Annotated in this window: 83 protein-coding genes, 5 tRNA genes and 1 pseudogene (1 of these 89 running past the window's edge); 57 read left to right on the forward strand and 32 right to left on the reverse strand. The window is 33.5% G+C overall.

Annotated features, from left to right (window positions below; genetic code table 11):
• Positions 1-211 precede the first annotated feature (211 nt).
• From B0A81_RS17535 to B0A81_RS17545, 3 genes are all read left to right on the forward strand, one after another.
• The gene (locus B0A81_RS17535; protein WP_089059216.1) at positions 212-13,267 is read left to right on the forward strand and encodes a PKD domain-containing protein; all 13,056 of its coding nucleotides are present in this window, start codon (positions 212-214) and stop codon (positions 13,265-13,267) included.
• A 65-nt stretch (positions 13,268-13,332) separates the two neighbouring features.
• On the forward strand, positions 13,333-14,238 hold the full coding sequence (locus tag B0A81_RS17540) for a PorP/SprF family type IX secretion system membrane protein (protein WP_073075585.1): 906 nt from the start codon (positions 13,333-13,335) through the stop codon (positions 14,236-14,238).
• Between the two features lie 14 nt (positions 14,239-14,252).
• Positions 14,253-15,836, forward strand: coding sequence for an OmpA family protein (locus B0A81_RS17545; protein ID WP_073075586.1), 1,584 nt, complete (start codon positions 14,253-14,255; stop codon positions 15,834-15,836).
• Between the two features lie 409 nt (positions 15,837-16,245).
• On the opposite strand, the gene B0A81_RS17550 is transcribed toward B0A81_RS17545, so the two are convergent.
• Positions 16,246-17,490, reverse strand: a complete 1,245-nt coding sequence (locus B0A81_RS17550; protein ID WP_073075587.1) for a relaxase/mobilization nuclease domain-containing protein — start codon at positions 17,488-17,490, stop codon at positions 16,246-16,248.
• Positions 17,478-17,870: a plasmid mobilization protein gene (locus tag B0A81_RS17555; RefSeq protein ID WP_083557688.1), complete on the reverse strand. Its 393-nt coding sequence runs from the start codon at positions 17,868-17,870 to the stop codon at positions 17,478-17,480. Before B0A81_RS17555 ends, B0A81_RS17550 begins: the two co-directional genes overlap by 13 nt.
• Before the next feature lie 378 nt (positions 17,871-18,248).
• Here B0A81_RS17555 and B0A81_RS17560 point away from each other — a divergent pair, with 378 nt between their 5' ends.
• Complete coding sequence (locus tag B0A81_RS17560) at positions 18,249-18,575, forward strand: hypothetical protein (RefSeq protein WP_073075589.1); 327 nt, start codon at positions 18,249-18,251, stop codon at positions 18,573-18,575.
• Positions 18,576-18,955: 380 nt separating this feature from the next.
• Here the strand turns inward: B0A81_RS17560 and B0A81_RS17565 are convergent, their stop codons facing one another.
• Positions 18,956-19,201, reverse strand: coding sequence for a hypothetical protein (locus tag B0A81_RS17565; RefSeq protein ID WP_073075590.1), 246 nt, complete (start codon positions 19,199-19,201; stop codon positions 18,956-18,958).
• 1,040 nt (positions 19,202-20,241) lie between these two features.
• Between B0A81_RS17565 and B0A81_RS17570 the strand changes: the two genes are divergently transcribed.
• Both B0A81_RS17570 and B0A81_RS17575 read left to right on the forward strand, forming a co-directional pair.
• Entirely contained in the window at positions 20,242-21,759 is a 1,518-nt protein-coding gene (locus B0A81_RS17570) for a MauE/DoxX family redox-associated membrane protein (RefSeq protein ID WP_089059217.1), read from the forward strand.
• An 89-nt stretch (positions 21,760-21,848) separates the two neighbouring features.
• Positions 21,849-22,124: a DUF6520 family protein gene (locus B0A81_RS17575; protein ID WP_073075592.1), complete on the forward strand. Its 276-nt coding sequence runs from the start codon at positions 21,849-21,851 to the stop codon at positions 22,122-22,124.
• Between the two features lie 65 nt (positions 22,125-22,189).
• Here the strand turns inward: B0A81_RS17575 and B0A81_RS17580 are convergent, their stop codons facing one another.
• From B0A81_RS17580 to B0A81_RS17590, 3 genes are read right to left on the reverse strand one after another with little or no spacing between them, the layout of a single operon-like run.
• Positions 22,190-24,838 carry a S9 family peptidase gene (locus B0A81_RS17580; RefSeq protein ID WP_073075593.1) on the reverse strand — a complete coding sequence of 883 codons (2,649 nt, stop codon included), beginning with the start codon at positions 24,836-24,838 and terminating at the stop codon, positions 22,190-22,192.
• Positions 24,839-24,849: 11 nt separating this feature from the next.
• Positions 24,850-26,271: a RagB/SusD family nutrient uptake outer membrane protein gene (locus B0A81_RS17585; protein ID WP_073075594.1), complete on the reverse strand. Its 1,422-nt coding sequence runs from the start codon at positions 26,269-26,271 to the stop codon at positions 24,850-24,852.
• A gap of 16 nt (positions 26,272-26,287) precedes the next feature.
• Positions 26,288-29,311 carry a SusC/RagA family TonB-linked outer membrane protein gene (locus B0A81_RS17590; RefSeq protein WP_089059218.1) on the reverse strand — a complete coding sequence of 1,008 codons (3,024 nt, stop codon included), beginning with the start codon at positions 29,309-29,311 and terminating at the stop codon, positions 26,288-26,290.
• Positions 29,312-30,200: 889 nt separating this feature from the next.
• Between B0A81_RS17590 and B0A81_RS17595 the strand changes: the two genes are divergently transcribed.
• Entirely contained in the window at positions 30,201-30,548 is a 348-nt protein-coding gene (locus B0A81_RS17595) for a helix-turn-helix domain-containing protein (RefSeq protein ID WP_073075596.1), read from the forward strand.
• A gap of 81 nt (positions 30,549-30,629) precedes the next feature.
• Here the strand turns inward: B0A81_RS17595 and B0A81_RS21960 are convergent.
• Together B0A81_RS21960 and B0A81_RS17600 are read right to left on the reverse strand one after the other, a co-directional pair.
• A pseudogene (locus tag B0A81_RS21960) lies at positions 30,630-30,731 on the reverse strand (hypothetical protein); the annotation flags it as partial.
• A 954-nt stretch (positions 30,732-31,685) separates the two neighbouring features.
• Positions 31,686-32,402 (reverse strand): hypothetical protein, encoded by a 717-nt coding sequence (locus B0A81_RS17600; protein ID WP_073075597.1) that lies wholly within the window; start codon positions 32,400-32,402, stop codon positions 31,686-31,688.
• Between the two features lie 169 nt (positions 32,403-32,571).
• Between B0A81_RS17600 and B0A81_RS17605 the strand changes: the two genes are divergently transcribed.
• Both B0A81_RS17605 and B0A81_RS17610 read left to right on the forward strand, forming a co-directional pair.
• Positions 32,572-32,754, forward strand: a complete 183-nt coding sequence (locus B0A81_RS17605; protein ID WP_073075599.1) for a hypothetical protein — start codon at positions 32,572-32,574, stop codon at positions 32,752-32,754.
• The gene (locus tag B0A81_RS17610) at positions 32,751-34,427 is read left to right on the forward strand and encodes a recombinase family protein (RefSeq protein WP_089059219.1); all 1,677 of its coding nucleotides are present in this window, start codon (positions 32,751-32,753) and stop codon (positions 34,425-34,427) included. The genes B0A81_RS17605 and B0A81_RS17610 overlap by 4 nt, the downstream gene beginning before the upstream one ends.
• Here B0A81_RS17610 and B0A81_RS17615 read toward each other — a convergent pair.
• Positions 34,322-34,576, reverse strand: a complete 255-nt coding sequence (locus B0A81_RS17615) for a GIY-YIG nuclease family protein (protein ID WP_089059220.1) — start codon at positions 34,574-34,576, stop codon at positions 34,322-34,324. The two genes, B0A81_RS17610 and B0A81_RS17615, sit on opposite strands and share 106 nt — an antisense overlap.
• A gap of 114 nt (positions 34,577-34,690) precedes the next feature.
• Positions 34,691-34,945: a GIY-YIG nuclease family protein gene (locus B0A81_RS17620; RefSeq protein WP_089059221.1), complete on the reverse strand. Its 255-nt coding sequence runs from the start codon at positions 34,943-34,945 to the stop codon at positions 34,691-34,693.
• 439 nt (positions 34,946-35,384) lie between these two features.
• Here B0A81_RS17620 and B0A81_RS17625 point away from each other — a divergent pair, with 439 nt between their 5' ends.
• Both B0A81_RS17625 and B0A81_RS17630 read left to right on the forward strand, forming a co-directional pair.
• Entirely contained in the window at positions 35,385-36,212 is an 828-nt protein-coding gene (locus B0A81_RS17625) for a hypothetical protein (RefSeq protein WP_089059222.1), read from the forward strand.
• Positions 36,213-36,412: 200 nt separating this feature from the next.
• Entirely contained in the window at positions 36,413-37,465 is a 1,053-nt protein-coding gene (locus B0A81_RS17630) for a hypothetical protein (protein ID WP_089059223.1), read from the forward strand.
• Positions 37,466-37,755: 290 nt separating this feature from the next.
• On the opposite strand, the gene B0A81_RS17635 is transcribed toward B0A81_RS17630, so the two are convergent.
• Positions 37,756-37,828, reverse strand: a tRNA-Met gene (locus tag B0A81_RS17635).
• Between the two features lie 117 nt (positions 37,829-37,945).
• On the opposite strand from B0A81_RS17635, the gene era reads away from it, so the two are divergent.
• From era to B0A81_RS17650, 3 genes are all read left to right on the forward strand, one after another.
• On the forward strand, positions 37,946-38,827 hold the full coding sequence (gene era / locus B0A81_RS17640) for a GTPase Era (protein ID WP_089059298.1): 882 nt from the start codon (positions 37,946-37,948) through the stop codon (positions 38,825-38,827).
• Positions 38,828-39,062: 235 nt separating this feature from the next.
• The gene (gene der / locus B0A81_RS17645) at positions 39,063-40,370 is read left to right on the forward strand and encodes a ribosome biogenesis GTPase Der (protein WP_089059224.1); all 1,308 of its coding nucleotides are present in this window, start codon (positions 39,063-39,065) and stop codon (positions 40,368-40,370) included.
• Between the two features lie 143 nt (positions 40,371-40,513).
• A complete protein-coding gene (locus B0A81_RS17650) occupies positions 40,514-43,270 on the forward strand; it encodes an outer membrane beta-barrel protein (RefSeq protein WP_089059225.1) in 2,757 nt (918 codons plus the stop codon).
• 121 nt (positions 43,271-43,391) lie between these two features.
• On the opposite strand, the gene B0A81_RS17655 is transcribed toward B0A81_RS17650, so the two are convergent.
• The 9 genes from B0A81_RS17655 to B0A81_RS17695 form a co-directional block, all read right to left on the reverse strand.
• On the reverse strand, positions 43,392-44,129 hold the full coding sequence (locus B0A81_RS17655; protein ID WP_089059226.1) for a DUF2490 domain-containing protein: 738 nt from the start codon (positions 44,127-44,129) through the stop codon (positions 43,392-43,394).
• 108 nt (positions 44,130-44,237) lie between these two features.
• A complete protein-coding gene (locus B0A81_RS17660) occupies positions 44,238-44,780 on the reverse strand; it encodes a hypothetical protein (protein ID WP_089059227.1) in 543 nt (180 codons plus the stop codon).
• A gap of 222 nt (positions 44,781-45,002) precedes the next feature.
• Positions 45,003-47,549, reverse strand: coding sequence for a TonB-dependent receptor (locus B0A81_RS17665; protein WP_089059228.1), 2,547 nt, complete (start codon positions 47,547-47,549; stop codon positions 45,003-45,005).
• A gap of 251 nt (positions 47,550-47,800) precedes the next feature.
• Positions 47,801-48,214: an RrF2 family transcriptional regulator gene (locus B0A81_RS17670; protein ID WP_053470541.1), complete on the reverse strand. Its 414-nt coding sequence runs from the start codon at positions 48,212-48,214 to the stop codon at positions 47,801-47,803.
• A gap of 109 nt (positions 48,215-48,323) precedes the next feature.
• A complete protein-coding gene (locus tag B0A81_RS17675) occupies positions 48,324-49,154 on the reverse strand; it encodes a TPM domain-containing protein (protein WP_089059229.1) in 831 nt (276 codons plus the stop codon).
• A gap of 3 nt (positions 49,155-49,157) precedes the next feature.
• A complete protein-coding gene (locus B0A81_RS17680) occupies positions 49,158-49,595 on the reverse strand; it encodes a TPM domain-containing protein (RefSeq protein ID WP_089053896.1) in 438 nt (145 codons plus the stop codon).
• A gap of 91 nt (positions 49,596-49,686) precedes the next feature.
• Complete coding sequence (locus B0A81_RS17685) at positions 49,687-50,271, reverse strand: LemA family protein (RefSeq protein ID WP_089059230.1); 585 nt, start codon at positions 50,269-50,271, stop codon at positions 49,687-49,689.
• 34 nt (positions 50,272-50,305) lie between these two features.
• Positions 50,306-50,638 (reverse strand): MerR family transcriptional regulator, encoded by a 333-nt coding sequence (locus B0A81_RS17690; RefSeq protein WP_089053894.1) that lies wholly within the window; start codon positions 50,636-50,638, stop codon positions 50,306-50,308.
• Positions 50,639-50,684: 46 nt separating this feature from the next.
• Positions 50,685-51,662, reverse strand: coding sequence for a peptidoglycan DD-metalloendopeptidase family protein (locus tag B0A81_RS17695; protein ID WP_089059231.1), 978 nt, complete (start codon positions 51,660-51,662; stop codon positions 50,685-50,687).
• Between the two features lie 273 nt (positions 51,663-51,935).
• Between B0A81_RS17695 and alaS the strand changes: the two genes are divergently transcribed.
• Positions 51,936-54,566 carry an alanine--tRNA ligase gene (gene alaS, locus B0A81_RS17700; protein WP_089059232.1) on the forward strand — a complete coding sequence of 877 codons (2,631 nt, stop codon included), beginning with the start codon at positions 51,936-51,938 and terminating at the stop codon, positions 54,564-54,566.
• 257 nt (positions 54,567-54,823) lie between these two features.
• Here alaS and B0A81_RS17705 read toward each other — a convergent pair whose 3' ends face one another.
• Positions 54,824-56,569 (reverse strand): ABC transporter ATP-binding protein, encoded by a 1,746-nt coding sequence (locus B0A81_RS17705; RefSeq protein WP_089059233.1) that lies wholly within the window; start codon positions 56,567-56,569, stop codon positions 54,824-54,826.
• Between the two features lie 350 nt (positions 56,570-56,919).
• Here B0A81_RS17705 and B0A81_RS17715 point away from each other — a divergent pair, with 350 nt between their 5' ends.
• From B0A81_RS17715 to B0A81_RS17735, 5 genes are all read left to right on the forward strand, one after another.
• A complete protein-coding gene (locus B0A81_RS17715) occupies positions 56,920-57,723 on the forward strand; it encodes a hypothetical protein (protein ID WP_123922207.1) in 804 nt (267 codons plus the stop codon).
• Positions 57,724-57,818: 95 nt separating this feature from the next.
• Entirely contained in the window at positions 57,819-58,775 is a 957-nt protein-coding gene (locus B0A81_RS17720) for a GSCFA domain-containing protein (RefSeq protein WP_089059299.1), read from the forward strand.
• Between the two features lie 248 nt (positions 58,776-59,023).
• On the forward strand, positions 59,024-64,114 hold the full coding sequence (locus B0A81_RS17725) for a translocation/assembly module TamB domain-containing protein (RefSeq protein WP_089059236.1): 5,091 nt from the start codon (positions 59,024-59,026) through the stop codon (positions 64,112-64,114).
• Entirely contained in the window at positions 64,098-66,416 is a 2,319-nt protein-coding gene (gene tamL / locus B0A81_RS17730; RefSeq protein WP_089059237.1) for a translocation and assembly module lipoprotein TamL, read from the forward strand. The genes B0A81_RS17725 and tamL overlap by 17 nt, the downstream gene beginning before the upstream one ends.
• A 173-nt stretch (positions 66,417-66,589) precedes the next feature.
• Positions 66,590-67,219 carry a DUF4230 domain-containing protein gene (locus B0A81_RS17735; RefSeq protein ID WP_089053885.1) on the forward strand — a complete coding sequence of 210 codons (630 nt, stop codon included), beginning with the start codon at positions 66,590-66,592 and terminating at the stop codon, positions 67,217-67,219.
• A 177-nt stretch (positions 67,220-67,396) separates the two neighbouring features.
• Here B0A81_RS17735 and B0A81_RS17740 read toward each other — a convergent pair whose 3' ends face one another.
• The 6 genes from B0A81_RS17740 to B0A81_RS17765 all read right to left on the reverse strand — a co-directional run bounded on the left by B0A81_RS17740 (position 67,397) and on the right by B0A81_RS17765 (position 74,631).
• Positions 67,397-69,154 carry an aromatic amino acid hydroxylase gene (locus B0A81_RS17740; protein ID WP_089059238.1) on the reverse strand — a complete coding sequence of 586 codons (1,758 nt, stop codon included), beginning with the start codon at positions 69,152-69,154 and terminating at the stop codon, positions 67,397-67,399.
• Between the two features lie 214 nt (positions 69,155-69,368).
• Entirely contained in the window at positions 69,369-69,779 is a 411-nt protein-coding gene (locus tag B0A81_RS17745) for a group III truncated hemoglobin (RefSeq protein ID WP_089059239.1), read from the reverse strand.
• An 80-nt stretch (positions 69,780-69,859) separates the two neighbouring features.
• Positions 69,860-71,104, reverse strand: coding sequence for a threonine ammonia-lyase IlvA (gene ilvA / locus B0A81_RS17750; RefSeq protein WP_089059300.1), 1,245 nt, complete (start codon positions 71,102-71,104; stop codon positions 69,860-69,862).
• Positions 71,105-71,346: 242 nt separating this feature from the next.
• Positions 71,347-71,886: a DUF4136 domain-containing protein gene (locus B0A81_RS17755; RefSeq protein WP_089059240.1), complete on the reverse strand. Its 540-nt coding sequence runs from the start codon at positions 71,884-71,886 to the stop codon at positions 71,347-71,349.
• Positions 71,887-71,991: 105 nt separating this feature from the next.
• Entirely contained in the window at positions 71,992-73,968 is a 1,977-nt protein-coding gene (locus B0A81_RS17760) for a urocanate hydratase (RefSeq protein WP_089059241.1), read from the reverse strand.
• A gap of 477 nt (positions 73,969-74,445) precedes the next feature.
• Positions 74,446-74,631 carry a DUF5522 domain-containing protein gene (locus B0A81_RS17765; protein WP_073418076.1) on the reverse strand — a complete coding sequence of 62 codons (186 nt, stop codon included), beginning with the start codon at positions 74,629-74,631 and terminating at the stop codon, positions 74,446-74,448.
• 116 nt (positions 74,632-74,747) lie between these two features.
• On the opposite strand from B0A81_RS17765, the gene B0A81_RS17770 reads away from it, so the two are divergent.
• The 5 genes from B0A81_RS17770 (at position 74,748) to B0A81_RS17790 (ending at position 80,876) form a co-directional block, all read left to right on the forward strand.
• The gene (locus tag B0A81_RS17770; protein WP_089059242.1) at positions 74,748-75,083 is read left to right on the forward strand and encodes a hypothetical protein; all 336 of its coding nucleotides are present in this window, start codon (positions 74,748-74,750) and stop codon (positions 75,081-75,083) included.
• On the forward strand, positions 75,080-75,988 hold the full coding sequence (locus B0A81_RS17775; RefSeq protein ID WP_089059243.1) for a 1-aminocyclopropane-1-carboxylate deaminase/D-cysteine desulfhydrase: 909 nt from the start codon (positions 75,080-75,082) through the stop codon (positions 75,986-75,988). The genes B0A81_RS17770 and B0A81_RS17775 overlap by 4 nt, the downstream gene beginning before the upstream one ends.
• Entirely contained in the window at positions 75,981-76,883 is a 903-nt protein-coding gene (locus tag B0A81_RS17780) for a glucosaminidase domain-containing protein (RefSeq protein WP_089059244.1), read from the forward strand. The genes B0A81_RS17775 and B0A81_RS17780 overlap by 8 nt, the downstream gene beginning before the upstream one ends.
• Before the next feature lie 51 nt (positions 76,884-76,934).
• The gene (hemL, locus tag B0A81_RS17785) at positions 76,935-78,221 is read left to right on the forward strand and encodes a glutamate-1-semialdehyde 2,1-aminomutase (RefSeq protein ID WP_089059245.1); all 1,287 of its coding nucleotides are present in this window, start codon (positions 76,935-76,937) and stop codon (positions 78,219-78,221) included.
• A gap of 177 nt (positions 78,222-78,398) precedes the next feature.
• On the forward strand, positions 78,399-80,876 hold the full coding sequence (locus B0A81_RS17790; protein ID WP_089059246.1) for a zinc-dependent metalloprotease: 2,478 nt from the start codon (positions 78,399-78,401) through the stop codon (positions 80,874-80,876).
• Positions 80,877-80,916: 40 nt separating this feature from the next.
• On the opposite strand, the gene B0A81_RS17795 is transcribed toward B0A81_RS17790, so the two are convergent.
• A complete protein-coding gene (locus B0A81_RS17795; protein WP_089059247.1) occupies positions 80,917-81,354 on the reverse strand; it encodes a hypothetical protein in 438 nt (145 codons plus the stop codon).
• A 191-nt stretch (positions 81,355-81,545) separates the two neighbouring features.
• Here B0A81_RS17795 and B0A81_RS17800 point away from each other — a divergent pair, with 191 nt between their 5' ends.
• Together B0A81_RS17800 and B0A81_RS17805 are read left to right on the forward strand one after the other, a co-directional pair.
• Positions 81,546-82,565 carry a 2-hydroxyacid dehydrogenase gene (locus tag B0A81_RS17800; RefSeq protein WP_089059248.1) on the forward strand — a complete coding sequence of 340 codons (1,020 nt, stop codon included), beginning with the start codon at positions 81,546-81,548 and terminating at the stop codon, positions 82,563-82,565.
• 44 nt (positions 82,566-82,609) lie between these two features.
• The gene (locus tag B0A81_RS17805) at positions 82,610-83,206 is read left to right on the forward strand and encodes a hypothetical protein (protein ID WP_089059249.1); all 597 of its coding nucleotides are present in this window, start codon (positions 82,610-82,612) and stop codon (positions 83,204-83,206) included.
• 91 nt (positions 83,207-83,297) lie between these two features.
• On the opposite strand, the gene B0A81_RS17810 is transcribed toward B0A81_RS17805, so the two are convergent.
• Together B0A81_RS17810 and lysS are read right to left on the reverse strand one after the other, a co-directional pair.
• Positions 83,298-83,741, reverse strand: coding sequence for an STM3941 family protein (locus B0A81_RS17810; RefSeq protein WP_089059250.1), 444 nt, complete (start codon positions 83,739-83,741; stop codon positions 83,298-83,300).
• Positions 83,742-83,859: 118 nt separating this feature from the next.
• Positions 83,860-85,560, reverse strand: coding sequence for a lysine--tRNA ligase (lysS, locus tag B0A81_RS17815; protein ID WP_089059251.1), 1,701 nt, complete (start codon positions 85,558-85,560; stop codon positions 83,860-83,862).
• A gap of 225 nt (positions 85,561-85,785) precedes the next feature.
• On the opposite strand from lysS, the gene B0A81_RS17820 reads away from it, so the two are divergent.
• The 6 genes from B0A81_RS17820 to B0A81_RS17845 all read left to right on the forward strand — a co-directional run bounded on the left by B0A81_RS17820 (position 85,786) and on the right by B0A81_RS17845 (position 90,352).
• A complete protein-coding gene (locus B0A81_RS17820; RefSeq protein WP_089059252.1) occupies positions 85,786-86,502 on the forward strand; it encodes a hypothetical protein in 717 nt (238 codons plus the stop codon).
• 60 nt (positions 86,503-86,562) lie between these two features.
• Complete coding sequence (locus B0A81_RS17825; protein ID WP_089059253.1) at positions 86,563-87,342, forward strand: hypothetical protein; 780 nt, start codon at positions 86,563-86,565, stop codon at positions 87,340-87,342.
• A 68-nt stretch (positions 87,343-87,410) separates the two neighbouring features.
• Entirely contained in the window at positions 87,411-88,160 is a 750-nt protein-coding gene (locus B0A81_RS17830; RefSeq protein WP_089059254.1) for a hypothetical protein, read from the forward strand.
• Positions 88,161-88,165: 5 nt separating this feature from the next.
• Complete coding sequence (lipB, locus tag B0A81_RS17835) at positions 88,166-88,879, forward strand: lipoyl(octanoyl) transferase LipB (RefSeq protein ID WP_089059255.1); 714 nt, start codon at positions 88,166-88,168, stop codon at positions 88,877-88,879.
• A gap of 93 nt (positions 88,880-88,972) precedes the next feature.
• A complete protein-coding gene (locus B0A81_RS17840; RefSeq protein ID WP_089059256.1) occupies positions 88,973-89,548 on the forward strand; it encodes a Crp/Fnr family transcriptional regulator in 576 nt (191 codons plus the stop codon).
• Positions 89,549-89,611: 63 nt separating this feature from the next.
• Positions 89,612-90,352, forward strand: coding sequence for an SDR family oxidoreductase (locus B0A81_RS17845; protein ID WP_089059257.1), 741 nt, complete (start codon positions 89,612-89,614; stop codon positions 90,350-90,352).
• Between the two features lie 11 nt (positions 90,353-90,363).
• Here B0A81_RS17845 and B0A81_RS17850 read toward each other — a convergent pair whose 3' ends face one another.
• The gene (locus B0A81_RS17850; RefSeq protein WP_089059258.1) at positions 90,364-91,023 is read right to left on the reverse strand and encodes a ribonuclease HII; all 660 of its coding nucleotides are present in this window, start codon (positions 91,021-91,023) and stop codon (positions 90,364-90,366) included.
• Positions 91,024-91,818: 795 nt separating this feature from the next.
• On the opposite strand from B0A81_RS17850, the gene B0A81_RS17855 reads away from it, so the two are divergent.
• The 7 genes from B0A81_RS17855 (at position 91,819) to B0A81_RS17885 (ending at position 102,352) form a co-directional block, all read left to right on the forward strand.
• Positions 91,819-94,962, forward strand: coding sequence for a SusC/RagA family TonB-linked outer membrane protein (locus tag B0A81_RS17855; RefSeq protein WP_089059259.1), 3,144 nt, complete (start codon positions 91,819-91,821; stop codon positions 94,960-94,962).
• Positions 94,963-94,973: 11 nt separating this feature from the next.
• A complete protein-coding gene (locus B0A81_RS17860; RefSeq protein WP_089059260.1) occupies positions 94,974-96,449 on the forward strand; it encodes a RagB/SusD family nutrient uptake outer membrane protein in 1,476 nt (491 codons plus the stop codon).
• Between the two features lie 283 nt (positions 96,450-96,732).
• A complete protein-coding gene (locus tag B0A81_RS17865) occupies positions 96,733-98,700 on the forward strand; it encodes a putative porin (protein ID WP_089059261.1) in 1,968 nt (655 codons plus the stop codon).
• Between the two features lie 49 nt (positions 98,701-98,749).
• Positions 98,750-100,111, forward strand: coding sequence for a pyridoxal-phosphate dependent enzyme (locus B0A81_RS17870; protein WP_089059262.1), 1,362 nt, complete (start codon positions 98,750-98,752; stop codon positions 100,109-100,111).
• An 84-nt stretch (positions 100,112-100,195) separates the two neighbouring features.
• Positions 100,196-100,678, forward strand: coding sequence for a 3'-5' exonuclease (locus tag B0A81_RS17875; protein ID WP_089059263.1), 483 nt, complete (start codon positions 100,196-100,198; stop codon positions 100,676-100,678).
• Between the two features lie 75 nt (positions 100,679-100,753).
• Positions 100,754-102,022 carry a DUF2851 family protein gene (locus tag B0A81_RS17880; protein WP_089059264.1) on the forward strand — a complete coding sequence of 423 codons (1,269 nt, stop codon included), beginning with the start codon at positions 100,754-100,756 and terminating at the stop codon, positions 102,020-102,022.
• 102 nt (positions 102,023-102,124) lie between these two features.
• On the forward strand, positions 102,125-102,352 hold the full coding sequence (locus tag B0A81_RS17885) for a PspC family transcriptional regulator (protein WP_007810860.1): 228 nt from the start codon (positions 102,125-102,127) through the stop codon (positions 102,350-102,352).
• 76 nt (positions 102,353-102,428) lie between these two features.
• Here the strand turns inward: B0A81_RS17885 and B0A81_RS17890 are convergent, their stop codons facing one another.
• Positions 102,429-103,880: an amino acid permease gene (locus tag B0A81_RS17890; RefSeq protein ID WP_089059265.1), complete on the reverse strand. Its 1,452-nt coding sequence runs from the start codon at positions 103,878-103,880 to the stop codon at positions 102,429-102,431.
• Between the two features lie 274 nt (positions 103,881-104,154).
• Here B0A81_RS17890 and B0A81_RS17895 point away from each other — a divergent pair, with 274 nt between their 5' ends.
• From B0A81_RS17895 to rpoB, 17 genes are all read left to right on the forward strand, one after another.
• Positions 104,155-105,042, forward strand: a complete 888-nt coding sequence (locus tag B0A81_RS17895; RefSeq protein WP_089059266.1) for a ComEA family DNA-binding protein — start codon at positions 104,155-104,157, stop codon at positions 105,040-105,042.
• Between the two features lie 14 nt (positions 105,043-105,056).
• Positions 105,057-106,199, forward strand: a complete 1,143-nt coding sequence (locus B0A81_RS17900; RefSeq protein ID WP_089059267.1) for an acyl-CoA dehydrogenase family protein — start codon at positions 105,057-105,059, stop codon at positions 106,197-106,199.
• Positions 106,200-106,385: 186 nt separating this feature from the next.
• The gene (rpsU, locus tag B0A81_RS17905; RefSeq protein WP_089053855.1) at positions 106,386-106,580 is read left to right on the forward strand and encodes a 30S ribosomal protein S21; all 195 of its coding nucleotides are present in this window, start codon (positions 106,386-106,388) and stop codon (positions 106,578-106,580) included.
• 129 nt (positions 106,581-106,709) lie between these two features.
• Positions 106,710-107,603, forward strand: coding sequence for a tyrosine-type recombinase/integrase (locus B0A81_RS17910; protein WP_089059302.1), 894 nt, complete (start codon positions 106,710-106,712; stop codon positions 107,601-107,603).
• Between the two features lie 34 nt (positions 107,604-107,637).
• The gene (hpf, locus tag B0A81_RS17915; RefSeq protein WP_089059301.1) at positions 107,638-107,940 is read left to right on the forward strand and encodes a ribosome hibernation-promoting factor, HPF/YfiA family; all 303 of its coding nucleotides are present in this window, start codon (positions 107,638-107,640) and stop codon (positions 107,938-107,940) included.
• A gap of 90 nt (positions 107,941-108,030) precedes the next feature.
• Positions 108,031-108,104: transfer RNA gene (locus B0A81_RS17920), tRNA-Thr, on the forward strand.
• A 63-nt stretch (positions 108,105-108,167) separates the two neighbouring features.
• Positions 108,168-108,248, forward strand: a tRNA-Tyr gene (locus B0A81_RS17925).
• 76 nt (positions 108,249-108,324) lie between these two features.
• Positions 108,325-108,396 (forward strand) — tRNA-Thr (locus B0A81_RS17930).
• A gap of 55 nt (positions 108,397-108,451) precedes the next feature.
• Complete coding sequence (tuf, locus tag B0A81_RS17935) at positions 108,452-109,639, forward strand: elongation factor Tu (protein WP_089059268.1); 1,188 nt, start codon at positions 108,452-108,454, stop codon at positions 109,637-109,639.
• A gap of 59 nt (positions 109,640-109,698) precedes the next feature.
• A tRNA-Trp gene (locus B0A81_RS17940) sits at positions 109,699-109,769 on the forward strand.
• Between the two features lie 18 nt (positions 109,770-109,787).
• Positions 109,788-109,985, forward strand: a complete 198-nt coding sequence (secE, locus tag B0A81_RS17945; RefSeq protein WP_008466927.1) for a preprotein translocase subunit SecE — start codon at positions 109,788-109,790, stop codon at positions 109,983-109,985.
• Between the two features lie 10 nt (positions 109,986-109,995).
• Complete coding sequence (gene nusG, locus B0A81_RS17950; protein WP_029273444.1) at positions 109,996-110,547, forward strand: transcription termination/antitermination protein NusG; 552 nt, start codon at positions 109,996-109,998, stop codon at positions 110,545-110,547.
• Positions 110,548-110,614: 67 nt separating this feature from the next.
• Positions 110,615-111,052, forward strand: a complete 438-nt coding sequence (rplK, locus tag B0A81_RS17955) for a 50S ribosomal protein L11 (protein WP_007807442.1) — start codon at positions 110,615-110,617, stop codon at positions 111,050-111,052.
• 13 nt (positions 111,053-111,065) lie between these two features.
• Positions 111,066-111,755 carry a 50S ribosomal protein L1 gene (gene rplA / locus B0A81_RS17960; RefSeq protein ID WP_055094620.1) on the forward strand — a complete coding sequence of 230 codons (690 nt, stop codon included), beginning with the start codon at positions 111,066-111,068 and terminating at the stop codon, positions 111,753-111,755.
• Positions 111,756-111,777: 22 nt separating this feature from the next.
• Positions 111,778-112,281: a 50S ribosomal protein L10 gene (rplJ, locus tag B0A81_RS17965; protein ID WP_089059269.1), complete on the forward strand. Its 504-nt coding sequence runs from the start codon at positions 111,778-111,780 to the stop codon at positions 112,279-112,281.
• A gap of 91 nt (positions 112,282-112,372) precedes the next feature.
• Entirely contained in the window at positions 112,373-112,744 is a 372-nt protein-coding gene (gene rplL / locus B0A81_RS17970; protein WP_025572412.1) for a 50S ribosomal protein L7/L12, read from the forward strand.
• 261 nt (positions 112,745-113,005) lie between these two features.
• Positions 113,006-115,343, forward strand: partial view of a DNA-directed RNA polymerase subunit beta gene (gene rpoB, locus B0A81_RS17975; RefSeq protein ID WP_089059270.1) — the 5' portion only. The gene runs 1,475 nt beyond the window's last position; only the first 2,338 of its 3,813 coding nucleotides appear in the window; the start codon lies at positions 113,006-113,008; the stop codon falls past the right edge of the window.

Raw genomic sequence — 115,343 nt, forward strand, 5'->3', positions numbered from 1 at the left:
AAAAAAGCTTCTGGTATCACATAAATTTTGTTTTGAAGATAGAATTGATATGGTTTGTTAATACATAACTCACCTTTCATACTAATAACAAATATTTTACTTATAGGTCTAGAAAGTTAAGAGGGCTTCTGAACCTTTTCAGTTTAATTGTTACTATCTGTTTTAAATGAATTTATTAGAATTTAAATAAAGATTATTATTAAGATTATTTATGGAAAAAAACTACTCGTCTAAACACAAAAAATCGAATTTTAATACTTTACTTTCCTTTTTTTTAGCACTGTTTGCTGTTCTTTTTTTTGACACAAGCACCTATGCACAGGATTGTTCTGTTAATGCTGGTATTTCTAGAAGAATTTGTGCTAATGATCCACTAATTTTAAATGGGGTTACCGGAGGGAATATTGTAAGTTTTAAATGGACTCAAATTGCTGGTCCTTCAGTGGTTATTCAAAATCCTAACAACGCTGTGACACCAGTTCTAGGTATTGTTGGAGGTAATTCCTATACTTTTCGTATATCGGGAGTTTGTGCTATAGGTTCTGTTTATCAAGATGTTACTTTTACAGTTGATCCAATCACTATTTCAAGAGCGGGAACAAATATAGAAGGTTGTCCAGGTACTTACGGGCTTTCAGCGAATGCTCCCGCAAATCCTGGAGAAACGGGAAGATGGGTAGTAAGTGGTGCAAATAATGCTGGTGTTATAGTAAATAGCCCAACTTTACCAAATTCAACGATCTCATTAGCTACAAATGCTTCTGGTACTACACAATTGAACTGGGTAATTAGTTCTGCTGATTGTACATCAACTTCTTCAATAACGGTAACCAATTATGGAGGTGAAGTTATTGCGAATGCTGGTCCTGATCAAACTTTATCAGAATGTTATACTTCTACACAAGCCACAAACTTAGCAGCATCAGTAGGAGGAAATGGAACTGGAACTCAGCAAGGAACATGGTCGTTTGTATCAGGTCCTACTGTACCGACAATTACTAACGGTAATACAAGAACGGCGAGAGTTTCTAACTTATCGCAAGGAACTTATGTGTTCAGATGGTCAGTTCAAGGGCCGTGTGCCGTTGGTTCAGATACTGTAACTATAACTGTGCCCGCTGCAACACAAGATGTTACACAAGCTGGCGGAACTAATAATACACAATCTTTTTGCGATAGTTCAATTACTTCAACAATTTTACAAGGAAATACTCCCTTGTATGCTGGAGAAACGGTTGAATGGACTACAAATTCAGGAGCAACTATTGTTTCTCCAAATAGTCCAACTACACGAATCACAGGATTAAATTTTAGTAGTAATCAATCATATACTTTTATCTATAAAATAAAAGGAAATAGTGCAGTTAATCCAAATTGTGAAACACAATCAACTTTTACTGTAAATTATGTTAATAGTCCGACAAGTCTTATTTTAAATAATGGACAAAGTACTGTTGTTTTACCTGTTAACAATACTTCAGGAAGTGTAGTAATGAGTTATACAGATGGTAATGCTAGCGAGGCTATTTTTGTTAATGGTCCCGTAGCAGCTACAGGAGGTTTTAATGGAAACAATTTTACTTTTTCGGGATTATCCTTACCTGGAACTTATACATTTAGAGTAAGAAGATACACAAGCGGTAGTTTTGCTACAGGCTGTTCTGAGGCATTTGCTGATCTGAATGTTGTTGTTTCTAGAAGCCCTGAACCATCAAATGCTGGTACTAGAGTGGCTTTACTTTGTGGAATTAAAACCACACAATTATCAGGTAATAATCCTGCTTTGATGGCAACATCTGGATTGTCTGGATACTGGTCGCAAGTAAGCGGGCCTAACACAGCTATTTTTGATAATATTAATAATTACAACCCTAATGTAAGTGGTTTAGCTGAGGGTGTATATGTTTTTAGATGGAATATCACAGGGGGAACAAACGCTGTTGATACTTTTAGCGAAACATCAATTACAGTATCGGAGTCGCCTACAACAGATGCAGGAACAACACCTGTAACGGTATGTGCGGGAAGTTATTTTCTGGATGCGGCTGCATTGGTAGAAGGGCAAACTGGACAATGGACACAAGTTGGAGGTACTCCAGGAGTTTCAATTGTAAATTCAACAAGTCCGCAAACTTATGTTAACGGAATGGCACCAGGCAGTTCTTATACTTTTAGATGGACTGTGACAAGTGCCGCATCAGATTGTGCTCCAGCATCTAGTGATGTTGTTATAAATACTACGTCTACATTTTCTCCTTCTCCGGCAGAAGCTGGAGCAGACAGATGTTTTCCTGCAGGAACAACTACTGCGACATTATCTGCGACAGCACCTGCAGTAGGTACGGGAACTTGGACTCAAGTTTCGGGGCCGAATACAGTTAATTTTAGCAATGTTAATAGTGCAAATGCTAATATAACAGGATTAGTAGATGGTGTTTATCAGTTTAGATGGACTACTTCCACAACTGAGCCTTCATGTTCTACTTTTTCAGATACTACAAGTCTTACCATTGCTCCAGAACCAACTTCTACTGCTGGAGCTAATCAAGATGTTTGTACAGATAGTTTAGGTAATAGTGTTACCATGAACGCAAATACACTTACAGCAGGTTTAACAGGAACTTGGGTTCAGGTTTCAGGAAATAGTTTTTGGACAGTTTCTAATATAAATGACCCAAGAGCTGTGTTTAGTAACTTAGCTCCTGGAAATTACGTTTTTAGTTGGGTAGTTAATAGAGGTACATGTGATACTGCATCAAGTAATGTGAGTTTTAAAGTTAGCTTACCGCCAACTACAGCGGTAGTTACGAATTCACCATTATCTGTTTGTACTACAACAGCGAATTTAACAGGAAACACAATAACAGCAGGAGTAGGAACTTGGTCGGTTGTTTCAGGGCCAAATAATCCAACTTTTGCGAATGTAAATAGTGGTACAACTTCAGTTTCAGGACTTACAACTGGAACTTATGTGTTGAGATGGTCTAGTACAAATGGACCTGCTTGCGCTACTTCAACAGATGATTTAACATTAAATGTAACTGCTCCTGCAGATGCTGGTCCTGATCAAACGTTATGTAATGCAACTGAAATTATTTTACAAGGTACAAAAGGATCTACAGGTACTTGGACTGTAACTTCTGGAACTGGTGCAACAATTACACCACTTTCATCATCTACAGCTAGAGCTTCGATTGTGCCAGGAAATAACTATACGTTTCAATATAGTGTAGCAGGTTCAGGAAGTTGTGGACCTACGACAGACACTATGACTGTTACAAATAGTGCTTTACCAACAACACCTAATGCAGGAGTTGACCAAGATATTTGTTTATCTGGAGGTACTTCAATTTTTTTAAGTGGTAATACTATTGCTTCTGGAACTGGTACATGGACTAAAGTAAGTGGACCAACTGGAGGAACAATAGCAACACCAAACTCAAATACTACAGCAGTTAACGGCCTAACAGAAGGATTATATATTTTTCAATGGACAGCAAGTAATGGTAGTTGTAATAATTTAAGTGATGTTGTTAGAATAAATGCTTACATGCCTCCAAGTACAGCCAATGCTGGAGCAGACCAAAGTGCTTGTCAGTTGGCAACTCAACTTGATGCACAAGCACCAACAAGAGGAATTGGAACTTGGACATTAACTACTGATCCATCTAATGGAGGAATTGTTATTGATAGTCCAAATAATCCAAAATCAACATTGACAATTGCAAACCCATATTTATTGCCAGTAGGAACTTATACGTTTACTTGGACAGTAAAAAATGGACCTATCTGTACTTCAAGTACAGATACTGTAAATATTACATTTACAGGAGCACCTCCAACACCTGCCAATGCAGGTCCAGATCAGAATTTATGCAACGCTACGAGTGCGGTAATGAATGCTAACCCTGTTAATCCTGGAACAGGAACATGGAGTCAAGTTTCAGGGCCATCAACAGCTATTTTTTCTAATAGATTTAGTGCTCAAGCTACTGTATCTGGTTTAACAAATGGAACATACGAATTTAAATGGTCAAGTTCTAATGGAGGAGGATGTAATTTAGAAGATACTATGCTGGTTACTATCAACCCAGCAATTGCATCTGTAAATGCTGGTCCAGACCAAACATTAGGAGAATATAGTACTGTTACAATGGCTGCAACAAATCCTGCGCCAAATACAGGTACATGGTCATTTGTATCAGGACCTAATAATCCAGTTATTTTAGATGTTAATAGCCCAACGACACAAATTGCAGGAACGGTTCCGGGTAAATATGTGTTTAAATATACCGTTTCTAATGGTTCATGCGCTGTTGATTCTGATACTGTAGAAATTACATTAGTTGGTCAGACAGATTTAAGCCTAGTTAAAACAGCAAATATTACCACACCAAGAGTTGGAGATATTGTAACTTTTACAGTTGCTGTTAGAAATAACGGAAATCGTGATGCTACTGGAATTGCGGTAAGAGATAATTTACCAGCTGGTTTTTCTTTGGTTACAGGAAGTGTTTCTAACCAAGGTAATTTTAATGCAGGAGGAAATGCAATAAACTGGTCTGGATTATCAGTTGCAAATGGAGCTACTTTAAATCTAACTTATAGAGCTAGAGTAAATGCAGCTACAGGAACATCTAATGAATATACAAATACAGCTCAAATAACAGCAAGTGATCAAGTTGATCCAAATTCAACCCCAAATAATAATAATCCTTCAGAGGATGATCAAGATTCTTTAACGCTTACTCCAACACAAAATGTTGACTTAGCGATAACGAAACAAATAAATAATGCTACTCCGGACGTGGGAACTAATGTCCAATTTACGATTCAAGTTGTAAATAACGGTCCGAGCACTGCTACTGGAGTTTTAGTAACTGATCTTTTGCCAGATGGTTATACTTTCAATAATGCTAGTACAATTACGGGCGCCTATACTTTGGCGAATGGTCAATGGGCTATAGGTACTCTAGCAAATGGAGCAAGAGCTACTTTAACCATTACGGCTAGCGTAAATCCAACTGGAAATTATGTTAATACAGCTAGAGTAACGAGTACTGAAACAGACACTAACACTAATAATGATATAAGTAGCATTTCTAGTACACCAAGAGCAATTGCAAATTTAAGTTTAACAAAAACTGCAAGCGCTGCTCCACATAATGTTGGCGGTAACGTTACTTTTACGGTAACAGTTAGTAATGCTGGGCCAAGTTCTGCAACTGCTGTAAATGTACTAGATTATTTGCCTACAGGATTTACTTATTTGAGTCACACAGTTTCAGGAACTACAACATATAATAATGCTTCTGGATCTTGGAATATCGGAACTATAGCTAACGGTAATTCAGCAGTGTTAACTGTTACAGCTAGAATAAATGCAACTGGTAATTATAGAAACGTTGCCGAAGTAGTTCATTCTAATGAATTTGACCCTAATTCGACACCTGGAAATAATAATGCAGCAGAGGATGATCAACAGCAAGTGATTATTACACCAAATCAGTTAGCAGACTTGGTAGTTACGAAGAGTGTAGATGTTACAGCACCAAGAGTAGGTGATAATATTAAATTCACCATCGCATTAAGAAATGCTGGACCAAGTGATGCAACGGGAGTTGTTGTAAATGATTTATTGTCTTCAGGTTATACTTTTGTAAGCTATACATCAACTTCTGGAGCTTATAATGCAACTTCAGGAAATTGGATACTTTCAGGATTTGTGCCAAATGGAAAAACAGAATATTTAGATATTTTAGTTAAAGTAAATCCAATAACAGGAACTGCTAATGAATATAGAAATATAGCAAGGGTAACAGCAAGTGGTGTAACAGATCCGAATACAGCTAATAATACTTCAACTGTAACTACTGTTCCGACAGCTTTAATTAATTTATCATTAACCAAATCAGTAGATAATATTAGTCCTTCAGCGGGATCAAATGTGGTATTTACTGTAAGAGTATCAAATGCAGGACCAAGTAGTGCAACAGGAGTACAAGTTAGAGATCAGCTTCCTAGTGGTTATACTTTTGTTAGTGCAGTAGCTTCAAACGGAACGTATGATAATCTAACAGGATCTTGGGTTATCGGAACAATTGCAAATGCAAATTCAGCAGTTTTAACTGTTACTGCTAGAGTTAATGCTTTAGGAGATTATACAAATGTTGCTGAAGTTATGCAGGCTAATGAAACTGATGTAAATTCAACACCAGGCAATAATGTTTTAGGTGAAGATGATCAAGATCAGGTAACTGTATCTCGTGGTCCGTTAGTAGATTTGAGCTTGACAAAATTAGTTAATAGCGCTACACCTAATGTTAATGATGTTGTAACTTTTACTATTAACGTTAGTAATGCTGGACCAAGCGATGCGACAGGAGTAATTGTTACAGATAGATTACCTTCAGGATATTTATTTGTTGGTGCTACTGCATCAGTTGGAAGTTTTAATAATACGTCAGGTTCATGGACAATAGGAACTCTGGCAAACACAAATACGGCTACTTTAATCATTCAAGCTAGAGTATTGCCAACGGGTAGTTACAATAACATAGCTGAAGTTACAGGACTTAATGAAGTAGATAGCGATTCTACTCCAGGAAACAATGATTCTACAGAAGACGACCAAAGTGAAGTAATTGTAACTCCTAGACAAATTGCTGATTTATCGGTAAATAAGATTGTTGATGTGGCAGCTCCAGTAGTAGGCAATAATGTTGTGTTTACAATTGCTGTCTCAAATGCAGGTCCTAGCAATGCTACTGGTGTTGTTGTAAGAGATTTGCTTCCTTCTGGTTATGAATTCGTCAATGCAGTTCCGACTGCAGGAATGTATAATAGAGCAACAGGAGATTGGACGGTTTCGAGACCAATTGCTACCAATACAACAGAAACAATTCAGATTACTGCAAAAGTTTTAAAGAACGGTATTTATGTAAATAATGCAGAAGTAATTGCAAGTGATCAGCCAGATCCAGATTCTACACCAAATGACGGAACTGGAGATGATTTTTCAACAGTAACTACAGCACCATCTGCATTAGTAAATCTTGCAGTGGTGAAAAGAATAAATAATGCAACTCCAGACGTAGGGTCTACAGTGGTATTTACAATTGATGTTGTAAATAATGGCCCAAGTGATGCTACAAATGTGGTTGTGAATGATAGATTACCTAACGGTTATACTTGGGTAAGTGATGATGCAGCAGGAAACTACGATAATGTTTCTGGAAACTGGACAATAGGTAATTTAGCAAACGGAGCGAGAAGAACTTTAAACATTTCTGCTACTGTGAATCCAACAGGTAATTACCTTAATACAGCTACAGCAACGAGTATTGAAACTGATGGAAATATTACTGATAATACGAGTGAAGTTTCTAGTACTCCAAGAGCAATTTCGGATTTAAGTTTGTTAAAAACAGTAGCAAATGCATCTCCTAATGTTGGTGAAAATGCAGTATTTACTATTGTAGTTACCAATAATGGACCAAGTAATGCAACAGGAGTTGTAGTTACAGATAGATTGCCATCTGGATATTCTTTTGTGAGTGCAACATCTCCAGTAGGAACTTATGATTCTAATTCTGGTGGATGGTCAGTTGGAAATTTAGCAAATGGTGCGAGTGCTACTTTAACCATTACTGCAAGAGTATTAGCTACAGGAAATTATAACAATGTAGCAGAAGTAACAGGTGCAGATCAATTTGATCCTAATTCAATACCAGGAAATAATAATCCACAAGAAAATGATCAAAGTTCTGTAGTGGTTACTCCGGTTAATGTATCAGATTTAGTTACAGTAAAAACAGTTTCGGCCGTTGCTGTAACAGGTATTTCTGCATCAAGACCAAATGAAGGAGATACTATTAGATATAGTATTGTGGTTACAAATAATGGTGGTCCAACTAGTGCTACAGGTGTTAGTTTAACAGATATTCTTCCCGCAGGTTTAACGTATGAAAGTCATACAGTTACTGCTGGAGTTTATAACTATGCGTCTGGTGTATGGACTATTGGAAACTTGGCAGTTAATGGTACGGCTACTTTAGAAATTACAGCAAAAGTAAATGAGGGTACTAAAGGTTTAACTATTATTAATAGAACAACTGCTGCTAAAGGAGATCAAACAGATCCTACAACAGTTGGAGACGACCTAGAGGAAACGATTGTGGTTAGTTTACCGCCAATTGCTTCAAATGATATTAGTAATGGTAATACAACAAATCAGCCATCAACTCCATTAAATATTCTAACAAATGATAGATTAGGAGATGGAACTCTAACGACTCCTGCAAATACTATTGTTGATTTAAATCCTAATACAACTGGAGTAGAAACAACAATTATAGTACCGGGAGAAGGTACATGGAATTATGATCCAGCAACTGGTTTAATTGTATTTACTCCACAGGCAGGATTTACATCAGATCCAACGCCATTAGAATATAAATTAACAGAAACACAAACGGGCTTAAGTGACACTGCGACTATAACAGTAACGTATGTGATGCAAGCACCAATAGCTTATAATGATTTAAGCAGTGGAAACCCTGTAAATACGGCAGTAACAGTAAATCCATTAGCAAACAATGGTTCTGGTGTAGACGCAGATCCAGATGGAACTATAGATCCATCAACGGTTCGTTTGTTGAGTCCAACGGGAGCAACTGCTATCGTAACAGATTCAAAAGGAATTACAAGTTTTGATGTTCCGAATGAAGGAAAATGGAGTGTTAATCCAGTAACTGGTGCAATTACATTTACGCCATTACCAACATTCCATAAAGATCCAACGCATATTCAGTATAATGTAAAAGATAATGATGGCAATATATCTAATAATGCAAGGGTAACTATAGATTATGTACCAGTTGCAGCCAATGATAGAAATACAACACCGGGAACTCCAGGTTCACCAGTTGCGTTAAATGTTTCTGGAAATGATACTGCAGGAGACACAGTAGATGTATCGACAGTAGAACTGGATGCATCAAGTGTCTTTGGAGGAATTCAGGTATCTCCTAGAGAAGTTTCTGTAGTAGGAGTTGGAAGTTGGATTGCAGATGCAGCTGGAAATGTAACATTTACTCCAGAGACAGGATACACAATTGATCCACCGGTAATTAATTATACCATAAAAGATAATCAAGGAAATAATTCGAATGCAGCGACCATCACAATAGATTATGCTCCAATCACTTCACCTGATTTATCGATAGGAAATCCAATTAATACACCAGTAGTTGTTGATGTAACAGCTAATGATACAACAGGAGATTTAGTTGATCCAACAACAGTAAGTTTGGTTAATCCAGGAAACGGAATCAACATTGTTCAGGATCCAACGGGAGATATTACAAGCATAACAATTCCTGGAGAAGGAAGATGGAATGTAGATTTAGTAACCGGAAGAGTGACATTTACACCAAATTCTGGTTTTATTATAGATCCAACTCCAATCAATTATAACATTAGAGATAATGAAGGTAATGTTTCAAATAACAGCTTAATAACAATTAGAGTTATACCTCAAGCAGACTTGGTTGTTACTAAAACAGATAATAAAGAGAAGTATGTTCCTGGAACAAACAGTGTTTATACGATAACAGTTAAAAATAATGGACCATCGGTAGCGACAAATATAGTAGTGCTTGATGATATTACAGATCCAATTTTGGAGGCTGTTACAACATGGACGGCTGTTGGTACAGGAGGTACAATACTTCCAAATGCAAATGGTATTGGAGATATAAACGCTGGTAATGCAACAATTAGCAGTTTAAATGTGGGCGAAACGGTTACATATACTGTAACAATTGCAGTTCCAAGCAGCTATACTGATCAGATTGTAAATACAGCAAGTGCAACATCGACTGTTCAGGATCCAAATAGTAGTAATAATACTCAAACGGATATTGATACTGTAAACGCACTAGCAGAGATAGCACTTACGAAAGCAATTGTAACAGCAGCTCCTCATAGAATAAGAGATAATGTTGAGTTTTTAATTACAGCAGTAAATAACGGACCAAGTGATGCTACAGGAATAAACATTGTAGATAAACTGCCAAGCGGTTACACTTTTGTGAGCGCAACGCCAAGCAGTGGAACTTATAATGCATCTAATGGTTTATGGAATTTAGGAGGTTTAACCAATACGTCAACATCGACATTAACTGTAATTGCAAGCATTAATGCAACAGGAAATTATACAAACGTTGCTGAGGTTACTAAAGTAGATCAATTAGATCCAAATGGTATTATTCACGGAAACAACACTCCGAATGAAATCGATCAGTCAGATGTGACAATTGTTCCAGTGAAAATAGTTGATTTGGTTACGACAAAAACAGTTGATAAATCAAATCCAAATCAGGGAGATATTGTACAGTATACAATTACTGTCGTAAATAATGGTCCAAGTACGGCGACAGGAGTAAATCTTACAGATAATTTACCTGCAGGATTGGCTTATGTATCGCATGTAGCAACTGGAGGAACGATTAATACATATTCTGGAGGTTCGTGGAATATTGGAAACATAAACATTGGATCTTCTGCAACATTATTAATCAATGCAAGAGTTACTGCAGCAGGAACGGTTAGTCAAACGCCTATTGTAAATACAGTTACTCCAGCGGCAGGAAATGAATCTGATCCAACAACTGTAGGAGATGATCTAACAGAGCCAATTATTGTGACAAGTTCAGATTTAGTAACTGAAAAAAAGGTAAGTAAATCAAATCCTAGTGAAGGTGAAACGATTACTTACAGCATTAGAGTTACTAATAACGGTCCAAGTGATGCAACGGGAGTTCGTTTAACAGACATTCTTCCAATTGGAGTTACTTATGTAAGCAACAATCAGGGAGCAGATTATAATTATGGTTCTGGTATCTGGACAATAGGAGATCTTGCAAACGGAGCAACTAAAGTTTTAGATATTAATGTGTTAATTGATTCTGGATCAGCAGGTAAAACGATTGGAAACACAACGACTGCTGCTAAAGGAGATCAATCAGATCCAACAACTGCTGGAGATGATTTAATAGAAACTATCATAGTTCAAAATGGTGCCGATGTTGTATTGACTAAAGTAGTAAACAATAGTACGCCTAACATTGGAGAAACCGTAACATATACCGTTACTGTAACAAATAAAGGAACAACATTAGTAACGAATTTAGTTGTAAAAGATGATTTGCCAGCTGGTTTAACGTTTGTTTCAGCTACTCCAGGAAAAGGAGTGTGGACAACTCCAAACTGGACAGTAGGTACATTACAGCCAGGCGAAGAAGGATCTATTGAAATTAAAGCGATTGTTGGTTTAGATCAAGGAGGTAATGTATTAGTAAATACAGTATCTAATACGCAGGATCAGTTTGATACAAACAGAACTCCTGATGATCCAACCGAAACAATAACGGTTACCAACTTAGATTTAGCAGTTGTTAAAACAGTAAACAATGCTACGCCAAATGAAGGAGAAACGATTCGTTATACTATTAGAGTAACGAATAACGGAGCTAGTGATGCAACCAATGTAAGTTTGGTAGATAAATTACCTGTAGGAGTTACTTATGTAAGTGATGTAGTTTCAGCAGGAAATTATAACAACGGTTCTGGATTATGGACAATTGGTAATCTAGTAAATGGTGCTGTTGCAACCCTTACAATTGATGCAACGGTAAATGCTAGAACTTATGGTACAACAATTACCAATACAACTAGTGCAGTAAAAGCGGATCAGGCAGATTCTAATCCGACAAATAACATTGGCAGTGTGGCTATTGTACCAACTGCATACATAGACTTGAGTTTATCAAAAGAAATTGTAGGTAATGTTACAAATCCTGCTGTAGGCGATGTAATCACTTTTGAAATTAGAGTGATGAACGACGGACCTACAAAAGCAACAGGAGTAGAAGTAGTAGATTTAATTCCTTCTGGATATAAATTTATCAACTATAGTTCAACTATTGGAACATACAGTCCTTCAACAGGTCTTTGGAAAGTAGGTTTTGTAGAACCTGGAAACACAGCAGTTTTATTAGTAGATGTGAGAGTTCTAGATAATGGAAATTACATGAACTGTGCAGAAATTACTAAAGCAAATGAACCAGATATTGATTCTACTCCAGGTAATGGAAATGATTTAGAAGATGATTATGCTTGTGCTGCGGCAGCGCCTAATCAATCGGTGGACTTAGCTGTTGTGAAGACGATCTTGAAGAATACTATGAATCCAAAAGTAAATTCTGAGATTTCATTCGAGATTCTATTAACAAACAATGGAGATATAGATGCAACAGGTGTTGTGTTATCAGATGTACTTCCTTCAGGTTATACGTTCGTTAATTATAGTTCTACAAGAGGAGTTTATGATTATGTAACAGGAGACTGGAAAGTAGGTAAGATACTAAACGGAGAAACGGAGATTTTGATTGTTGATGTTATTGTTAATGAATCTGGAAACTATCAAAATTGTGCGAGCATAAAAGCAATGCACCAAACAGATATAGATCCAGCTAACAATCAAAGTTGTATCACTGCAGCACCGCTAGCTGTAATAGATTTAGAATTGACTAAAGAGGCAGATATCTTAAAACCAATTGCTGAAACGAATGTTGAATTTATGATAACATTATCAAACAAAGGGCCGAGCAGAGGAACTGGTGTGGTGGTGAAAGATTTACTTCCGTCAGGATTCAAATTCTTAAGTGCCACTACAACAATTGGAAATTATGATGCTGTTACAGGAATCTGGAACGTAGGTAACATCGATATCAATGCAATAGAAACATTAAAAGTAACAGCTTATGTATTGCCAGCAGGTGATTTTACCAATGTTGCGGAAGTGATTGCAGCAAATGAAACCGATATCGATTCTACTCCTGGAAATAATAAATTACAGGAAGACGATCAAGATGCTGTGACATTAGAGCCTACAGTTCCTTTAAACATCCCAGAAGGATTCACTCCAAACGGTGATGGTATAAATGATGTTTTTGAAATAGAACATTTACAAGTATTGTATCCAAACTTTAGTATGGAGATTGTAAATAGATACGGAAACCTTGTGTACAAGTACAAACATAATGGAGACAAATTTACGACTCCATTGTGGTGGGATGGTCACTCAACAGGAAGACTTAATGTCTCTGGAGAGACGCTTCCAGCTGGAACTTATTTCTATACTATTCACTTCAACAATAACGAAAGAAAGCCACAAACGGGCTGGGTATATTTAAAAAAATAAAACTATTCTTTAAGGAGAGAAGAGGTTAAAAATCTTCTCTCCTTTCAAAAATTAAACTCATTTTTATGAAAAAAATTAAAATACTAATTGGATTTTTTGTTTTGATATTTTCCGCTAGTACTGTTTTTGCTCAACAAGATCCTCAGTATACACAATATATGTATAACATGAATATTATAAATCCAGCTTATGCGGGTTCTAAAGGATTTACAAGTATTGGTATTCTAGGAAGAACGCAATGGGTAGGAGTAGATGGTGCGCCTCAAACTGCAACATTATCTATAAATGGCCCTGTTGGTAAGAATGTTGGATTAGGATTCTCTGTTATTCATGATGAAATTGGACCTGTAAAAGAAGATAATGCATATGTTGATTTCTCGTATACTTTAAATCTTTCTGAAGAAGATAAATTAGCATTTGGTATTAAAGCTGGAGCAACATTTTTGAATATTAGAGAATTTACTACGGTAGATCCAGATCCGTTAAATGCACCAATAAGCCAGGTTGCACCTAATTTTGGTGTGGGTGTAATGTACTATAATGAGCGTTTTTATGCTGGTTTATCTGTACCGAATTTTATTGAATCAAGATATTTAGACCAGAAAAACGGAATCTATTCTTCAGCTTCAGAAAAGGCACATATTTTCCTTACATCTGGATATGTGTTTGATTTGGATGAAAACTTAAAGCTGAAACCTTCAACAATGTTAAAAGCAGCATCTGGAGCACCTCTTTCAATTGATTTGTCTTTAAACTTGTTGGTGCAGGAAAAAGTAGAATTTGGACTTTCAATGAGATTAGACGACTCTGTAAGTGCTATGATAGGATATAATATAAGCCAGGGAATGAGAATTGGATATGCTTACGATTATACAACTTCTAATTACGGAGTGTTTAATTCAGGATCTCACGAGATTATGATATTATTTGATTTGTATAAGAAAAAAATAAAAAGCCCTCGATTCTTCTAGATAAAAAATAAGATATGAAAAAAATTACTTTAATTATAGTATTGTTATTTGGAGCTGGCGTTTATTCTCAAAATTACAATATCAAAAATATAGATGCTAATACTAAATATTCTGATTTTGGTGTAACTTATTATGGTGAAAACACTGCAATTTATGCATCATCAAAAAAGACTAAACAATCCAGAAATAGAAAATGGTATTTAAACAGCCAGCCATTTTTAGATTTATACAAAGCAACTGTTACCAATACAGGCGAATTTACAGGGTCTGAATTGTTTTCAAAAGATCTGAATACTAAGATGCATGAATCTAATGTAACTTTTACAAAAGATTTAAAAACTGTTTATTTTTCAAGAGATAACTACAACAGCAAAAAGTATAAGACAGACGATAAAGGCTGGGTTTTAATTCAATTATATAAAGCCGATATTGATGCTGAAGGAAATTGGAAAAATATAACAAAACTGCCATTTAATAGCGATCAGTTTGATACGGGACATCCGTCATTAAATGCTAATGATAACAAGTTGTATTTTACATCAAACAGACCAGGCTCTATGGGACTTACTGATATTTGGGCTGTAGATATTAATAAGGATGGCACTTATAGCGAACCTTATAATTTAGGACCAGAAGTGAATACAGTAAAAAGCGAAATGTTTCCTCATATTGATGCTGATAATGTGCTTTATTATTCTTCAGATGGTAAAAAAGACGGAAATGGAGGTTTAGATATTTATGCAATAGAAGTTCAGGATAAAAAAGGAATTGGAGAAGCTGTAAACTTAGGTTTTCCAATAAACAGTGCAAAGGACGATTTCTCTTTGGTTTTTCAAAGCGGAAAAAAAATAGGTCACTTTTCTTCTAACAGAGAAGGCGGAAAAGGAGATGATGATATTTACTTTTTCGAAGAATTAGTTAATCCGATTGCTGCAAAATGTAAGCAATTCGTTCAAGGAACTGTTCGCGAAAAAGAATCAGAGGCACTTTTGCCAGGGGCTTTAGTAACTTTGTATGATGCAAACGGTACTAAAGTAGAAAGCACAATTGCAGATAAATTTGCTGTTTTTAATTTTAAAGTAAATTGCGATTCTTCATATAAAGTTACTGCTGTAAAGGATTATTATGATATGGACGAAAAGACATTTGCATCTACAAATGAAGCTAATTTGGAACTGGCTCTTAATCTGGATTTGGGTTCTAGTGAATTTGTTTATGTAAGAGGTAAACTAATGATTAAAATTAATCCGATATATTTTGATTTGGATAAATCATATATCCGACCAGATGCAGAATTGGAATTGGAACGCGTGGTGAGAATTATGCAGAAATATCCAGAACTGAAAATTAATTTAGGATCACATACAGATAGTAGAGCACGCGATGCTTACAACTGGTCTCTGTCTACAAGAAGAGCAAGATCTTCTAAGAATTGGATTGTTAGACAGGGAATTGATCCATCTAGAATTAAAGCTGAAGGTTTTGGTGAAACGGAATTGGTCAATAAATGTTCAAACGGTGTAAATTGCTCAGAAGATGACCACCAATTAAACAGAAGAACAGAATTTGTAATTGTGAATCCTGAGGTAATAAAGTAAAGTATTTTATATTGACTATTTCTTAAATAATCGATACATATTTTTAGGGAAAAAAATTCTATATCCAAATATTCCTAAATTTGGAGGAACTTTCCAAATTGCATTAGATGCAAAAACTGGTAAAGTTGTAAATATGATTCATGATAAATAGAATAATTTAGGTAATGTTTCAGATTAAGTGTTTGATATAAAATAGTAATATAATTAACTGAAAAAATCTAATTTTATAATGCATTAGATATTTGAGAGACGACCTTTTTGGTCGTCTCTTTGTTTTTTTACCTTTTAATAAACGCTAAAATGCTTTTACCTTAGATTTATGCTGCAAATTAGGTCATGAGAATAAAGTGGATTTGAAAACTAAAATTAGAGACATAGTTAAGGGTGCAAAATGCACCCTTAATCATTTTTAGATTCCTTTAAAAAGCCTCTTTTTCTTTTTTTGTTTAAATTGTTTTGAAACATATTCATTTACTTTTTCTCCACGTAGCAGTATATCTGCCAGATTTTTTTTCACATACTCTTTTAATTCAATATTTTGAAAATTTTCAGAAGCAGTTGAAAGACTACTTTGATATTTTCTTTCAAGGGCAAGAATATTCATTGCACAAGTTTCCTGAATCCCTTTTGCACTGAATTCTTTTCCTTGACTGCTTCCATTGACAACCGACTGTGTTTTAAAGTCGATAAAAGTAATTCCATAAAGTTTTCCCTCACTGCTTTTTCTTAAAATAGTATGAATGGCTTCATCTTTGAGCCTTTCGGATAATCTCTCGACAGAAGTCATTCTTTCATCAGAGAAAGCGTGTCTCAAAGCATTTTTAACGTGGCTTTTGCAGTATTCTTTCTTTGTTTCATTTACCCTGAATTTTTCCTCCAGAAATTTTAAGGTGGGTCTGCTGTAGAATTCACTGGCTTTTATCGGCACGCCGATCGGTTTTGAATTTTCATCAAGTATTTTATAGAGAAGTCCGTTGTTTTTAAAAACTCTTGATTCCTCGCTTCCTCTGTCAGCATGTACATTATAGAGGTTTAAAACCGCATTGAGTTCAGGCAGGCTTGAGTATTTATAGTCAAATAAAACCTTGCTTAAAATTGAATTGATCGCCTTTTTGGACTCTGCTTTTCCGTATTGGACTCTGCTGACATCTATCGGATTTAACGAAAATTGTTCTTTCTGTTTTCTTCCGTCGGCTTTTACAAGTCCGAACATTTCTTCAATTTCTTTTCGGGCAGGTTCTGATTTTCTGATCCCTAATAAATGCAGATCAATTCTTTTTCCGTCTCTCTGAATGTTGTTTGTCACTATATGGCAGTGCGGATGTCCTGCATCATAATGCTGATAGACCAGATAAGGCTGTCTGCCGAATCCCAGTTTTTCCATATAGGTGTCTGCAATTTCAACCAGTTTTTCTTTCGAATGATTCTCCGAAGGATCAAAGTTCAGCGAGATATGCACTGTATTCCGTTTCGCATTGGTATTGAGCTCCGCCAGTTTTAGAAAGCGGTTTAATTTTGAAGTGAAACTCAGTTTTTCCAGTTCAAGAGGATAATTCACAGCACTTATGCATTCCGCTTTTCCGATCTCAACTTTATTTTCGTTGTAATTCAGAATGCTTCTTATGGACGAGCTTGTTTTTATCACTGCAACCATTTTTCTGCTATTTTCTGGGTGTGGCCTGAGACCTCTTCCATTTTATCAAAAAGTCTTTTTCTCTGGATCTCGAACAGATAAAGATACCCTTTGAAATCGGGAACCGTTTTGAGCGTGTTTATCTTTCTGGCAATCTGATTGATATTGTTGCCGATTGCCCGTAATTCGGAAGTAAGTACGGCAGTCTCTTCCATCAGTTCGTCTAAAGACTGGTTTCTGTAGGTGGAAACAATTGGTTTGTTGAATAAGTGGCTTCTGATGTGGTCACTTAATTTTCTGCAGGTGCTTGCTCTGAATCTTTTTTCCAGTTCAGCATACTCCAAAGGAGTGAATCGCAGTCCCACGATTCGTGTTCTGTTTGAATTTTCTCTTTTCATCATCTTTCATTTTCATTGTTATCAAACTCTTTTCTTTTAAGTTTCTCCACGGTCGAGTTCCGAGGCAATGGGTGGCAAGATAGGCGGTTGTTAAACAACCGTTCATCTTGCTGATTGCAGGAACGTGGCAATCTTTTAGACCTTTAAAAGGTATATACTAAATTAAATAGAATATTTGAGATTAGACTATGATGGACATATTTTGTCCATGACACGAGTTGGTTTGATTAGCGGAAATACTGTTTTTTTGTTCCTATAAGTACTTTTTAGAAGAAATTTAAGTAGACAAAATATGTGCAATCTATCAAGCTGATTTATAATAAACTTTAGTATATAGTTTATATATTTAAATAATTTTGATGAGATTTTAAAATGATAAATATGACTACAGAATTTTGGATAGAGAAAGGTTGGGGAGAATCAGTTGATAACGCAACAATTGAAGATACTAATGTTACAATTGAAGAAATAATTAAAATTGGCAAAGAACACGGTACTTTTTGGGTTGGACATAATGACAAGGAGTATGTTCTTGAAATTCATAAAGACTTAAATCTGTTTTTCATTTACGGAGAAAATCAGAATAAAAAAATACAATCAAAATTTGTTAACTGGGATGAATGTCGATACTTACTTGGGATGTATTTTTCTAAGGATTTTTTAGGACTTAAGGAGCAAATAAAATTGAAAGCATTTTCAAACAGCTAGATATCTAATATAAATAAATTCTATATCCTTTAATGAAATTTTTCAAAAGAAAAGGGAAAAAGAAAGCAATCTAAAAATGGGACAGCCAGGCAAAGGAAGTGCTATAAGTCCCGAAGGGTGACAAGGCGAGGAACGAGGCGTGTCATTATGTGCACTTCGTTTGCCGATGTCCAATAAATTCGCTTGCTTTTTATTCTTTTTTGAAAAGTTTTAAAAAGTCTTTTGAAAGTGTACGCTTCTTAAAGCCAATGAAAAAATAACAAAAGAAGAAGTGTACTTTTTCAAACAATATGACTTTTATAATCCGCAAAATTCTGAATGTTTTTATGAAGGTTTTTGTGGATGTTCTTAAAACATAAATGCAATCTGAAATTATCTCTTTACAGTAAAGTAATTGTGTCAGTTAGATTATTAACAAAGATATAATCCAATACAAAATCTTCCGCTTCTTTTTTGTGTTCAACAGAAGTTGAAAAGGAGTTGAGATAAAAATCTTCATTTTCATCTGCAATGTGAATAATTTCAGTGTAGCCTTTTGTGATTAAAGAGCCTTTTAGTTTCAATACTTTAAGCTCGTTACTTCTGTCAATTTCTTTTTTTACTCGGAGTTTTATAGTTTTATCCATGGTGTCAGTTTTTGGTAGTTCTTTGATGTAAATCAAATAGTATTCCAAAACAAAAAAGAGACAAAAAGTCTGTTTGTGTCCATCAACTTGCGTCCTAGATAAGCAGAGGATCAATTTTTGTTCTTTTATTAACTGAAACTACAACATCTTTTTTTACTATTTCAGTTTGTTTTTCATTAGGGGCAAGATCATAATTGCGAGGTACTTATCAGAAATTAAACCTAGTACTTAGTCATTTTTTTATTGAACATATTGATGCTCAGTTCTACTTTAAGAATGTTTTTTTGAAAACTTTAACTAAAATATCGGATTTTGACAAATTGATGCCGGATTTTGATAACATGTTATCAAAAAGGCTATTGTAATTTTGTTTCATCAGAATTATAAATAATTAAATGAGCTATAAAAAACTTTTTTATTAAATGTAATTTGAATTGGATGTCGAAATCTATTGTATAACAAAATAGAAAAAAATAGTCTGTTTTTTTTCAAAACACGAATCTCAGACATTTTGAATTCCATCTTTTACAAACTACAACTAAAAAAAATCTTTTTTGACAAGTTTTACTCCGTTTTGGATAACAAGCAATCAAAGAGCCTGTTGTAATTTTGTTTCAGCAGCAATCGCAAATAGAATTTTAAAAAAGGCATTAAAATTTATTGTATCAGTATCGAAAAAAGTTAGAAATAAGAATGTTTTTTAAAAGACTAACTGGATACAATTTAACTTATACTATTTTTTATAAGAAAAAATATTTCTTTTTAATTATTCGCAATAAAAATGGCAGGAAAAGGCAAAACTTCGACAGGATTTTGACAACACTTTGTAAAATAATCTATTGTAGTTTTGTTTTCGCTCTAACTCTAAAAAAAAGAAAAAGGATTAAAATGTTTTTCTTTTGAGTTTAATGGAATTTGATTTAGTGAGTACAATTTACTATTTGAATAATAGCAAAAATTGAAAACTGAAATAAAAATTTCCATACCAATTAAATATGATTTGATATTTCATAATTCAATCAATTTAAAGATTAGAAAACATGAAGCTAAATATAAAAATCAAAAATGCAATTCTGGAGATAATTTGCCTGTTGTATGTAATTCTATTTGTATATGCGGCGCTGAGTAAATTACTTGACTTTGAGAACTTTCGTGTGCAACTCGGACAATCCCCGCTACTGAGCGCTTTTGCAGGATCAATTGCGTGGATTGTACCAATACTGGAATTGCTTATTGCATTGTTACTTGTTTTTAAAAAATGCAGATTAAGTGGTCTTTTTGCAGCCTTTAGTTTGATGGTTATGTTTACCACATATATCTATATTATTTTAAATTACAGCTCCTTTGTTCCGTGTTCCTGTGGAGGAATCCTGGAGAAAATGGGATGGACGGAACATCTTTTTTTTAATTTCGTTTTCATAATGCTGGCAGCAGCGGGTATCCTGATACTGCGCGATGGGATGCCAAAGGTATCCCTGATTTCAAAACCCGCTGTTCTTGTCAGTTCTCTTTCGGTAAGTATTTTTTTTAGTATTGGCATTATTGCACTGCTTTTTATGTTATCTGAAGATATTATGGCCAAAGAAAATCCGTTTATCAGAAGATTTGATCAATATGCAATAAAAAAAATTGATGAAACCCGTTTACAAAATGCCTCTTTTTATCTGGCGGGAGTAGAGAGCGGAAAAATATATTTAGGAAATCACGATGCGCCATTACAAATCATTGTTGTCGATAGTGCTTTGAAAAACAAACAGCATTCTACAATACAATTAGACCGTGATGACTTTCCTTTTCGTTCTGTAGAAGTAAGTATTCAACCGCCTTATTTTTACGTTTACGATGGTATGGTTCCAGTGATATACAAGGGTAAAATAGCAGACTGGAAAGCTAAAATAATTTACAATGGGAATCACTTCTTTACCAAGGCAATTGTCATGGATTCAGCCAGAATTGCAATTCGAGGTCAGAAAAAAAATACAGGAGAACATTTAATGGGAACACTCGATTTTAGTAATGGCATTAATGCGAAATTTTCTCCTTCTATTTTGGAAAAGCAAATAGATGGAATATTCGACACCGATGGTACACTGCAATATAGTAAAGAACTCCGGAATTTAGTTTATACCTATTATTACAGGAACCAATATATTGTTGCGAACGATTCACCATTAGTACTTTACAGAGGAAATACAATTGACACCACAACACGAGCAAAATTAAACGTAGTAAAAGTAAAACTCTCAGGAGACACCAAACTTGCCGCACCACCTTATATGGTCAACAAAAACAGTGCAGTATATAACAATTTGCTTTTTGTTAATTCCGCACTCAAGGGAAGATTTGAAAATGAAGAAGTCTGGACTCAGGCATCCGTAATTGATGTTTATGATATAGCTAAAAATGAATATTTATCGAGTTTTTATATTTATGATTCCGGAAAAATAAAGATGAAATATTTCCTTGTCACAGAATCAAATCTGTATGTGATTTCCGGTCAGTTATTGCAAAAATATTCGCTGGGAAATTCCATAAAAAAAGCTTTAATAAAGAAATAAAAAATCACGTGATTCATACCAGTTGGTAGCAGGAGTAAGATCGAAAACCTGTAAAAAAGAGTAGATCATCAATTTAAATTTTTAATATTATGAGACCTATTGTAAAAACTTTAGTATTGCCAATTGCAGCATTTGTATTGGCAAGCGCAGGCGCTGTAAGCACCAATGTGTCAAAAGAAAGTAAGGCTGATACCCTTTTAATTGAAGGGTATATCCATGATCCGCTAGCTACAAGTTGTGAAGAGGTAACTGTAGATTGTACGGCCTCACCTGGACCTGTATGTATGTACGAAAATTTTCAAGTGTTCAGAAAAGAAACGGATGCAAGTCCGTGTGTTCTTCAGCTTTATAGAAGTAACCCGTAATTGTTCAAGTTAGTTGAAAGTAGTGCAGTTCCTTGTTATTAGGAACTGCATTATTTTTTGTAATTCTAATCCCATCTTGTACCCGCAGTAATCCAAGCTGCTGGTGGTTGTTTTTTCAAATAATGGTCAAACCACTGCTGTGTCCGTATTGTTAAATCCTTTTGACTGTTTCTATTAAAAACTACATGAGGTTCATCGGGATATACTAACAGCATATGCTTTTTTTGCAATCTTCGCAGGGCTATATAAAAAGCAATGCTTTGATCCCAGGAAACAGTCGGGTCTTCTTTTCCTGTCCATTGTAATAAAGGTGTGGTAATATTGGCTGCATGCAGTATTGGTGAGTTACGAAAATAGCTATCTTTATCTTGATAGAATGTCTTACCCATTCTGAATAACTGGCTCTCAAACCTCCAGGCCTCCGGAGCCTTAATATCTTTACCGATACTAAAGTACCATCTTACAATATCACTTATCCCAGCCCCTGATACTGCCGCTGAAAAAACATCGGTTTGCGTTATAATAAAACTGGATTCATATCCTCCAAAAGAATGTCCTGTTAAACCGATTTTTTTAGGATCCACAAATCCCATATCGGTTACTTTTTTGACTGCTGCCAAAACACATGCTGTCGCTGAAACACCGGGATTTCCAGATTCATATACAATATCCGGCAGCAAAACAAAATAACCATTCAGGGTGTAATTCGTAACATTAAAACCTTCATCATTATACTGTGAAGGATTTGTATATCGGTGAAGTCCTGCTGATCTTATTTCATAGATATGAACGATCATCGGGTATTTTTTTTCCTTATCAAAATCACTCGGATATAATAATATACCTTTGAGTGCCTGTCCGGTTTTATTTGTATAGTGAACCAGTTCTGATCTGCCCCAATTGTAACGTTGCTGTTGGGGATTGCTGGCAAAAAGAACTGTATTTTTTGAATTTTTCTCTTGTTTAAACAATAAAACCGGAGACCTGTCAAATTTCTGTTCTACAAAGACATATGAGTTATTTTTGTTTTTTTGTATTTGATCAATTGCACTGTCATTATGTACCAGTAGTTTTTCTCCTTCTTTAGTATTCCAAATATAATATCCTGTAGAACTATCATCTTTGTCAGTAGCTTCTAGAATTATTTCTTTTGACAAATCAAACACCGCTGTACTTCTTCCACCATATTTTGCAGAAAATTTATGTAAAAATTCATACGGACTGATCCTGAAAACGATGTTCTTCTCACGTCCATAAGTAAGTCTTTTACAACTGCTGCCATCCAAAGCTGCTATCCAAAGGTCATAGGTATCATAAAGTAATATGTATTTTCCATCTGAACTCCAACCGGGACAATTATAAGGAGAAATTGGAGGCGCAAAATTATCATTTTTTGAATCCCAAACAGTTGCAATGCCACTGGTTAAATTTATTTGTTTGTTTTTATCAGGATCATAAAGCCACCAGTTAGTATCACGGTAATAAGCTATTTGATTTCCATAAGGAAAAACAATGAGGTTGTTTTCATCTGTGGGCTGTTGTTTTAAAAAAAGCGAGCGCGTGTTCTTTTTTAAATCGGTAATATAGTAATCTACATCCCCATCTAATTTATAGTGTGGGGCATAAGATTTAGGATTTGAAAGAATGGCGTAGTCTTGCTTTCCTGTTAATTGAACATTGGGTAATTCAGTGAAAGATATGGGCATACAAATACTATTCTCTGGAAACCAAACGGAAAGTTTGGCTGCATCTTCCCAATTGCCCACACTTTTTTCCATAGGATAAACCCAAGGAGCATTACCATTCCAAATTTCGACCTCATTATTTTTTGTGTCTGACGATACAGAGTTATTCTTTTTAACACCGAAAAAGACTTTAGTACCATCATCTGAAATAGTTAACTTCAATTCCGCTATAATATGCATCTCTGGCATTTCTTTTAAGTCATGAGGTTCAAGAATAATTAGTTTTTTCTGAGGTACTCGATATAATAAGAGCGCATTACTTTTGGTCAGGCTATCTGTCTCTTTTAAAAAAGCAATGCTATTTCCATTTCTTTGCCATGTAAGGTTGTGAAATGGATGCCCATTCTCTGAAATAATTAGATCTCTCTTGTATTTTTTTAAATCAATATGCCCGACACTATGGTTGTCTGATACATCACTACTATAAATCAGTGCGTCTCTTTTATCATTTAATACATGTGTTGTAACACCTTCGATAACATCTATAGTTTCTCCATTTTCATCCCTGATGGACATGGTACTGTTGGAACCATATTTATTACCTAACGTGATAATGTATTTTCCGTTATTTACAATCTCGAAACGGGTTACATCAGACAATTCTATCTTTCTTTGCGTGTCCAGATTAATAAGCATTAATCGCTTTTCAGGTTGCTGATAAGTGAAAATAGAGCCTTTTAAAAATTTACCATTTGCTCCTTTTGGAAATGAATATATCTTATTTTGACGAGTACTTTTAACAAAGAGAGTATCTTCTTTGTTTTCATAGTTTAGTTTATAACTCACCCAATTCCCTGTTTCAGACAGTGCCACATTACTAAAAGTGCTCCACTGGGAATAGTCGTCCTGGGTCAAATGCTTTTTCAGCTGGGCAATTGAAGTAAAGCATAGCAGCAAAAATATACTGACCATAATTTTGCTTTCCCTAAAATGAGCGACATTGTGATTTCTTCTGTTGCTTTTTTTCATTTCAGATGGCTTTAATATCCAGTATTTTGCGGGTTCAAATTTGGATTAGCACTTAATTCCTGCGCTGGAATTGGCCAAAGTGCATCATTATCGGACCATTTCGGTTTTGAAAAGGAAAGGGCTGAATCAAGATTGCCCACTCGTTTTAAATCAAAAAACCGATGCCCGAATTCGGTAAAAAACTCCAGGCGGCGTTCCTTAATTATGGCTTCTCGAATCTCAATTGCAGAAACGGCAGTTGTATTGGGCAGTCCTGCTGTATGTCGGATTACATTCAAATCTTCTTTTGCTCCAATTAGATCCCCTTGCAGGGCGCGTGCCTCTGCCCGGATTAGGTATTGCTCGGCAAGACGAAACACAATTGAATACTCATTAGAATCCGCTGCTTTAGCATTACGTTTGTATTTAAACGAGTGATACCAAGTGGTTGTTCCCTTTGTAATGGCTCTAATCCAATGTGTTTTTCTTTGGTCTATTGGGTCAAAGGCATTGACCAAATTAATAGTGAGTGCCACTGTAGGAGGGGGGGCGGAATTAAAAACAAATAAATTACCTTCCTTAGTATTTCCACTATCACTATCGGGTTTAAACTGCCATATGGTTGCAGTACTTTCTTTTAGAAATATCTTGTCTAAATCCGGTTCCCAGGAATAAAGGGGATTGTTTAAAACAGCTGATGCGCTATTAGCAGCTTCTGCCCATAATCCCATGTAGAGATAAACTCTGGCTAATAGTGCCTGTGCAGTGGCCCTGTTTGGTCGAACTCGTTCCGGGGAACTATACTTCTCAGGTAGTACTAAGGTCGCTTCTTCTAAATCGGTAATTATTTTGCCATAAATTTCGGGGGTTGGTGCTTTATGAATAGTACTGTTATAGGTGTAATCAGTTGTAGTTACATAGGGAATATCTCCATAAAGATTGAGCAAATAAAAATGTACTAAGGTCCGTACAAAAAGTGCTTCTCCCCGTAATCTGTCCCTATCTTTCTGTGCCAATGAATGGGATGCTGAAATACCTTCTACTACGGCATTTGCCGCGTATATTACATTATAGCTTTGATTCCACAAGTCCTGTATGCCAGCCTCAGCCGAATAAAGAGAATTTGTATAGAAATAATTGGGATCGTTGGATTTGTAATAATCGAGTTCATCTGTATAAAGTCCTAGTCTGCAGGTTAAACCGGTGGAATTACCAGTGAGTAATCCTGTGTCGCGAAGTTTTGCGTAAACTCCGGTCATAGCTGCATTTGCAGTAGTCACGTCTTCAAATACAGTTTTAGAAGTAAGCTGTGAAGTGGGCAGGTCAACTTCTACAAAGTTGTCGCATGAAGTTGTGAGGATAACTATAACAATTAAAATTGAAATAGCAATCACCCTGATACTTGTCCGTTTTTCAAAAATGAAAAGCAGAAATGCATTATATATAGTTTTCATAATAAAAAGTATTGTGTTAGAAAATCAGTTGAACACCGATGGTATATATCTTTAATGGCGGAAGATAACCGGTGTATTTAAACTCTGGATCTCCTCCTTTGTATGGAGTAAATGTTAATAGGTTTTGTCCTTGAAAAAAGAGTTTGCACTTTATCTTCTTTTCCATTTTAAATGGTAAATCGTAACTCAGCGAGATGTTTTTTAGTCGAATATAGGATCCGTCCACAATAATCGCATCGCTGGATTTGTAATTGTAAAAGGCTGTTACAGCGTCACTATTTACCCCTGTGGTATTCTGTTGATAGGTTGTATTATCACCTATAGATTGCCACGCACTGGTCATTGCAGCTCTTTGGTTGTAAAAAGCTCCTCCGGGAACATTGGCGATATAATCGTAGGTTTTTTGTTTGACAAACTGGAATAGAAAGTCTAATTGCACATTCTTAAATTGAAACTGATTTTGTAACCCTCCAAAATAATTTGGAGTCAAATCTGCAATCGTCTTTCTGTCCTTATCAGCGGTAATAATGCCATCTCCGTTTACATCTTCAAATTCATAAAGTCCCGTTTGCGTATTGAGTCCAGTATAATGAAAAACTTTTGTAATGTTTAAAGATCTTCCTATCACATAATTATCTACATAGGTTGAAGCCTCTAGTCGAGGGAATGAAATAAGCTTGTTTTTTGATACGGCTATATTGAAGTTTGTTGTCCAACTAAAATTCTTATGGTCGATATTTAACGTTCGAAATGTAAATTCGAGCCCGCTGTTCTGAACGGTAGCGTCCAGATTTGCGTTTACGGATGAAAATCCTGTAGTACCGGGAAGCGGTATACCCACAAGTTGGTTTGAAGATCTATTGAGGTACCAGGCTGTAGTTAGAAAAATGCGGTCATGGAAAAAACCAGTTTCCAGTGCAACTTCAAATTTTTTATTGATCTCCCAACCAAAATTAGGATTGAACAGTCTTATTGGATCTAGTCCAGTTCCCTGATATGATTTTCCTGACGAAGCATAAGTATTCAGAAATTGATAGTCTCCAATTTGATCATTTCCTGTAGTCCCATAACTGGCTCGTAGCTTTCCAAAGCTTAATATACGAGTGTTGTTTTTTAAAAATTTTTCATTTGAAAACAACCACGCTGCCCCAACGGCCCCAAAAATTGCAAACTGCTTACCCGGACCAAAACGACTTGAACCATCTCTTCGTCCAGTTAGGTTGAGTATAAAGCGTTTTTGCCAATTGTAATTAATCCTTCCAAAAAATGCCTGATAACGATAGACCGTCTCATCACTCATGAACGTAAAGACAGAAGTTGCCGAAGCCAGATCATATAACAAGCTATTATTTGCAAATCCATATCCCATTTGATACAGTCGGTTGGTCTTTTGCTGCTGTGCCGTAGCACCTAGCAATACATCAAATTCTCCCTTCCAGACTGTATGGTTCCAACGTATTTGTGGTTCAAATATCCACGATTGTCTTCCTGTTACATTGGTTAGTAATACTGATTCACTACTGCCGATTTCATACGCTGGATTGTACATTGTAGAGGGCATGGTGCGCATCTCATTATTATTAAGATCAGTAAATCCTAAATTTGCTTTAATTTCCAAATTAGGAACGAGCTCATAGCTGAGCACTGCATTTGCAAGCAAGTCATTGGTTTTGATTTCCCCTGTACTAAGCAGGCTTGCGAGTGGATTGTCAAAGGTGTTGTTCTCCCAATTTAAATTTCCATCACTATCGTAGAGCGCTGGGGCATTTGGTGCTAATGATCTTGATATGCCTGTTAGGTCTGTGGAGGGTTGATTGTTTTTCTGGGAGGTATAACCTGCTGAAACGATCAATTTAAACTTTTTGTCGTCTGAGACATGGTTCATGTTAAAGTGGATTGCTCCCTTATTATATCCAAAGTCGCCTGGAAATACGGTTGTTTCTGTTCGGTAATTGCCGCTTAAAAGATATTGGGTAGATTCTGAACCTCCTGCTACAGCAAGCTGAGTGTTGGTTGTTTGAGCGGTTCCACCAATAAACGCTGCCTGCCAATCGGTATATCGATTTTGATCCCATGTGCCATTAATATCATATGCTGAATCGGGATAAACCGTTATACCGTCATTAAAAAAAGCTTGTCGCCGCATTTCTAAATATTGACTGGTATTCATAAGATCGATCATCTTGGTTACTTTTCCTATACCGGATGATGCGTTAATAGTAACGGTTGTTTTACCTGCTTTTCCCTTTTTGGTAGTAATCAGTACCACGCCATTTGCGCCACGTGAACCATAGATTGCGGTGGCATCTGCGTCTTTAAGTACTTCTATGCTTTCAACATCTGCAGGATTAATGCTGTTTAGGGGACTTGTTTGGCTCGCTGTTGTTGTGGAAGTTTCATTTGAACCTATTGATTCGGATGAATAAGGTACACCGTCAATAATATAAAGAGGGCTGTTGCCATCGGTACGTAAGCTATTTTGTCCTCTTATTTTTATTTGGAACGACCCTCCGGCAGTACCTCCATCTTGTATAACATCTACTCCAGCCATTCTCCCTTGCATTGTTGCTAATACATTGGTAACGGGTTGCTTTTCGATGTCTTTTGAATTGATTTTTGAAATACTTCCTGTACGTTCGCTTTCTTTTACGGAATAATAACCGGCATTTACTTTTACTTCTTGAAGTGCCATTGCGTCTTCCTGCAGCTGAACATTGATTACCAACCTTCGGACAACAGGAATTTCAATCGTTTTAAAGCCGATGTAGTTAAAAATTAAAATATCATCAGGTGATACTGCTATTGTGAATTTACCGTCGAAGTCTGTGATGACAATAATTTTCTGGTTTTTTACCGAGATACTGACACCGGCAAGAGGACCAATACCGTCGGTCACGATACCTGTGACATGGGTTTGTTGTTGTAGAGCGGAAAACCGCAAGGTATTTCGTGCTAAGGCTGGTGTGCAAAAGAGGTAGAACCCGAAAATAAACGGGTACCAAAGTGCCGCCAACCCTTTGTTCAATGAAAAAGTTTTCATAATTTTGGGTTAGTTAATTTGAAACGAAAGTTTTTATTAATTCAGCTCTCTACACGTGTCGCAAACAGTGGGTAGAGGGCTTTTTTTCTTATTCTTAAGACATCAAGTTGAAAGTCTTTAGGGATGATGTTTTTTACTATAACATACATGCGTGGATTTAGGTGTTAAAAAAACTCATCCTGATTATCTTTCCGAAACAAACTCTAAAAATTTAATATGCCCTTTGGAAAATAGAAATAAAGGCAATACCTTTAAAGTGCGAGTTTAAAGATGAAAAGCTTAAATATAAGTGCCAAAAATATTTTAGGTTAGGGTTGCGGTTAGATATACAGGATATTATATTTTATAATTCTTTTTTTATATCAAGGTAGAGTTAAAATTCTGACGGTAGAAGTGTCTGTGATAAGAGTACTTCTAGATATTTCCCTATCCTAACACAATGGTTGTCTAGTTTTGGAACAACAAAAGGTAGCTCACTTTTAGCAGATCGCTAAGGTGGTTTGATAACGGTTATATATAAAAAAATCGTTCTCATAAGTTTATGGTTATGGAACGATGTATTTCTAGGTATAAAGGGTTCTTGCAGAAAAAAGCAAGGAGCGGCCTCACACTTTCAATCCGTGGGTGTCCTACGACCCTTATCAATAATTAATAATTATTGTTTGCAATTGAAAGCATATGTGAGAACCGCTCGCATGCCGTTGCAAAAGTAAAAAACTTTTTGACATGGAGCGATTCCACGATACTCTCGTTTGCTAAATAGGACTTTACGGAACGAGAAAACATCGTTTAATTATACCTTATTAGAGGCTTATAATCAATTCGCTTGAACAAATATAATAAAAACTATTTACAACCCAATATGTTGGGTTGTTAATTTTTGTAAATTATGATAAAAAATATTATTTTCGATACTACTCAATTTGATTTTGACTTAATAAATCACGTAAAAAATTTACGTGGAGATAAAAAATGGTCACAAGATGAGCTCAGTTTAAAAATGGGAGTCGCCAAAAGTTTTGTAAGTAATGTTGAATCATTTACTCAACGACACAAATACTCAACTCGACATATTGCACTATTGGCGAAGGCTTTCGATTATAAAAATATCTCAGACCTGATGAAGTTCCCTACCCCTCAATATGATAAAATTAAAGTAACCGTAAAGCAAACTATGAATGAAAACGGAACTAGAGTTTTGAGTTCAGAGGTACTGAAGATTGAGTATATAAAATAATTATACCAAAGATTAATAAAGAAAGATGAATTAGAATAATTTTCTGAAGATAATTAATATAAACCTCGCTTAAGACTTTATTTAAGCGAGGTTTGCTTTTTTAAATGATATTATGATCCTAAATATAGAGACTTTTCTAAATTCTTTTAAAAGTTTTTCGATTTCTAAAGTAGATTTATGAGCTCTTGCTCTGGATGTTTTTTAATATTTATTCAGATTATTTACAGATTACCTTTTCATTATCTACATCATATTTTGAAGTGTATAAAAATTGAAATCCTGTTTATCTTTATATTATTCATATTTAGATCCTGAGTTGATGTATATATTATGTCGATCAAAATGATGAAGGATATTGTCTTTGTGAAATTTAGGAATGAAACTTTTTTTCATGGGTAAATTTTGTTTATGATATTCAGTGTTTTAGATTTTATCTCTGTAAAACAAGTATAAGTAAATGCTGTGATTTGTTGGAAAATCTATTTTTAACTTCTACAAAAAAGACCTGACTTTGGAAGGTGTTTTCAGCTCCCGACAGGGCAAGTGGTTCTGAGCTGCGGAAAGTATTTCAAGCAGCTCAGAACACAACTTGCCTATGTTCTGGTGAACATAATAATCCGCCTGAAAAGGCAGATTAAAGTTAATAAGAAAAAACAGTTTTAGGCTATTTTATTTTTTCGGATTTGTAGAAGTCTGTTGCTGATAAAACCATTTAAAAAAATCCATTTACATCATAAAAAGATGAATTATAAGAGCATTGCTGTTGAATGTAATGCTAAAAACTATCGTTAAATCTAACTACTATGATATTATGTTCTTTTTATTCAGGATTACATTGGTTGTCGGAATTCAAGTATAAAAGAAGGTATTTTTATTGATATGTATGTGAGTATAAAGGAAAGTACTCTGAAACATAGGTATGTAAAAATACAGGGATTCAGAACTTAGCATAGGCAGATATGTACTTGAGTGTAAAGGGAAGTATTTACATAAAGACGCAGGTATGTCATAGTAAAGAGAGTAAAGCAGATAAGAATCTTATTTTTTCATATGATTGTGTAAAATTGAAAAAAAATGAGGTATTAAAACCTCATTTTTTTTACTTATGCAGTTAGTGAGACACTACCAAAAATACTTTTAAATACTTTTATTTTTTATATAAGCGATCCACTTTTCTACTTCATTTTTTATTTCAACTGCATTATGTTTTGGATAGTGTTTTTTTACATATTCAAAAAATTCTGTTTTAGTATTACCCGTTTCCCATTCCATAACACTAAGATAAAGCATTGGCCATTTTTTGGTCTGTTGCATAAATTCATATAATGCAAAATAGGGAGGTCCGTAATACAATGAATTCTCAATAAGTTCATCATAGAAAGGTTTTGTACAAGCCTTTTTTAGATCTCTAATAATTTCATAAGGGATACGCTGCCTGCTCCCTTCGCGAATTGCTATTGCGAAGACAGACATACTTTTGTCCTGAAAAAAGGTATAAAGATAATTGCGAAATTCCTCTTCCATGATATCACAGAGATCCTGGCTGTAAAAAGCATATTCTTGTTTGAATAGTTCTAGTGAAAAATTACTGGAATGCTTGTTTTCTATGAATTCAATTACTTCCATTTCTAATGTAATGATTTTTTCAAGAGAAGGGCTTCCTACGAGTCCCGCAACAGCTATAATATACTTTGGTTTTGAAAATAATTCGAAAAAATTACTTTTAAAAAAGAGCGTCTTCCTTTCAAAAGTAACCTGCACATATAAAGGATGTGTCATGATTTTACCCAATGGAACTTGTTTCAGTTTTTCGTTGAAATAGGTTTTATAGCTTATTTTAGATAGTTTGTTCATATTGTTTTACGGAATTGTTTGATCTGATATTGGTTATAATATACTTAAAATCGGTACAAATATAGATAAAGTTTTTATAAAATATAAAATTATAAAAACATTTTGTTATCTTAGCATTATGAAAGTTACTAGCGAATGATAAAGGATGGTGAACATTAAAGAAAGCAGTATGGAAAATAAAGAAGTTAATGAAGAGATAAATGAGAAGAGAAGAATTACTCCGGAGAAAGCCTTGGAAATGTTAAGGTCTGAGGGACTGGATGTAACGCTTGAACAAGCTAATAATATTTTGGATTTTTTGCGTAAATTAGCAAATATTACAGTAACTAAGTATTTAAAAAGAAGAGGATGAAAATGATAGCAGACTTATATGTAAGAGTGAGTACCGACGAACAGGCAGATAGAGGATATTCCCAAAGAAATCAGGAAGAAGTACTGCGTAAATATTGTGAAATTAACTCCATTGAGGTAAGAGACGTGATTTATGAAGATCACTCGGCAAAGACCTTTAACAGACCCAAATGGAATAAGCTTTTGCAAAATTTAAAAAAGCACAAAAACAAAATTGATCTTGTTTTATTCACAAAATGGGATAGGTTCAGCCGTAATGCTGGAGATGCTTATCAAATGATAAATATCCTTAGGAAACTTGGTGTAGAGCCGCAAGGTATTGAACAGCCACTTGATTTGACTATTCCTGAGAATAAAATGATGCTCGCTTTTTATCTTGCTGCTCCTGAGGTAGAGAATGATAGAAGGGCACTTAATACTTTTCATGGTATGCGTAGAGCAAGGAAAGAGGGAAGGTATATGGGATATGCTCCAGTGGGATATGTTAACAAGGTTAAAGAAGATGGGACTAAGTATATTGCATTTGACCAGCCTGAGGCATCTATTTTGAAGTGGGCTTTTGAAGAGCTTTCAAAAGGGATTTTTAATACTGAGCAGGTTCTTTGCATGGCAAAAGAAAAAGGTCTTAAAGCAAGTAAAAATAATTTTTGGAGAGCTATTCGTAATCCTCTTTATTGTGGTAAGATCGTGATTCCAAAATATAAAGATGAAGATCTCACCTATGTAACAGGTCAACATGAACCTTTAATATCGCAGATTCTGTTCTATAAAGTACAGGACATACTTGATGGAAGATCAAAAACATATCTGCCAAAAGCAATTACTACTAAACCGTTTCCATTGCGTGGATTTTTTACCTGTCCGGAATGTTCAAAGATATTAACGGCAAGTATTTCCAAAGGGCGACACAAATATTATCCTTATTATCATTGTAGTGCAGGCTGTAAATACAGAATAAATTCTGATACGGCAAACGAGGTATTTATAAAGAATTTAAAACAGTATGTTCCCATACCAGAGATAAAAAATCTTTATATTTCTGTTTTATCAGAATGTTATAGAGAGCAGACCAAAGAAATATATGAAGAAAAGTTTAAAATAATAGCTCAGCTCAAAGATTATGAAAAGAGACTTTCGCACGCAAGAGATTTATTAGCAACACAACAAATCGATGCTTCAGATTATAGAGATATGAAATCTGACTATGGGGCAGTAATTAACAGACTGGAAATTAAATTAGCAGGTATTAATATAGAAGATCAAGATATTGATGAAATATTAAAAGTAGGTGTAGAAAACCTCTTGAAGCTCAATGAATACTATGATAGTGGGGATTGGTCTCAATCAAGAGATTTGATTGGTTCGATTTATCCTGAGAATTTCACGATTTCAGAAAATCAGTTTCGAACCACCAGAGTCAATGAAGTTTTGCAAGTTATCTACTTGATTAATAGTAGAATATCAACAAATAAAAAAGGGACAAAGAAGACTTTTTCTTCTTTGTCCCATGTAGTAGCGGGAACAGGACTCGAACCTGTGTCCGCCGCGGCGGATATGAGTGCGTCGAGCTATAAGTTTAAGATGATATTTTTAATGAATTCTCTCCCTATTCCTGTTTTTAAGTATTTTTCTCTTTTCATTGCTTCAGATTTAGAGTTGAAAAATTCAATATGAATAATTGTCCAAGGTCTGAATTTTATGGTGTAACCTTTTGTTGTAAGAAGATTATGAGATTTGAATCTTTTAATTAAATTAGAAGTAAAGCCAGTGTAATTTTTATTAAATTTTTCTGAATAAAGAATGTAAATTACAAATTCTTCCATAATACAAAATGTTATAAACAAAAAAAAACACCAGCTTTTTCAAGTGGTGTTTTTCTTAGTAGCGGGAACAGGACTCGAACCTGTGTCCGCCGCGGCGGATATGAGTCCGTCGAGCTATAAGTTTAAGATGATATTTTTAATGAATTCTCTCCCTATTCCTGTTTTTAAGTATTTTTCTCTTTTCATTGCTTCAGATTTAGAGCTGAAAAATTCAATATGAATAATTGTCCAAGGTCTGAATTTTATGGTGTAACCTTTTGTTGCAAGAAGATTATGAGATTTGAATCTTTCAATTAAATTAGAAGTAAAGCCAGTGTAATTTTTATTAAATTTTTCTGAATAAAGAATGTAAACTACAAATTCTTCCATAATACAAAACGTTATAAACAAAAAAAAACACCAGCTTTTTCAAGTGGTGTTTTTCTTAGTAGCCCTAACGAGACAATTCTCGAACCGTTTTGTTGATGATTTAAAAAAAGTAAATATTATTTTATATTGATTTCCATGTTTAAATTACATCCTACCTATTTACAATATTGAAATAGTATGCATATTTAAATTTTTTATGATAAGAAAGCGCAACTGATTTGGGTTATAAAAGAAGGATTAGTAGGTGTGAAATTATTCTTATTTATAATTACATATTTACTAAATATACCCAACAATACAAAGCCAGTTTAATGATTTATGAAATAAAAATCCTATTTTTGAAAATAAATAAACACTGACAATTGTCAGACATAGCGCCCAAATTTAGGGTAGATAAGTCGAACATCGTCAGGCCTATATACAAGTTAGGTATAATTATATGAAAAAAAAAGAACTACAAAGATACCTTGAGAAAGGAACTGATATTGCTGGAGGTGCAATTGGCGGAGCACTAGGTTTAATAGGAGGACCAGTCGGAGCAATTGCTGGTGGTGCGCTTGGTGTTACTATAACTCATGTAATTAAAGAATTCATAAATAGACAATTATCTAATAGACAAGAAGTTCGTGTTTCGGCATCAACAGTTTACATTTTGACGGGGATAAATAATAAACTTGAAAATGGCGAACAAATTAGACAAGATAACTTTTTCGATAATCAAAATGGGAGGAGCAATGCCGAAGAATTATTCGAAGGGGTTATTTTAAAGTGTAAAGACCAATACCAAGAAAAAAAAATACATTTTCTATCAAAAATCTATGAAAAAACAGTTTTTGACGAAAATATAACATACGGTACAGCCAATCAAGTATTAAGTTTAGCTGAGAGTTTTACTTATCGAAAAATGTGTATCGTTTCTTTTTACAAAAGGATCAATGATTATGATAGAACTCAAATATTAAGAGATCCATATTGCTGGTATCCCAATGCCACTTATTCAATTGAAACCGAAATGCTTAAACAAGATGTTTTCGAATTAATGAATTTGGGAATACTTGATAGTAACAATATGATGACGAATACGAGAAATGACATAGTTCCAAATAATTTCAAACTCACTTCGATTGGAGAAATCTTGTTTTCATTAATGGATTTAAATGAAGTAATTAATGAAGATGTAGATCCAATTTATGAAGGGTTAAAATATAAAGATGAATTTGGAATAAGTCAAAATGGTGGAAAAAACAGAGGTATTCCAGGACAGTAAAAATAACTATGCCTAACACGCGAAATAAGCAATTTGAGCATTTAGCTTAATTTAAAAATGATCTTGTATTTGGTGGGAGTTTAGCAAATCCGAAAATAAGGCTTAATTTAATCCCAGACCTCTTGAAGCAATGAAACGTTAGCGGTAATTTTACCTAAAAATGGAGAATTCAATAATCAAATAAAATTTTTAACTAAAAAATGAATAAATATTTACTCACCATTTTGCTTGTTATATGCTTTAACCTTTTTGGACAAACAAGTTATAAACCGTCTACTAATCATACAACAAATGAAATAAACTCTGACAACAAAGAATTAAAAAACAAATTCAATTCAATTGATTCAATAATTAAAATAATTGACAAAAAACAAGCTTATTTAAATCAAGAAAATGCTCTTTATAAAACTAATATTGATTCAAACACAAATATATTTAATGGGATCTCTACGTTTTTTACAATAATTTCAATATTACTAACAATTATAGTTGTTGCAATTCCTTTAATAAATTATTTTCTTGTTTTAAAACCAAATCAAAAGATTGTAGAAAAAGTTGAAAACTTAGAAACTGAAGTATTAAAAACTATGGAAGGAAATTTTGAAGCCTACTTCGAAAAACTAAGGCGACAAAAAACAACGAAAGTTTTGAATCTTTTAGACGACCGTCTTAAACTTGGTCAAGTAACAAATTACTTTTTATTGAATGATTCTGACAACTTAGAGGAAAAAGATATATCTAAAATCATTGATTTCTTAAAAACAAATAAAGACATTGAAAAAGCAGATGCTTCAATTTTAAATTCTCTTGTTATTTATAGTAGATTTTTAATTGTTGAAAAATATTACAAGTCTATTTTTGAAACAGATGAAATAAAAAGTTTTGAATTCGCTATTGAATATTTAGTTGAAAATGATTTTGAAAATCATATTCCTTACATTGAAAAAATAATAAAAGCAAATGACAAAGGACACCATTTGTTGATCAAGTTTTTCAACTATATTCAAGAGAAATTTATAGGGAATTTTGTAAATAGAAAAGTTTCAGAAAAAGTAGAAATTGGTATTAAATATGCCAAACTACTTTTTGACAATGAAAAAATATTAAATGCAATAGAAAAACAAGAAATACCTAAAACTTTTGGATTTGAAGAACATCCAATAAATATTAACAGATTGAACGACAATAAATATCTTAGAGATACAAAATATTATAAGGTCTATTTAGAACAAATGGACAAGAAATACAAATAAAAACTACCGCTAACTTGCTACAAGAGATTTGTGTATTTTGGCTTAATTTGAAAATGGTGTTGTATTTGGGAAGTTTAGGCAAATCCGAAAACAAGGCTTAAGTTAATACCAAAGTCTCTTGTTGAAAAGGAACGTTGGTGAAAAATAGGACTCTACAAAACTTAACAGGACTCGAACCAATTTTCCTTGAAAGCACTGATATTTTGTTTTTTATTTTAATAAAACAAGATTTTTCGAACCACAAAAAAAAGCCTGAGAATCTAGATTCTCAGGCTTTTTAATTTTTATAGTAGCGGGAACAGGACTCGAACCTGTGACCTTCGGGTTATGAGCCCGACGAGCTGCCTACTGCTCTATCCCGCGATGTTTCGGGTGCAAAGATACGCCGATTTTTTAGAAATCCAACGAAAACTTAAAAAAATGTTTTATTTTCTGTATTGAGTTGATATGACTACCTTTGCACCTTAAAATATTATGCAAATGTCACATAAAGCAGGTTTTGTAAACATCATCGGGAACCCAAACGTTGGAAAATCAACACTAATGAATGCCTTTGTTGGTGAAAGACTATCTATCATTACATCAAAAGCACAAACAACACGTCATAGAATTCTAGGAATTGTAAATGGCGAAGATTTTCAATTGGTACTTTCTGATACACCGGGAATTATAAAACCGGCTTATGAAATGCAGGAGTCGATGATGAATTTCGTAAAATCGGCTTTTGAAGATGCTGATATTTTAATCTATATGGTCGAAATAGGTGAGCAGGACTTAAAAGACGAAGCTTTCTTCAATAAAATTATTTATGCTAAGATTCCGGTTTTATTACTTTTAAATAAAATCGACAATTCGAATCAGGAACAATTAGAAGAGCAGGTTTCTTTTTGGAAAGAAAAAGTGCCAAATGCAGAAATTTTTCCAATCTCGGCTTTACAAAACTTTAATGTACCTGAAGTTTTTGGCAGAATTATCGAATTATTGCCAGAATCACCAGCCTATTATCCAAAAGATCAGTTAACAGATAAACCAGAACGTTTTTTTGTAAACGAAACTATTCGCGAAAAAATCTTATTGAATTACAGTAAAGAGATTCCTTATGCAGTAGAAATCGTAACAGAAGAATTCTTTGAAGATGAAAAGATTATAAGAATCCGTTCTGTAATTATGGTGGAACGTGATACTCAAAAAGGAATTATCATTGGACACAAAGGTGCAGCTTTAAAGAAAGTGGGAATGGATGCTCGTGTTGATTTAGAGAAATTCTTTGGAAAACAAATTCACATTGAGCTTTATGTAAAAGTGAATAAAAACTGGAGAAGCAACGCTAATATGTTGAAACGATTTGGTTATAATCAATAGAGTTTTTGTTTCAAGTTTCAGATTAGGCCTTAACGTTCAACCTGAAAGTTGAAACCTGAAACCTGAAACAAAAAAGACAATAAAATCGTAGGTACTTAGAAACGCAGCATTTCAGCAACTTTTTTTAACTACCTTTGCAAAAAATTTAAATAAAGCATTCTGGATTTATAATTTATTGTGATTTAGTCAAAAAACAAATCTAAAATTGTAAATCAAGAATCTAAAATTCAAAAAAATGAATAACATTGTTGCGATAGTAGGAAGACCTAATGTAGGGAAATCGACCCTTTTTAATAGGCTGATACAAAGAAGAGAAGCTATTGTAGATTCAGTATCTGGGGTTACCCGTGATAGAAACTATGGTAAAAGCGAGTGGAACGGAAAAGAGTTTTCTGTAATTGATACGGGTGGATACGTTCGCGGATCTGATGACGTATTTGAAGGTGAAATCCGTAAACAAGTAGAGCTTGCTATCGACGAAGCCGATGTTATTATTTTTGTAGTTGATGTAGAAGAAGGAATTACACCAATGGATGAAACGGTTGCTAAATTGTTGCGTAAAGTAACAAAACCAGTTTTATTGGCTGTAAATAAAGTAGATAACGCAATGCGTGAGAAAGATGCAATTGAGTTTTATAATCTTGGTTTAGGAGATTATTATACGTTTGCAAGTATCTCAGGAAGCGGAACTGGAGATTTATTAGATGCTTTAATTGATGCATTTCCAGAAAAAGAACCAGTTGAAGTTACTGAAGAATTACCTCGTTTTGCAGTTGTAGGACGTCCAAATGCAGGAAAATCTAGTTTTATCAATGCCTTAATTGGTCAAGATCGTTATATTGTAACTGATATTGCTGGTACAACTCGTGATGCCATTGATACTAAATTTGACCGTTTTGGTTTTGAATTCAATTTAGTTGACACTGCAGGAATTCGTCGTAAAGCAAAAGTTAAAGAAGATTTAGAGTTTTACTCCGTAATGCGTTCTGTAAGAGCAATTGAACATGCCGATGTTTGTATCTTAGTAATCGATGCAACTCGTGGTTTTGAAGGTCAGGATCAAAGTATTTTTTGGCTTGCAGAAAAAAACCGTAAAGGTGTTGTAATCTTAGTAAACAAATGGGATTTGGTTGAAAAAGATACCATGTCAAGCCGTGATTACGAAGAAAAAATCAAAAGAGAATTAATGCCTTTTACAGATGTGCCAATTTTGTTTGTTTCGGCTTTAACAAAACAGCGTTTACTAAAAGCATTAGAAGCTACAGTTCAAGTTTTTGAAAATAGAAAACAAAGAATTTCGACTTCAAAATTCAATGAATATATGTTGAAAGTTATTGAAGCATATCCGCCGCCGGCAACAAAAGGTAAATATGTGAAAATTAAATATTGCATGCAATTGCCAACGCAAACACCTCAGTTTGTATTTTTTGCCAATATGCCTCAATACGTAAAAGAACCATATAAAAGATATTTGGAGAATAAAATTCGTGACAATTGGGATTTTGCAGGAGTTCCGATTGATATTTATATTCGAGAGAAATAAAAATAGGAGTCCCCATTTAAGGGGACTTTTTTTTGTGCCTAGTTTTTTAATGGCATGCTATTTGGATAAATGTAAAAACCACAATTAAACCTTTCTCCTATTTTGTAGTCTAATTGATCAAACTAATTAACCAACCCAATTTTATGACCAAATATTTTTCGCTTATACTCATTTGTTTTCTTTGTTTTTCGGCTAATGCCCAGAACGATATCATTGTAAAAGGTACCGTTGTTGATATTAATACTCAACTGCCATTAGAGCTGGCAACGGTTTACTTTACAACTGTTAAAGACTCAACCGTTTTAGAATATGCCACCACAGATAAAAATGGTTTTTTTAGTATTAAAACAAGAAAGTATGACAAACCTGTTTTCTTGAAAGTGAACTATATGGGATATCAACCCTATTTTGAAGAAGAAAAAGGACTGTTGGAAAGTAAAGATTTTGGTAAACTGTATCTTTTAGAAAATGTAAATGCATTGAAAGATGTAATTATAAAAACGGAAGCCGCTCCAATCACTATAAAAAAAGATACATTAGAGTTTAATGCAGCTTCTTATAAAGTACGTCCCGATTCAAATGTTGAAACTTTACTGAAACAACTGCCCGGTTTTGATGTTGATAATAATGGTAAAATCACAGTAAATGGGAGAGAGGTTAATCAAGTTTTAGTAAATGGAAAGACTTTTTTTGATAAAGACGGTGCCATAGCTATAAAAAATCTTCCAGCTGATATTATAAAGAAAATTCAAGTTTCGGATTTTAAAACCAAAAAAGAAGAGCTTTCAAAACAAGAATCTACTTCGGATTTTTCGAGTCTTAATATCACGATCGATGAAAAGAAAAATAAAGGTTATTTCGGAAAAATATTGGGAGGTTATGGTTCTGATGATCGCTATGAAAGCAGTCTTCTTTTAAATTTCTTTAATAATAAACAAAAAATTAGTGTTCTCGCTTCGTCAAACAACATCAACTCTACTGGTTTTGCTATGGATGAGGTTTTTGATAATATGGGCGGAGGCCGAAATAATAGAGGCGGAGGCGGAAGTTCCAACAGTGGTAAAGGAATTACACAGTCTAATTTAGTAGGAGTGAATTATTCTGATGATTGGACAGAAAAATTGGCTGCTATGGGAAGTTACAATTTTTCAAACTCAATTAACAAAAACGACAGTAAAGCAGATCAAGTAAGTTTTTTGCCAACGGGAAATATTCTCACTTCTTCTGATTCAAAAACTAAAAATGAAAATACGGGTAATAGTGCTAATTTTGAATTAGAATACAAAATAAATCCATCGACAAGACTTGTCATTGTACCAAAAGTTAATCAGTCACGTTCTAACGGAAATTCGTCATCTTCGAGTTCTTCTGAAGATGAAAATGGAAATGCATTAAACGAAAGTAAAGCAAATTCTCATTCAGAAAGTACAAACAACAGTTTTGCAAATACGATTAATTTTAATAAAGCATTTGCGAAAAACTGGCGTAATCTAAGTTTTGTTTTTGATAATAACAATACAAGTACCAACTCGGATTCTTTTAATGTTTCGCAGACTATTTTTTATCAAGACAGTAAACCTAACGACGATCGAAATCAGAAAGGACAGAACAGTAATAAAAATGATGCTTATTCATTTGAAATCGAATATACGGAGCCAGTAACAGATTCATTGCGAATTAGATTTGGTACTGATTTCGATTGGAAAAGTGAGATGAAAGATGCGAAAACTTTTGATTTTGATGCAGCAACACAATCTTATTCTGATTTAAATGAATCGTTGACAAATTATACTACTTCGAGACAAAATTCTATCAGTCCAAAAGTTGGAATTACTTGGCAGAAAAATAAATACACTTTAAACGTAAATACGAGAACAGCGATAATTGATTTTGATAATCACTCCCTTTACTTAAATCAAGCAACAGATTTGGATAAAAGATACGCATTGCCTTTTGCCGATGCTCAATTGCGATACAAATTCAGCCGTTCAAAATTTCTTTCATTCAAATATGATTATTCAAATGCATTGCCGTCAGCGGTAGAATTAATGCCGGTAGTAAATCTGAATAATCCATTGAATACCATCGTCGGAAATCCGAATTTAAAGCCAATTGAAAAAAACAGTGCCAATTTTACTTTTAAGAACTATGATTTTAGAACTCGTTCAGGATATAGTTTGTATGTAAAAGGAGATTATTTTAATAATGATGTAGTTTCTACTTCAGTTTATGATGACAGTGGAAAAAGAACAACTACTTACGTAAATATTTCAGGAACTTATACGACTTCTATTGGAGGAAATTGGAATCAATCGATTAAAAGAGATGCTCACATCCTGCGTTATGGATTGGGTTTAAACGGAAGTTACTCTTTTGATAAAGGATTTACGAATGCTGTTTTGTACAATGCAAAATCTACAGCCGTGACTCCAAGATTATATATGACTTATGAATATGGAGAATTGCTTTCTATTTCTCCATCGTATAGTTTATCATACAACGAAACTAAGTATGAAAATATCGTAAGAGATGCAAGTTCAAATGTAGTGCACAGAATTAATTTGCAGACAACAAGTTATTGGCCTGCTAATTTAATTTTTGGAAATGATTTTGGATACACCTATAATTCTAATATCTCAAGTAATTTCAAGAAAGATTTTTACCTCTGGAATACCAGTTTATCTTATGGCTTTTTTGATAAAAAGATCTACGCAAAAGTAAAAGTTTATGATATTTTAAATCAGAATCAAAGTGCAACGAGAACAATTTCGGCAACATCTATTCGCGATGAAGAAAACACAGTTTTAAAACGTTATGTAATGTTTTCCGTAAGTTATAAAATAGGAAACTTTGCTGGTGCCGAAAAAAAGGGAGGAAAGAAAAGAATGAGAGAGGAATAGTTTTTTAGGTTAATAGATTTTAACGAAGAGGCGCACTGCAGTGCGTCTCTTTTTGTGTTTTAAAGACTGATTTGAAATAAAGTAAACAGGAGAGACTTTAATTAAATTTACAACTCACAACTTACAATTTGCGGTCGATTCGGTGATAAAGTGTAAATCGGATAATATCCCGATCATAAAAATCAATTCCGCTGGCACGTCTTTGAAAACTTTTTAAGTAACCTAATTCTAGACCAATGTTTGGATTAATGTGATAGCGAAGCGCCGCATACAGTCTGTTTTGATCAAATGTATTTCGCTTATTGTCTTTTCCAAAATTAAACATGATTTCATCAGAGATTGTGCCTTTTAAACTTCGTTTCTCTCTTTCCCATAATGTAAATGTCGACTGTAGTCTGTAGCGAAATCGATAAGCAAAAGAAAAATTGTCTAGTAATTCTGTTTTACTAGCTTTCTGAAAGAAACGCTCTTCAAGCTGAAAACGATTGTGAAAAGTAATTTTGGCAATATCATTTATAAAAGTAATATCCTGCTGAGCTCGATACTCAGGAATTGAAAAATTAGGATCGACATTTGGGTCTTGAGTATTTACATTAAAGTAAGCAAAACCTCCACCTAAATCTATTTTTTTAGCAGCACGATATCGTCCTTGAACGCGTATTACAAATAAGTTTTGGTGAATAGGATTTAAAAAGCTGCGATTATCAAATTCGGAGTGAAGTGCCCATTTCTCACTCAAAGGCAAGATGTTGTAATATCTAATCCATGCTAATGTCTGCTGATCTGTTTTCTTTTGATTTTGTGCAGATAAAAAGGGACTAATTAAGCCTAGAAAAAAAAATAATTTGAAAAACTTCATTCAATTGATAAATTCAGGCTGCGAATATATACAAATGTGAATAAATGAATTGAAATGAAAGTTATTTTTTATTATGCTTTCTGTTTGATTTTGTGATTGTTTTGCCGATTAAATATTTATTAATTCGGAATCAAAAATGATTAATGCTTCTTTTTTCAAATTTAAAAAGGACTCCAATTGAGGGATTATTTCCATTTCTAAAAAACGAACTTCAGGATTATTTTGATTTTCAATTTTTATATCATCGGTTAAATGAATCTTTTTAATTGAAGTTTTGTTTTTAAGTATCAGAATATAATTAAAATGGAATGATCCTGATTTTGTTGTAATGCCTAAAATACTGTTTAACGCACTAATTTTCTTTTTTGCAAGCGGAGTAATTTTATAAAAAGCATTCTCCGTTTTATCAAAAAGTAATATTGTTTTATTTTGGATTGTTCCTCTATAAATGCTGTTAAGGAATATAGCTGTACTAATTAGAATAGAACAAATTAAGCCTCCTTTTAAGTCGATTAAGTATGTAATCGTAATTCCAATAACCAAAACAATAATTCCCAAAATGAAGTTTAGAAGTAAATAAGATTTATGATGCCAATACGGTTCAAATGAAATCTGGTTTTTTGAAACTTTAAAATTGTAATAGTGCTGCATCTTTATATTTAATTAATTCTCCTTGGATTTTACTGTTTCCGAGATTATAAAAAGATTCGTTTGCGTAAAATCATCAATAAAGATCATTTTAAAAAATGAAACGAAATGCTGCTAAAAGTTTTTAAAATAACAGTTTATGTCTTTTGAATTCTTTTGATAAAAAAAAACGAGATACGTGTAAAACGCATCTCGTTAATTTAAGTTTCTAACTTTAATTTAAATCTATAAGTTATATTTCAATGTAATTCCATAAGTTCTTTGATCACCAAGTACACCTGCATATTGTCCCGCATTTCCTCCTGCAGGTAATAATTGCTCATAATAATCTTTGTTTAAAAGATTACGTCCCCAAAAGTGAATTGATAATCCTTGTGAAGCACGGAAACCTAAACGAGCATTAAAAATTGCGTAACCTGGCACAACTAAATATTTTGAAGCCGAAGGGCTTGACGAAAATTCAGAACGAGCGTATGAATCAACAGCAACAAAAACTTTTCCAGCGTTTCCAAAGAATCTTGCATTATCAGAAAGTTCACCTCCTAGAGATCCTGCCCATCTTGAAGCACCTGGTAAAGTAGTTCCAGAAACATCTTTAAACGATACTGGAGCTCCAGTTTCTTCTAATGGAAGCGGTGCATTTGTAAATTTAACATACTTTCCATCAGTATAAGTAGCCGCAGCGTTTATTGTTAAGTGCGTGCTTACAACAAAACTAGCATCAAGCTCAGCACCTTTCACACGTACTTTGTCAGCATTAGCAAGATAACCTCTATTTACACCCAATTCTGCAGCTTGAACGTTCGTTTGAAAATCTTTAATATCAGTATCAAAAAAGGCTAAATTGAAGATAGAATTTCTAAATGGAGAAGTCTTGATTCCAATTTCATAATGATTCACCTTTTCAGGTTTAATAACTGCAAGATCTAACAATGGCTGTCCTTTCGAATCTGTTGGAAGACCTGCAACATTTACACCAACTGGTTTGTAACTTTTAGCATAAGTTCCGTAAGCATTGATTTTATCGCTGAATTTATAAGTAACAGTAATGTTTCCTGAAAAATCAGTGTTGTCAGTACTAGAATCAAAAGCTTGATCCGAGTAAACTTGTTTTTTCAAAGCCAGCAATGCAGGATCAGTTGTTTGTAATCCGCCGTATGTTGTTCTAGCATAATGAGCATCTTTTTTGTCAAAATTATATCTTAAACCAGGTAAAACGTGTAAACGCTCTGTTAATGCCCAGTCCAATTGTCCAAATACTGCAGCACTTGATGCTCTAATACGAGCATCGGTTTTGATACCATAACCTTCAAAAAGACCAGGAGTTTTCCATAACGGGCTTGTTGAACTTTGCGCAAATCTCCATTGTGCATTTCCAGATTCTTCAGTACCATTTGTTTGTGATGTTTGGTCAATAAAGAATACTCCAGCAACACCGCTTAATTTTGATGTAAGTTGTCCTGCATAACGTACTTCTTGCGTTAACTGCGTTTGTCTTGTTGGATTTTGTGATTTAGCCAATACTTGTAATCCTGTAAAATCTCTATCGTTTGACGGATCCCAATTCCAAAAACGCCAAGCAGTTGTAGAAGTAAGAGTTCCTCCTCCAATTTTTGTGTCAATATTCAACGAAACACCTCCCATATCTTGTCCAGAACGCCATGGTGTGTCTTGATCAATTTTACGATCAAATGCATTTTGACTTGGAAGCTGATAATTTAAATCTTTGATGATAGCATTAAATTGACGGTAAGCAGCTCTTTGTGTTGGCGCAACACCAGCAATAACCTGAGCATATCCGTCTGGACGCTGTGTTGTAATATCAGCAGCAAGAATAATGTTTGTATTTACAGAAGGAGTAAAAAGTAATTGACCTCTAATTCCTTGATTGTTTAATGTATTTGTAGGTCTTCCAGTCACAATATTATCAACTAGACCATCACGTTGTGTTCCTGAGAAAGATAATCTACCAGCAACCTTTTTTCCTAAAGCGCCGGTCACCGAAGCTTTAGCCTGCAAGAAAGCAAAATTTCCGTAGCTTACTTCAAAATCGGCACCAGTAGTAAAACTTGGTTTACGAGTTGTTATATTAAAGGCTCCCGAAGTCGTGTTTTTTCCAAACAATGATCCTTGCGGTCCGCGTAATACCTCAATTTGTTCTATATCAATAAAATCTAGAGTTGTAGCTGCCGGACGCGCGTAGTAAACGCCGTCAACGTAAAAACCAACACCTGGATCAATACCGTCATTTGTTAATCCGAAAGGAGAACCTAAACTTCTAATGTTGATACCTGTATTTCTTGGATTTGAAGAATAAAGTTGTACTGAAGGAACTAATTCTTTAATTCTATTAACATTAAAAGCTCCAGTTTGCTCTGCTTGTTTTCCTGTAATAACCGAAATAGCAATTGGCACATCTTGAACTTTTTCTATACGACGTCTCGAAGATACTACAACTTCAATAAGTTCATTTTCTTCTTTTAGCAGAACTTGAATTGGGTTTACTGGTATTGCAGTTACTTCGATTTCAGCAGTTGTATATCCAACGTACTGAATTAAAAGTGTCAAAGGTAATCTTCCTTTTGAATCGATTGTAAATTTTCCGCTGTTGTCAGTAACAGCACTGTTTGTAGTTCCTTTAACTACTACGTTAACGGCTTCTAAAGGTATATTTTCACTTGTTGTAACAACACCTTCAATGTTTTGCGCAAATGAGACAGAGAAGATTAAAAAGAATACTATTGTAAAGATATTTTGTGTAAATGTTTTCATTTTTATATTAAGTATATGTGATTAGTAGAGTTTAAAATAAAATTTTTTTAAATCAGCACATACACATTATAGAGGAATTGCTTTTCACATCTGCGAAAAGTCTTGTAGAATTGTTTTGCCAAAGTTTTGTTACACCTGATGAACTAAAATGTACTTTCATGAGTTAAAATTTTGTAAATGGTTTGTTAATTATTTTTGGCAAATATATATAATTAATTCTATGGATTTACTAGGAATTAGAAAATATTTTTTTATTTATTTACTAATGAAGCGATTGTGATGCCTTCCATTGCCTTTAAAGTTTTGTCTCTGATAAGCATTAAACCATGACGCAGACTACATTCAGACTCGGTTTTACAATCAGAGCAAGGCTCATAAAAATTTAAAGAAGCGCATGGCAAAAGTGCAATTGCACCGTCAAATAATCGGTGAATTTCTGCCAAAGTGATATCATTTTTTGATTTTATCAGATAATATCCACCAAATTTTCCCTGCTTGCTGCTCACAAAACGTCCTCGTTTTAGATCTAATAAAATCTGTTCTAAAAACTTTTTAGGAATGTTAGCGCCATCAGCAATTTCTATTGTTCTAGAAATGTGATTTTCGTCTTGTTCTGCTAAATAAAGTAAGGCCTTAAGGGCGTATTTTGCTTTATGTGATAACATCTATATTGAGTTATAAATTGTGAGTTATGAATTATAAATTTTTAGACTGATCGTTGTTACTGAGTTTAAAACCTGAAACAAGAAAAACCTGAAACCTGAAACAAAAAAATTACCAGCCTCCGCTTGAACCACCGCCAGAGAATCCGCCTCCGCCAAATCCACCGCCGAAGCCTCCGCCTCCGCCGAAACCGCCTCCAGATGATCCGCCGCCAAATCCTCCAAATCCGCCGCCGCTTCTTCCAAGATTACTTAGAATAATAACATCAAGTAAACTAGGACCGCCGCCGCCATTGTTGCCAGAATTTCCTCCTCCGCCTCTTTTATTTCGAGAGAGTAAAATTAAAACAATTACAACAATTATAATAAACGGGAGTATTGGAAAATCTTTTCCTTTAGTCTGCTTGCGTTCACCTTTGTATTTGCCTTTAAAAACATCAAAAAGAGCATCAGCACCTTTATCAAGTCCGCGGTAATAACTTCCTGCTTTAAATTCAGGAATAATAATATTACGAATAATGGTTCCGCCAATACCAGCTGTCAATCTATCTTCTAAGCCATATCCAGGATTTATAGCGATTTTCTTCTCGGCTTTAGCCAATAAGATAATAACGCCATTGTCTTCTTTTGCTTGACCTAATCCCCAAGTTTGAGCCCATTTTGTAGCTAATTGACTAACGTCTTCGCCTTTTAAACTTTCAATTGTAATGACTACAATTTGTGTTGACGTAGAATCTGAATATCGAATTAGTTTTTCTTCTAACTGCGTTTTTTCAGAAGCACTTAAAACATTAGCATAATCATAAACCGAGGTTTGAAAATCTGGTTTTTTTGGAATTTCAAATTGTGCAAGAATGATATTGCTTGTAAAAAACGTAATGAACAGAAGGGTAAACTGAAAAATTCTATTGCAATTTGAGATTTTATTTTTGGAATTTTTCATTATTTATCCTTTTGAGATTTCGTTAGATAATTCGTTTGTATCGTCTGCTAATGAAGGAAAATATTTTTTCAATTGCTCGCCTGCATTCAAAATGCCGTCAACAATACCTTGTTTAAAGTTTCCGGATTTAAAATGGTTGGTCATAATGTCTTTGGTACAATGCCAAAAATCGTCTGCAACTAAATCATTAATTCCTTTGTCACCGCAAATGACAAAATTCTTATCATCAACAGCAAAATAAAGCAATACACCATTTTTTAATCTGGTTTCATGCATTTTTAATTCATGAAAAACTTCTAAAGCTCTATCATAATGAGCTTTAGAAGATGTTCTTTCTATATGAACTCTAATTTCGCCAGAAGTGTTTTTTTCGGCCATACGAATAGCTTCAACAATTTCTTGCTCTTCTTCTTTGCTTAAAAAATCTTCTACTTTTGACATTGAAATTATTTTTGAGTGAAGATTAACGATTGCCGATTTCAGAGTAATTCTAAAATCAACAATCGTTAATCAAAAATATTAAATCTAATTCTTAGAATTTTACTTCAACTGGTTTTTCAGCACCGGCAACAGCTTCAAAGTATGGTTTTTCTTTGTATTCGCTCAAGAACCATTTGTTCGGGATAGATAAAACATAACCGTTGTATACTTGTACCGCTTCGTTAAAACGAGTTCTAGCCGTTAAAATTTGGTTTTCAGTACTTGCTAATTCATCTTGTAATTTCAAGAAGTTCTCATTAGCTTTTAAAGTTGGATATTGCTCCACAGAAACTAATAATCTTGATAAAGATGAAGATACACCGCTTTGAGCTTGATTAAATTGTGCTAATTGCTCTGGAGTAACATTACTAGGATCAATTGTTACAGATGTTGCTTTTGCACGAGCTTCGATTACTGCGGTCAAAGTTGATTTTTCAAAATCAGCAGCACCTTTTACCGTGTTTACTAAGTTTCCAATAAGATCATTTCTTCTTTGGTAAGTAGTACTAACATTTCCCCACTCTTTATTAACCGCTTGGCTGTGTTGTAAAGCAGTATTTTTAATTCCAATTGACCAAAATGCAACTATAGCAATTAGTACAACAATAATTCCTACGGGGATTAACCATTTTTTCATATTAGTTTTGATTTAAGTTTATTTCTATTTTTAATTACAATTCGTTTTTTATTTCGTTTAATTGTGTTTTTATCGTCTCTAATTTACGTATTATTTCGAATTTATCTAATGTTTTCTTTTGGCCCTCTTTTAGGTGTGTTTTTGCACCTTCCAACGTAAAACCTCTTTCCTTAACAAGGTGATAAATCAATTGCAAATTGGTAATATCATCCGGCGTAAACATTCTGTTTCCTTTGGCATTCTTTTTTGGTTTTAAAATATCAAATTCGCTGTCCCAAAACCGAATCAATGATGCATTGACATTAAAAGCTTTGGCAACTTCGCCAATACTGAAATATCTTTTATCTTTTGAAAGCTCGATATGCATGTTTTTTTCTTTCTAATTTATTTCAAAAATAGTACTTTTTATACTATTAATCTAATGACTGATTTTCTTGGTTTGCCATTTGCGAAATCGCGACATATTCGACTGCCGAAATGTTTCCGTAATAAAAATTCAGCGGATTTACGACTTTTCCGTCTTTATGAACTTCATAATGACAATGCGGTCCTTCAGATCTTCCTGTGCTTCCTACATAACCAATTATGTCACCTCTTTTTACTTTTTGTCCTGGTCTGCAATTGTATTTACTTAAATGAGCGTATAAACTTTCGTAACCAAAACCGTGCCTAATTACAACGTGATTTCCAAATCCAGATGCGGCGGCATCAGCTCTTTCTACTACGCCGTCGCCAGTGGCAAAAACGGGTGAGCCCGTGCTGGCAGTAAAATCCATTCCGTTATGCATTTTTCGCACTTTCGTGAAAGGATCGATTCTATATCCAAAACCAGATGCAACCCTTTTTAGATTTTCATTTTGAACTGGCTGAATTGCCGGAATGGCTAATAATAGATTTCCTTTTGTACTTGCCAATTTTAATATTTCATCTAATGATTTAGATTGAATAGCCAATTCTTTTGAAAGTTTATCGATTCGCTTTGTGGTGTTTAGAACCAGTTGCGAATTATTGTATCCTTCTAATATTTTATATCTTTCAGGGTCTCTAAAACCTGCTTTTCGAATGGAATCTGGAATTTCTCCTTTATTAAAATAAACTCTATAAATATTATTATCTCGATCTTCAAGTGCTTCAGCAACAGCATCAATTTCATCTAGTTTTTTATTCAAAATAGAATATTGCAGTTTTAAATTTTCGATTTCACGTGCTTGTAAACGATCTTTTGGAGTTTCAAAATAGGGAGTATTAAGCAGAAGTACAAAAACTAAAAAACCAAATAATGCTGAAGCCAATAAAAACAGCAAGATATAGCCGAATTTAATCCTTTTTCTGGTTTTTATTTTTGTATAAGCCAGATTTTCTGAGTCGTAATAATATTTTACTTTCGCCATATTTTAAAATACGCTATTTTTGTAGCTTGTAAAAGTAGTTAGTCGAACAAAATTACTAAATGTTTCAGTTGTTCGGGGCTTTTTTTCAAGAATTAAAACAATTAGGTAATGTGTCAATTTGAGAATTAGATAATGCTTTAAAAACGAAATTTAGTGTTTTAAATTTTAAGTTTTTAATTGCGTTTTTCTAAGAATCACATTTTCAGATTGATTAAATTATCTCGTTGTCATAAATTATCACATTTTCAAATTGACACATTTTCTAATTTAAATATGAAATCACAAGACGTACGTAAACAATTTTTAGATTTTTTTGAGAGTAAAGGGCATACTATTGTTCCTTCGGCTCCGATTGTACTTAAAGACGACCCAACCTTAATGTTCAATAACTCGGGAATGGCCCAGTTTAAAGAATTTTTCTTAGGAAACGGAACTCCAAAAAGTCCAAGAATAGCCGATACGCAAAAATGTCTTCGTGTTTCAGGAAAACATAACGATCTTGAGGAAGTTGGTATTGATACCTATCACCATACTATGTTTGAGATGTTAGGTAACTGGTCTTTTGGTGATTACTTTAAAAAAGAAGCAATCAATTGGGCTTGGGAATTATTGACAGAAGTGTATAAAATACCAAAAGAAAATCTTTATGTTTCTGTTTTTGAAGGAAGCAAAGAAGATAATGTTCCGTTTGATCAGGAAGCTTGGGATATTTGGAAAACATTAATCGACGAAGACCGAATTATTCTTGGTAACAAAAAGGATAATTTCTGGGAAATGGGAGATCAAGGACCATGCGGACCTTGTTCTGAAATTCACGTTGATTTACGTACTCCAGAAGAAAAGGCAGCAGTTTCAGGAAAAAGTTTGGTAAATAACGATCACCCGCAAGTAGTTGAAATCTGGAATAATGTATTCATGGAATTCAATCGTAAGGCAGATGGTTCTTTAGAAAAACTTCCTGCGCAACACGTTGATACCGGAATGGGATTTGAGCGTTTGTGTATGGCATTGCAAGGAAAAACATCAAACTATGACACTGATGTTTTCATGCCTTTAATTAGAGAAATTGAAACCATTACTGGAGCAAATTATACAGTTAAAGCTTCAAACGAAGCAGAAGATAAAGTAAATATCGCAATTCGTGTTGTGGCAGATCACGTTCGTGCTGTAGCTTTTGCTATTGCCGATGGACAATTGCCATCTAACACTGGAGCTGGATATGTAATTCGTAGAATTTTACGTCGTGCAATTCGTTACGGATTTACTTTCTTAAATACTAAAGAACCGTTTATTTATAAATTGGTGGAGACTTTGAGCGAGCAAATGGGAGATTCTTTCCCAGAAATCAGAACGCAGAAAGCTCTTTGTTCGAATGTAATTCGTGAAGAAGAAAACTCTTTCTTACGTACTTTAGATCAAGGTTTGATTCTTTTAGACGCTGTAATTTTAAATAATCAAGGAGATACAATCGATGGTAAAAAAGCATTCGAATTGTATGATACTTACGGTTTTCCAATCGATTTAACAGCTTTGATTCTTTCTGAAAAAGGATTAAAACTAGATGAAGCTGGATTCCAGGAACAATTGCAATTACAAAAAGAAAGATCTCGTGCTGCATCAAAAGTAACAGCTGGAGATTGGAACGTAATTGTTGAAGATGATATTCAGGAATTTGTTGGATATGACAGATTATCTCAGCAGGTAAAAATCACTAAATACCGTAGAGTTGACAGTGTAAAAGATGGAGAAATCTACCAATTAGTTTTCAATGCAACTCCATTTTACGGAGAAAGCGGAGGACAAACAGGAGATAAAGGATATTTAGAATCTCAAAATGGAGATATTATTTATATCATCGATACTAAAAAAGAGAATAACCAAACGATACATTTAGCAAAATCGCTGCCTGAAAATATTACAGGTACTTTTAATGCTGTTGTTGATTCTTTACAAAGAGCTAAAACTTCATCAAATCACTCGGCTACGCATTTATTGCACCAAGGTTTGAGAAAAATTTTAGGAACTCATATTGAACAAAAAGGTTCTATGGTTCGTAATTCTTCATTACGTTTTGACTTTTCTCATTTCTCTAAAGTTAGTGATGAGGAATTGGCAGAAGTAGAGAATTTCGTAAATGCAAGGATTCGTGAAAGTTTACCATTAATCGAGAAAAGAGCAATTCCAAAAGATCAAGCTCTTGAAGAAGGTGCAATTGCTTTGTTTGGAGAAAAATATGGTGATTTAGTTCGTATGATTAAATTTGGTGATTCAGTTGAATTATGCGGAGGAACACACGTTGCTAATACATCTGATATCTGGCATTTTAAAATTGTTTCTGAAGGTGCTGTTGCATCAGGAATTAGAAGAATTGAAGCAATTACAAGTGAAGCTGCAAAAGAGTATTTTGAGTCTCAAGCTGTTTCATTTAATGAAATTAAAGAAGCACTTAAAAATGCACAAGATCCTGTAAAAGCAATTCAAGCATTGCAAGATGAAAATGCTCAATTGAAAAAACAATTGGAGGTTTTATTGAAAGATAAAGCTAAAAATATGAAAGTGGATTTGGCGAAAGAATTGCAAGAAATCAACGGAGTTCAATTCTTAGCGAAACAAGTAGATTTAAATCCAGAAGGAGCAAAAGATTTAGCTTATGAATTGGGTAATTCATACAATAATCTTTTTGTAGTTTTTGCTACGGCTCACGAAGGAAAACCAATGCTGACATGTTATATTTCGAAAGAGATTGTTGCTGATAAAAATCTAAACGCTGGACAAGTTGTTCGCGAATTAGGAAAATATATCCAAGGTGGAGGAGGAGGACAACCTTTCTTCGCAACTGCAGGAGGTAAAAATGTTGACGGAATTGCTGAGGCTTTGACTAAAGCGGTTGATTTTGTTAAATAAAGATTCTTAGATTCTAAGATACTAAGGAACTAAGTTTTTATAATTCACAACAAACCCGACAGGTTTTAAAAACCTGTCGGGTTTTGTATTTATAGCGTTTTCTCATTTTATGTCATTTCGACGAAGGAGAAATCTGTGCGAGAAGCTCGACAAAGATTGGATTCTCGTTGCGGAGTTACTTGCGGAGATTTCTCCTTCGTCGAAATGACAAATAGTAAGTTTTTCGATTGTTAAAGAAACTTAGCGCCTTAAAAAAACTACTTACGCTCCCCAATCTGCTGGCGCCACATAGCATAATACAATCCTTTTTCAACAATCAAATCATCATGTTTGCCTTGTTCGATGATTTTACCTTGTTCCAAAACGAAAATTCTGTCAGCGTGCATTACGGTTGATAAACGATGCGCAATTAAAACCGTGATTCTATTTTTGTCTGAAATATTTCTGATTGTCGCATTAATTTCTTCTTCTGTAATTGAGTCTAAAGCCGAAGTCGCTTCATCAAAAATCAATAAATTTGGGTTTCTAAGAATGGCTCTGGCGATAGATAAACGTTGTTTTTCTCCACCTGAAACTTTGATTCCGCCTTCGCCGATTGTTGTGTTTAAACCATCTTCGGCACGTTTAAGAAGTTTATCGCAGCTTGCACGTTTTAAAGCATCGTATAAATCCTCGTCAGTTGCATTTGGTTTTACAAACAATAAATTTTCACGAATAGTTCCTGAGAATAACTGTGCATCTTGAGTTACAAAACCTAATTGTTTTCTTAAATCAAGTAAATCAATTTCGGTTGAATCAATATCATTATAAAGAACTCGACCTTCTGCAGGTGTATACAAACCAACCAATAATTTTACTAAAGTGGTTTTTCCTGAGCCTGACGGACCGACAAAAGCAACCGTCTGTCCTTGTTTTATTTCAAAGTTAATATTCTCAACCGCTTTGAATTTTGCCGTTCTATGTTTGAAACTTACATTCGAAAATAATAAAGATTGAATAGCTCCAACATGTTTTGGGTTTTTCGGGCGGAATTCTTTCGGAGCGCTTAATAATGTTTTGAAATTTTCCATTGAAACTTTCGTTTCATTAACCGCAATAATAAAATTTCCAAGTTCCTGTAATGGACCAAAGATGAAAAAAGTGAAAAATACCATCGTTAGTAAATCACCCACGATAATTTTATTTCCAAATAAGAAATAATACAATGTAAAAACGACGCAAGTTCTCAAAAAGTGAACTGTTGTTCCTTGAATAAAGCTCAAACTTCTGATAAAACGGATTTTTTCTAGTTCTAATTGCAGAATTTTGAATGTATTTAAATTCAAACGTTTTTCTTCCTGATAGGTTAAACCTAAACTTTTTACCAATTCGATATTTCGTAAGCTCTCTGTTGTAGAACCAGCCAAAGCATTAGTTTGATTTACGATTTTTCTAGAAACAACTTTAATTTTTTTACCCAGATAAGAACTCACTAAAGCAATAATTGGAGCTGTGATTAAAAAAATGATTGAAATGCGAAAATCGATTCGAGCAACGTAAACAATTACAAATATGAATCCGATGATCGTTTGAAAAATCAATGAAATCGAAAGCGTAATCAGCTTTTCAGAATCAGTTCGAACTTTGGTTAATTTACTTAATGTTTCACCGCTTCGTTGATCCTCAAATTCGGCGTAAGGTAAATCAAGTGATTTTTTAATTCCGTCCGTATACATTTGAGCACCGGTTCTTTGAATCACGACATTGGTAAAATAATCTTGAAAATTTTTAGTGATTCTGGAAATCATCGCGGCAGCAAGCGAAAGTCCAAGCCAAAAGGACAGCGATTTTATAAACGCCATTTCGTTTCCTTTATATTTTGCCAGTCCAACACCGCAGTCCTGCATTAATTTACCTGTAATAATAGAGTCTGATAAACTGAAACAAATGTTTATAGAAGCCATAATCAAAGCAAAAAATAAGAGCATTTTATGTTTGATTATATAAGAATATAATAATTTCATAGATGATTTTTAGAAAAGTGGAAGATGCAAAAGTAAGGAATTGTTTTAGTTTGTAGAGATGCTTTTTACTATCAAAAATGTAATTTTTTTTCTTGATGAATATTAGTTTTTATTTTTAATTTCTGTAAAACACAATTTTTAACTCTTCTATAAAAAAAGCATACAAGAAAATAGTTTCGTATTTATGAGGTGTTTTACTTTTTATTAAATTTTTACTTTTCTATGTTGTTTATAATTAATGTTTTAAAAGATTTTTTTTAAGTTGGATTTGTATTTTGTAATGTGGAATCCCGTAAGGTTTTGATTTTGTATTACAGTAGATTTGTAATAATAATTTTAACCAAATCGAAATGAAAAAAATTTTATTCTTTTTTGCTGCCTTGTCGACAGTATTAATTTCTTCGTGTTCCAGTGATGATTCATCTTTAACTCCTTCAACCGAAACTCCATCAAACATATCAGAAATTTTGATAAAAAAAATGATTATAACGAATACTACAGAAGGTGTTACTGAAGTTAATTTTACTTATGATGGGAAAAAACTGGTTAAGGAAGTTGCAAGTGGTACGGGGTATTTAAACTATACAAAAAATTACTATTATACAGGAAATTTAATTACGAAATATGAAAAAATCTATGGAAAAGATAATAGTACTGTAACTGATTTGATCTACGAGAATAATAAATTGAAAACGCTATTTGAAAAAAAAATAAATTTAAAAGCGGGTACCTTTTTTTTAACCAAAAAGACTTATATACATAATCTTGATGGAACAGTTTCTTTTGTAATAGCTTCAATCGACAAAGATACTAATGAAGAAACCTCTGTAACAAACGGCAAGTTGATCTATGTTAATGATGCTATTGTAAAAGATGAACGTTTCGATGACCCCACAGGAATTAAATTTACTGCTATTGAGTACGATACTAAAAATAATCCTTTTAAAAATGTTATAGGAGCTAATTTATTATTAGCTTACTCAGATTTTAACTGGTTGCCGCATAACAAAACGAAATCAACAGTAAAATCTATTTATAATTTTAGTTCAAGTTATTCAGCTACATATAATTATGATAAGAATGATTTTCCGGTAGTTGGAATATATGTCGATGAAACTGGAAATGCATACGGAAAAACAGAGTATTTTTATTAATAAATTTTGAACTTAACAAATAATGTAGCCAGTTGTATTTGCAACTGGCTTTTTTTGTTTGTAAAAAATATACGAAATTTACAGAAAACAATCTCATGCAGTTCAGAACCCAAATACCAATTTCAAAAGGTAATAATCCAATCGATTATAATTCGAAAGTACTTTCTGTTGGTTCTTGCTTCGCTGAAAATATGGCAGAGAAATTCGATTATTTTAAATTTCAAAATGAAACAAATCCATTTGGAATTATATTCAATCCAGTTTCAATTGAAAGAATATTTGAGAGAGTTTGCAATGAAGTTTTATTTACTGAGAAAGATGTTTTTTTTCATAATGAACGCTGGCATAGTTTCGATGTCCACTCTGATTTAAGCAATTCAGACAGGCAAGAATTACTTGAAACGCTTAACAAAACTGTTGCCGAAACGCATAAAAAAATTAAAGAAGCTACTCACATTATTATCACTTTTGGAACTTCGTGGATTTATAGAAATATTCAAAGTGATGAAGTCGTTGCTAATTGTCATAAAGTCCCTCAAAAACAATTTTCAAAGCAATTATTATCAGTTGATGTAATTCAGAAAAGTATTCAAAATACGATTAATCTAATTCAAACTTTAAATCCAAATATAAATTTCATTTTTACGATCTCTCCAGTACGCCATATAAAAGATGGTTTTGTAGAAAATCAATTAAGTAAGTCACATTTATTTACGGCCTTGCATCAAGTTTTAAAAACTGAACACTCAAAGCTGAACACTGAATACTTTCCTTCATACGAGATTATGATGGACGAACTTCGTGATTATCGTTTTTATGCGGAAGATATGCTGCATCCTAACCAAATAGCGATCGATTATATTTGGAAACTTTTCAGCGAAAATTGTATTTCGCAAGAAAGCTTTTCAGCAATGCAGGAAGTAGATGAAATTCAAAAAAGTCTACGTCATCGCAGTTTTAATCCTGAGTCAGAGCAGCATCAAAAATTCTTAGCAAAACTCCAACAGAAAATAAATCTTTTAGGAGAAAAATTACCGCATATTAAGTTCTGATTTTAATAACTGTATTGTTGTTTGATTAGTATTAGACAATAGAATTTTGCTAAATGTATTTTAAAAACTTAGCATCTTTGTGTCTTTACGGCTGAACAAAAAAAGTAAGAAAACAATTATTTACCCATAAATTTGGAATAATTGCAGGTAATTGTGTAAATTGTTAAGAATTAAAATTTACAAATTTGTAAACAGAGCAATGCAGTTTTATACTAAATGCAACTATAATCTAATTGTGTTAGCAGCGCATGAATAAGAAAACCATTCATTTTATAAAAAAAACGTTACGTGTACTATTGTGGTGCTTGGTTTCTGTAGTTATACTTTTATTGCTTCTTATAGTGTTAATTCAGGTTCCGTCCGTTCAGAATTATGTAAAAGACAAAGCAGTTACTTATCTTCAAGACAAAATTAAAACCAAAGTTTCCTTAGATCATATCTCTATTAAATTTCCAAAAGACATAGTTCTGGAAGGATTTTATTTTGAAGATCAAAAAAAAGATACACTTCTGGCAGGAAAACGTTTAGAATTGGATGTTGATCTTTTTAAAATTGCCAGCAGTGAACTAGAGATTAACTCTGTTTCATTAGAAAATGTAAAAGCCAATATTTCGCGAAACAAAAACGGCGTTTTCAATTTCGATTATATCATCAAGGCCTTCGAATCTAAAGAGCCAAAGGCAGAAGATCCCGATAGTAAACCCTTCAAAATATCAGTTGTAAAAATAAATCTCGATAACGTTAATTTCAATTTTAAAGATGATTATTCGAAGAACGATGTTCGTGTAAAATTGGCGCATTTTGATACCAAATTCAAAGAATTTGATCTCGATAAAATGAATTTTGATATTCCGAATATTGATCTTGACGGATTAAAATTAGTTTTGAATCAGTATGTTGTAGAAAAAATTGCCGAAGCTTCAGTAAAAACTGCAGATACAATTTCGCAGCGAACGGATTTCAATTTAAAAGTAGGTAAAATCAGTTTGTCAAAAATTGATATTGCTTATGATAACAAAGATTCAAAATTAGATTCAGGAATAAAACTCGGCAGTCTAAAATTATCATTCAATGAAATTAATTTAAACAAACAGCTCGTAGATCTAAATGCTTTCGAACTTAAAGATTTAAGCGGAAATCTGAGATTAGGAATAAAAGACAAACAAATTCAAACTCCAAATTTAGATACAACAGCAATCAAGCAAGCTGGCTGGAAAGCGAAGCTAAATAAAATCGACATAGAAAATGTTGCTTTTAAATTTGATGATATGCAGTCAAAACCAACTTCAAAAGGTTTAGATTACAGTCATCTAGATTTAAGTAAAATGAATTTTCAGGCTGAGAAATTGTATTACGCCAATGACACAATTTCGGGAAATATAAAAGTGCTGACTGTAAACGAAAAAAGCGGCTTAAATATTCAGGCTTTAAAAACAGATTTCTTTTACGGACCCAAAAATGCTTTTTTGGATAACTTGTATTTAAAGACGCCTCAAACTCTTGTAAAAGATAAAATAAAGGTAGAATATAAATCGCTTGCGGCCTTGCAAAAAGACATTTCAAATCTTGTGATTGATGCCAGTTTAAAAGAATCGAAAATAGGTTTTAAAGACATTTTATTGTTTGTTCCGGATTTACAAAAAACAAATCCTTTTAAAAGTAATCCAAATGCAGTTTTATATGTAAACAGCCGCGTGAGTGGAAAGGTAAAAGACTTAAATATTCCGAAATTTGAAATGAGTGGAATTGGAACCACAAAAGTTTCTCTTTCGGGAAAAATTACGGGACTTCCTGACGCGCAAAAAGCGTATTATGATTTAGACATTAAAAAACTGTCGAGCACTTCAAAAGATATTAATTCGTTTGTGCCTGCGGGAACAATTCCAAAAAATATTCAATTGCCGTCTCAGCTTAATCTAAGCGGAAAGTTTAAAGGTTCGGCTCAGAATTTTAAAACCAATCTGACTTTAAACAGCAGTTTTGGAAATGCAAAAGTGGATGCTTTATTTGATCAACGAATTAAAAAAAGAGAGAAATACGATGCGACTGTTTATTTGCTTGATTTTGATTTAGGAAGATTGATCAAAAATGACTCAATCGGAAAAATTACGCTTAAAGCGAAAGTAAAAGGAAACGGCCTAGATCCAAAAACGGCAAATGCAGCAATTGACGGATTGGTAAAGAAAGCAGTTTTTAATCGTTATACTTATAAAGATTTAGCATTAAAGGGAAATATTGCAAATGGCTCTTTTGCCGTAGAATCAGGAATGCAGGATCCTAATTTGAATTTTAATCTAACAGCAAGTGGTGATACGAAAGATAAATATCCAACAGTAAAACTTAAATTAAACCTTGATATTGCCGATTTAGAAAAACTGAATCTGCATGCTGGTCCAATGAAACTGCGCGGAAATGTCGACGCAGATATCGCAAATAGCAATCCAGATTTTTTGAACGGAAAAGTGTTTCTTTCAAATATTCAGATTTTACAGGATACTGAACCAATTGTTTTAGATTCAGTTCGTTTAATTGCTTTTTCAGATAATACTAGAAATAATATTAAAATATCTTCTCAGTTTTTAAAAGCAGAAGTAGATGGAAAATACAAATTGACAACTTTGACAGCAGCCATTAAAAAATCATTGTCAAAATATATCGATTTAAAAAATCCGAAAGTAAACGGAGAATCTGATGAACAAAGATTGGCTTTTACCTTGACCGTAAATAATGATCCAATTTTGTTTAAACTGATTCCAAAACTTACCAGTTTAGAACCCATTAAAATCTCTGGAAAATATAATAACGTAACTGATTCTTTAGAAGTAAAAGGAACAATTCCAAGAATTGTATATGCTGAAAATACAATTGCTGACGGAAAAATTAATATCGAAGCTAAAGAAACTGCTTTAGAATATTCAGTTTCAATTGCAACAATTGAAAGCGGTTCGTTAAAAATTCCATTCACCAGTTTGTCTGGAAAAGTTGAAAATAATATACTGAATTATGCACTTGAAGTCAAAGATGCAAAAGAGAAACAGCAGTATTTTATTGCAGGAGAATTTAAGGCAGAAGATTCAAAAAACATATTTAAAATAGATGCTGAAAATTTCATTTTAAATTATGACAAATGGAATATTGATTCTGAGAATGCGATTGAATTTGGAGGCAAGCGTTTGTATGTTGATAGATTCTATTTGGATAATAACGGAAATGAATTAAAAGTTCAATCTCAGGGAATACAAGATAATGCGCCGCTTCAAGTTGATTTTGTGAACTTCAAAATTGAAACCATTATGAATATGGTTAAAAAAGACGAGCTGCTGATGCAAGGTTTGATTAACGGTTCTGCTTTAGTTGAAAATATAATGACGAACCCAATTTTTACTTCAAATTTAAAAATTGATGATTTTACTTTTAAAGGTGAAAAAGTTGGAGATTTAGAAGTAAAAGTAGACAACAAAGCGGCAAATCTTTTGGCAGCAAATGTGACTTTGAGTGATGAAGGGAATGATGTTAATTTGAATGGAACATACACAATTGATGCTGGAAATTTTGATTTTGACGTTGCCATAAATAAACTGAATATTAAAAGTATTCAAGGCTTTAGTATGGGAAACATTACTGAGGGAACAGGATACTTATCGGGTAATTTTAAAATTATAGGAAACACAGCTGCTCCAAAAATAAACGGAGAACTTAATTTTAATGATGCCGGTTTTAGAGTAACGCAGTTAAACTCTTATTTTAAAACAGGGAATGAAACAATTGCTTTTAATAACGAAACCATTTTATTTGATAAATTCTCTCTTTCTGATGAGAATGAAAATGAATTAGAGGTAAATGGAACTATAAAATCGACAGATTTTAGAAATTATAATTTTGATTTAGCGGTTACTGCAGACGATTTTAGAGCAATACATTCTAAAGAAGTTGATAATGATTTATTCTATGGAGATTTATTTTTAGACACCAAACTTACTATCAAAGGAAATCTTGAAAGTCCTGTGGTTGGCGGAACAATCAAAATTAATAAAGAAACTAAGTTTACGGTTGTAATGCCGCAATCAGATCCTTCGATCGCAGATCGTGAAGGAATTGTAGAGTTTGTTGATGAAGATAATATGTATTTAAAACAAACTGTCGATTTGCAAAATAAACTGGATCAATCGCAAGTAAAAGGGATGGATGTAAATGTTGCGATTTCAATTGATAAAGAAGCAGAACTAACTTTGTTGATTGATAAAGCAAATGGAGATTATTTAAAATTAAAAGGCGAGGCAGAATTAGTTGGTGGAATTGACCAGTCAGGAAAAACAACTTTGACAGGGAAATATGAATTTTCGGATGGTGCGTATGAAATGAATTTTAACGGAATTAAAAGGAAATTCGATATTCAAAAAGGAAGTTACATCACTTGGAATGGTGAGCCTACAATGGCAAATTTAAATATTACAGCAATTTATAAAGTAAATGCTGCACCGATTGATTTGTTAGGAAGTCAGCTGAAAAGTGAGACGCAGGCAATGCAAAATACTTATAAGCAAAAACTTCCTTTTCAGACGTTGTTGAAAATGAATGGAGAATTAATGAAACCGGATATTTCTTTTGGAATCAATCTGCCAGATGGTAATTACGATGTTTCTTCGGATGTTGTAACGAAAACAAAAGCTAAACTGAAGCAGTTAGAACAAGATCCTGCGGAATTAAATAAACAGGTTTTTGCACTTTTATTATTGAATCGATTTGTGGGCGAAAATCCGTTTGCAAGCGAGAGCGGAGGCACAAGTGCAGAATCTTTGGCAAGACAAAGTGTGAGTAAAATTCTTTCGCAGCAATTAAATAATCTGGCAGGTGAATTAATTACAGGATTTGAAATTAATTTTGATTTAGAATCATCAGAAGATTACACTTCTGGAACGATGCAAAATCGAACTGACTTGAATGTTGCGGTTTCTAAAAAACTACTTGATGATCGTTTAAAAGTAACTGTTGGAAGCAGTTTTGGAGTTGAAGGCGCAGAACGTGCCAATGAAGAAAGTACCAATATTGCCGGTGATGTTGCCTTGGATTATCAAATTACAAAAGACGGCCGATATATGGTTCGTGCTTATAGAAAAAATCAATATCAAGTTGCGGTAGAAGGGCAGGTTGTAGAAACAGGAGTTGCTTTTATTATTACGATGAGTTACAATAAGTTTAGAGAACTTTTTCATCGTTCAGAACAAGAAAAGCAAATGATTAAAGAAGAGAAAATCCGCAAAGAAAAAAGAAAACTGAAAGAGAAAGAAGAGCAAGAGCTAAAAGAAAATCAAATAAAAGGTAATGAGCAAAAAACATAATCATATAGAAAATCGATATGTAAAGTATTTTGTACTGTTTTGCCTTTTTTTTGTTTTAGGCTGCAGTAATACAAAATATCTGCCAGATGGCGATTTACTTTATACAGGAGCATCTGTAACGGTGAAAGATTCGATCATGAAAAAGAAAGATAGAAAGGCACTTGAAACAGAATTAGAAGGCTTATTGCGTCCAAAACCTAACAAACAGATTTTTGGGCTGCGTCCTAAATTATTGATTTATAATCTTGCCGGTGAACCTAAGAAACAAAAAGGAACTAGATATTGGCTGCGAAATAAAGTAGGCGAGGCGCCCGTACTTTTTAGCAAAGTCGATTTAGATTATAATGCTTCAGTTTTACGAAATTATACTGAAAACCGAGGTTATTTTAAAACGCAGGTAAGTGCAGATTCTACCGTTAGAAGTAAACGTGTTACAGCAGAATATACCGTTATACCCAAAAAACAGTATATAATTAAAAGTGTAACTTTTCCTGATGATTCTCTGGCAATGTCCAAAATTATTGGAAGATCAAGCCGAAGAAGTTTGCTGAAAGTAGGAAAACCATACGATTTAGACATTATAAAAGCAGAACGTGAACGTATTGATGCCAGACTAAAAGAGAAAGGTTATTTTTATTTTAATCCTGATTATCTTTTAGCTAGAGTTGACAGCAGTAAAGGTGATCACGAGGTAAAAATCAAAATAATAATAAAACCTGATACGCCGCCTAAAGCATTAACCTCATATAAAATTAATAACATATTTGTTTACCCAAATTATTCTTTGACAAACGACAGCGCAGTTTACAGAAAAAAGAATATCACACAATACAAGGATTTTACAATTATTGACACGACAGAGACTTTTAAACCAAGGGTTTTTGACAGAACAATATATTTTAAAAAAGGAGATTTGTATAATCGGAAAGATCATAATCTTACTTTGAATCGCTTTGTGAATCTGGGAACTTTTAGTTTTGTTAAAAATGAATTTAAACCTTCAGACAGCATAAAAAATGCTTTAGATTCTTATTACTATTTAACGCTTCTGCCTAAAAAGTTTATACGAGTTGAAGTTTTAGGAAAAACAAATTCAGCTAGTTATACGGGAACAGAAATTAACTTGAATTGGAATAACCGAAATTTACTTAAAGGTGCTGAACTGCTGACGGCTTCTATTTTTGGCGGAGCCGATTTTCAGCTTGGCGGCGTAAATAAAGGTAAAAATATTTATAAGCTTGGAGCCGAAACAAGTTTAACTTGGCCAAGATTTGTAACTCCTTTTAATATTGAAGGAAGCAGCGAATTTGTGCCAAGAACGAAAGCTACGGTGCGATATGAATATCAAAAAAGAACGCAGTTATACGCTCTGAATTCTTTTAATACATCATTTGGTTATTTATGGAAAGAAAATATTCGTAAAGAGCATCAATTGAATGTTATAGACATAACTTATGTAAGTCCAAATCATGTTACACCAGAATATTTAGAAGATATTGAAGAAGATGCAGCATTGGGAAAAGTAATTGAGAAGCAGTTAATTTTTGGTCCAACTTACAGTTATACGTATACTAATACGATGCAGAAACGTCGAAAAAATGCGATCTATTTTAATGGCGAAATAGATTTAGCTGGAAATCTCACAGGTTTAGTTACAGGAGCTAATATCAAGAAAAATGACACAATAAAAATACTCGACGTTCCATTTAGTCAGTATGTAAAAATTAGATCAGATTTTAGACATTATTTAAAATTAGGAAAAGAAAGCGAATTGGCGAGCAGACTTATAGTAGGTGCGGGGTTTGCTTATGGAAATTCGAATACACTTCCTGCTTCAAAGCAATTTGTAGTTGGAGGAACAAATAGTATTCGTGCCTTTAGAGCAAGAACTTTAGGGCCGGGAAGTTATGTGATTCCGCCAACAATAAACGATAATTATACACCAGATCAATCTGCAGATATAAAGTTGGAATTTAATACCGAATACAGGGCAAAGCTTTTTAGTATTGTGAGAGGCGCTGTGTTTGTTGATGCTGGAAACATCTGGCTTTTAAATGCGGACCCGAATAAACCTGGAGCGGAAATTTCAAAAGATTTTATGAAACAAATTGCAATAGGCGCCGGAGCGGGATTGCGCTTTGATTTATCGTTCTTGATTCTAAGAACAGATTTGGCTTTTCCACTTCGAAATCCGGCATTGCCAGACGGACAACGTTGGGTTATCGATGATATTAATTTTGGAAGCAGTACATGGCGAAAAGATAATCTGATTTTGAATATCGCTATTGGTTATCCATTTTAAAGGATTTTTGTTTCGCTTTTTTAGCTGCGAATTTCACGAATTTTCGCTAATTCTATGTTTTGTTTTTATTGCCTAATTTTAAAAAGAGAGCTCCAAAAAAATCCTGTAATTAGTGAGATTCATTGCGAAAAAAACTAAAAAAAGAAGTAAATTCGTCTAAACATTTTATCAGAATGCAAAACTTAGTAAAAAGAATTATTGGCGTTGGGGTTATTATTTTGGTCATCGTTTTGGCCTTTAAATATTGTGAGTTCAAAAAAGATGACGATTCTACAATCGATTATAATACCAATTTAATTCAAGAGAAAATACTTAATGTAGGGAAGTTGGTTGTTACCGAAGGGCATTTCTCTGAAGTAATCACTTATAAAAACCAGCAGAAGTATTTGATGGATATGATTTCATTTGAGAAAAAAGCACTTATTGTGGTAAATGCAAATGTTACTGTTGCTTATGATTTGCATAAAATGAAATACGACATTGACGAAAAAAATAAAACCATTACGATTTTAAATATTCCAAAAGAAGAGATTACTATAAATCCTGATATTCAGTTTTACGATGTTGAACAAAGCAAGCTGAATCCGTTTACGGGTGATGATTATAATAAAATCAATAAATCGGTAAAAGCGAATCTAGCCAAGAAAATCGAAAAATCTTCATTGAAAAGCAATGCACAAAACCGTTTAATAAGCGAGTTGTCTAAAATTTTAATCTTAACCAATTCAATGGGTTGGAAATTGCAATATAATGGCAAAACGATTGAATCTGATGCAGATTTAAGCGAGGATTTGAAATTGTAGTTTTTGAGGTTGAAAAAGGCAAAGAATCAAAGGAACAGAGGTTTTTTGCCTGTCCCGACAGCTATCGGGATAAAAGGATTAAAATGATTTTTTGAATTGCCTCCAGCTAAAACAGGAAGCAATTCAATATAATTCTATGCTTGCAATTTGATGAAGAAGAACTTTGTGTCTTAAAGCTTAAACAGTTTCTTTATGAAAAATCAAATCCAATCCTCCAGAAATTAAATGTGCAATTTCAGGACGTTTTACTTTCAATTGATCCAAATAAACCAATACTTCTTGCAAAAGCTGTTTTTCGTCAGAATCTTTTAGGAGTTCTGTAATTTCAACAGGCAGCAGCCAATCATTTGAATGATTGTTTTTTAGATTTTCAAAAACAGATTTCAGCTCCGTTTTAGAACCCTTATTTTTTCTAATATCTCTTACATTAGCATATAAACCTTCTAAATCATTACGCTCTTCAGAATGTTTTGCTTTAATAGTTTTTGTTGTCGGAACTATATTGATTAAGTCAAAGCTATTTACATCAGCAGGACCAGAGAATGCAGAAACGACTTTTTTACCAATTGCCATATCGTAATTTCCCCAATCTGGCTGAAACAAAATAGTTTCACCATGTGTTACCGTACAATTTCTAAAACTGATCAGAATAATTTCTCCATGTAAGTTTCTTGAACCTGTAATAATTTCACCTTCAACAATAATATTACCTTCAAATTCCAGTTTTACCGTTTCATTTTCAACAATGCTGTACGCCTGTAAATCTTTCGGACTCATATCTTCAATGGCAAGATTAAAGCCTTTTAGCTTTCCAATCGGACTTCCAAAACCGTGTGGATGTGTTAAAGTTCCGTGACCGACTAATTCTTTTTCTCGGTATGCCAAAGCTGTTTTTCCAGTTGTTTGTATGTAAACCGGTTTTCCTTCATCTTCAAGAACATTGGTAAAAACTCCTGAAATTTGTAAACCTGTACTCAACTCAATTGTGCCTAAAGCATTTGACTGAATCAGTTTTTTAATTCCTGAAATCCCTCCTGTGCGCAATGCCATTTTATTAGCAAACTCTTCTAGGATTAAGCTTAAATAGGAAAAAGTAGGTGTTACATAAAGCTGCGGTTGTAACTGCGTAATATCAAAATTTTGATTTGCAGCCGAAATATCATAAGGGATTTTCTTTACATTATCTGTCATGCACCAAGCACTTTCTCCAATTGATGAAAGTAATCCGGCACCGTAAATTTTTGGGTTTTCTACAGTTCCAATCAAACCATATTCAACTGTCCACCAATGCAGGTTTCGAATTTGTGCCATTTCAGACAATTCGCCCATATCGTTTTGTAAATCGGCAACAGCTTTTTCAGCCTCGTCAATTTTTTCCTGTGGCGTATCTTCGGCTTCTTTCAAAATAGAAAGTAAACGAATCGCTTCATACATTTGGTAATCCTTATGGGAAGAAATCGCTTTACATCCAATTTCACCAAAACGTCTTAAATATTCTGCATATTCTGGATTCGCAATAATAGGAGCGTGACCTGCACCTTCATGAATAATGTCTGGGGCAGGAGTATATTCAATATGTTCTAATTGTCGAATATCCGATGCAATAACCAAAACATTATATGCCTGAAATTCCATAAATGCATTTGGCGGAATAAATCCATCAACAGCAACAGCAGCCCAGCCAATTTCAGTAAGAATACGGTTCATGCCATACATACTTGGGATAGAATCTATTTCTATTCCTGTTTTGCGTAAACCTTCTAAATACGAATGATGTGCTACTTTTGAAAGATAATCTACATTTTTGCGCATAACGTATCGCCAAACCGCCTGATTAATTGGTGTATAATCACTATAATCTTGAGGTTTAATAAATTGCTTTAAATGTTTTGGCAATCTCTCTAAAAGCGGATTGGTTTCTATAGATGCATTCATTTCGAAAACGTTGTAGATTAGAATGTAAAATTACGAATTTAGGTCGCTAATTTTTGCTATTCATTACAATTTTTTTGTTCGAAATTAAGTTTTATTGCGTTTTTGTAGATTTTAAAGGAAGCAGGCAAATCGAGGATATGTTGTAATTATGACTTAAATTCAATCACGTTTAGGCAATAAAATGGTATTTCAACCGAACTAATGGATTGTTTTTTTAAGATTTGTTAAGTGCAGTTTTTAATTCATTTTCAACATTTCTAAAGTGTTCAATTTTATGATTGAACATATAAGCCATATTCGTTGCACGCATTTTAGCTTCTTCAGTGATTTCTCCAGCAAACTGCGCATCGATTGTAGTATTGAAAATTTGAATCCAGCGATCAAAATGAGTTCTGTCTACAGGTAATTGTTTGTGAGGCGGAAATGGTGTGCCTGAGTAAGCACGAACATCAAATAATATGGTCTGCCAAAAACCGTACATTTTTTGTAAATGCGGTTCCCAGCGATCCTGCAGTTTATCATTGAAAATAGGACCAATGAGATCGTCTTTTCTAACATTATCATAAAAGCTGTTAACCATTTGTTTTATGTCTTCTATGTTTGAAATGTCTTTAAGCGTTTCCATGTTTTTCTAAATAAAATTGATTTGCAAAAATACGTTATAACTTCTTCTTTATTTGCTGATATTTATCAGGCAGGAAATAATTACCCAATCAGCTGTGTAAACAAATCCTGATTGTCGTTTAAATATTGAAATTCAAATCCATATTGCGTCATTTTCATTTTAATCGCCATAATATCTTTTTTGTTTTTCAATTCTAAACCAACGACAACAGATCCTACTTCTCGGCTGTTTTTCTTAGCAAATTGAAAATAAGTAATATCATCATCTGGACCTAAAATGTTATTTACAAACTCCTTTAAAGCTCCTGGGCGCTGCGGAAATTGAATCATGAAATAATGCATTAAACCTTCATAAAGCAGCGAACGTTCTTTTATTTCTGCTGTTCTTTCAATGTCATTATTGCTTCCGCTGACAACGCAAACCACGTTTTTCCCTTTTATTTTATCTTTATAAAAATCCAGCGCAGCAATTGTTAATGCACCTGCAGGTTCTACAACCATTGCTTCTTCATTGTACAAACGTAAAATGGTGGTGCATACTTTTCCTTCTGGAACCAGAATAATATCTTCAAGATTATAACGGCAGATTTCAAAAGTTTTATCGCCAACTTGTTTTACAGCGGCACCATCAACAAATTTATCTATTGTTTTTAAGGCCGTATTTTTATTTTCCTCAATAGAAGTTTTCATCGAAGGAGCTCCTTTTGGCTCCACACCAATGATTTTGGTATTTGGACTTAAATGTTTAAAAACTTCAGACAATCCAGAAGCCAGTCCGCCGCCGCCAATTGGTACAAAAATATAATCTATTGGTTCTTTATAGCTTTCGAGAATTTCTAAACCTACAGTTCCCTGCCCGGCAATTACTTTTTCGTCATCAAAAGGATGGATAAATGTTTTGTGATTCTTTATCGCATCTGCTGTTGCCGAAGCATAAGCATCATCAAAAGTATCTCCTGTTAAAACAATTTCTACAAACGATTTTCCGAACAACTGCACTTGTTTTACTTTTTGCTTTGGAGTGGTTTTTGGCATATAAATTTTGCCTTTTATTTGCAGCAGATTACAAGAATAAGCCACACCTTGAGCGTGATTTCCCGCACTGGCACAAACAATTCCGTTTACTTTTTCTTTTTCAGTTAATGAAGAAATCTTATTGTAAGCACCTCTAATTTTATAAGAACGTACGATTTGTAAATCTTCTCTTTTTAGTAAAATAGTCGATTTAAATTCGTCTGAAAGATTTAAATTTTGGGTAAGAGGTGTTGCAGCAACTACATTTTCAAGCTGCTTTTTTGCATTAAGGATTTCGTTGAATAAACTCATTATGTTTTGTTTTGCTTTTTTGCCACAGATTAAAATGAATAACATGATTTTTAATCTGTGGCAAATAAATTATTTTCTAAAATAAAAAACCTCCCGATGTGGGAGGTTCTTATAAATTATATTTTACATACTTATATAACACCTCGCCATTATTGCTGAATTGCAATAATGCTGATAATAGCGATAATAATGTTGTTAAAGTTTGTCATTTTTTGTACTAATTGAATAGCAAAAGTAAATAATTATTTTTTTACAGGAGGATATTGAGCTAAAATTTTGCCTACAAATTCTGCAATTCGCTCATCTTTTTTATCGATGTTTCTAGTTAGAACACCAATTCCTTCACCTTGCCAGATCATTTCTTTCTTTTTTGCATCAATTAAGTCGATGTATAAAGTTCCTTCAGTTGAAGTAGAAACGGTAGTTTGGTTTCCGCCGTACATCATATAAGGATTCCATCCCCATCCCCATCCATAACCCCAGCCCGCGCTAAATTGATTTACATCAACCTGCTCTCTAGATTTGGTAAAAATATTTACCAGTAAGTCTGGATTATCACTTTTTGTAAATCCTTTTGCTTGCATTTGTTCATCGATTGCGCGAAGAATACGTCTTTTATCCAAATCAGAAATTTCGACTTTATCAATTCCAGGTTTAAAGAAAGCATACGTTTTATAAGGCGCAAAATCGACATTTTTGTCGTAATCAGAATATACAGTAACACTGCTGCATGAACTTAAGATCAATAGCAGAAAAATCGGAACTAATTTGAATGTTTTCATAGTTATAAAAAATTTAATGTTCTCTTTTGAATTTGTCAGGTTGAGCATCCCGAAACTTCGGGACGCTCAGGATGACATTTATTTAGACAATAACTCTCTTTTTAATTAAAGCAGACTTTCGTCAACAATATTAGGTAAAGTTACTTTCAATAATGGTTCGGTTTGCATAGCTCTTTTTATGGCAAAAATTGCTTCATCATTTCGAGCCCAGCTTCGTCTTGAAATTCCGTTGTTAACATCCCAAAAAAGCATTGATGCTAAACGTTTTGAAGCCTCTTTAGAACCATCAAGAACCATACCAAAACCGCCGTTTATAACCTCTCCCCAGCCAACTCCGCCGCCATTATGAATAGATACCCAAGTTGCTCCTCTAAAGCTGTCGCCAATTACATTATGAATCGCCATGTCAGCCGTGAAACGTGATCCGTCATAAATATTTGACGTTTCTCTATAAGGAGAATCTGTTCCAGAAACGTCGTGATGATCGCGTCCTAAAACAACAGCACCAATTTCACCTTTTGCAATCGCTTGATTAAAAGCTTCGGCGATTTTAATTCTTCCTTCAGCATCAGCGTAAAGAATTCGAGCCTGAGAGCCTACTACAAGTTTATTTTCCTGTGCGCCTTTTATCCATTTGATGTTATCCTGCATTTGCTGCTGAATTTCACTTGGAGAAGTTTTTGCTAATTCTTCTAAAACCTGACTTGCAATTGCATCTGTTTTTTGTAAATCTTCTGGTTTTCCAGAGGTGCAAACCCATCTAAAAGGACCAAATCCATAATCAAAACACATTGGTCCCATAATATCCTGAACGTAGCTTGGATATTTAAAATCGATATTGTTTTCGGCCATTACATCTGCGCCTGCGCGTGAAGCTTCTAATAAAAAAGCATTTCCGTAATCAAAAAAGTAAGTTCCTTTTGCCGTATGTTTATTAATCGCAGCAGCATGACGGCGTAATGTTTCCTGAACTTTCTCTTTGAATAAATCCGGATTTTCGGCCATCATTTTGTTTGCTTCTTCAAAAGAAATTCCAACTGGATAATAACCTCCAGCCCAAGGATTATGAAGTGAAGTTTGATCTGAACCTAAATCAATTTTGATGTTTTCCTGATCAAAACGTTCCCAAACGTCAACCACATTTCCTAGATAAGCAATCGAAACAGTTTCTTTATTGGCTTTCGCCAAAGCTACTCTCGCAACTAATTCATCTGTAGAAGTTACAACTTCATTAATCCAACCTTGTTCGTGGCGGATTTTAGTAATTTTTGGATTTACTTCGGCACAAACTGTAATACAGCCAGCAATATTTCCTGCTTTTGGCTGTGCACCAGACATTCCGCCAAGACCAGAAGTTACAAATAGATTTCCTTCTGGATTTTGTTTTATTTTTCTAAAACCGTTTAAAACCGTAATCGTAGTCCCATGTACAATTCCCTGCGGTCCAATGTACATATAACTTCCTGCAGTCATTTGTCCGTATTGCGAAACGCCTAAAGCATTCATTTTTTCCCAATCGTCAGGTTTAGAATAATTTGGAATAACCATTCCGTTTGTAACCACAACTCTTGGTGCTTCTTTATGCGAAGGAAATAATCCCATCGGGTGCCCTGAATACATTGTTAAAGTCTGCTCATCTGTCATTTCAGACAAATATTGCATAGTCAATAAATACTGAGCCCAGTTTTGAAAAACAGCTCCATTTCCTCCATACGTAATTAATTCGTGCGGATGCTGAGCAACGGCATAATCCAAATTGTTCTGAATCATGTGCATAATCGCTTTTGCCTGCAGTGATTTTCCTGGATATTCGTCAATTGGTCTTGCATACATTCTGTACTCAGGACGAAGACGATACATATAAATACGACCATATTTTTCTAATTCTTCTGAAAATTCAGGAATTAGTTCAGCATGATGTTTTGGTTCAAAATAACGTAATGCATTTTTTAAAGCCAGTTTTTTTTCTTCTGCCGAAAGAATTTCTTTTCTCTTTGGAGCGTGATTAATAGCTGGATCATATGTTGCCTTTGGTGGTAATATCGAAGGAATTCCTTGTTGTATTTGTTCTTTGAAAGTCATTTTTTTAAGATTCTAAGGTGCTGAGATTCTAAGCTACTAAGATATTGTGGTTAGATTAACAACAGATTAATTTTTTGTTTTTTAAATTATGCCGCCCCGCTGGGGCTTATATGTGACTGTCGATTTTGTTTCTATAAATATACCGCTCCTCTCGGAGCTTTGTGAAATGAAAAATTTACCAAATCCAAAAGCCTTGGAAAGGCGTAATATTTATAGAAAACAATGCGGTCAGTTGTTAAAAGCTCCATAGGAGCGAAATACCTGTCAATGTAAATTCAATCTGAAATAATTATCTCATTTTCAAATTGACTCATCGGCACATTAACAGATTTTCTAATTAGAAAAACTAGGGATAACGGATATCCGACCTATGATAAGACTTGTGGATTTTAATCCTAAATTTTCGTGATTGGATATCCATTAATAATTTTAGATTTTAGATTGTTGAATTATCTAATTGACATATTTTTAAATTAACTAATTTGCTTTTTTTCTGATTTCTCCAGTTCGTTTATCAAAACCATACGGACAGTGACGGCAGCCGCTTTTGCAGCAATAACCACGTTTTAAATGATGTTTTTCAGTAAAGCATTTATAACCTTCGGGTGTATAGTAAAAATCTTCACCTTCGATTAATTTATTTTCATTACTTTGCTCTTTCATAAATCTGCTTCGCGTTCAATTTTAATAAACATAAAAATCAAAAATAGGAATATTTGATTATGATTTTAATGAAAATGAACAATTTTATAGCTACAAATTTATAAATTTTATAGCCAATGTTTCTGATTGTTAGCAAATATTTAATTCCAAAAGGATATCGCGGAATGGCTGTATTTCCGTTTGTTTTGATGAAATATGATTTTGATAAAGCAAACGGCGTTTTTGTTAATCATGAAAAAATTCATTTAAGACAGCAGTTAGAACTTTTAATAATTCCGTTTTTTATTTGGTATGTTTTCGAATTTCTATTTCGTTTAATTCAGTATAAAAACAAAGATCTGGCGTATCGAAATATTAGTTTTGAAAGAGAAGCTTACAGTAATGAAAAGAACTTAAATTATTTAAAAAACAGATCTTTTTTTCGGTTTTTAAATTATATCAAATTAAAATGAATCCAGTTTTCAATCAACCTATTAATATTAGTTTTCCAGATGATATCTCTTTGACTATAAAGCGAGAAGATTTAATTCATCCCTTTGTTTCAGGAAATAAATTTAGGAAGTTAAAATACAATTTACTTCAGGCGAAAGCCGAGAACCAAAGCACTTTATTGACTTTTGGCGGCGCATTTTCTAATCATATTGCTGCGGTGGCATATGCAGGAAAAGAGCAGGGTTTTAAAACTATTGGAATTATTCGAGGCGATGAGCTTGGGGATAAAATCGAAGACAATCCAACTTTGAAATTTGCTCAAGAAAACGGAATGCAGTTTATGTTTGTTTCGCGAGAAGATTATCGACTTAAGAGCGAAAATGCTTTTATTGAGAAGTTAAAAAACAAGTTTGGTAATTTTTATTTAGTCCCTGAAGGCGGTACAAATGAGCTGGCGGTAAAAGGCTGTAAAGAGATTTTAATTGATGAGGATAGGGCTTTTAATTATGTTTGCTGCGCAGTTGGAACTGGCGGAACTATTTCGGGATTAATAAATAGTGCCTTGCCAAATCAGAAAATTTTAGGCTTTCCGGCATTAAAAGGTGACTTTTTAAAAGATGAAATTCGTATTTTTGCCAAACAAGATAACTGGAATTTGATTTCTGACTATCATTTTGGAGGTTATGGCAAGATAAATTTAGAATTAATAGAATTTATTAATGCATTTTTTGAAGAAACAAAAGTGCCCTTAGATCCAATTTATACTGGAAAAATGGTTTTTGGCGTTATAGATTTAATAAGCAAAAAATATTTTCCTGCACATTCAAGAATTTTACTTATTCACACAGGTGGATTACAGGGAGTTGATGGAATGAATATGAAGTTGATGCAGAAAAAATTACCAATACTTAAAACGAATGATTAAAAAAATTGTACTGTTATTTACGATATTGGTTTTGGCAAGCTGTTCTTCTAGTAAACCAGTTATTGCCACAACAAAGAAAGCAGCGGCGGTTCAGAAACCGCGAGTAGCGACGACTAAAAAAACTACTCCAGCTAAACCGATAGGTAAAAATTATCCTTCTACAAATAATACAACTGAGGTTATTCATTCTACTTCGAAAACAGTTGTAACCAATGATTTAATTAATAATTATGTTTTGCAGTATAAAGATATTGCAGTTGGAAACATGAAAACATACGGAATTCCGGCGAGTATAATTTTAGCGCAGGGAATTTTAGAATCAGGCGCGGGAAGAGGCGATTTGGCACTGGAAGCCAATAATCATTTCGGAATTAAATGTCATAAAGATTGGCTGGGCGAAAGTGTTCGTCACGACGATGATTCTGCTCAGGAATGTTTTAGAAAATATCCAGAAGCAGCAGAATCTTATAGGGATCATGCTTTGTTTTTGGTTGGAAAAAAGAGATATGAGACGTTATTTACTTATGAAAAAGACGATTATAAATCTTGGGCAAAAGGCTTGAGAGCCGCGGGTTATGCAACAGATCCAAATTATCCAGATAAGCTGATTAGTTATATCGAGCGTTATAATCTGCATCAGTATGATTGTTTGGTTACAGGAAAAAATTATACGCCAATAAACAAAACCGCTCCAACAAGAAGTTCAACTTCTGTGGCAGTTTCAACTGTAAAGACAACTTCGAACTCAAATGATCCAAATTCGTACGAAGTTCAAAAAGGGGATACTTTGTATTCGATTTCAAAAAAATTCAACTTATTGGTTGATGATTTAAAGCAAAAAAATAATTTAACAGATAACGCAATTTCGATAGGACAAAGGTTGAAAGTGAAATAATTATCAATTGATAATTGACAATTAACAATTATCAAGAAATCAAAAATAAGAATGTTATATAAAAGAAGTAGTCAGCTTTTTGCTGAAGCAGAAAAAGTAATTCCCGGAGGAGTAAATTCGCCAGTAAGAGCGTTTAAAGCAGTTGGAGGAACTCCAATTTTTGTAAAAAGCGCCAAAGGTGCTTATTTGTATGATGAAGATGGAAACAAATTAATAGATTATATTAACTCTTGGGGGCCAATGGTTTTGGGTCACGCTTATCAGCCTGTTGTTGATGCAGTGATCGAAAAGGCAAAATTGGGAACTTCATTTGGAATGCCGACTGAGTTGGAAACAGAAATTGCAGCTTTGGCAGTTTCTATGGTTCCAAATATTGATAAAATTAGATTTGTAAATTCAGGTACAGAAGCTTGTATGAGCGCAATTCGTCTGGCTCGTGGATTTACGAAAAGAGATAAAATCATCAAATTTGCAGGTTGCTATCACGGACACTCTGATTCGTTTTTGATTCAGGCTGGAAGTGGAGCGGTGACTTTTGGTTCGCCAAACAGTCCAGGCGTTACAGAAGGTACTGCAAAAGATACTTTGTTAGCAAAATACAATGACTTAGAGAATGTAAAAACTTTAATCGAGGCTAATAAAGGAGAAATTGCGGCAATTATTATTGAAGCAGTTGCAGGAAATATGGGCTGTATTCCGCCTTCAAAAGGTTTCTTGGAAGGTTTAAGAGAATTGTGTACAGCAAACGGAATTTTACTAATTTTTGATGAGGTTATGACGGGTTTCCGTTTGGCTCGCGGCGGTGTTCAGGAATTATACAATATCAATGCTGATATCGTAACTTTCGGAAAAGTAATTGGCGGTGGATTACCAGTTGGTGCTTTTGCTGCACGCGAAGAAATTATGAATTATTTAGCGCCTCTTGGACCAGTTTATCAAGCGGGAACATTATCTGGAAATCCGTTAGCAATGGCTGCTGGATATGCAATGTTGAAAGCTTTAGATAATGATCGTGAAATTTTTACTCGTTTAGAAGAAAAAACTGCTTATTTAGAAGCTGGAATAGACAGGGTTTTAAAAGCAAATAATGTTGTTTTTACGATCAATAGAGTAGGTTCGATGATCTCTGTTCATTTTGATGCAAATCCTGTTGTAGATTTTCAAACTGCAGCAAAAGGAGATAACGAAACGTTTAAAAAATTCTTTCATGGTTTATTGCAGGAAGGCATTTATATCGCGCCGTCTGCCTATGAAACATGGTTTATAACAGATGCTTTGACGTATGAAGATTTAGATTTTACAATTAGTGCAATCGATAAAGTTTCGAAAACATTTTAATTTACAGCATTTATTTAATGAAAAGGTTTGGCTTTTTGAAAAAGTCAAACCTTTTTTTATTGCCTTAAACTTTAATTTATATTTAGTTAATAAAAAGTTAATGAAGGCTAAATTACTTGTATAATTGCAATCAAAAATTATTTTTGTTTAACAAATAACCATTAAAACCTATAATAAATGAAGAAATTTTTCATTTTTACTGCGCTGGCAGTTTTTATGTTATTTCCTGAAAGTCAATTTGCTCAATCGACAAAAAAGAAATCCAAAAAAGAAGAAAGTGCTGGAGCTCCAGTAGAAAAAAAATCTGAATCTTCTATCAAAGAGTACAGTAAAGTAATTACTAAAGATGCTGTTTCTGACGAAGGTCTTTTTACAGTTCATAAAGTAGATAAAAAGTATTACTTCGAAATTCCTAATAAATATCTAAACAAAGATATGCTTCTTGTAAGCAGGTTGTCTAAACTTCCTTCTAACCTTGGAGGAGGATATGTAAATGCAGGTTCTGAAACAAATGAACAATTGATTGTTTGGCAGCGTTTTCAAGATAAAATTTTAATCAAATCAAAATCATATAATGCTGTTGCAAATGATACTCTGCCAATAAGTATTTCGGTTAAATCGAATAATTATGATCCTACATTATTTGCTTTTGATATTGTTGCTTTTAGTAAAGATTCTGCAAATACAGTGATCGATGTTACTAAATTTTACAGTACAGATGTAAAAGCAATCAGTGGAATTTCTGGTCAGATGAGAGAAACGTATAAAGTAAAAGGACTTGATGATTCAAGAAGTTTTATCAATACGATTAAAAGTTTTCCTATGAATATTGAAGTAATTCAGGATATGACTTATAATGCATCAAAACCTTCAATGCTGGAAGAAACAGAGTCGATTAGTATTCAGATGAATCAATCGATGGTTTTACTTCCAGAAGTGCCAATGAAACCTAGATTAGCAGATCCACGTGTAGGATGGTTTACAATAAGCCAGTACGATTATGGAAGCAATGAATTGAAATCGGATCTTAAAACTTATATCAGACGATGGAGATTAGAGCCAAAAGATGCTGAAGCTTATGCAAGAGGAGAATTGGTTGAGCCAATAAAGCCAATTGTATATTATTTAGATCCAGCTACGCCAGAAAAACTTAGAAAATATATTAAACAAGGAATTGAAGAATGGCAGAAGCCTTTTGAAACTGCTGGGTTTAAAAATGCTATTATTGCCAAAGATGCTCCGACAAAAGAAGAAGATCCTGATTTTAGTCCAGAAGATGTTCGTTATTCTGTAATACGTTATGTTGCCAGTACAACAAGAAATGCTGTTGGACCTAGTGTTTCTGACCCTAGAACTGGAGAAATTATAGAAAGTGATGTTATCTGGTATCACAATCATTTACGTTCATACAGGAACCGTTATTTATTAGAAACTGGAGCTGCAAATCCATCAGCTAGAACATTACAGACAAGTGAGGAAGAAATGGGAGAAATGATGCGAATGGTAATTGCTCACGAGGTTGGTCACGCATTAGGTTTTCCTCATAATATGGGAGCAAGCTGTGCTTATGATACAGAAAGTTACAGAAATGGTGATTTTACACAGCAAAACGGAATTGCAGCAAGTATCATGGATTATGCGAGATACAACTATATTGCACAGCCTGGAGATAAAAATGTTCGTTTTATTCGTAAAATGGGTGCTTATGACCATTACGCTTTAAATTGGGGTTACAGAGTAATTCCAAATTCGAAATCTCCTCAAGACGAAACTCCGACTTTAGACAAATGGATTTTGGATAAAGCAGGAAATCCAATTTACAAGTATGGTAAACAAAGCAGTACTTTCGATCCTTCTTCACAAACAGAAGATATTGGAAATAACTCTATGAAAGCAAGTACATACGGGCTTAAAAATCTTGAATTTGTTGCCAATCATTTAAATGAATGGACAAGTAATGTTACAAACAATTATGAAGATTTAGATGAATTGTATAAGGAATTATTGGATGTTTGGGGCCGTTATGTAGGTCACGTTGTAACTAATGTTGGCGGAGTATATGAAAACCTAAAAAATCCAAATCAGGCAGGAAATGTATATGAAGTTGTACCGAAAGCAAAGCAAATCGAAGCAATGAATTGGTTACAAGTAAACGCTTTTGCTTCTCCTACTTGGATTGTAAACTTAAATACGTTAAAGAATACTGATTATGCTGGTTATACTGAAAGATTTAGAAATTTACAAGTTAGACATTTAAATAACTTATTAAGTTTAGGACGTATAGGCAGATTAATGGATAATGAAATTTTGGGCGCTGATACTTATAAAGCTTTGGATTTCTTTAAAGATATGAGAAAAGGAATTTGGAAAGAGGCTGGCAGTGCCGCAAATGTTACCATTTACCGTAGAAACCTGCAGCGCGCTTACATTGACAGAATGGGAACTTTGATGACGGAAGAGATGAAACCAGCAGACAGATCGGCTGGATATTACAATGTTTCTCAGTCTGATCTTAGAGCTTTAGTACGCGGAGAATTAAATACATTAAAAAAATCGCTTACGGCTGCAAAAGCATTAGGAACAAATGCAGAAACAAAATATCACTATGAAGATTGTATTAAACGAATTGATTTAATTCTAAATCCTAAGGTGTAGATTTATATAAAATAAAAAAGAGGCTTTCGAGCCTCTTTTTTTATTCTTGATCTTTTCGTTCTTTCATTTTATTTTTCATTTTGTCCTGATTTTCTTTCTGAATGTTTTTCCATTTGCTGTATTGATCAGCGTTCAGAATTGCTTTCATTTTTGCATCATTTGCATCTTTTTCATCCATCATTTGTTTTTTGAAAGCTTCTTTTTCGGCAGCTGTTGGTTTTACATTGCTGTCTTTTTTGTCTTTTCTTGCTTCTTTAAACTTTTCAGCTTTGGCATTTCGATCTGCTAAAAGTTGTTTTACTTGTGTTTGTTGATTTGCATCTAAATTTAACTCAGAAGTTAGTTTTTTTAACTGTTTTTCACTGCGTTGCTCTGGAGTTAGTTTTTCTTTGTGCTCACGCATAGGTTTTTGGTCAGCTTCTTGTGCAAAACTTGCTATTCCAACAAATAGCAAAGCAGCGATAAATAATTTTTTCATGATGTAAGTTTTTTAATTGTTTATATCGGTTAGACAATGTTAAAATCAATAGGTTTAATTGGGTAATTAGAATTGTGCTTTATTTAACAGATTGAAACGTAAAATATTAAAGCTTTATTTTAAAATAGGCATCTAGAATTATTTTTGTATTTTTAAGGTATAAACAAATTAAAATCCAAGAACAATTCATTATGAGTTTAGTTACTACAATCAGCGGAAATAAAATCGCCTTTTTTTCAACACAGCCTTACGATAAAGCTTTTTTTAATCAGTATAATGATGGTTTTGAATTGGATTTTTTCGAAACTCAGCTTAATTCTCAGACTGTTATTTTAATTGAAAATACCGCTGTTGTTTGTGTTTTTGTAAACGACATAGTAAACGAAGCAGTAATTAAGCAATTGGCAGAAAAAGGTGTAAAGATCATTGCATTACGATGTGCAGGTTTTAATAATGTTGATTTAGAAGCTGCAAAGCAATATAACTTAAAAGTTTGTCGTGTTCCTGCATACTCTCCGCAGGCAGTTGCTGAACATGCAATGGCTATGATTTTGACATTAAACAGAAAAACTCATAAAGCTTATAATCGTGTTCGCGAACAAAATTTCTCTCTAAACGGATTATTAGGTTTTGACTTGTTCGGAAAAACGGTTGGGATTATTGGAACTGGAAATATAGGGAAAGCTTTTGCTAAAATTGCTTTAGGTTTTGGCTGTAAAGTTCTAGCGTATGATATTGTTACGAATGACGAAATGATAAAGGACGGAGTAGAATTTGTGTCTTTGGAAACGATTTTTAAATCAAGTAATATTATCTCACTCCATTGTCCGTTAAATGCTCAAACAAAGCACGTTGTTAATAAAGATTCAATTGCTTCTATGAAAGACAATGTGATGATTATTAATACAAGCCGAGGCGGATTGATCGAAACAGCTTCGGTTATTGAAGGCTTGAAAGAAGGTAAAATCGGTTATTTAGGAATTGATGTTTATGAACAGGAAGAAAAATTGTTTTTCAGAGATCTATCTGCAGATATTATTCAAGATGACGCAATTCAGCGTTTAATGAGTTTTCCGAATGTTTTGGTTACGGCACATCAGGCGTTTTTTACAAATGAAGCTTTAACGCAGATTGCATTGGTTACTTTTAATAATATTAAGTCATTATTGACGGAGAATGATATTGAAAATAAAGCTGCTTTGCTTGTTTAGAATTGATTATAAAGATAAAAGTGTGAAATTAAAAATAACAAACTATGAAAAGTAAAATCGTAATTGCAATTGCAATTTTGGCATTGTATTCATGTCAAAATAAAACAGAATCAAAAAATATAGTAAAAACTATTGTGCAGGATACTTTGTCTAAAACATTGGGAGGAACAGCAAATCTTAATGAAGCGCCTCCAAGAGATGATAAAGCGGTCGAACTGATTAGGAAGCAATTAAGTGTTTTGTTGAAGAAAGATATTCCGGCTATGACAAAAGACGATCGTTATTTTTACTATCAAGAATTTGATTTGAATAATGATAAGAAAAACGAATATTTTGTAGGTTTCTCAAATTCTTATTTCTGCGGAAGCGGAGGTTGCTCCGGATATATCTTAAATAATGATGGAAGCGTAATCAATCGTTTTTCGGTAACCGATTATCCAATTTATGTTACGACTTCATCAACCGAAAAATTTTATGATTTAATATTTGAAAGCGGAGGGAAATTTCATCTTCTAAAAATGAAAGGCGGCAAATATCCTTCGAATCCATCTGTTCAGGAAGTTATAAAAGGCGATGTTCCTAAAGAAAGTACAAAGGTTTTGGATGTTAATTCTAAAAAAATAGAGAAGTATTCTTTTTAAAAATAAAAAACCCGACAGATTATTAAAATTTGTCGGGTTTGAATATTTGTATATTTTTAGAATTTTTAAAATACGGCTTTAAGTTTCTTATTTATTGGTCTTTAACGTGTTGTTTGGTGCTTAAAATATTTTTGATTAATCTATATATTGCCATTAGCAAACCGCTTCCGAAAAATAATATTCCAGTATAACCAATAATCATTTTGATTACCAGATTTCCTCTTTTAAATTCTTCAGGATATAAAATCAGAAATAAACAATTTAAAACAAAGATTAAGCAACCAAAAAACATTGTAATATTGGTTTTAAAGCTGTCTTTACTTTTGTCAATTTTCTTTTCTGTTATAAGATAATAGATGCAGCCTAAACCTCCGAAGAAAAGTATGCCGCTAAGATATTTAAGTCTCATTTTGAATAGAACTACTTCTGAAAATTGTAATTCTGGATTTGTAAATGAATCAATCAATTCATAAACAGAAAGAACTGTGAATAAAATAAATATTGTATAAAGGAAGTACTTTTTAATTTTTGGCATAAATATTTGTAAGTCAGTAAATTTAAATAAAAAACCCGACAGATAATCTGTCGGGTTTGTATTTTATAAAACTCATTTTTTGGAATTTGGAATTTCCAAAAAATGAGATTTTAATAATTTATCCTACTAACTCCACGAATTTAAACTCACCTTCAACGGCAACTTTAGTTAAACCATGTTTTGATAGGTTTTTCATAGCTGCATCCCATTTTTTACCGCTTAAATTAGCTGTAACTTTTAGTTGTGCAAGATCCATTTTGTTTTCGTTCTCTTTAAGGAAGTGAATAATTGCTTTCTCTTCGTCAGATAATTCAATTAATTGTTTTTTCTCCGGACGCATTTGCGGGAACAATAAAACTTCTTGAATAGAAGCATTGTTTGTTAAATACATAATCAAACGATCCATTCCAATTCCCATTCCAGAAGTTGGAGGCATTCCGTATTCAAGTGCTCTTAGGAAATCTTCGTCGATAATTCCGTTTGCTTCATCATCACCTTTCGCTGCCAAACGCATTTGATCTTCAAAACGCTCTCTTTGATCAATTGGATCATTCAATTCAGAATATGCATTTGCAATTTCTTTACCACAAACCATTAACTCAAAACGCTCTGTCAAATCTGGATTATCACGGTGCTCTTTACAAAGCGGAGACATTTCTTTTGGATAATCAGTAATGAAAGTTGGCTGAATATAGTTTCCTTCGCATTTCGCTCCAAAAATCTCATCAATCAATTTTCCTTTACCCATTGTTTTATCCACTTCAATTCCCATTCCTCTTGCCGCTTCAAACAACTCTTCTTCAGTTTTTCCAGAAATGTCAAAACCAGTAAAATGTTTGATAGAATCAGTCATTGTCACGCGTGCATAAGGCGCTTTAAAATTAATTTGGTGTTCGCCAAAAGTAACTTCACTTGTACCATTTACAGCAATTGCACAATGCTCAAGCAAGCCTTCTGCAAATTCCATCATCCAGTTGTAGTCTTTGTAAGCTACATATATTTCCATTGCAGTAAACTCAGGATTATGCGTTCTGTCCATTCCTTCGTTACGGAAGTTTCTAGAAAACTCATAAACACCTTCAAATCCACCAACAATTAATCTTTTTAAATACAATTCGTTTGCAATACGCATATAAAGCGGAATGTCAAGCGAATTATGATGCGTGATAAAAGGTCTCGCCGAAGCACCACCAGGAATTGACTGCAAAACCGGAGTGTCAACTTCAAGATATCCAGCGTCATTAAAATAACCACGCATTGCAGTAAATAACTTTGTACGTTTAATAAAAGTTTCTTTTACTTGTGGATTTACAGTTAAATCTACATAACGCATTCTGTAACGCAACTCAGCATCGTTAAATGCATCATGCACATTTCCTTCTTCATCAACTTTTGGCAACGGAAGCGGACGAAGCGTTTTACTCAAGAAAGTAAAACCGCTCACACGAATACATTTTGCGCCAACTTGCGTAGTAAATAATTCCCCTTCAATACCAATAAAGTCACCTAAATCGGTTAATTTTTTGAATACTTGGTTGTATAAAGTTTTATCGTCACCTTCACATAAAACATCACGATTCACATACAATTGAATACGTCCTTCGCTGTCTTGTAACTCAGCAAAACAAGCTTTACCTTGATCACGAACACTCATCAAACGTCCCGCAACGATAACCTTCTTACCTTCTTCAAATGACTCCTTAATTTGCTTAGAAGTATGATTTACAGGAAAAAGATTAGCTGGATAAGGATTGATTCCTAAGCTGCGTAAGTTTTGAAGTTTTTCTCTTCTGATGATTTCTTGTTCTGATAATGCCATTTTTGTGCTTTTTTTAAGAGTGCAAAGATAAAGAAAAGAATGTAGATTTTTGAATGCGTATTTTAGATTTTTTGCAGCAGCAATTTATTGTGTTTCAATCATCTTTTGCCCCGTATAGATAGGTGTTGGGACTATATACTGTCTAAAAATAAAGTTTTTCTGTAAGAAATTAAATCAGAATCTCGTTATCTTAGCGCTTCATAAAACTCAGAATCTACTAGAAAAATGAAATTTATATCAGCCTTTTTATTATTAATTCTGCTCACAAGCTGCACTATAACTGAAACGATAATAATAAACCCAGACGGAACTGGAAATATTGAAGTTTACAGTCTTCGGGATGAAAATAGTGTTATGCAGTTAGGGAGAAATAGTCCTGATTCAGAGAAATTTATAGATACCATATTTGTTTTTAAAGATTATATTACTAAGTATCAAGAAACTTTTGTGAGATTTAGTAAATCAGATCAGGCATTATTTCAAGAACATTCTAATGTGAAAATGCATGTGAAAATGGATCCAATTCAGATGGAGAATTTTAATATTGTTTCGTGTGATTTTAAAAAGATAGAAGAAGTTCCTAATGTTTATAAAAGCCTTAGTTTAGCTAGTTGTTTAAAAGAAAATTATACGGTAGTTCAGCCGTTTTATAAAATAAAATACAGTTTTGACGGTGTCACATTTAGAAGAAATTTGATAATTACTGATCAAGAAAAATTTGATGAGAAAATGAAAGAAGCGGAGGATAGAAAAAAAGTAATCTCTAATTATAAATTGAAACAATCTTATGTTTTGAATTACTATTTTCCAAGGGTAATAAAGTCGGTTTCAAACGAAAAAGCGGTTATAAGTGCCGATAATAAATCGTTAAGTTTAGAATTTCAGCTTTCTGACTGCCTGCAAAATCCTGAATTGACAAACTTGGAAGTGATTTTAGAATAAAACTTAAATTATTATCAAAAGAAGGTATCTTCGCGGCTTACTAACCAAAAATTTAAAGTCATGAAAAAAGGACTGTTTTATATCCTTGCAGTATTATGTATGTCAAGTTGTACTATTAAAGAAAAAGTGGTCATAAATGAAGATGGCTCAGGATCTTTTTCATATGGATTTGACATGGCGGGAATGTATAAAATGGGAATGAAAAGTTCGGATTCTTTAAAGGATAAAAAGGTTATTGATACTACGTTTAATTTTAAAGAATTATTTGATAAAGCAAAAGATAGTATAGCAAAACTGCCGACAGCAGAGAAAGAAATGCTTAAGGTGCTTGAGAATTTTAAAATTAGTTTAAAGGTTAACGAAGAGCAAAAGCAAATGGAGTATAATATGATATTTGATTTTCCTAATTTAAACAGTATTCAAAAAATGGCATCTCCAACTCAGGCGATGGAAAAATTAGCACTTTCTGATAAAAAGCGACTTGGAGCTTTAAGCGCAGCGCCAAAATCTGAGGATAACAACTCTACTTCATTTCTTTATGATGGAAAGAGTTTTACTAAATTGATTTCGAGTACTGAGGATAATAAAAAAGCAGTTTCAAAACCTAAAAAGAAAAAGGGAAAAGAGGAAGATGATCCTTTTTCTAAGAAAATGGATGATATGATGAAGGAATGTAAGTATTCTATGGAATACCATTTTCCTAAAAAGATAAAAACGGTTTCTTTAAAAAATGCTGTAATTGCTGCTGATAGAAAGAGTTTTATTTATGATGTTCCTTTAGAGAATATGCAGGATAACAGCAATATGAATATTGGGTTTAAGGTAATATTCGAAGATTAGAAAGCAGGGTTGCAAAGTAATAATCTTTTGAATAGAGTTCGTATATTTGATAAAAAAAATACACAACGATGAAATTATTAAAATTATTAAGTTTTTCTTTTTTATTAGCCTTTTTAACAAGTTGTACTTTTACTGAAAGTATTTACATCAATGATAACGGAACTGGGAAATTTTCTGTAGATATGGATGGTTCTGCTTTGATGGAAATGGCTGGCGATCAAATTGGAAATCAAATGGGAGCTGATGCCAAAAAAGATATTGATTCTAGTTTTACTTTCAAGCAATTGTTTGAAGAGAAAAAAGATAGTATTGCAAAGTTGTCTCCAGAGGTTCAAAAAGAACTAAAGAAACTTGAAAGTTTTGCTGTTCATACTAAAATGAGTAGTGAGAAAAAGCAGTTTTTAATGACTTTATCGACTGATTTTAAAAATGTAAATGAATTGCAGGATATTTTACAAACCGCCAATGTGCTTCAAAAACTTGAAGGAGGAGCAGGAGCAAGTCCGTTAGGTAATGGTATTGGGAACAATAATAGTGTATTGACTTATACATATGATGCTAAAAAGTTTACTAGAAAGGCAATAATTGATCCTAAAAAAGTTGCCGAAGTAGTCAAAGATTCTACAGGAATGTCAAAAATGATGTTTGCTTCTTCAACTTATGTTGTGAAATATCACTTCCCGAAAAAAATCAAAAAAGTATCGAATCCGAATGCATTGTTCAGTGAGGATCGAAAAACAATTACAATTCAATACCCTTTTACGGATTATATGGAGAATCCTGACAAACTCAACTTTGAAGTAGAGTTTGAAAAATAATTAAAATGAATAAAAAAATTCAACTTCAAGATCTAGGTAATAGAGATTATAAATCGACTTGGGAATATCAAGAAGAGCTTTTTACAGCTATAGTTGATTTAAAAATCAAAAATAGAAGAGAAGAGCTTGATTTACCAACTCTCAATTATTTATTGTTTGTCGAGCATCCGCACGTTTATACTTTAGGTAAAAGTGGTGATTTAGAGAATTTGTTGTTAAATGAAAAACAGCTTGAAGCTAAAGGAGCAACTTTTTACAAAATTAACCGCGGAGGCGATATTACCTATCACGGACCAGGACAAGTTGTAGGTTATCCAATTTTGGATTTAGAAAACTTCTTTACAGATATTCATAAATATTTACGATTCCTAGAAGAATCAATTATTCTTACTTTGGCAGAATATGGTTTGGAGTCGGGTAGAAGTGAAGGTGAAACAGGAGTCTGGCTTGGTGTTGGAACACCATTTGCACGTAAAATATGTGCAATGGGCGTTCGTGCTTCGCGATGGGTTACCATGCACGGATTTGCATTGAATGTAAATGTAGATTTAGGATATTTTGATAATATAATTCCATGTGGTATTCGTGGAAAAGGCGTAACATCTTTAAATGTTGAACTTGGTGTTGAACGAGTTGATGAGGAAGAAGTGAAGTCTAAAATTGTTAAACATTTAGCTCATTTATTTGAGGCTGAATTTATTGCAGAAACATCAAGATAAAACTAGTTTTAGTTTTTGAATATTTAGTTTATACCTATTGAATATAATTGCTTTTATGCGAATTATATTCAACGGGTTTTTCTGTTTTTAGTTATGAGTATTATCGATAAAAAAGCAATTCTAAACAATTTAGGACTTCCTGAGAAAGAGCTGGAGGAATTATCAAATGTCTGCGAACATAAAATAATCAACAAAGGAGATTGTTTTATTTCTGCAGGTCAAATTCCGCGTAAGATGGCTTTTGTTATTAAAGGATTGTTTCGATACGTTTATAGTAATGAAAATGGTAACGAGTTTACAAAAAGCATCATTACCGAGAATAATTTTATAAGTTCCTATTCAGCAATGATTCATAATAGCGCATCTTATTTTTCTATTGAAGCTTTGGAAGAAACAGAAATTTTAGAAATTGATTATTTGAGATGGCTGGAAATGAAGGCGAAAAACTCTTTTTGGAATATCTTTTTACTTCAAATATTAGAAAAAGCGTTTTGTGTTAAAGAAAAACGAGAGCGGGAATTATTGCTTTTGGATGCAGAAAAACGATACGAAATTTTTATTGCTGAGTTTCCAAATTTAGAAAATAGAGTTTCACAACAAATTATAGCTTCATATTTGGGTATTCAACCTGAATCTCTCAGCAGAATTAGAAGAAAATTTAAGACTTAACATAGATCAATGCATAGTTTTGCGACGATGGGTATTTTTGATGCTTAATTTAAAAATTAAGTTATGAAAATCACGAATAGTACTATCGTTATTACTGGAGGAAGTTCTGGTTTAGGATTAGAAATGTGCAGGCATTTTATAAAACAAGGCAACACAGTAATTGCTTGCTCGCGTTCTATCGAAAAACTAGAAGAAGCACAGAAAATACTGCCGGATTTAATTGTTTATCCTTGTAATATTGCAAATGAGCAAGAATGTGAAGCATTTGTAAAATGGATCGAAACATCTTATTCTCAAGTAAATATTTTGATTAATAATGCCGCGATTATCAATAGAACTTCTTTTATTGAGGATGATTTAATTTTGCAAAAAATGAACGATGAAATGTTAACTAATTTTGCAGCTCCAGTTCGTTTGATAAAATTATTATATCCTATTTTAATCAAAAATAATAATTCTAAAGTTATAAATATTACAACTGGTTTGGTGTATGTACCAAGAGGTATTTATACTTTTTATAATGCTGCAAAATCAGCTTTGCACTCCTTTACCCAAGTCTTGAGGTATCAGCTTAAAAATGAACCTATACAGGTTGTCGAAGTCATGTTTCCAGTTGTAGATACGCCTTGGCATAATGGTAAAGCGCCTAAAATTGCTATTTCTCCAGAAAAAGCTGTTTCAGAAATGTTTAAAGAGATTGCTCTCAATAGAACAGAAATTAGAATTGGAAAAGTTAAAATTCTGTATTTGCTTTCTAGAATAGCTCCTCAATTTGCATTTAAGAAAATAAACAGTCTAAGTTGATTTTTTAGAGTTTAAAATTCTAATGTTAATTGATCTGGTAAAAGTCTGAAACTCATTCGGTGATATTTTGTTGTTCCGTATTCTTTAATTGCCTCTCGATGCTCTTTAGTTGGATATCCTTTATTTTTTTTCCAGTTGTACATTGGAAATTCTTCGTGAATTTTATCCATGTATTCATCTCGATAAGTTTTTGCTAATACTGATGCAGCGGCAATGCTCAGGAATTTTGCATCTCCTTTTACAATGCTTTTATTTGGAATAGACTTTAATAATTCTATTTCAGCAGAAGAGAACTGTTTTCCAACTGTATTTTTTAATCCTAATTTAGCATTCAAAGCACGGTTTCCATCTACAATAATATATTCCGGAGTTTGACTTAGTTTTAGAATACACTCCTGCATTCCTTTCATTGATGCATTTAAAATGTTTATTTCATCAATCTCGTCAGGAAATAAATGTGTTACTGAAAAGCAGAGTGCTTGTTCTTCGATAATTGGTTTTAAAAGTGCACGCGTCTTTTCAGATAATTGTTTACTATCATTTAAAATTATATTCTCAAAATCTTCAGGAAGAATTATAGCTGCTGCCGTGACAGGTCCTGCTAGGCAGCCGCGTCCTGCTTCATCTGTTCCTGTTTCTAGTGTAAATCCTGAATAATTAAGCTGCAGCATTTGATTCTTTTTTTTGAAGTGCAAATATTGTATTTTTTTTTCAAAATGTATGAAAAAGACAGATTGATCAATAATCGTAGAAAATATGTTTGTCTTTTGAAATTTTGATCAAAAAATATTTTTTTAGTTTTTCTTGTCTTAAATAGCATTTTCTGTAATTAGAAAATGAGACCTTATTTACATCTGTATTTTGTTTTGAGAGACCTTTATTTGAATAGAAAGAAGTGAATTAGTAAAAACAATTCAAAATATAAAATTGTATTATATTTTAAAGCTTTCATTAGTCTTTAATTTATGTCCTTGAATATTGTTAAAATTGGTAGTTAGGTTTGTTAAAATTAAGAAATATTCTAAACGCGGGCAGATCGTCTTAAACTCTAAATTCTTTTCTCGGTTACACTAAAATAAAACAGGAATTATTGGGTTGAAAAAAGGGCAATTTTCAGGCTATCAATTGTAAATAATGAACTTAAATAATTAGTTAAGTGTGGGAATGTGCCTTTTTGCTCTTTTTTTTGTTAGGATAATTGTTACATTTTAAACAAAAAGCACTCTGTTTTAGGGGTTTTGTTACAGTTTGAAATGTTAATATTGTGTTAAAATTATAAATATGGGTAGATTCTAGATAGCGCTGTATTGTTATATATAATAGGGTTTTAGCTAAAAAATGTTGATTTACTGCGCTTTAGTGTTAATGAGCTATTAAAGTAATGTTGGTGTTCTGTTAAAGAGGGACTTGTTATTTTAAGAAATAATTAAGATGTTTGTCGCATACTAATTCAAATATATACCAAAATGAAATTAAAATTACAATGGATCTATTCGCTATTGATAGCGCTTTCTATTCAGTTTTCTTATGCTCAAGAGAGGACTGTTACAGGTATCGTTTCAGGTGATACAGGAGTTATTCCAGGAGTTAATGTTATTGTTAAAGGAACAAAAGTTAGTACACAAACAGATTTTGATGGAGGTTTCTCTATTAAAGCTAAAACTGGTGATGTACTTCTTTTTTCTTACGTTGGAATGGATCAGATTTCAGCTGTTGTAGGACCATCTTCAGCAGTTAATGTTAAAATGAAAGATTCAGGAAAATCTTTGGACGAGGTTGTTGTTGTTGCCTATGGTAAAGCAAAAAAGAGTTCTTACACAGGTTCTGCAGTTTCAATTAAAGGAGAAAGTTTTGCTAATAGAGCAGTAACAAACGTTTTGTCTACAATTGAGGGAGCTTCTTCAGGTGTTCAAATTCAAAGTGCTTCTGGACAACCAGGTGCGGCGCCAGCAATTAGAATCCGTGGATTTAGTTCTATCAATGGATCAAATACTCCACTATACGTTGTTGATGGAGTTCCATTTGCAGGAGATATTAGTACTTTGAATTCTGCAGATATCGAAAGTTTGACAGTTTTGAAAGATGCTTCGTCAACTTCATTATACGGATCAAAAGCTGCGAATGGTGTTATTATCATTACGACAAAAACTGGTAAATCTTCAAAAGATAAGTTCTCATTAAATGTAAGTCAAGGTTTGACTTCAAGATTGATTAAAGAATACGACAGAGTTAATGCTTTTGATTACTATCCTTTAGAGTGGGAAGCAATAAGAAACAGCCGCCCAATGGGAACACCGGCTCAATTAGCTACTGCTAATGCTTATGCATCTGCCAACGTTCAGCCCTTGTTGGTTACAAATCCATTTAATGTTCCAAACGGACAAGTCGTTGGAACAGATGGTAAATTAAATCCAAATGCTCAACTTTTGTATCCAAATGATTTAGATTGGACTAGAGAATTAGAAAGAGCTGGAACAAGACAAAATGCTGATTTTTCTTACCAAGGTAAATCTGACAAATCAAATTATTTTGCTTCTTTGGGGTATCTTAATGAAGAAGGATATCTTCAAAATTCTGATTATGAGAGAATTTCTGCTCGTTTAAATATTAATACTACTTTTAATAGTTGGTTAAAAACTGGAATTAATTTATCAGGAACTACAACTGATTCTAATTTGGCAGTAAACGGAGTTGATAATTCAACTTCTGTTAATAATCCATTTAGAGCAACTAGATTTATGGGGCCTATTTACCCTGTTTATGATCATAAACCAAATGGAGATTTTTTATTAGATCCAGTTACTGGAGAGAAAATTTATTCAATTGCTAGAGGTGCTAGTGCTACACCAGGTAGAAATATTGTTTATGAAACATTAAACAATACCGATAATCAAAAAGGGACGGCTTTATCAGCAAGAACATATGTTGAGTTCAAATTTTTGAAAGATTTTAAATTTACTGCAAATGCAGCGTTGGATAAAACATATTTAAACAGAACGTATTCTTATAATACAGAAATTGGTGATGGTGCTCCAACAGGGTTAATGGCTAAAGAGAATAGAGTTCTAACTGGTGTTACTTACAATCAGTTATTAAACTATGATAAAAAAATTGGTGAGCATACTATATCAGTTTTATTAGGACATGAAAGTTTTGATTACGAAAGAGAATGGTTAAATGGAACTAAAACAGGTCAGGTTTCGCCAAATAATGTTGAGTTTATTAACTATGCTACGGTAACAGACTTAAATTCTTATACAAGAAATTACGGAACAGAATCTTATTTTTCAAGAGTTGGATATGACTATAAAGATAAATACATCCTTTCAGGATCTTTTAGAAGAGACGGTTCTTCAAAATTTACAAAAGATAACCGTTGGGGTAATTTCTGGTCAGTTGGTGGTGCTTGGGTACTTACAAAAGAAAGCTTCTTAGAAAATAGCGGTTGGATTAATGAATTGAAATTAAGAGCTTCTTTTGGAGAAGTTGGTAATGATTCTCATATCAACCATGACGATTTAAGTTTTTATGCAGGTCAATCAACTTTTAGTTTAGGATATGATAATGGAAGTGAAGGTGGAGTTGTTACAAACGCTAGTGGAGCTGTAAATTTAAAATGGGAAAAAAATACTCAGAAAGATATTGCTGTTGAATTTGGATTGTTTAAAAACAGACTTAGAGGTAGTGTTGAGTATTATAACAGAAGTACAGATGATTTGATCTTTTCTGTACCAAATCCTTTATCTTCAGGACTTGATAACAGAATCGAAAATATTGGTTCTATGTTTAATAGAGGTTTCGAAATCTCTTTAGACGGGACTATTGTGAAAACAAATGATTTTTCTTGGGGATTGAATGTAAATGCATCTACAATTCATAACGAAATCACTAAGTTACCACAAAAAGAGATTATCAACGGAAGTAAAAAGTTAATGGTTGGTCAGTCTATGTATGACTATTGGTTAAGAGATTGGTACGGAGTAGATCCAACAGACGGATATGCTTTATATGTGTCAGATCCAACTTTAATCGTTGCTGGAGATATTACTCAAAGAGTTGTTAATGGAGTAAATGTAACAACAGATCAAAATAAAGCGTTATACCACTATGCTGATTCAGCAATTCCTGATTTGTACGGAAGTTTTGGAACTAACTTTGAATATAAAGGTTTAAGATTAGAAGTTTTATTTGCTTATCAAATTGGTGGAAAGATGTATGACACTAATTATCAATCGCTTATGCATACTGGAAGCAGCTATGGATCAGCTTTAAGTGTAGATGTTCTTAACAGATGGCAAAAACCAGGAGATATTACTGATGTTCCAAGAATGGATGTTGGTAGAAATACACAGTCAAGCGCTGCTTCTGACAGATGGTTGATAGGTTCAGATTATTTATCTTTAAGACAAGTTAACTTATCTTACAAAATGCCTTCTGAATTAATCTCTAAATTAGGAGTAGACAATGCTACCTTGTATGTAAATGGTGAAAATTTATTATTATTCACTAAACGTCAAGGAATGGATCCAAGTCAAACTTTTAATGGAACAACTCAAAATAGATACATGCCATCTAGAGCTATTACATTAGGGTTAAACTTAAACTTTTAAAAAATAATATTATGAAATCAAATTATATAAAACAGATATTTATTGCAATATCGTTATTAGCACTGACGTCATGTTCAGAAGATTTTTTAGATAAAAAACCTACAGAATTTGTTGATTACGACGGGGCGACTAAAACCACTGAAAATTTAATGACGCTTTTAAATGGTATACACAGATCATTGTATGTTAGATATGAAAGTAATCAGAATGAGAATGGACTAGGTGGAATGATGCAACAGATGGATATCGTTGGAGATGATTTAGTTTATACTTCTAATAACACTTGGTTTTTACAAGTTTACAACTGGAATGGTGTAGCAAATGAAAATGCGCAAGATGTTAGATTTCCATACCGTACTTATTATAGAATAATTAGAAATGCTAACACTATTTTAGGTGCAGTTGATGCGTCAACAGGTCCAGACGCAGATAAAAAAGTGTTAAAAGGTCAAGCTTTGCTTTATAGAGCATTTTCTCATTATCAATTGGTTCAGATATATGGTAAAAGATATGTTAACGGAGTTGATAATTCACAAATGGGTGTTCCTCTTGCTTTAACTGTTAGTGATCAACCTTTGGCTCGTGCAACTGTTGAACAAGTTTACACGCAAATCAATAAGGATTTAGATGAAGCAAATGTTTTATTAGTAGGGTATACAAAACTAAATAATTCTCATTTAGGTTTAAGCGTAGCACAAGGTTTGAAAGCTAGGGTAGCATTAACTCAAGGAAATTGGGCTATTGCTGCAGATTATGCTGCTAAAGCTAAAACGGGTGTAGCATTAATGAATGCTGAGGAATATGTAAAAGGATTTAATGACTTTAACGCTAAAGAATGGATGTGGGGAAGTCATGTTAACGAAGTTCAAACAGATTATTTTGGTAATTTTGGAGCTTACATGTCTAGAAATTTTAGTTCAACAGTTATCCGTGTTTGTCCTAAGGCAATTAACAGTAAACTTTACAACTTAATTCCAACTACTGACGTACGTTCAAAGTTGTTTGACAAAACAGGGGTGCATGCTTCATTAAATCTTTCATCAGCTTTTGCTAAATTTCCTTATACAAGTCAAAAATTCTTAGCTGTAAGTACTGGTGACGCTAGATGTGATATTCCTTATATGCGTGTTGCTGAAATGTATCTTATCGAAGCAGAAGCAAAAGCAAGATTAGGACAGGCTGATGCAGCTGCTGTATTATTTGCTTTAGTAAAAACTAGAGATACTGGATATACTTTGTCTACAAAAACTGGACAAGCATTAGTAGATGAAATCTGGTTTCAAAGAAGAATTGAATTGTGGGGAGAAGGATTTAGATTTTATGACTTAAAGAGAACAAATACTCCTCTTGATAGATCTGGTGCAAATCATAATTCAACAATTACAAATGGAGTAATCAATGTTCCTGTAACAGATAAAAGATGGCAATGGTTGATCCCTAGAGCTGAGATCAATGCTAACCCATTACTTAAACAAAATGAATTATAATAAATTGTAATATAATTTAATGGGTGTTTCAGTTTTTTGGTAGATTTTAAAAACTATTAGAATAAAAGAGCAGTTACCCAGATAAAGTTTATATTACAGTAAACAATAAATATTTTGATTTTTCTTGAAAGCCCCGTTTACTTTTGTAAACGGGGTTTTCATTTTTGAAGGAGGTTATGATTGCAGACTCATACTAACGTTTTGTTTTTTTTCGTTTATACGTTTTTATCTTTTACCTTTGCTCGACAAATTTTGCCGAAATAATTTTATATAACATTATCAAATGAGAATATTCATTTTTCTATATCTATTAGTTATACCAGCCTTATTGTTTTCTCAAGAAAAGACTTCTTCAAAAAGTAGTTTAGATATGAATTCAAAATACTCAAGTATAACAGACACTGTTAAAAAGAAAAAGGCTAAAATTGCTAAAATTGACCAATATCAGATTATTACTCTAGAGCATGATACTACTTATGTAGATACATCATTGACAATAAAAAGTGCCTATAAACAAAACCATCTTCGAAAAGATCTTTTTGGACTGTTGGAGTTCTCAAATATCGGACAGCCTTTAAATGTTTTGCAATATAGTTTAACGAATTTTTCGCCATATCCAGAGATTGGTTTCTCGGCTATGCACTATAATTATCTGCAGCCAGACGACATTAAATACTATTCTGCAGCGACGCCTTTAACAGAGTTGTTTTTTAATACAACAATAAATAAAGGACAAAATGTTGATTCATTTATTACTTTGAATACATCAAAAAATCTTAATTTTTCTATTGCATATAGAGGTTTACGTTCAGAAGGAGATTATATAAATCAGTTAGTAAGTTCAGGAAATTTTCGATTTACAACCAGTTATGCAACACCAGAGAGAAGATATGCCTTGAATGCGCATTTTACTTTTCAAGATAATTCAAATGAAGAAAATGGTGGTATTACAACTCCAGAAGATTTTGAGAGTGATAATCCAGATTTTAAAAATCGTCAGAGACTACAAGTTTACTTGACAGATGCAAAATCTTTTTTGAAAGGGAAAAGGTTGTTTTTTGACCACGCTTTTAGAGTGAATCCAAAAAACGGAAATAATAATTTGTATATAAATCATCAGTTTAACTTCGAAAACAAATTTTTCGAATACAATCAACCTACTGTTCTTTCTACTGTTGACGGACAACAAGTACAGCGTTTTGGAGCTTCATATACAACAAGTGGTATAAATGATCAAACTCGTTTTGAAAGATTGTACAATAAAGTTGGAGTGGCTTATGAAAATTCGCTGTTAGGTAAGTTTAATTTTTTTGTTGACGATTATAGGTCAAATTATAAATACGACCGAATTTTGGTTGATAAATCTGGAGGTGTTGTTCCTGATAATTTGTTTCTTCAGATTAATAATTTTGGTGGACAATATGAATATCAAAAGAACAAATGGAATGGGCGATTTTTGTATACAAGATCTATTACGAACCAATCATTATCTGATCTTGATGCGAAATTACGCTATACTTTAAATGAAAAAATTCAGTTCGATTTTAAATATAGAAATGTAAACAAACTGCCAAACAATAATTATAATTTGTATCAAAGCAGTTATGTAGAGTACAACTGGTCGAATAATTTTAAAAACGAAAAAATTAATACACTTGGAGCTAGTGTGCATACGCCTTGGTTAAATGCTGAGGTTCAATATACAGTATTAAATGATCATTTGTATTTTAAAGATGTTTCGTCGCCGGCTCAAGTATTAGCACAAACACAAATTATAAAGCCAGAGCAGTACGGAAATGCTATTAATTATTTAGAAATTAAAGCAAGCAAGGAATTTAAATTTGGAAAATTTGCATTAGATAATACTCTATTGTATCAAAAAGTAGATCAATCTGATTTAATTTTAAATGTGCCAGATTTTGTAACAAGAAATACATTCTATTATTCAAATCACTTTTTCAAGAAAGCATTATTTGCACAAACAGGAATTGTATTTAATTATTTTACCAAGTTTTATGGTAATGGATATAATCCAGTAGTTGGAGAGTTCTTTGTTCAGAATAATAAAGAGATTGGAAATTATCCGCTTTTTGACCTTTTTATAGATGCCAGAATTCGTCAGACACGTTTTTATCTAAAGGCAGAACACATAAATGCTCTTTTTTCAAAAAGCGATTATTATTCAGCACCAAATAACCCATATCGTGATTTTGTAATACGATTTGGTTTAGTTTGGAATTTCTTCCAATAAAACGGATAAAACATATTTTAAAAATATCTTATATTAAAACTTAAATAAAATGGACTTTTCAAAAAATATTTTAGAAACAATTGGTAATACACCATTAGTAAAACTCAACAAGATTGTTGCTGAAATTGATGCATTAGTATTGGCAAAAGTCGAGACCTTTAATCCTGGTAATTCTGTAAAAGACAGGATGGCTGTAAAAATGATTGAAGATGCAGAGGCAGATGGACGATTAAAACCAGGTGGAACTATTATAGAAGGTACTTCTGGTAATACAGGGATGGGATTAGCACTTGTTGCTATTATTAAAGGCTATAAATTAATCTGTGTAATATCAGATAAACAGTCTAAAGAAAAAATGGATATTCTTCGCGCAGTTGGAGCAAAAGTTGTTGTTTGTCCTACAGACGTTGAGCCAACAGATCCTCGCTCGTACTATTCAGTTTCTAAACGTTTGGCTCAAGAAACACCAAATTCGTGGTATGTAAATCAATACGATAATTTATCAAATTCATTAGCGCATTATGAGCAGACTGGGCCTGAGATTTGGAAACAAACAGAAGGTAAAATTACTCATTTTGTCGTTGGAGTTGGAACAGGAGGAACGATTTCTGGAGTTGGAAAATATTTAAAAGAGCAAAATCCAAATATTAAAATTTGGGGAATAGATACTTATGGTTCTGTTTTTAAAAAATACCATGAAACTGGAATTTTTGATGAAAACGAAATTTACTCTTATATAACTGAAGGAATTGGAGAAGATATTTTACCTAAAAATGTTGACTTTTCTTTGATTGATGGATTTACAAAAGTAACCGATAAAGATGCAGCAGTTTATACCAGAAAAATTGCACTTGAAGAAGCAATTTTCGTTGGGAATTCTGCTGGAGCGTGTATAAAAGGCTTGTTGCAGTTAAAAGAACATTTTAAACCAGATGATGTTGTAGTAGTATTATTTCACGATTCTGGAAGCCGTTACGTAGGTAAAATGTTTAATGACGACTGGATGCGTGAGCGTGGATTCTTGGAAGAGAATGTTACCAAAGCTGAAGATGTGATTAAAGATCATATCGATAAAGAATTGATAGTTGTTCGTACTGAAGAGTTGGTTTCTCATGCTATTGAGCGTATGCGTAAATATAAAATTTCGCAGATTCCGGTAGTTGATATAAATGGTTTTGTTGGTTCTGTTGATGAAACAGATTTATTTAGAAGTTATGTTGCAGATAAAAACGTAGCAGAAAAACCAATTAAAGAAGTAATGGGAAAACCATTTCCAATCGTAAAATTAGGAACTCCAATCGAAGAAGTTTCTAAGCTTTTTACAAAAGAAAATGATGCCGTTTTATTAGATTTAGGAAATGGAAATCATCATATCATTACGAAATATGATATTATTGGATCTATTAAATAAAGCAAATTAATACTTTTATAAATCCATAAATCTGCTTGTTAAAGACAGATTTATGGATTTTTTTATCCTTTTAAAATTTTTAGAATGAACTTTACTGCAATTGATTTTGAAACAGCAACGGGTTATCATCCGTGTTCTGTGGGAATTGTTACTGTCGAAAATGGAATTATTGTAGATGAATTTGTTACCCTAATAAAACCGCCAAATAACGAATATAATCCATTTACGATCCGAGTTCATGGTATTTATCCTAGAGATACTATTAATTCAAAATCATTTTTGCAGATTTATCCAGAGATAGAAAAAAGATTAAAAAACAGAGTTGTTGTGGCTCATAACGAAAGCTTCGATCGTAATGTTTTAGTGAAGTCAATGTTGCTTTATGGATTAAATTATGAAGATTTAAATATCGCTTCTAAGTGGGAATGCACGGTTAAGATTTATAAAGCAAAAGGTTTAAAACCAACAAAACTAAGCGACTGCTGTAGGGAAATGAAAATACAACTTAATCATCATGAGGCGTTGTCAGATGCACGAGCTTGCGCAAAATTGTATATGCTTCGATAAAAACATTTATATTTTGTAAGAATAATAGTAAAAATTGTTTATTTTTAGTTTTTTATTTTAATTAAAAATCTAAAAATGAAAGAAGATTTTCTTCATTACCTCTGGAAATATAAGAAGTTTGATACTGTGAACTTACAAACAGTTCAAGGTGAATTGGTTACGATTATTAAAACGGGTGACTATTTGCAGTGTTCTGGACCTGATTTTTTTAACGCTCATATTAAAATTGGAGATCAAAAATGGGCAGGAAATGTAGAAATTCATTTAAAATCATCAGACTGGTATTTGCATAATCATGAGAATGATTCAGCTTATGAAAATGTGATTCTACACGTAGTTTGGGAAAATGATACCGCAATTTTTAGAGAAAATAATTCTGAAATTCCAGTTTTGGTTCTCAAAGATTATGTGAAAGTGGAAGTCGTTGCAAATTATCAAAACTTGTTTTCTACCAAAACTTGGATTTCTTGTGAAAAACAGATAAATGAAATTGATAAATTTGTTTTTAAAAATTGGCAGGAAAGATTGTTTTTTGAGCGATTGGAGCGTAAATCTGAACTTGTTTATAAACTTTTAGACGGATTTAATCAAGATTGGGAAGCTGTTTTATTCTGCTTATTGGCTAAGAATTTCGGCTTAAATACAAATGGTTCTGCTTTCTTGCAGATAGCGAAATCAATTCCTTTTTCAATTATTAGAAAAGAAAGTTTTGAGGCAGAAAATTTAGAATCACTGTTTTTTGGGACAGCCAATTTATTGAACGAGGAGAAAGAGGATGAGTATTTTAAAGATCTAAAATTTAGATTTTTTTACCTTCTGCATAAATACCAATTAGAAAGATCTTACAGTGATCCTCTTCAATTTTTTAAGCATAGGCCAGATAATTTTCCAACAATTAGACTTTCACAGTTGGCTGTGTTATATCATAAGCAACAGAACTTATTTTCGAAGATCATTAGATTAAAATCAGTTAAAGATGTTTACAAAATACTGAGTGTTTCTGCAGGTTCTTACTGGAAAAGTCATTATCAGTTTGACAAAGAAAGTCCGAAAAAAGAAAAAACATTATCGAAGTCTTTTCTTGATTTAGTAATCATCAATACTATTATTCCAATTCAGTTTGCTTATTCAAAAATAATTGGAGAATCTATTTCCGAAGACTTGATTAACTTTATGAATGAAGTCTCTCCAGAAAAGAACTCAATAATAGAAAAATTCACTTCTTTTAGTGTTAAATCAATAAATGCATTCGAAACTCAGACTTTATTGGAGCTTAAGAATGAGTATTGTAATAAAAAAGCTTGCTTGAAATGTGCAGTTGGAATGGAGTTATTAAAAAAATAATTGGATAAATTAAACAATTAGAAAATGAGCAATTGGATAATTTGTATTTTTGTAAACTAAAATTCATCCTAAGATAATTACTAGGATAAAAAAAAACTAAAAATGTCGGCTATTTTAAAATTAAAATTCTTTTTCGAAAAATATGGTTTTCATGTGTCGTCAAGACTAGCGGACAAACTTGGGATGCGTGTAACAAGTGTGAGGTTATTTTTTATTTACATCTCTTTTGTTACTGCAGGTTTGGGTTTTGGAGTTTATCTAACCTTGGCTTTTTGGATTCGATTAAAGGATTTAATACGTGCGAAAAGAACTTCGGTCTTTGATTTGTAATTTATAGTAAGCATAAAAAAAAGGATCTTAAAGTGGTTAAAGCTTTAAGATCCTTTTTTTGTTTATATGTCCAGAATTATTTTTCTGGATTATTTAATTTACTGTTTTTCTTACCATACATAAAGTATATTAAGACACCTAAAGCCATCCAGATAACTAGTCGTGCCCAGCTTTCGTTTGGTAAAGAATACATCAATGCTAAACAAATTAGGATTCCTGCAATTGGTACAAAAGGAACTAAAGGAGTTCTAAATGATCTAGGTGCGTCAGGCATTTTATAACGCATTACCATAACTCCAATACATACAAGAACAAACGCTAACAAAGTTCCAATACTTACCATGTGTCCTAAGTCACTTACAGGAACTAGCCCAGCAAATAAACTTACGAATACTAAAAAGAAAACATTAGTTTTCCAAGGTGTGCGGAATTTTGAATGTATTTCACTAAAGAAAGAAGGTAATAAACCATCTTTACTCATAGTATAAAACACACGGCTTTGTCCCATAAGCATTACTAGGATTACTGAAGTGTATCCAGCTAAAATTGCAATGATTAAACCTGTTTGTAAAAAATCATATCCTGTAACAGCAAATGCAGTAGCAGCAGGTTTTGCATCTCCAGCAAATTTGTAGTAAGGTACAAGTCCTGTCATTACGTGAGCAAATAATACATATAATATTGTACAGATTACTAAAGATCCTAAGATACCAATCGGCATTCCTTTTTGAGGGTTTTTAGCTTCTTGAGCGGCAGTTGATACAGCATCAAAACCAATAAAAGCAAAAAATACAGTTGCTGCACCAGTTGCAATTCCTGACCATCCAAACTCTCCAAAAACTCCTGTGTTTTTAGGGATATATGGAGTGTAGTTACTAGTATCAATAAATTTCCATCCTAAAACAATAAAAACGATAACTACAGCCACTTTTACAACAACTAATACATTGTTGATAGTTGCAGACTCTTTTGTTCCTTTAATTAATAATAATGAAAGCAGCGAAACAATGAATATAGCTGGCAAGTTTACGATTCCACCTTCAATTACAGTACCATTACTAAGTGTTAAAGTTTCCCATGGAGAACAAATCAAGTCAGGAGGAAGATGAATGTTGAATTTTGCTAATAACTCTAATAAGTATCTAGACCAACTAACACCTACTGTAGCGGCTCCTAAAGCATACTCTAAAACTAAATCCCAACCAATAATCCAAGCCATGAATTCTCCCATTGTAGCGTAAGAATAAGTGTAGGCACTACCTGCAACAGGTATCATAGAAGCAAATTCGGCATAACAAAGTCCTGCAAAACCACAACCTATAGCGGCTAATATAAATGAGATAGTTACAGCTGGTCCGGCATGTTCTGCAGCGGCAATTCCGGTTAAGGAGAATAGCCCGGCTCCAATGATGGCGCCAACTCCAAGTGCAACAAGCGAACGTGAAGATAAGGTTCTTTTTAGTCCTTTTTCAGATTCGGATGCTTCACCGAGCAGTACCGAAAGAGGTTTAGTTTTCCAAATTGACATACTATAATATTGGTTTATTTGTTATTAAGCTCCAAATGTATCGTTTTTTGTAAAAAATAAAAACAATTATCATGTTTTAAGTTATAAAATATTTAAAATTTTAAAGAAACACTCGGTAAAGCCTTATGACAAGCTGACAATCATTAAATTAATTGAGAGAAATTTGCGGAATGTATAATTCTGACAAAAGTTAAATTTTAATGTATTTTCTTGTTAAGTTTAAAGGTTTTCTTGTATTTTAGACCCTTTATTAATAGAATAATCTATACCAGCAATGAGTTTTAAGAAGATTAAGATGCATTTTAAGTTTACCAGCCAACAACGAACTGGTATTTTTTTATTATTTGTTGTCATAATTATTTTGCAGCTTTTTTATTTCTTTTTTGATTTTAATAAATCAGAAGTTTTTTTTGGTGAAGAAAAACAATGGATGTCACTGCAAAAAGATATAGATGTGGTCAGAATGGAAAAACTAAACGAAAAAGCAAAAGTATATACATTTAATCCAAATTTTATTTCAGATTATAAAGGTTATAAGCTTGGCATGTCAGTTCAAGAAATTGATAGATTGTTGGCTTTTCGAAAAGAGAACAAATATGTGAACTCTGCAGAAGAGTTTCAAGAAGTGACACATATTTCTGATTCGCTTTTAAAAACAATTTCTCCATTGTTTAAATTTCCCGATTGGACACAGAAAAAGAATGAGTTTAAAATAGAGAAAAAAGAATATCCTTCGAAAATGTCTTTTAGTAAAGTGAATATCGCACTTGCAGATATTAATACAGCCAGTCAGGAAGATTTGATAAAAGTATATGGTATTGGTGAAGCTTTATCGTTAAGAATATTAAAGCAAAAAGAAATTTTAGGAGGTTTTGTCTCTATGGAGCAGATGGAAGATGTTTGGGGGCTTTCATCTGAGGTGATAGTTGAATTAAACCGACGATTTAAAGCCGTCATCCCTTCAGGTTTTAAAAAGATAGCGATTAATGATGCTTCCTTAAAAGAATTATCTCAGTTTTCATATTTTAAATATTCTCTTGCAAAACAAATTGTAACTTATAGAAGCATGAACGGAAATTTTAATAATATTGAGGAATTATCAAAAATTAAAGGTTTTCCTGTTGAAAAAGCAAAAATAATTAGTTTATATTTGGAGTTCTAAAAAGATAGTAAACAATGAATTTTGATTATAACGAGACGCAGTCGATGATTGCGCAATCTATAAAAGATTTTGCCGAAAAGAATATAAAGCCATTTATAATGGAGTGGGATGAAGCTCAGATTTTTCCAATTGATTTGTTTAAGAAACTTGGAGAAATGGGGTTTATGGGGGTTTTAGTACCTGAAGAATACGGAGGATCTGGATTAGGTTATCATGAATACATTACAGTAGTTGAAGAGATATCAAAAGTTGATCCTTCAATAGGTTTGTCGGTTGCGGCTCATAATTCGTTATGTACAAATCATATTTTGACTTTTGGAAATGAAGAGCAAAAGAAAAAGTTTTTGCCAAAGCTGGCAACAGCTGAATTTATTGGTGCATGGGGATTAACAGAGCATAATACTGGTTCTGATGCCGGAGGTATGAATACAACAGCCGTTAGAGATGGGGATTCTTGGATTGTAAATGGTGCGAAAAATTTCATTACTCATGGTATATCGGGAGATGTAGCGGTTGTTATTGTTCGAACAGGTGAAAAAGGAGATTCTAAAGGAATGACTGCTTTTGTGTTTGAAAAAGGAATGCCTGGTTTTTCTTCAGGTAAAAAAGAAAATAAATTAGGAATGCGTGCAAGTGAAACCGCTGAATTGGTTTTTGATAATTGCCGTGTGCCGGATTCAAATAGATTAGGAGAAGTAGGTGAAGGATTTGTTCAGGCAATGAAAATTTTAGACGGAGGAAGGATTTCAATAGGAGCTTTGTCTTTAGGTATCGCAAAAGGAGCGTATGAAGCGGCTTTGAAATATTCGAAAGAAAGATATCAGTTTGGACAGCCAATTAGCAGTTTCCAAGGTATTTCATTTAAATTAGCGGATATGGCAACTGAAATTGAAGCTTCAGAATTATTGTTGCATAAAGCGGCTTATTTGAAACAACAGCATAAACCCGTTACCACATTAGGTGCCATGGCAAAAATGTATGCATCAGAAGCCTGTGTGAGGATTGCAAATGACGCAGTCCAAATTCATGGCGGTTATGGTTATACCAAAGATTTTCCTGTAGAAAAATTTTATAGAGATTCAAAATTGTGTACAATAGGAGAAGGAACTACCGAAATTCAGAAAGTAGTTATCTCAAGAAATTTGTTAAGAGAATAGATTTTAGGAATTTTAGAAAGGAAATTAGATTTAGATGTTAAGTGGTTCACATTTCACTTTGTCTATAGTGTATCTCGCCTTTTGCATCTTTAAGTATTTTGCTTTAAAAATTATTTAAAATTTATGGCTCATAATTAATAATTAATTTTTACATTTGCAGCCTTAACGAGAGGAGGTGTCAATATTATGTTAATTATACCAATTAAAGACGGAGAAAATATCGATAGAGCATTAAAGCGCTATAAAAGAAAATTTGATAAAACAGGAACTGTTCGTCAATTAAGAGCGCGTACTGCTTTTATTAAGCCTTCTGTAATCAAAAGAGCTCAAATTCAAAAAGCTGCTTACATCCAAACATTGAAAGATGGTTTAGAGAGTTAGTATACTGCTTTTTTAAAATAATTACCGTTAGTGATCAAAAAGTTTTAACTTTGATCCTAACGGTTTTTTTATTTTGGAATCTTTTCTAAATGGTTTGTGTGTAATTTGGATGAATTGGAAAAAAAACTTATGAAGTCAAATAAAGAAGCTTTTCGTAATTATTTACAGTTGGAGAGAAAATATTCCCCACATACGGTTAATGCTTATTTGGCGGATTTGGATTGTTTTGAGGAGTTTAATAAAGTGCGGTTTGAGCAAGAGAATATTGATGGTGTTAATTATGGTCAGATTAGGAGTTGGGTTGTTTCTTTGGTAGATCAAGAAATTTCAAATGTGTCTGTAAATCGAAAAATGGCTTCCTTGAAAGCTTTTTATAAATTTCTTTTAAAAATAAAGCAAATAGAAGTTAATCCGATGTTGAAGCATAAGGCACTCAAAACGCCAAAAATTGTGCAAATTCCGTTTTCAGAAAAAGAGATGGGGGATTTTGTGTCTGAGAATGATTTTGTGGAAGGTTTTGAAGGTGTAAGAGATAGGCTTGTTGTGGAGCTTTTTTATACAACAGGTATTCGTCGTGCAGAATTGATAGGGTTGGAGGTGAAAAATGTTGATTTGTCTTCTGGTGTTATTAAGGTTTTGGGAAAAAGGAATAAAGAAAGGATTATTCCGCTTCTGCCTATTATTGTGAGTCAGGTTGATTTGTATTTGAAAGAAAGATTTTTGCTTGAGGAAATTCAGGATTCAGAATATTTTTTTATTTCAAAAAAAGGGTTAAAATTGAGTGAATCTTTTGTGTATCGATTAATAAATTCTTACTTTAGTAGGGTCTCTGAAAAGGTGAAAAAGAGTCCGCATGTGCTGCGGCATACTTTTGCAACTCACTTATTAAATAATGGAGCAGATTTAAATTCAGTTAAGGAATTGTTAGGGCATTCAAGTTTGGCATCGACTCAGGTTTATACTCATAATAGTTTAGCGGAGCTTAAAAAAGTATATGGTGATGCACATCCTAGAAATAAATAATAATTCTGAAATGTTTAACCCTAAAATTATTATTATGAAGGTAGATGTTCATGCAGTTAACTTTACTGTTGACAGAAAATTGGTTGATTTTATTCAAGAAAGAATGGATAAGCTTGAAAAGTATTATGATCGAGTTGTTTCGGCAGATGTTTTTTTGAAAGTTGAAAGAACAAGTGATAAGGAGAATAAAGCAGTAGAGATTAAGATTAATGTTCCGGGAGATGATTTTTTGGTAAAGAAGCAGTGTAAGTCCTTTGAGGAAGCTATTGAGAATTCAGCTGAATCATTAGAGCGATTGCTTGTAAAGAGGAAAGAAAAAATAAGAGCACATATATAATTGAAATTTTTTTTAAAAAATGTTTTGATTAAAAGATAAAATAGCTACATTTGCAGTCCGTTAGAAATAGCGGACTTTTTTAATGTAATTGCCGATGTAGCTCAGCTGGCTAGAGCAGCTGATTTGTAATCAGCAGGTCGTGGGTTCGAGTCCCTCTATCGGCTCAAAAAAAAGTTTCAAATGCGATTTGAAACAAGTTCTTTTAAAAGATTGGATTTTAAAAATTAGGGGAGATACTCAAGCGGCCAACGAGGGCAGACTGTAAATCTGCTGTGTGAACTTCGCAGGTTCGAATCCTGCTCTCCCCACAAAAAAAAGAAGATGAAGTTTTGGTTTTTAGGTTTTTAAAAATCTGAAAGCTAAAATCGAAAATCAGAACTCTCTGCCGGTGTAGCTCAGGGGTAGAGTGCTTCCTTGGTAAGGAAGAGGTCTCGGGTTCAAATCCCGACATTGGCTCAAGTAAGTAGGAAATTGAAAATTAATATATAACTAAGATTAAAAATTAAGTAAAATGGCAAAGGAGAATTTTAATCGTTCCAAACCGCACTTAAACATAGGTACAATTGGACACGTAGATCACGGAAAAACTACATTAACTGCTGCAATTACAAAAGTATTGTCAGATGCTGGTTACTGTCAAGCAAAATCGTTTGATCAAATCGATAACGCTCCAGAGGAGAAAGAAAGAGGTATTACTATTAATACATCACACGTAGAGTATGAAACTGCTAATCGTCACTACGCTCACGTTGACTGTCCTGGTCACGCGGATTACGTAAAGAACATGGTTACTGGTGCTGCTCAAATGGACGGTGCTATCTTAGTAGTTGCTGCTACAGATGGTCCAATGCCACAAACTCGTGAGCACATCCTTTTAGGTCGTCAGGTTGGTATTCCAAGAATCGTTGTTTTCATGAACAAAGTGGATATGGTTGATGATGCTGAGTTGTTAGAGCTTGTTGAAATGGAAATTAGAGATTTATTATCTTTCTACGAATATGATGGAGATAATGGTCCTGTAGTTCAAGGTTCTGCTTTAGGAGGATTGAATAATGATCCTGCTTGGGTACCAAAAATCATTGAATTAATGGATGCTGTTGATGCTTGGATCGAAGAGCCAGTGCGTGACGTAGCAAAACCATTCTTGATGCCAGTTGAAGATGTATTTACAATTACAGGTCGTGGAACTGTTGCTACAGGTCGTATCGAAACTGGTATTGCTAATACAGGTGATGCTGTTGAAATCATTGGTATGGGAGCTGATAAATTAACTTCTACTATTACAGGAGTTGAGATGTTTCGTAAAATCCTTGATAGAGGTGAAGCTGGAGATAACGTAGGTTTATTGTTAAGAGGTATTGATAAAGAATCTATCAAAAGAGGAATGGTTATCATTAAGCCAGGATCAGTAAAACCACACGCTACTTTCAAAGCTGAGGTTTATATCTTGAAAAAAGAAGAAGGTGGACGTCATACTCCATTCCATAATAACTACCGTCCACAGTTCTACGTACGTACAACTGACGTAACAGGAGTTATTACTTTACCAGAAGGAGTAGAGATGGTAATGCCAGGAGACAACTTAACAATTAATGTTGCTTTATTAAGCCCAATCGCTATGAGTGTTGGTTTACGTTTCGCTATCCGTGAAGGTGGTAGAACTGTAGGTGCTGGTCAGGTAACTGAAATCGTAGGTTAATCCTATAAATAATTATAAAAGCCAGTTGATTTTCTTAATTGAAATCACTGGCTTTAATTACGGGCGTAGTTCAAGGGTAGAATAGCGGTCTCCAAAACCGTTGATGGGGGTTCGAATCCCTCCGCCCGTGCAATAAAAAATATATCAAATGACAAAAGTTACTAATTATTTATCAGAGGCTTTCGAAGAGTTAAAGTCAAATGTTACTTGGCCTGCTTGGGCTGAGGTTCAAAAATTGACAATTGTTGTAGCTGTATTTTCGATTCTATTTGCTTTGGCAACTTGGGGAGTAGACGAATTTTTTGCAAAAGCTTTGGCTGGATTTTTTAACTGGTTAAAAGGATAATTTTTTTGTGATGGCAGATAATAATGTGAAAAAATGGTATGTAGTTAGAGCTGTAAGCGGACAAGAAAATAAAGTCAAAGCTTATATCGAAACTGAGATTGCCAGATTAGGTATGGGTGATTATGTTTCCCAGGTTTTGGTACCTACAGAAAAAGTGGTTACTGTAAAAGAGGGAAAGAAAATGTCTAAGGATAAAGTTTATTTCCCTGGATATGTTATGATCGAAGCCAATTTAGTTGGGGAGATACCTCATATTATTAAGTCTATTACTAGTGTAATTGGATTTTTAGGTGAGATCAAAGGTGGGGAACCGGTTCCTTTGAGACTTTCTGAAGTAAATAGAATGTTAGGTAAAGTAGATGAGTTAGCTGTTAATACAGACACTCGTGCTATTCCTTTCAACTTAGGAGAAACTGTTAAAGTGATCGATGGACCATTTAACGGATTCAACGGAACGGTTGAAAAAATTAATGAAGAGAAGCGTAAACTTGAAGTTATGGTGAAAATTTTCGGAAGAAAAACACCATTAGAGTTAAGTTTTATGCAAGTTGAAAAAGTATAATTTTTGTTACATCTATAATAACCACTATAATCGCTTCCAATGATTATGGTGTTAAATTTTTTAAAAAATGGCTAAAGAAATTAGTAAGGTAGTTAAACTACAAGTTAAGGGAGGTGCTGCGAATCCGTCGCCACCGGTTGGACCTGCTTTAGGAGCTGCTGGGGTTAATATCATGGAGTTCTGTAAGCAGTTCAATGCTAGAACACAAGATAAACCTGGCAAAATATGCCCAGTACAAATTACTGTGTATAAAGACAAATCATTTGATTTTGTTGTAAAAACTCCTCCAGCTGCTGTCCAATTATTGGAAGCTGCAAAGCTAAAGTCTGGATCAGGTGAACCAAATCGTAAAAAAGTAGCTAGTGTTACTTGGGACGTTATCAAAGCAATTGCTGAAGATAAAATGGTAGATTTAAATGCATTCACAATCGAATCTGCAATGAGCATGATCGCTGGAACTGCTAGATCTATGGGTATAACTGTATCAGGAGATGCTCCTTTTTAATTAAGAGAAAGAAATGGCAAAATTAACAAAAAAGCAAAAAGAGGCTGCTTCAAAAATTGAAAAGAACAAACTATACTCTTTAAAAGATGCTGCTGCATTAATTAAAGTTATAGCTTCTGCAAAATTTGATGAGTCTGTTGATATCGCAGTTCGTTTGGGTGTTGATCCAAGAAAAGCGAATCAAATGGTTAGAGGTGTAGTTACATTACCTCACGGAACTGGTAAAGACGTTAAAGTATTAGCATTAGTTACTCCAGATAAAGAAGCGGAAGCTAAAGAAGCTGGGGCTGATTATGTAGGTCTTGATGATTACTTGCAAAAAATTAAGGATGGTTGGACAGATGTTGATGTTATCATCACTATGCCAGCTGTTATGGGTAAATTAGGTCCATTAGGTCGTATTTTAGGACCTAGAGGTTTAATGCCTAACCCTAAAACAGGTACTGTAACTATGGATGTTGCAAAAGCTGTTCAAGAGGTTAAAGCTGGTAAAATTGACTTTAAAGTTGACAAAACTGGTATCGTACATGCAGGAATTGGTAAAGTTTCTTTTGGAGCTGAGCAAATTTATGACAATGCACACGAAATTATTCAAACATTAATCAAACTTAAACCAACTGCTGCTAAAGGTACCTACATTAAAGGTATTCACCTTACAAGCACTATGAGTCCTGCAATTGCATTGGACCCTAAAGCAGTATAATTGGTAGTTAATAATTTTTAGTATGACTAGAGAAGAAAAATCAATCGCGATTGAAGATTTAACTGCACAGTTAGCTGGTACAAATATTATTTATGTATCTGATATTTCTGGATTAAATGCAGAAACAACTTCAAACTTGAGAAGAGCTTGTTTTAAAGCAGGTATTAAATTAGAGGTTGTAAAAAACACTTTGCTTGCAAAAGCAATGGAAGCTTCTGCTAATGACTATGGAGATTTACCTTCAGTATTGACTGGTAATAGTGCTATATTTATTTCAGATGTTGCAAATGCACCTGGAAAGATAATTAAAGATTTCAGAAAAAAATCGGGTAAACCTGTATTAAAAGGAGCTTATATTAACTCTGAAATTTACATTGGAGATGATCAATTAGATGCATTAGCAACTATTAAATCTAAAGAAGAACTTCTTGGAGAACTTATTGGATTATTGCAGTCACCAGCACAAAGAATTATCTCAGCTTTACAAAACAAATTCGCAGGAAGCGAAGAAGAGGCTGAGGCATAATAATTCACCGCAAGGGAGTTATTTCCTTGTTGCTTAATTAGCGCACAATAAATAAATTATATTTTACAAATCATTTTAAACGATAGAAAAAATGGCAGATTTGAAACAATTCGCAGAACAATTAGTTAACTTAACAGTTAAAGAAGTTAACGAATTAGCAACAATATTAAAAGACGAGTATGGTATCGAGCCTGCTGCTGCAGCTGTAGTAGTTGCTGCTGGTGGTGGAGAAGGTGCTGCTGAAGAAGCACAAACTGAATTTACAGTTGTATTAAAAGAAGCTGGTGCTTCTAAATTAGCAGTTGTAAAATTAGTTAAAGAACTTACAGGTTTAGGTTTGAAAGAAGCTAAAGATGTAGTTGATGGTGCTCCAAGTACTGTTAAAGAAGGTGTTTCTAAAGAAGAGGCTGAAGGTCTTAAAAAATCATTAGAAGAAGCTGGAGCTGTAGTTGAGCTTAAATAATTCAACACAGTTTTAAGAACTAGGTTTAGGTCCTGAGTTAACACTCAAAGGCCTAAACCATTTTTCGTATAATAAAATATATCAAGTTTTATTATCAAATAGTTTAAAATACGAAAAAGTTTTTGATCAATACGAAGAAAAAAAATTGAACTCACTTTTGGTTTATTTTTAAAGATGTATTGATTATAATAAGAAAGTATAGATTAAACAGTGTGTTTTACACAAAAAAATTACTTTTTTTAATCAAAATTTTGTCCATTGATGATAACAAATCAGACTGAAAGATTGAATTTTGCCTCTACAAAAAATATCCCTGACTATCCAGATTTTCTAGATGTTCAGGTTAAATCTTTTAAAGATTTCTTTCAATTAGAAACGAAATCTGACGAAAGAGGCAACGAAGGGTTATACAACACCTTCATGGAAAACTTCCCAATTACAGATACAAGAAATAACTTTGTATTGGAATTCCTAGATTATTTTGTTGATCCGCCACGTTATACAATTCAAGAATGTATAGAGAGAGGTCTTACTTATAGTGTGCCTTTAAAAGCAAGGTTAAAACTATACTGTACAGATCCAGAACACGAAGATTTTGAAACTATTGTACAAGATGTTTATCTTGGAACAATACCTTATATGACTCCAAGCGGTACTTTTGTTATCAATGGTGCTGAGCGTGTAGTAGTATCTCAGCTGCACCGTTCTCCTGGAGTTTTCTTTGGTCAATCATTCCACGCAAATGGAACAAAACTTTATTCTGCTAGGGTAATTCCTTTTAAAGGTTCTTGGATAGAATTTTCTACAGATATTAACAGTGTAATGTACGCTTATATCGATAGAAAGAAAAAATTACCTGTTACAACTTTATTCCGTGCAATTGGATTCGAAAGAGATAAGGATATCCTTGAAATTTTCGACTTAGCAGAAGAAATTAAAGTTTCTAAAACTGGTATTAAGAAATATATTGGAAGAAGACTTGCTGCGCGTGTTTTGAACACATGGCACGAGGATTTCGTTGATGAAGATACTGGAGAGGTAGTTTCTATCGAACGTAACGAAATCATCCTTGATCGTGATACAATTATCGATAAAGATAATGTTGAAGAGATCATCGATTCTAACGTTAAATCTATTTTGTTACATAAAGAAGATAATAACCAAGCAGATTATGCTATTATCCACAACACGTTACAAAAAGATCCAACAAACTCTGAAAAAGAAGCTGTAGAGCACATTTACCGTCAGTTGCGTAACGCTGAACCGCCTGATGAGGAAACTGCTCGTGGTATTATAGATAAATTATTCTTCTCTGATCAACGTTACAACTTAGGTGAAGTTGGTCGTTATAGAATGAACAAAAAATTAAATTTAGATATCCCTATGGATAAGCAAGTGCTTACCAAAGAAGATATCATTACAATTGTAAAATATTTGATCGAATTGATCAACTCTAAAGCAGAGATTGATGATATTGATCACTTATCAAACCGTCGTGTTAGAACAGTTGGAGAGCAATTGTCTCAACAATTCGGTGTTGGTTTAGCACGTATGGCTAGAACTATTCGTGAGAGAATGAACGTTAGAGATAACGAGGTGTTTACACCAATTGATTTGATTAATGCTAAAACATTATCATCAGTTATCAACTCTTTCTTTGGTACTAACCAGTTATCTCAATTTATGGATCAAACGAATCCATTAGCTGAGATTACACACAAAAGAAGACTTTCTGCACTTGGACCAGGTGGACTTTCGAGAGAGAGAGCTGGTTTCGAGGTTCGTGACGTTCACTATACACACTATGGTCGTTTATGTCCGATTGAAACTCCAGAGGGACCAAACATTGGTTTGATTTCATCTCTTGGTGTTTATGCTAAAGTAAACGGAATGGGATTCATCGAAACTCCATACCGTAAAGTAACTAATGGTGTAGTTGATTTAGAAAGTACTCCAGTTTACTTAAGTGCTGAAGAAGAAGAAGGAAAAATGATTGCTCAGGCAAACATTGAAATGGACGAAACTGGTAAAATTACAGCTAGCAATGTTATTGCTCGTGAGGAAGGTGACTTCCCAGTTGTTGAGCCATCTGTAGTTCATTATACAGACGTTGCACCTAACCAGATTGCATCGATTTCTGCGTCATTGATTCCTTTCTTGGAGCATGATGATGCGAACCGTGCATTGATGGGATCTAACATGATGCGTCAGGCAGTTCCTTTGATCCGTCCTGAAGCACCAATCGTAGGTACAGGTTTAGAGCGTCAAGTAGCTTCAGATTCAAGAGTATTAATCAATGCTGAAGGGCATGGAACTGTTGAGTATGTTGATGCTAATATCATTACTATTAAATACGATCGTACAGAAGACGAGAGAATGGTTAGTTTTGATGCTGATGAGAAAACGTACAACCTTATTAAATTTAGAAAAACCAATCAAGGTACAAGTATTAACTTGAAACCAATCGTAAGAAAAGGTGACAGAGTTATTCCTGGACAAGTATTATCAGAAGGATATGCTACTCAAAATGGTGAATTAGCTTTAGGTAGAAACTTAAAAGTTGCGTTCATGCCATGGAAAGGGTATAACTTTGAGGATG

It is taken from the genome of Flavobacterium plurextorum, from assembly GCF_002217395.1.
Lineage (GTDB): Bacteria > Bacteroidota > Bacteroidia > Flavobacteriales > Flavobacteriaceae > Flavobacterium > Flavobacterium plurextorum.

Excerpts from the sequence above, each read along its gene's own strand:
- B0A81_RS17800 (WP_089059248.1), top strand. The coding sequence starts at position 81,546 with ATGAGTTTAGTTACTACAATCAGCGGAAATAAAATCGCCTTTTTTTCA.
- B0A81_RS17745 (WP_089059239.1), bottom strand. The coding sequence starts at position 69,779 with ATGGAAACGCTTAAAGACATTTCAAACATAGAAGACATAAAACAAATG.
- nusG (WP_029273444.1), top strand. The coding sequence starts at position 109,996 with ATGGCAGATAATAATGTGAAAAAATGGTATGTAGTTAGAGCTGTAAGC.
- B0A81_RS17570 (WP_089059217.1), top strand. The coding sequence starts at position 20,242 with ATGAAGCTAAATATAAAAATCAAAAATGCAATTCTGGAGATAATTTGC.
- B0A81_RS17735 (WP_089053885.1), top strand. The coding sequence starts at position 66,590 with ATGCAAAACTTAGTAAAAAGAATTATTGGCGTTGGGGTTATTATTTTG.
- B0A81_RS17610 (WP_089059219.1), top strand. The coding sequence starts at position 32,751 with ATGAAAATGATAGCAGACTTATATGTAAGAGTGAGTACCGACGAACAG.
- ilvA (WP_089059300.1), bottom strand. The coding sequence starts at position 71,104 with ATGAGTTTATTCAACGAAATCCTTAATGCAAAAAAGCAGCTTGAAAAT.
- lipB (WP_089059255.1), top strand. The coding sequence starts at position 88,166 with ATGAATAAAAAAATTCAACTTCAAGATCTAGGTAATAGAGATTATAAA.
- B0A81_RS17575 (WP_073075592.1), top strand. The coding sequence starts at position 21,849 with ATGAGACCTATTGTAAAAACTTTAGTATTGCCAATTGCAGCATTTGTA.
- B0A81_RS17585 (WP_073075594.1), bottom strand. The coding sequence starts at position 26,271 with ATGAAAACTATATATAATGCATTTCTGCTTTTCATTTTTGAAAAACGG.
- B0A81_RS17595 (WP_073075596.1), top strand. The coding sequence starts at position 30,201 with ATGATAAAAAATATTATTTTCGATACTACTCAATTTGATTTTGACTTA.
- B0A81_RS17875 (WP_089059263.1), top strand. The coding sequence starts at position 100,196 with ATGAACTTTACTGCAATTGATTTTGAAACAGCAACGGGTTATCATCCG.
- B0A81_RS17625 (WP_089059222.1), top strand. The coding sequence starts at position 35,385 with ATGAAAAAAAAAGAACTACAAAGATACCTTGAGAAAGGAACTGATATT.
- B0A81_RS17630 (WP_089059223.1), top strand. The coding sequence starts at position 36,413 with ATGAATAAATATTTACTCACCATTTTGCTTGTTATATGCTTTAACCTT.
- era (WP_089059298.1), top strand. The coding sequence starts at position 37,946 with ATGTCACATAAAGCAGGTTTTGTAAACATCATCGGGAACCCAAACGTT.
- B0A81_RS17780 (WP_089059244.1), top strand. The coding sequence starts at position 75,981 with ATGATTAAAAAAATTGTACTGTTATTTACGATATTGGTTTTGGCAAGC.
- B0A81_RS17810 (WP_089059250.1), bottom strand. The coding sequence starts at position 83,741 with ATGCCAAAAATTAAAAAGTACTTCCTTTATACAATATTTATTTTATTC.
- tuf (WP_089059268.1), top strand. The coding sequence starts at position 108,452 with ATGGCAAAGGAGAATTTTAATCGTTCCAAACCGCACTTAAACATAGGT.
- B0A81_RS17720 (WP_089059299.1), top strand. The coding sequence starts at position 57,819 with ATGCAGTTCAGAACCCAAATACCAATTTCAAAAGGTAATAATCCAATC.
- der (WP_089059224.1), top strand. The coding sequence starts at position 39,063 with ATGAATAACATTGTTGCGATAGTAGGAAGACCTAATGTAGGGAAATCG.
- B0A81_RS17890 (WP_089059265.1), bottom strand. The coding sequence starts at position 103,880 with ATGTCAATTTGGAAAACTAAACCTCTTTCGGTACTGCTCGGTGAAGCA.
- B0A81_RS17760 (WP_089059241.1), bottom strand. The coding sequence starts at position 73,968 with ATGACTTTCAAAGAACAAATACAACAAGGAATTCCTTCGATATTACCA.
- B0A81_RS17895 (WP_089059266.1), top strand. The coding sequence starts at position 104,155 with ATGAGTTTTAAGAAGATTAAGATGCATTTTAAGTTTACCAGCCAACAA.
- B0A81_RS17590 (WP_089059218.1), bottom strand. The coding sequence starts at position 29,311 with ATGAAAACTTTTTCATTGAACAAAGGGTTGGCGGCACTTTGGTACCCG.
- B0A81_RS17855 (WP_089059259.1), top strand. The coding sequence starts at position 91,819 with ATGAAATTAAAATTACAATGGATCTATTCGCTATTGATAGCGCTTTCT.
- B0A81_RS17565 (WP_073075590.1), bottom strand. The coding sequence starts at position 19,201 with ATGGATAAAACTATAAAACTCCGAGTAAAAAAAGAAATTGACAGAAGT.
- B0A81_RS17860 (WP_089059260.1), top strand. The coding sequence starts at position 94,974 with ATGAAATCAAATTATATAAAACAGATATTTATTGCAATATCGTTATTA.
- B0A81_RS17865 (WP_089059261.1), top strand. The coding sequence starts at position 96,733 with ATGAGAATATTCATTTTTCTATATCTATTAGTTATACCAGCCTTATTG.
- B0A81_RS17790 (WP_089059246.1), top strand. The coding sequence starts at position 78,399 with ATGAAGAAATTTTTCATTTTTACTGCGCTGGCAGTTTTTATGTTATTT.
- B0A81_RS17660 (WP_089059227.1), bottom strand. The coding sequence starts at position 44,780 with ATGCAGCACTATTACAATTTTAAAGTTTCAAAAAACCAGATTTCATTT.
- B0A81_RS17690 (WP_089053894.1), bottom strand. The coding sequence starts at position 50,638 with ATGCATATCGAGCTTTCAAAAGATAAAAGATATTTCAGTATTGGCGAA.
- B0A81_RS17825 (WP_089059253.1), top strand. The coding sequence starts at position 86,563 with ATGAAAAAAGGACTGTTTTATATCCTTGCAGTATTATGTATGTCAAGT.
- B0A81_RS17870 (WP_089059262.1), top strand. The coding sequence starts at position 98,750 with ATGGACTTTTCAAAAAATATTTTAGAAACAATTGGTAATACACCATTA.
- rplA (WP_055094620.1), top strand. The coding sequence starts at position 111,066 with ATGGCAAAATTAACAAAAAAGCAAAAAGAGGCTGCTTCAAAAATTGAA.
- B0A81_RS17840 (WP_089059256.1), top strand. The coding sequence starts at position 88,973 with ATGAGTATTATCGATAAAAAAGCAATTCTAAACAATTTAGGACTTCCT.
- B0A81_RS17715 (WP_123922207.1), top strand. The coding sequence starts at position 56,920 with ATGAAAAAAATTTTATTCTTTTTTGCTGCCTTGTCGACAGTATTAATT.
- B0A81_RS17830 (WP_089059254.1), top strand. The coding sequence starts at position 87,411 with ATGAAATTATTAAAATTATTAAGTTTTTCTTTTTTATTAGCCTTTTTA.
- B0A81_RS17620 (WP_089059221.1), bottom strand. The coding sequence starts at position 34,945 with ATGGAAGAATTTGTAGTTTACATTCTTTATTCAGAAAAATTTAATAAA.
- B0A81_RS17725 (WP_089059236.1), top strand. The coding sequence starts at position 59,024 with ATGAATAAGAAAACCATTCATTTTATAAAAAAAACGTTACGTGTACTA.
- rplL (WP_025572412.1), top strand. The coding sequence starts at position 112,373 with ATGGCAGATTTGAAACAATTCGCAGAACAATTAGTTAACTTAACAGTT.
- rplK (WP_007807442.1), top strand. The coding sequence starts at position 110,615 with ATGGCTAAAGAAATTAGTAAGGTAGTTAAACTACAAGTTAAGGGAGGT.
- B0A81_RS17765 (WP_073418076.1), bottom strand. The coding sequence starts at position 74,631 with ATGAAAGAGCAAAGTAATGAAAATAAATTAATCGAAGGTGAAGATTTT.
- B0A81_RS17605 (WP_073075599.1), top strand. The coding sequence starts at position 32,572 with ATGGAAAATAAAGAAGTTAATGAAGAGATAAATGAGAAGAGAAGAATT.
- B0A81_RS17805 (WP_089059249.1), top strand. The coding sequence starts at position 82,610 with ATGAAAAGTAAAATCGTAATTGCAATTGCAATTTTGGCATTGTATTCA.
- rplJ (WP_089059269.1), top strand. The coding sequence starts at position 111,778 with ATGACTAGAGAAGAAAAATCAATCGCGATTGAAGATTTAACTGCACAG.
- secE (WP_008466927.1), top strand. The coding sequence starts at position 109,788 with ATGACAAAAGTTACTAATTATTTATCAGAGGCTTTCGAAGAGTTAAAG.
- B0A81_RS17580 (WP_073075593.1), bottom strand. The coding sequence starts at position 24,838 with ATGAAAAAAAGCAACAGAAGAAATCACAATGTCGCTCATTTTAGGGAA.
- B0A81_RS17560 (WP_073075589.1), top strand. The coding sequence starts at position 18,249 with ATGACTACAGAATTTTGGATAGAGAAAGGTTGGGGAGAATCAGTTGAT.
- B0A81_RS17755 (WP_089059240.1), bottom strand. The coding sequence starts at position 71,886 with ATGAAAACATTCAAATTAGTTCCGATTTTTCTGCTATTGATCTTAAGT.
- B0A81_RS17740 (WP_089059238.1), bottom strand. The coding sequence starts at position 69,154 with ATGAATGCATCTATAGAAACCAATCCGCTTTTAGAGAGATTGCCAAAA.
- B0A81_RS17795 (WP_089059247.1), bottom strand. The coding sequence starts at position 81,354 with ATGAAAAAATTATTTATCGCTGCTTTGCTATTTGTTGGAATAGCAAGT.
- B0A81_RS17535 (WP_089059216.1), top strand. The coding sequence starts at position 212 with ATGGAAAAAAACTACTCGTCTAAACACAAAAAATCGAATTTTAATACT.
- B0A81_RS17665 (WP_089059228.1), bottom strand. The coding sequence starts at position 47,549 with ATGAAAACATTTACACAAAATATCTTTACAATAGTATTCTTTTTAATC.
- B0A81_RS17770 (WP_089059242.1), top strand. The coding sequence starts at position 74,748 with ATGTTTCTGATTGTTAGCAAATATTTAATTCCAAAAGGATATCGCGGA.
- B0A81_RS17885 (WP_007810860.1), top strand. The coding sequence starts at position 102,125 with ATGTCGGCTATTTTAAAATTAAAATTCTTTTTCGAAAAATATGGTTTT.
- B0A81_RS17555 (WP_083557688.1), bottom strand. The coding sequence starts at position 17,870 with ATGATGAAAAGAGAAAATTCAAACAGAACACGAATCGTGGGACTGCGA.
- B0A81_RS17880 (WP_089059264.1), top strand. The coding sequence starts at position 100,754 with ATGAAAGAAGATTTTCTTCATTACCTCTGGAAATATAAGAAGTTTGAT.
- tamL (WP_089059237.1), top strand. The coding sequence starts at position 64,098 with ATGAGCAAAAAACATAATCATATAGAAAATCGATATGTAAAGTATTTT.
- B0A81_RS17540 (WP_073075585.1), top strand. The coding sequence starts at position 13,333 with ATGAAAAAAATTAAAATACTAATTGGATTTTTTGTTTTGATATTTTCC.
- B0A81_RS17600 (WP_073075597.1), bottom strand. The coding sequence starts at position 32,402 with ATGAACAAACTATCTAAAATAAGCTATAAAACCTATTTCAACGAAAAA.
- B0A81_RS17845 (WP_089059257.1), top strand. The coding sequence starts at position 89,612 with ATGAAAATCACGAATAGTACTATCGTTATTACTGGAGGAAGTTCTGGT.
- rpsU (WP_089053855.1), top strand. The coding sequence starts at position 106,386 with ATGTTAATTATACCAATTAAAGACGGAGAAAATATCGATAGAGCATTA.
- B0A81_RS17545 (WP_073075586.1), top strand. The coding sequence starts at position 14,253 with ATGAAAAAAATTACTTTAATTATAGTATTGTTATTTGGAGCTGGCGTT.
- B0A81_RS17670 (WP_053470541.1), bottom strand. The coding sequence starts at position 48,214 with ATGTTATCACATAAAGCAAAATACGCCCTTAAGGCCTTACTTTATTTA.
- lysS (WP_089059251.1), bottom strand. The coding sequence starts at position 85,560 with ATGGCATTATCAGAACAAGAAATCATCAGAAGAGAAAAACTTCAAAAC.
- B0A81_RS17705 (WP_089059233.1), bottom strand. The coding sequence starts at position 56,569 with ATGAAATTATTATATTCTTATATAATCAAACATAAAATGCTCTTATTT.
- hpf (WP_089059301.1), top strand. The coding sequence starts at position 107,638 with ATGAAGGTAGATGTTCATGCAGTTAACTTTACTGTTGACAGAAAATTG.
- B0A81_RS17615 (WP_089059220.1), bottom strand. The coding sequence starts at position 34,576 with ATGGAAGAATTTGTAATTTACATTCTTTATTCAGAAAAATTTAATAAA.
- B0A81_RS17850 (WP_089059258.1), bottom strand. The coding sequence starts at position 91,023 with ATGCTGCAGCTTAATTATTCAGGATTTACACTAGAAACAGGAACAGAT.
- B0A81_RS17650 (WP_089059225.1), top strand. The coding sequence starts at position 40,514 with ATGACCAAATATTTTTCGCTTATACTCATTTGTTTTCTTTGTTTTTCG.
- B0A81_RS17695 (WP_089059231.1), bottom strand. The coding sequence starts at position 51,662 with ATGGCGAAAGTAAAATATTATTACGACTCAGAAAATCTGGCTTATACA.
- B0A81_RS17685 (WP_089059230.1), bottom strand. The coding sequence starts at position 50,271 with ATGAAAAAATGGTTAATCCCCGTAGGAATTATTGTTGTACTAATTGCT.
- B0A81_RS17550 (WP_073075587.1), bottom strand. The coding sequence starts at position 17,490 with ATGGTTGCAGTGATAAAAACAAGCTCGTCCATAAGAAGCATTCTGAAT.
- hemL (WP_089059245.1), top strand. The coding sequence starts at position 76,935 with ATGTTATATAAAAGAAGTAGTCAGCTTTTTGCTGAAGCAGAAAAAGTA.
- B0A81_RS17655 (WP_089059226.1), bottom strand. The coding sequence starts at position 44,129 with ATGAAGTTTTTCAAATTATTTTTTTTTCTAGGCTTAATTAGTCCCTTT.
- B0A81_RS17820 (WP_089059252.1), top strand. The coding sequence starts at position 85,786 with ATGAAATTTATATCAGCCTTTTTATTATTAATTCTGCTCACAAGCTGC.
- B0A81_RS17900 (WP_089059267.1), top strand. The coding sequence starts at position 105,057 with ATGAATTTTGATTATAACGAGACGCAGTCGATGATTGCGCAATCTATA.
- B0A81_RS17680 (WP_089053896.1), bottom strand. The coding sequence starts at position 49,595 with ATGTCAAAAGTAGAAGATTTTTTAAGCAAAGAAGAAGAGCAAGAAATT.
- B0A81_RS17675 (WP_089059229.1), bottom strand. The coding sequence starts at position 49,154 with ATGAAAAATTCCAAAAATAAAATCTCAAATTGCAATAGAATTTTTCAG.
- B0A81_RS17910 (WP_089059302.1), top strand. The coding sequence starts at position 106,710 with ATGAAGTCAAATAAAGAAGCTTTTCGTAATTATTTACAGTTGGAGAGA.
- alaS (WP_089059232.1), top strand. The coding sequence starts at position 51,936 with ATGAAATCACAAGACGTACGTAAACAATTTTTAGATTTTTTTGAGAGT.
- B0A81_RS17775 (WP_089059243.1), top strand. The coding sequence starts at position 75,080 with ATGAATCCAGTTTTCAATCAACCTATTAATATTAGTTTTCCAGATGAT.